The organism is Stutzerimonas sp. KH-1 (genome assembly GCF_054483855.1).
On sequence record NZ_CM137011.1, the window covers coordinates 1,345,405 to 1,458,269 of the forward strand.

General features: G+C 61.8%; 104 protein-coding genes and 6 tRNA genes (2 of these 110 only partly in view). 69 read left to right on the forward strand and 41 right to left on the reverse strand.

The window, feature by feature from the left end; all coding sequences use genetic code 11:
• Together ACX1DW_RS06495 and ACX1DW_RS06500 are read right to left on the reverse strand one after the other, a co-directional pair.
• A protein-coding gene (locus ACX1DW_RS06495) for an ABC transporter permease (protein ID WP_458993045.1) crosses the window boundary here: on the reverse strand, positions 1-2,116 show its 5' portion. It extends 386 nt beyond the left edge of the window; 2,116 of the gene's 2,502 nt are visible here — the first part of the coding sequence; its start codon is at positions 2,114-2,116; its stop codon lies off the left edge, out of view.
• The gene (locus ACX1DW_RS06500) at positions 2,116-2,802 is read right to left on the reverse strand and encodes an ABC transporter ATP-binding protein (protein ID WP_011913160.1); all 687 of its coding nucleotides are present in this window, start codon (positions 2,800-2,802) and stop codon (positions 2,116-2,118) included. The genes ACX1DW_RS06495 and ACX1DW_RS06500 overlap by 1 nt, the downstream gene beginning before the upstream one ends.
• Positions 2,803-2,813: 11 nt before the next feature.
• On the opposite strand from ACX1DW_RS06500, the gene ACX1DW_RS06505 reads away from it, so the two are divergent.
• The 3 genes from ACX1DW_RS06505 (at position 2,814) to ACX1DW_RS06515 (ending at position 4,787) form a co-directional block, all read left to right on the forward strand.
• Entirely contained in the window at positions 2,814-3,419 is a 606-nt protein-coding gene (locus ACX1DW_RS06505; protein WP_458993046.1) for an arylesterase, read from the forward strand.
• 43 nt (positions 3,420-3,462) lie between these two features.
• Complete coding sequence (locus tag ACX1DW_RS06510) at positions 3,463-3,744, forward strand: hypothetical protein (RefSeq protein ID WP_063543104.1); 282 nt, start codon at positions 3,463-3,465, stop codon at positions 3,742-3,744.
• Positions 3,745-3,815: 71 nt separating this feature from the next.
• A complete protein-coding gene (locus ACX1DW_RS06515) occupies positions 3,816-4,787 on the forward strand; it encodes a L,D-transpeptidase family protein (protein WP_102841168.1) in 972 nt (323 codons plus the stop codon).
• Positions 4,788-4,849: 62 nt separating this feature from the next.
• Here ACX1DW_RS06515 and ACX1DW_RS06520 read toward each other — a convergent pair whose 3' ends face one another.
• The gene (locus ACX1DW_RS06520) at positions 4,850-5,104 is read right to left on the reverse strand and encodes an Lpp/OprI family alanine-zipper lipoprotein (protein ID WP_003294452.1); all 255 of its coding nucleotides are present in this window, start codon (positions 5,102-5,104) and stop codon (positions 4,850-4,852) included.
• Between the two features lie 392 nt (positions 5,105-5,496).
• Here ACX1DW_RS06520 and ACX1DW_RS06525 point away from each other — a divergent pair, with 392 nt between their 5' ends.
• Entirely contained in the window at positions 5,497-5,778 is a 282-nt protein-coding gene (locus ACX1DW_RS06525; protein ID WP_063543100.1) for a GNAT family N-acetyltransferase, read from the forward strand.
• Between the two features lie 39 nt (positions 5,779-5,817).
• Here ACX1DW_RS06525 and ACX1DW_RS06530 read toward each other — a convergent pair whose 3' ends face one another.
• A complete protein-coding gene (locus ACX1DW_RS06530; protein WP_102841167.1) occupies positions 5,818-6,894 on the reverse strand; it encodes a 3-deoxy-7-phosphoheptulonate synthase in 1,077 nt (358 codons plus the stop codon).
• A gap of 262 nt (positions 6,895-7,156) precedes the next feature.
• On the opposite strand from ACX1DW_RS06530, the gene ACX1DW_RS06535 reads away from it, so the two are divergent.
• Together ACX1DW_RS06535 and cysB are read left to right on the forward strand one after the other, a co-directional pair.
• Positions 7,157-8,149, forward strand: a complete 993-nt coding sequence (locus ACX1DW_RS06535; protein ID WP_458993047.1) for a putative 2-dehydropantoate 2-reductase — start codon at positions 7,157-7,159, stop codon at positions 8,147-8,149.
• A gap of 141 nt (positions 8,150-8,290) precedes the next feature.
• Positions 8,291-9,265 (forward strand): HTH-type transcriptional regulator CysB, encoded by a 975-nt coding sequence (gene cysB, locus ACX1DW_RS06540; RefSeq protein ID WP_063543094.1) that lies wholly within the window; start codon positions 8,291-8,293, stop codon positions 9,263-9,265.
• Between the two features lie 66 nt (positions 9,266-9,331).
• On the opposite strand, the gene ACX1DW_RS06545 is transcribed toward cysB, so the two are convergent.
• Positions 9,332-10,066: a phosphoadenylyl-sulfate reductase gene (locus tag ACX1DW_RS06545; protein WP_458993048.1), complete on the reverse strand. Its 735-nt coding sequence runs from the start codon at positions 10,064-10,066 to the stop codon at positions 9,332-9,334.
• 191 nt (positions 10,067-10,257) lie between these two features.
• Here ACX1DW_RS06545 and thrH point away from each other — a divergent pair, with 191 nt between their 5' ends.
• Entirely contained in the window at positions 10,258-10,875 is a 618-nt protein-coding gene (gene thrH / locus ACX1DW_RS06550; protein WP_102841163.1) for a bifunctional phosphoserine phosphatase/homoserine phosphotransferase ThrH, read from the forward strand.
• Positions 10,876-11,045: 170 nt separating this feature from the next.
• On the opposite strand, the gene pabB is transcribed toward thrH, so the two are convergent.
• From pabB to rloA, 4 genes are read right to left on the reverse strand one after another with little or no spacing between them, the layout of a single operon-like run.
• Entirely contained in the window at positions 11,046-12,386 is a 1,341-nt protein-coding gene (gene pabB, locus ACX1DW_RS06555; protein WP_458993049.1) for an aminodeoxychorismate synthase component I, read from the reverse strand.
• A 50-nt stretch (positions 12,387-12,436) separates the two neighbouring features.
• A complete protein-coding gene (locus ACX1DW_RS06560) occupies positions 12,437-13,420 on the reverse strand; it encodes an alpha-L-glutamate ligase-like protein (RefSeq protein WP_102841161.1) in 984 nt (327 codons plus the stop codon).
• Positions 13,421-13,423: 3 nt separating this feature from the next.
• Entirely contained in the window at positions 13,424-14,950 is a 1,527-nt protein-coding gene (gene rloB / locus ACX1DW_RS06565) for an osmotic stress tolerance membrane protein RloB (protein WP_458993050.1), read from the reverse strand.
• A gap of 5 nt (positions 14,951-14,955) precedes the next feature.
• Positions 14,956-15,492: a retropepsin-like aspartic peptidase RloA gene (rloA, locus tag ACX1DW_RS06570; RefSeq protein ID WP_063543082.1), complete on the reverse strand. Its 537-nt coding sequence runs from the start codon at positions 15,490-15,492 to the stop codon at positions 14,956-14,958.
• Positions 15,493-15,760: 268 nt separating this feature from the next.
• Here rloA and ACX1DW_RS06575 point away from each other — a divergent pair, with 268 nt between their 5' ends.
• The 5 genes from ACX1DW_RS06575 (at position 15,761) to prpF (ending at position 22,576) form a co-directional block, all read left to right on the forward strand.
• Positions 15,761-16,486, forward strand: a complete 726-nt coding sequence (locus tag ACX1DW_RS06575) for a GntR family transcriptional regulator (RefSeq protein WP_125868907.1) — start codon at positions 15,761-15,763, stop codon at positions 16,484-16,486.
• Entirely contained in the window at positions 16,483-17,370 is an 888-nt protein-coding gene (prpB, locus tag ACX1DW_RS06580; protein WP_458993051.1) for a methylisocitrate lyase, read from the forward strand. Before ACX1DW_RS06575 ends, prpB begins: the two co-directional genes overlap by 4 nt.
• Before the next feature lie 95 nt (positions 17,371-17,465).
• A complete protein-coding gene (prpC, locus tag ACX1DW_RS06585; protein WP_063543076.1) occupies positions 17,466-18,593 on the forward strand; it encodes a bifunctional 2-methylcitrate synthase/citrate synthase in 1,128 nt (375 codons plus the stop codon).
• A gap of 75 nt (positions 18,594-18,668) precedes the next feature.
• Complete coding sequence (gene acnD / locus ACX1DW_RS06590) at positions 18,669-21,272, forward strand: Fe/S-dependent 2-methylisocitrate dehydratase AcnD (RefSeq protein WP_270053765.1); 2,604 nt, start codon at positions 18,669-18,671, stop codon at positions 21,270-21,272.
• 116 nt (positions 21,273-21,388) lie between these two features.
• A complete protein-coding gene (prpF, locus tag ACX1DW_RS06595; protein ID WP_458993052.1) occupies positions 21,389-22,576 on the forward strand; it encodes a 2-methylaconitate cis-trans isomerase PrpF in 1,188 nt (395 codons plus the stop codon).
• Positions 22,577-22,668: 92 nt separating this feature from the next.
• On the opposite strand, the gene ppsR is transcribed toward prpF, so the two are convergent.
• Positions 22,669-23,487, reverse strand: coding sequence for a posphoenolpyruvate synthetase regulatory kinase/phosphorylase PpsR (gene ppsR / locus ACX1DW_RS06600; RefSeq protein ID WP_125886153.1), 819 nt, complete (start codon positions 23,485-23,487; stop codon positions 22,669-22,671).
• A gap of 154 nt (positions 23,488-23,641) precedes the next feature.
• Between ppsR and ppsA the strand changes: the two genes are divergently transcribed.
• The 7 genes from ppsA (at position 23,642) to ACX1DW_RS06635 (ending at position 30,612) form a co-directional block, all read left to right on the forward strand.
• Positions 23,642-26,011 carry a phosphoenolpyruvate synthase gene (ppsA, locus tag ACX1DW_RS06605; RefSeq protein WP_102841158.1) on the forward strand — a complete coding sequence of 790 codons (2,370 nt, stop codon included), beginning with the start codon at positions 23,642-23,644 and terminating at the stop codon, positions 26,009-26,011.
• Between the two features lie 144 nt (positions 26,012-26,155).
• Positions 26,156-26,644 carry a ribonuclease E activity regulator RraA gene (rraA, locus tag ACX1DW_RS06610; RefSeq protein ID WP_063543070.1) on the forward strand — a complete coding sequence of 163 codons (489 nt, stop codon included), beginning with the start codon at positions 26,156-26,158 and terminating at the stop codon, positions 26,642-26,644.
• Between the two features lie 82 nt (positions 26,645-26,726).
• A complete protein-coding gene (locus tag ACX1DW_RS06615) occupies positions 26,727-27,722 on the forward strand; it encodes a zinc transporter ZntB (RefSeq protein WP_458993390.1) in 996 nt (331 codons plus the stop codon).
• A 56-nt stretch (positions 27,723-27,778) separates the two neighbouring features.
• On the forward strand, positions 27,779-28,021 hold the full coding sequence (locus tag ACX1DW_RS06620) for a CrfX protein (protein WP_102841155.1): 243 nt from the start codon (positions 27,779-27,781) through the stop codon (positions 28,019-28,021).
• Positions 28,022-28,023: 2 nt separating this feature from the next.
• The gene (locus ACX1DW_RS06625; protein WP_063543064.1) at positions 28,024-28,848 is read left to right on the forward strand and encodes a mechanosensitive ion channel family protein; all 825 of its coding nucleotides are present in this window, start codon (positions 28,024-28,026) and stop codon (positions 28,846-28,848) included.
• A gap of 84 nt (positions 28,849-28,932) precedes the next feature.
• A complete protein-coding gene (sigX, locus tag ACX1DW_RS06630; RefSeq protein ID WP_063543062.1) occupies positions 28,933-29,523 on the forward strand; it encodes an RNA polymerase sigma factor SigX in 591 nt (196 codons plus the stop codon).
• 99 nt (positions 29,524-29,622) lie between these two features.
• Positions 29,623-30,612 (forward strand): OmpA family protein, encoded by a 990-nt coding sequence (locus ACX1DW_RS06635; RefSeq protein ID WP_156245887.1) that lies wholly within the window; start codon positions 29,623-29,625, stop codon positions 30,610-30,612.
• Positions 30,613-30,832: 220 nt separating this feature from the next.
• Here ACX1DW_RS06635 and acnB read toward each other — a convergent pair whose 3' ends face one another.
• A complete protein-coding gene (gene acnB / locus ACX1DW_RS06640; RefSeq protein ID WP_208218638.1) occupies positions 30,833-33,442 on the reverse strand; it encodes a bifunctional aconitate hydratase 2/2-methylisocitrate dehydratase in 2,610 nt (869 codons plus the stop codon).
• 410 nt (positions 33,443-33,852) lie between these two features.
• Here acnB and ACX1DW_RS06645 point away from each other — a divergent pair, with 410 nt between their 5' ends.
• On the forward strand, positions 33,853-34,329 hold the full coding sequence (locus ACX1DW_RS06645) for a DUF1289 domain-containing protein (protein ID WP_125868900.1): 477 nt from the start codon (positions 33,853-33,855) through the stop codon (positions 34,327-34,329).
• 36 nt (positions 34,330-34,365) lie between these two features.
• Here ACX1DW_RS06645 and ACX1DW_RS06650 read toward each other — a convergent pair whose 3' ends face one another.
• Positions 34,366-35,226, reverse strand: a complete 861-nt coding sequence (locus ACX1DW_RS06650) for a universal stress protein (RefSeq protein ID WP_102841440.1) — start codon at positions 35,224-35,226, stop codon at positions 34,366-34,368.
• 176 nt (positions 35,227-35,402) lie between these two features.
• On the opposite strand from ACX1DW_RS06650, the gene ACX1DW_RS06655 reads away from it, so the two are divergent.
• Positions 35,403-36,008: a MiaE family protein gene (locus ACX1DW_RS06655; RefSeq protein WP_458993053.1), complete on the forward strand. Its 606-nt coding sequence runs from the start codon at positions 35,403-35,405 to the stop codon at positions 36,006-36,008.
• On the opposite strand, the gene lpxH is transcribed toward ACX1DW_RS06655, so the two are convergent.
• Positions 36,005-36,727, reverse strand: coding sequence for a UDP-2,3-diacylglucosamine diphosphatase (lpxH, locus tag ACX1DW_RS06660; protein ID WP_458993054.1), 723 nt, complete (start codon positions 36,725-36,727; stop codon positions 36,005-36,007). The two genes, ACX1DW_RS06655 and lpxH, sit on opposite strands and share 4 nt — an antisense overlap.
• Before the next feature lie 6 nt (positions 36,728-36,733).
• Positions 36,734-37,228 carry a peptidylprolyl isomerase gene (locus ACX1DW_RS06665; RefSeq protein ID WP_063543050.1) on the reverse strand — a complete coding sequence of 165 codons (495 nt, stop codon included), beginning with the start codon at positions 37,226-37,228 and terminating at the stop codon, positions 36,734-36,736.
• 331 nt (positions 37,229-37,559) lie between these two features.
• Between ACX1DW_RS06665 and ACX1DW_RS06670 the strand changes: the two genes are divergently transcribed.
• Together ACX1DW_RS06670 and cysS are read left to right on the forward strand one after the other, a co-directional pair.
• Positions 37,560-39,227 (forward strand): glutamine--tRNA ligase/YqeY domain fusion protein, encoded by a 1,668-nt coding sequence (locus ACX1DW_RS06670; protein ID WP_458993055.1) that lies wholly within the window; start codon positions 37,560-37,562, stop codon positions 39,225-39,227.
• On the forward strand, positions 39,227-40,612 hold the full coding sequence (cysS, locus tag ACX1DW_RS06675) for a cysteine--tRNA ligase (RefSeq protein ID WP_458993056.1): 1,386 nt from the start codon (positions 39,227-39,229) through the stop codon (positions 40,610-40,612). The genes ACX1DW_RS06670 and cysS overlap by 1 nt, the downstream gene beginning before the upstream one ends.
• A gap of 58 nt (positions 40,613-40,670) precedes the next feature.
• On the opposite strand, the gene folD is transcribed toward cysS, so the two are convergent.
• Complete coding sequence (folD, locus tag ACX1DW_RS06680) at positions 40,671-41,525, reverse strand: bifunctional methylenetetrahydrofolate dehydrogenase/methenyltetrahydrofolate cyclohydrolase FolD (RefSeq protein WP_063543044.1); 855 nt, start codon at positions 41,523-41,525, stop codon at positions 40,671-40,673.
• Positions 41,526-41,800: 275 nt separating this feature from the next.
• Here folD and ACX1DW_RS06685 point away from each other — a divergent pair.
• The 4 genes from ACX1DW_RS06685 (at position 41,801) to ACX1DW_RS06700 (ending at position 42,580) form a co-directional block, all read left to right on the forward strand.
• Positions 41,801-41,877 (forward strand) — tRNA-Arg (locus ACX1DW_RS06685).
• Between the two features lie 32 nt (positions 41,878-41,909).
• Positions 41,910-41,985 (forward strand) — tRNA-His (locus ACX1DW_RS06690).
• Between the two features lie 49 nt (positions 41,986-42,034).
• Positions 42,035-42,119 (forward strand) — tRNA-Leu (locus ACX1DW_RS06695).
• 170 nt (positions 42,120-42,289) lie between these two features.
• Positions 42,290-42,580 carry a DUF2513 domain-containing protein gene (locus tag ACX1DW_RS06700; RefSeq protein WP_458993057.1) on the forward strand — a complete coding sequence of 97 codons (291 nt, stop codon included), beginning with the start codon at positions 42,290-42,292 and terminating at the stop codon, positions 42,578-42,580.
• 165 nt (positions 42,581-42,745) lie between these two features.
• Here ACX1DW_RS06700 and ACX1DW_RS06705 read toward each other — a convergent pair whose 3' ends face one another.
• Positions 42,746-44,173, reverse strand: coding sequence for a hypothetical protein (locus ACX1DW_RS06705; protein WP_208218423.1), 1,428 nt, complete (start codon positions 44,171-44,173; stop codon positions 42,746-42,748).
• Between the two features lie 758 nt (positions 44,174-44,931).
• Complete coding sequence (locus ACX1DW_RS06710; RefSeq protein ID WP_458993058.1) at positions 44,932-47,214, reverse strand: MHYT domain-containing protein; 2,283 nt, start codon at positions 47,212-47,214, stop codon at positions 44,932-44,934.
• 196 nt (positions 47,215-47,410) lie between these two features.
• Here ACX1DW_RS06710 and ACX1DW_RS06715 point away from each other — a divergent pair, with 196 nt between their 5' ends.
• From ACX1DW_RS06715 to ACX1DW_RS06730, 4 genes are all read left to right on the forward strand, one after another.
• On the forward strand, positions 47,411-48,127 hold the full coding sequence (locus ACX1DW_RS06715; protein WP_458993059.1) for a FadR/GntR family transcriptional regulator: 717 nt from the start codon (positions 47,411-47,413) through the stop codon (positions 48,125-48,127).
• A gap of 7 nt (positions 48,128-48,134) precedes the next feature.
• Entirely contained in the window at positions 48,135-48,896 is a 762-nt protein-coding gene (locus tag ACX1DW_RS06720; protein WP_458993060.1) for a sulfite exporter TauE/SafE family protein, read from the forward strand.
• Positions 48,897-49,055: 159 nt separating this feature from the next.
• Positions 49,056-49,388, forward strand: a complete 333-nt coding sequence (locus tag ACX1DW_RS06725) for a hypothetical protein (protein ID WP_458993391.1) — start codon at positions 49,056-49,058, stop codon at positions 49,386-49,388.
• Positions 49,385-49,645 carry a TonB-dependent receptor gene (locus tag ACX1DW_RS06730; protein ID WP_458993061.1) on the forward strand — a complete coding sequence of 87 codons (261 nt, stop codon included), beginning with the start codon at positions 49,385-49,387 and terminating at the stop codon, positions 49,643-49,645. The genes ACX1DW_RS06725 and ACX1DW_RS06730 overlap by 4 nt, the downstream gene beginning before the upstream one ends.
• Positions 49,646-49,702: 57 nt before the next feature.
• Here ACX1DW_RS06730 and ACX1DW_RS06735 read toward each other — a convergent pair whose 3' ends face one another.
• Both ACX1DW_RS06735 and ACX1DW_RS06740 read right to left on the reverse strand, forming a co-directional pair.
• On the reverse strand, positions 49,703-50,128 hold the full coding sequence (locus ACX1DW_RS06735) for an organic hydroperoxide resistance protein (RefSeq protein WP_458993062.1): 426 nt from the start codon (positions 50,126-50,128) through the stop codon (positions 49,703-49,705).
• A gap of 135 nt (positions 50,129-50,263) precedes the next feature.
• A complete protein-coding gene (locus ACX1DW_RS06740; RefSeq protein ID WP_267938037.1) occupies positions 50,264-50,713 on the reverse strand; it encodes a MarR family winged helix-turn-helix transcriptional regulator in 450 nt (149 codons plus the stop codon).
• Positions 50,714-51,475: 762 nt separating this feature from the next.
• On the opposite strand from ACX1DW_RS06740, the gene ACX1DW_RS06745 reads away from it, so the two are divergent.
• The 11 genes from ACX1DW_RS06745 to ACX1DW_RS06795 all read left to right on the forward strand — a co-directional run bounded on the left by ACX1DW_RS06745 (position 51,476) and on the right by ACX1DW_RS06795 (position 65,300).
• On the forward strand, positions 51,476-51,601 hold the full coding sequence (locus tag ACX1DW_RS06745) for a hypothetical protein (RefSeq protein ID WP_458993063.1): 126 nt from the start codon (positions 51,476-51,478) through the stop codon (positions 51,599-51,601).
• 9 nt (positions 51,602-51,610) lie between these two features.
• Complete coding sequence (locus ACX1DW_RS06750) at positions 51,611-52,462, forward strand: cytochrome c (RefSeq protein WP_110777087.1); 852 nt, start codon at positions 51,611-51,613, stop codon at positions 52,460-52,462.
• Positions 52,463-52,517: 55 nt separating this feature from the next.
• Entirely contained in the window at positions 52,518-53,879 is a 1,362-nt protein-coding gene (locus ACX1DW_RS06755) for a cbb3-type cytochrome c oxidase subunit I (protein ID WP_458993064.1), read from the forward strand.
• Positions 53,876-54,691, forward strand: a complete 816-nt coding sequence (locus tag ACX1DW_RS06760; protein WP_125868893.1) for a CbbQ/NirQ/NorQ/GpvN family protein — start codon at positions 53,876-53,878, stop codon at positions 54,689-54,691. Before ACX1DW_RS06755 ends, ACX1DW_RS06760 begins: the two co-directional genes overlap by 4 nt.
• 3 nt (positions 54,692-54,694) lie before the next feature.
• Positions 54,695-56,713, forward strand: coding sequence for a nitric oxide reductase activation protein NorD (locus tag ACX1DW_RS06765; protein WP_458993065.1), 2,019 nt, complete (start codon positions 54,695-54,697; stop codon positions 56,711-56,713).
• Positions 56,714-56,892: 179 nt separating this feature from the next.
• Positions 56,893-58,203: a trigger factor gene (tig, locus tag ACX1DW_RS06770; protein WP_063543018.1), complete on the forward strand. Its 1,311-nt coding sequence runs from the start codon at positions 56,893-56,895 to the stop codon at positions 58,201-58,203.
• 89 nt (positions 58,204-58,292) lie between these two features.
• On the forward strand, positions 58,293-58,931 hold the full coding sequence (gene clpP / locus ACX1DW_RS06775) for an ATP-dependent Clp endopeptidase proteolytic subunit ClpP (protein WP_102841136.1): 639 nt from the start codon (positions 58,293-58,295) through the stop codon (positions 58,929-58,931).
• A gap of 98 nt (positions 58,932-59,029) precedes the next feature.
• A complete protein-coding gene (clpX, locus tag ACX1DW_RS06780) occupies positions 59,030-60,310 on the forward strand; it encodes an ATP-dependent Clp protease ATP-binding subunit ClpX (protein WP_063543014.1) in 1,281 nt (426 codons plus the stop codon).
• Between the two features lie 131 nt (positions 60,311-60,441).
• The gene (gene lon / locus ACX1DW_RS06785; protein WP_133457129.1) at positions 60,442-62,838 is read left to right on the forward strand and encodes an endopeptidase La; all 2,397 of its coding nucleotides are present in this window, start codon (positions 60,442-60,444) and stop codon (positions 62,836-62,838) included.
• Positions 62,839-62,968: 130 nt separating this feature from the next.
• Positions 62,969-63,241 carry a nucleoid-associated protein HU-beta gene (gene hupB, locus ACX1DW_RS06790; RefSeq protein WP_003282502.1) on the forward strand — a complete coding sequence of 91 codons (273 nt, stop codon included), beginning with the start codon at positions 62,969-62,971 and terminating at the stop codon, positions 63,239-63,241.
• A 202-nt stretch (positions 63,242-63,443) separates the two neighbouring features.
• Complete coding sequence (locus tag ACX1DW_RS06795) at positions 63,444-65,300, forward strand: SurA N-terminal domain-containing protein (protein WP_458993066.1); 1,857 nt, start codon at positions 63,444-63,446, stop codon at positions 65,298-65,300.
• A 57-nt stretch (positions 65,301-65,357) separates the two neighbouring features.
• On the opposite strand, the gene ACX1DW_RS06800 is transcribed toward ACX1DW_RS06795, so the two are convergent.
• The 6 genes from ACX1DW_RS06800 to pqqA (ACX1DW_RS06825) all read right to left on the reverse strand — a co-directional run bounded on the left by ACX1DW_RS06800 (position 65,358) and on the right by pqqA (ACX1DW_RS06825) (position 69,416).
• Complete coding sequence (locus tag ACX1DW_RS06800; RefSeq protein WP_458993067.1) at positions 65,358-66,203, reverse strand: beta/alpha barrel domain-containing protein; 846 nt, start codon at positions 66,201-66,203, stop codon at positions 65,358-65,360.
• The gene (gene serC / locus ACX1DW_RS06805) at positions 66,196-67,296 is read right to left on the reverse strand and encodes a 3-phosphoserine/phosphohydroxythreonine transaminase (protein WP_458993068.1); all 1,101 of its coding nucleotides are present in this window, start codon (positions 67,294-67,296) and stop codon (positions 66,196-66,198) included. Before serC ends, ACX1DW_RS06800 begins: the two co-directional genes overlap by 8 nt.
• Positions 67,277-67,780, reverse strand: a complete 504-nt coding sequence (locus ACX1DW_RS06810) for a urate hydroxylase PuuD (protein ID WP_063543006.1) — start codon at positions 67,778-67,780, stop codon at positions 67,277-67,279. Before ACX1DW_RS06810 ends, serC begins: the two co-directional genes overlap by 20 nt.
• A gap of 85 nt (positions 67,781-67,865) precedes the next feature.
• Complete coding sequence (pqqE, locus tag ACX1DW_RS06815; RefSeq protein WP_458993069.1) at positions 67,866-69,011, reverse strand: pyrroloquinoline quinone biosynthesis protein PqqE; 1,146 nt, start codon at positions 69,009-69,011, stop codon at positions 67,866-67,868.
• Positions 68,980-69,270 (reverse strand): pyrroloquinoline quinone biosynthesis peptide chaperone PqqD, encoded by a 291-nt coding sequence (gene pqqD / locus ACX1DW_RS06820; protein WP_208218446.1) that lies wholly within the window; start codon positions 69,268-69,270, stop codon positions 68,980-68,982. The genes pqqE (ACX1DW_RS06815) and pqqD (ACX1DW_RS06820) overlap by 32 nt, the downstream gene beginning before the upstream one ends.
• A 56-nt stretch (positions 69,271-69,326) precedes the next feature.
• Positions 69,327-69,416, reverse strand: coding sequence for a pyrroloquinoline quinone precursor peptide PqqA (pqqA, locus tag ACX1DW_RS06825; protein WP_194291615.1), 90 nt, complete (start codon positions 69,414-69,416; stop codon positions 69,327-69,329).
• A 395-nt stretch (positions 69,417-69,811) separates the two neighbouring features.
• Here pqqA (ACX1DW_RS06825) and exaC point away from each other — a divergent pair, with 395 nt between their 5' ends.
• The 10 genes from exaC to ACX1DW_RS06875 all read left to right on the forward strand — a co-directional run bounded on the left by exaC (position 69,812) and on the right by ACX1DW_RS06875 (position 81,092).
• Entirely contained in the window at positions 69,812-71,332 is a 1,521-nt protein-coding gene (gene exaC, locus ACX1DW_RS06830) for an acetaldehyde dehydrogenase ExaC (protein WP_125868884.1), read from the forward strand.
• Between the two features lie 243 nt (positions 71,333-71,575).
• The gene (locus tag ACX1DW_RS06835) at positions 71,576-72,694 is read left to right on the forward strand and encodes an oxidoreductase (protein WP_458993070.1); all 1,119 of its coding nucleotides are present in this window, start codon (positions 71,576-71,578) and stop codon (positions 72,692-72,694) included.
• 177 nt (positions 72,695-72,871) lie between these two features.
• A complete protein-coding gene (gene pqqA / locus ACX1DW_RS06840; RefSeq protein ID WP_003284930.1) occupies positions 72,872-72,943 on the forward strand; it encodes a pyrroloquinoline quinone precursor peptide PqqA in 72 nt (23 codons plus the stop codon).
• A gap of 47 nt (positions 72,944-72,990) precedes the next feature.
• A complete protein-coding gene (gene pqqB, locus ACX1DW_RS06845; protein ID WP_200593898.1) occupies positions 72,991-73,902 on the forward strand; it encodes a pyrroloquinoline quinone biosynthesis protein PqqB in 912 nt (303 codons plus the stop codon).
• Between the two features lie 76 nt (positions 73,903-73,978).
• Positions 73,979-74,731 carry a pyrroloquinoline-quinone synthase PqqC gene (gene pqqC, locus ACX1DW_RS06850; protein ID WP_017245082.1) on the forward strand — a complete coding sequence of 251 codons (753 nt, stop codon included), beginning with the start codon at positions 73,979-73,981 and terminating at the stop codon, positions 74,729-74,731.
• A 78-nt stretch (positions 74,732-74,809) separates the two neighbouring features.
• Positions 74,810-75,088, forward strand: coding sequence for a pyrroloquinoline quinone biosynthesis peptide chaperone PqqD (pqqD, locus tag ACX1DW_RS06855; protein WP_017245083.1), 279 nt, complete (start codon positions 74,810-74,812; stop codon positions 75,086-75,088).
• Entirely contained in the window at positions 75,060-76,214 is a 1,155-nt protein-coding gene (pqqE, locus tag ACX1DW_RS06860; RefSeq protein WP_102841127.1) for a pyrroloquinoline quinone biosynthesis protein PqqE, read from the forward strand. Before pqqD (ACX1DW_RS06855) ends, pqqE (ACX1DW_RS06860) begins: the two co-directional genes overlap by 29 nt.
• Positions 76,211-78,136, forward strand: coding sequence for a S9 family peptidase (locus ACX1DW_RS06865; RefSeq protein WP_458993071.1), 1,926 nt, complete (start codon positions 76,211-76,213; stop codon positions 78,134-78,136). Before pqqE (ACX1DW_RS06860) ends, ACX1DW_RS06865 begins: the two co-directional genes overlap by 4 nt.
• Before the next feature lie 105 nt (positions 78,137-78,241).
• Positions 78,242-79,405 carry an alcohol dehydrogenase-like regulatory protein ErcA gene (gene ercA, locus ACX1DW_RS06870; protein ID WP_063542990.1) on the forward strand — a complete coding sequence of 388 codons (1,164 nt, stop codon included), beginning with the start codon at positions 78,242-78,244 and terminating at the stop codon, positions 79,403-79,405.
• Positions 79,389-81,092, forward strand: coding sequence for a PAS domain-containing hybrid sensor histidine kinase/response regulator (locus tag ACX1DW_RS06875; protein WP_458993072.1), 1,704 nt, complete (start codon positions 79,389-79,391; stop codon positions 81,090-81,092). The genes ercA and ACX1DW_RS06875 overlap by 17 nt, the downstream gene beginning before the upstream one ends.
• 72 nt (positions 81,093-81,164) lie before the next feature.
• On the opposite strand, the gene ACX1DW_RS06880 is transcribed toward ACX1DW_RS06875, so the two are convergent.
• Positions 81,165-81,395, reverse strand: a complete 231-nt coding sequence (locus ACX1DW_RS06880) for a hypothetical protein (RefSeq protein WP_230357267.1) — start codon at positions 81,393-81,395, stop codon at positions 81,165-81,167.
• A 183-nt stretch (positions 81,396-81,578) separates the two neighbouring features.
• Here ACX1DW_RS06880 and ACX1DW_RS06885 point away from each other — a divergent pair, with 183 nt between their 5' ends.
• From ACX1DW_RS06885 to ACX1DW_RS06895, 3 genes are read left to right on the forward strand one after another with little or no spacing between them, the layout of a single operon-like run.
• Positions 81,579-82,832, forward strand: coding sequence for a TolC family protein (locus tag ACX1DW_RS06885; protein ID WP_458993073.1), 1,254 nt, complete (start codon positions 81,579-81,581; stop codon positions 82,830-82,832).
• Positions 82,829-84,322, forward strand: coding sequence for an efflux RND transporter periplasmic adaptor subunit (locus tag ACX1DW_RS06890; RefSeq protein WP_458993074.1), 1,494 nt, complete (start codon positions 82,829-82,831; stop codon positions 84,320-84,322). The genes ACX1DW_RS06885 and ACX1DW_RS06890 overlap by 4 nt, the downstream gene beginning before the upstream one ends.
• A complete protein-coding gene (locus ACX1DW_RS06895; RefSeq protein ID WP_458993075.1) occupies positions 84,319-87,438 on the forward strand; it encodes an efflux RND transporter permease subunit in 3,120 nt (1,039 codons plus the stop codon). The genes ACX1DW_RS06890 and ACX1DW_RS06895 overlap by 4 nt, the downstream gene beginning before the upstream one ends.
• Before the next feature lie 4 nt (positions 87,439-87,442).
• On the opposite strand, the gene ACX1DW_RS06900 is transcribed toward ACX1DW_RS06895, so the two are convergent.
• The gene (locus ACX1DW_RS06900; protein ID WP_133457140.1) at positions 87,443-88,171 is read right to left on the reverse strand and encodes a hypothetical protein; all 729 of its coding nucleotides are present in this window, start codon (positions 88,169-88,171) and stop codon (positions 87,443-87,445) included.
• Positions 88,172-88,378: 207 nt separating this feature from the next.
• On the opposite strand from ACX1DW_RS06900, the gene gacA reads away from it, so the two are divergent.
• The 6 genes from gacA to ACX1DW_RS06930 all read left to right on the forward strand — a co-directional run bounded on the left by gacA (position 88,379) and on the right by ACX1DW_RS06930 (position 92,097).
• Positions 88,379-89,023, forward strand: coding sequence for a response regulator transcription factor GacA (gene gacA, locus ACX1DW_RS06905; protein ID WP_003300232.1), 645 nt, complete (start codon positions 88,379-88,381; stop codon positions 89,021-89,023).
• Positions 89,023-90,846, forward strand: coding sequence for an excinuclease ABC subunit UvrC (gene uvrC, locus ACX1DW_RS06910; protein ID WP_208218464.1), 1,824 nt, complete (start codon positions 89,023-89,025; stop codon positions 90,844-90,846). The genes gacA and uvrC overlap by 1 nt, the downstream gene beginning before the upstream one ends.
• A gap of 33 nt (positions 90,847-90,879) precedes the next feature.
• A complete protein-coding gene (pgsA, locus tag ACX1DW_RS06915) occupies positions 90,880-91,437 on the forward strand; it encodes a CDP-diacylglycerol--glycerol-3-phosphate 3-phosphatidyltransferase (RefSeq protein WP_125868871.1) in 558 nt (185 codons plus the stop codon).
• Between the two features lie 69 nt (positions 91,438-91,506).
• Positions 91,507-91,582 (forward strand) — tRNA-Gly (locus ACX1DW_RS06920).
• A gap of 46 nt (positions 91,583-91,628) precedes the next feature.
• Positions 91,629-91,702 (forward strand) — tRNA-Cys (locus ACX1DW_RS06925).
• Between the two features lie 149 nt (positions 91,703-91,851).
• Complete coding sequence (locus ACX1DW_RS06930; protein ID WP_125868870.1) at positions 91,852-92,097, forward strand: hypothetical protein; 246 nt, start codon at positions 91,852-91,854, stop codon at positions 92,095-92,097.
• Here the strand turns inward: ACX1DW_RS06930 and ACX1DW_RS06935 are convergent, their stop codons facing one another.
• From ACX1DW_RS06935 to ACX1DW_RS06955, 5 genes are all read right to left on the reverse strand, one after another.
• Positions 92,098-92,280: a PLDc N-terminal domain-containing protein gene (locus ACX1DW_RS06935; RefSeq protein ID WP_017245094.1), complete on the reverse strand. Its 183-nt coding sequence runs from the start codon at positions 92,278-92,280 to the stop codon at positions 92,098-92,100. It lies immediately after the preceding gene.
• Between the two features lie 117 nt (positions 92,281-92,397).
• Positions 92,398-92,628 carry a thioredoxin family protein gene (locus tag ACX1DW_RS06940; RefSeq protein WP_063542970.1) on the reverse strand — a complete coding sequence of 77 codons (231 nt, stop codon included), beginning with the start codon at positions 92,626-92,628 and terminating at the stop codon, positions 92,398-92,400.
• A gap of 8 nt (positions 92,629-92,636) precedes the next feature.
• Positions 92,637-94,013 (reverse strand): permease, encoded by a 1,377-nt coding sequence (locus ACX1DW_RS06945; RefSeq protein ID WP_458993076.1) that lies wholly within the window; start codon positions 94,011-94,013, stop codon positions 92,637-92,639.
• 78 nt (positions 94,014-94,091) lie between these two features.
• Complete coding sequence (arsB, locus tag ACX1DW_RS06950; RefSeq protein ID WP_458993077.1) at positions 94,092-95,174, reverse strand: ACR3 family arsenite efflux transporter; 1,083 nt, start codon at positions 95,172-95,174, stop codon at positions 94,092-94,094.
• Between the two features lie 48 nt (positions 95,175-95,222).
• Positions 95,223-96,296, reverse strand: a complete 1,074-nt coding sequence (locus tag ACX1DW_RS06955) for an ArsO family NAD(P)H-dependent flavin-containing monooxygenase (protein ID WP_458993078.1) — start codon at positions 96,294-96,296, stop codon at positions 95,223-95,225.
• Positions 96,297-96,514: 218 nt separating this feature from the next.
• Here ACX1DW_RS06955 and ACX1DW_RS06960 point away from each other — a divergent pair, with 218 nt between their 5' ends.
• The 6 genes from ACX1DW_RS06960 (at position 96,515) to arsJ (ending at position 100,838) form a co-directional block, all read left to right on the forward strand.
• Positions 96,515-96,871 (forward strand): metalloregulator ArsR/SmtB family transcription factor, encoded by a 357-nt coding sequence (locus ACX1DW_RS06960; RefSeq protein WP_011913229.1) that lies wholly within the window; start codon positions 96,515-96,517, stop codon positions 96,869-96,871.
• 39 nt (positions 96,872-96,910) lie between these two features.
• Complete coding sequence (gene arsH, locus ACX1DW_RS06965) at positions 96,911-97,624, forward strand: arsenical resistance protein ArsH (protein ID WP_102841112.1); 714 nt, start codon at positions 96,911-96,913, stop codon at positions 97,622-97,624.
• A gap of 18 nt (positions 97,625-97,642) precedes the next feature.
• Positions 97,643-98,137 carry a phosphatase domain-containing putative toxin gene (locus ACX1DW_RS06970; RefSeq protein WP_458993079.1) on the forward strand — a complete coding sequence of 165 codons (495 nt, stop codon included), beginning with the start codon at positions 97,643-97,645 and terminating at the stop codon, positions 98,135-98,137.
• A 10-nt stretch (positions 98,138-98,147) separates the two neighbouring features.
• Positions 98,148-98,474, forward strand: a complete 327-nt coding sequence (locus ACX1DW_RS06975; protein WP_013982778.1) for a YnfA family protein — start codon at positions 98,148-98,150, stop codon at positions 98,472-98,474.
• 26 nt (positions 98,475-98,500) lie between these two features.
• Positions 98,501-99,511, forward strand: a complete 1,011-nt coding sequence (locus ACX1DW_RS06980) for an ArsJ-associated glyceraldehyde-3-phosphate dehydrogenase (protein WP_458993080.1) — start codon at positions 98,501-98,503, stop codon at positions 99,509-99,511.
• A gap of 112 nt (positions 99,512-99,623) precedes the next feature.
• On the forward strand, positions 99,624-100,838 hold the full coding sequence (arsJ, locus tag ACX1DW_RS06985; RefSeq protein ID WP_458993081.1) for an organoarsenical effux MFS transporter ArsJ: 1,215 nt from the start codon (positions 99,624-99,626) through the stop codon (positions 100,836-100,838).
• Between the two features lie 82 nt (positions 100,839-100,920).
• On the opposite strand, the gene ACX1DW_RS06990 is transcribed toward arsJ, so the two are convergent.
• From ACX1DW_RS06990 to ACX1DW_RS07025, 8 genes are all read right to left on the reverse strand, one after another.
• Complete coding sequence (locus ACX1DW_RS06990; RefSeq protein ID WP_458993082.1) at positions 100,921-101,100, reverse strand: hypothetical protein; 180 nt, start codon at positions 101,098-101,100, stop codon at positions 100,921-100,923.
• Positions 101,101-101,232: 132 nt separating this feature from the next.
• On the reverse strand, positions 101,233-101,925 hold the full coding sequence (locus tag ACX1DW_RS06995; RefSeq protein ID WP_458993083.1) for an RES family NAD+ phosphorylase: 693 nt from the start codon (positions 101,923-101,925) through the stop codon (positions 101,233-101,235).
• Complete coding sequence (locus tag ACX1DW_RS07000) at positions 101,925-102,329, reverse strand: antitoxin Xre-like helix-turn-helix domain-containing protein (protein ID WP_458993084.1); 405 nt, start codon at positions 102,327-102,329, stop codon at positions 101,925-101,927. The genes ACX1DW_RS06995 and ACX1DW_RS07000 overlap by 1 nt, the downstream gene beginning before the upstream one ends.
• A gap of 224 nt (positions 102,330-102,553) precedes the next feature.
• Positions 102,554-102,640 (reverse strand) — tRNA-Leu (locus tag ACX1DW_RS07005).
• Between the two features lie 89 nt (positions 102,641-102,729).
• Positions 102,730-105,009: a helicase C-terminal domain-containing protein gene (locus ACX1DW_RS07010; RefSeq protein ID WP_458993085.1), complete on the reverse strand. Its 2,280-nt coding sequence runs from the start codon at positions 105,007-105,009 to the stop codon at positions 102,730-102,732.
• A complete protein-coding gene (locus ACX1DW_RS07015; protein WP_458993086.1) occupies positions 105,006-106,643 on the reverse strand; it encodes a VRR-NUC domain-containing protein in 1,638 nt (545 codons plus the stop codon). Before ACX1DW_RS07015 ends, ACX1DW_RS07010 begins: the two co-directional genes overlap by 4 nt.
• A gap of 128 nt (positions 106,644-106,771) precedes the next feature.
• The gene (gene hemN / locus ACX1DW_RS07020; RefSeq protein ID WP_200593756.1) at positions 106,772-108,160 is read right to left on the reverse strand and encodes an oxygen-independent coproporphyrinogen III oxidase; all 1,389 of its coding nucleotides are present in this window, start codon (positions 108,158-108,160) and stop codon (positions 106,772-106,774) included.
• Between the two features lie 220 nt (positions 108,161-108,380).
• Positions 108,381-110,000 (reverse strand): methyl-accepting chemotaxis protein, encoded by a 1,620-nt coding sequence (locus tag ACX1DW_RS07025; protein ID WP_200593754.1) that lies wholly within the window; start codon positions 109,998-110,000, stop codon positions 108,381-108,383.
• 608 nt (positions 110,001-110,608) lie between these two features.
• Between ACX1DW_RS07025 and galU the strand changes: the two genes are divergently transcribed.
• Complete coding sequence (galU, locus tag ACX1DW_RS07030) at positions 110,609-111,448, forward strand: UTP--glucose-1-phosphate uridylyltransferase GalU (RefSeq protein WP_015277032.1); 840 nt, start codon at positions 110,609-110,611, stop codon at positions 111,446-111,448.
• Positions 111,449-111,494: 46 nt separating this feature from the next.
• Here the strand turns inward: galU and ACX1DW_RS07035 are convergent, their stop codons facing one another.
• On the reverse strand, positions 111,495-111,917 hold the full coding sequence (locus ACX1DW_RS07035) for a VOC family protein (RefSeq protein WP_133457152.1): 423 nt from the start codon (positions 111,915-111,917) through the stop codon (positions 111,495-111,497).
• A gap of 71 nt (positions 111,918-111,988) precedes the next feature.
• Between ACX1DW_RS07035 and gorA the strand changes: the two genes are divergently transcribed.
• Positions 111,989-112,865, forward strand: partial view of a glutathione-disulfide reductase gene (gene gorA, locus ACX1DW_RS07040; protein ID WP_458993087.1) — the 5' portion only. It continues 482 nt past the right edge of the window; only the first 877 of its 1,359 coding nucleotides appear in the window; its start codon is at positions 111,989-111,991; the stop codon falls past the right edge of the window.

Genomic DNA, 112,865 nt, shown 5'->3' on the forward strand with positions numbered 1-112,865 from the left:
GCGCGAGAATGCTGCGCAGCTGGGCCAGCAGCGCCTCCACCTGGAGCAGGGTCACCGACGGGAACGTCCGCGCCAGCTCCACCAGTTCGCGCTCGTTGCCTGGTGGCAGGTGAAAGCTGGTCATGTAGGTGGCCGGCATGCCCTGCAGGGTGTCGGGCTCGAAGATCATGTAGAAGTTGGGCTGGAAGCTGTCCCAGTTGACCTCGCGCAGGCTGGTGACGCGAGCGTCACGCGTCAGCCCGCCTATGGTGAAGCTCAGCTGGTCGCCCAGCTTCAGCTGCAGGCTTTCGGCCAGTTCGGCCTCGACGGACACGCCTGGCAGCTCCGCCTCGGCCCGCTCATGCCACCATTGGCCAGCCACCAGATGATTGTCCTTGGGCAGGTCGGCCGCCCAGGTCAGGCTGAGATCGCGACGAATCGCGCGTTCGCCCTGGGACTCCTTGCTGACCAGCTGGCGGACCGGCTCGCCATTGATCGCCACGAGTCGGCCCGGCACCACCGGATACAGCGGCGCGGCATGGCTGGAGAGTGCGTCGATTCGCTCTGCGAAGGCATCCTTTTCTGCAGGCAACACGTTGAGTACGAAATGGTTGGGTGCGTTGTCCGGCAACTGGTCCTGCCAGGTGTCGAGCAGCTCGCCGCGCAGCAAGGCGATCAGTGCCATGGCCAACAGGATCAGTCCGAAGGCAAGTGCCTGGCCGGCGGCTGCAAGCGGATGCCGCAGCAGCTGACCCAGACCCAGCCGCCAGCTCAGCGAAGCGCCGGCAAGCAGGCGACGCATACCCTTCAGGCCGAGCAGCAGCAGGCCTCCCAGCACCAACGTGGCAAGCAGGCCGCCGCCCAGCAGAGCCAGGGTGATCTTCAGGTCCAGGCTCAGCCGCCACATGATCAGGCCGAGGGCCAGGATCGCCGTGCCGTACACCAGCCAGGCGCTGGGTGGCACCGGCAGCAGGTCGCGGCGCAGTACCCGCAATGGTGGTACGCGACCCAGTCCTGCCAATGGCGGAAGGGCAAAGCCCGCCAGCGCCACCAGACCCGTGGCCACACCGGCTGCGGCGGGCCAGATGCCGCCGGGGGGAATCTCCTGCGCCAGCAGATCGCGCAGGAGGTAGAACAGCCCGTGCTGTGCGGTCCAGCCGAGCAGGGCGCCGACAAGGCTGGCCAGCAGGCCAAGCATGCCCAGTTGCAAGGTATAGAGCAGCAGCGCGTCATGGCGGGAAAGGCCCAGACAGCGGAGCAGCGCACTGGCATCGAAGCGGCGTGTGGCGAAGCGGGCAGCCGACAGCGCGACGGCAACGCCCGCCAACAGAATCGCAGCCAGGCTCGCAAGGTTCAGATAGCGTTCCGCACGGCCCAGTGCGCCCCCTATCTGCCGGTTGCTGTCGCCGGCGGTTTCGATGCGTTGATGGGCTTGCAGACCGGGCTGCAGTGCCTGCTGGTAAGCCGCCAGTGCGGCGCTTTCGCCGCGCCAGAGCTCCCGGTAGCGCACTCGGCTGCCAGGCTGGACGACACCGGTCGCGGCAAGGTCGTCCAGGTGCATCAGCACGCGTGGCGTCAGGCTGTAGAAATCACCGACCCGATCGGGCTCGTAGGTCAACACGCGGGTCAGGCGCAGCAGCTTGTTGCCGACTTCGATGTCGTCACCGATTGCCAGGTCCAGGGCGGCGAACAGCCTGGCCTCGGCCCAGGCTTCACCCGGGGCCGGACCGGCGCCGGCTTCTTCGGCGCCGTAGGGCTGCGCCGCACTGCGCAAGGCGCCGCGCAGGGGATAGCTGTTGCTGGCCGCTTTGACACTGGCGAGCTGCAAGTCCTGGTCGGTTGCGATGACGCTGGAGAATTCGACCACCTGGGCATGTTCCAGCCCCTGTGCCTTGCCGGCGTCGATCTGTTGCGCCGAGGCGGGTGCGCTGCCGCCCAGCACCAGGTCGGCGCCAAGGAACTCGCTGGCCCGCAGCAGCATGGCGTCGTTCAGGCGTGCGCCGAAATAGCCGATGGCGGTACTGGCGGCGACGGCGATCAACAGGGCGAAAAACAGCACGCGCAACTCGCCGGCGCGAGCGTCGCGCAGCAACTGCCGGTAAGCCAGAGCGAACAGGCGCGCCTTGGGTAGGCCCATCATTCGCTCGTCTCGCTGGCGATCTGGCGCCCGCCCTCGAGGCGAAGCACGCGATGGCAGCGCCTGGCCAGGCGCTCGTCGTGGGTGACCAGCACCAAGGTCGTGCCGCGCTCGCGGTTAAGCTCGAACAACAGTTCGGTAATATGCGCGCCAGTATGGGTGTCGAGGTTGCCGGTGGGTTCGTCGGCAAACAGCACCTCGGGCTCGGCGGCGAAGGCGCGGGCCAGTGCGACGCGTTGCTGCTCGCCACCGGATAGCTGGCGGGGATAATGCTGCAGGCGCTCGCCCAGGCCGACGCGAGAGAGCAGCTCGGTGGCGCGCTCGCGAGCGTCGCGGCGCCCGTCCAGTTCCAGCGGCAGCATGACATTCTCCAGGGCGTTGAGGCTGTCGAGCAGCTGGAACGATTGAAAGACGAAACCGACGTGTTCGGCACGCACCCGCGCCCGCTGGTCTTCGTCGAGCGCCGCCAGCGCATGGCCGGCCAGATGAACTTCGCCCGAACTCGGCAGATCGAGCCCGGCCAGCAGGCCGAGCAGTGTCGACTTGCCCGACCCTGAGGTGCCGACGATGGCCAGGCTGTCGCCCTTGGCCAGCTGCAATGAGAGGTCGGCCAGGATGCTCAGCTCGCCTTCCGCGCTGGGTACCACTTTGTTAAGGTTCCGGGCGTCGAGAATGTTGCCGCTCATGAGGGAATCCGATGCGAAGATGGCTGAAATGCGGGGCCCTGGCGCTGCTGTGCTGGACTCAGGGAGTCCTGGCCGGAACCGTACTGGTGGTCGGCGATAGTATCAGCGCCGCTTTCGGGCTGGAAACCAGCCAGGGCTGGGTGCATCTGCTGCAGGAACGCCTCGTCGAGGGCGATGATTCCTGGCGTGTGGTGAACGCCTCTATCAGTGGCGATACCACGGCTGGCGGGCTTGCCAGGCTCGATCCGCTGCTCGAGGCGCACACCCCTGCGGTGGTCATTCTGGAGCTGGGCGGCAATGACGGATTGCGTGGGCAGTCGCCTGTGCAATTGAAACAGAATCTTGCCGAGATGATCGATCGCAGCCGCGAAGCGGGTGCCGAGGTTCTGTTGCTCGGGATGCGCATGCCGCCTAATTTGGGGCAGCGCTACACCCGCGCATTTGCGGATGCATTCGACTCGCTTGCAGCGGAGAAAAGCGTTGCTTACGTGCCGTTCTTGCTGGATGGCGTCGGCGGCGTCAGCGGCATGATGCAGGCCGATGGCATTCACCCGACGGCCGAGGCGCAGAGTCAGCTGCTGGAGACGGTCTGGCCGGCACTCGAACCCTTGCTTTGATGCGTGGGCGCAGCTACTGTCGCGCCCTCGATTGGAGCCTCAGATGTCGCGCTCAGCCAGGACCCTTTACGCTTATCGACTCATCGTGCCGGACGAGCAGTACGACATGTTCGCCTGCCGCGAGAATCGACTGCACCTGGCGTTGCGGCAGCTGGAACTGAACGGCAATGCCGACCGCACCCTGTGTGGCGGTTTGCTGCCGGCTCAGCCGCGCTGGAGGGAGCTCGAGCGGGCTACGCTGAAGGATCGGCAGCTGTGTCCCAACTGTCGCCAGTTGCTGGAGGCGCGACGCAAAGGCCTTCCGTCCGCCACGGCTGCCTGGTAGGTCACTGTTTCCGCGGCTTCAAGTACAATCGTCGTCATTTTCCTAAGCCACATTTTCCAAGGATTCTCCGAATGCTCTCGCGCGCGTCCGCTGTCGCCTCCTGTCTGTCATTCGCTGTGCTGTTATCGGCAGGCACGTGCGCCGCACTTGAGCTGCCATTGCCGCCCGAGGGTGACGATGTCGTCGGTCAGATCCAGGTCATCAAGGCGAAGTACGAAGATACCTTCGCTGCCATCGGTGAAGCCCACGATCTTGGCTATCTGGAGTTGGTCGCGGCCAACCCGGGGGTCGATCCGTGGTTGCCGGGAGAGGGGACGGACATCATTCTCCCGACCCGCTTCATCCTGCCACCGGGACCTCGCCAGGGTATCGTGATAAACATCGCCGAGTACCGCCTGTACTACTACCCGGAAGGCCAGAACGTGGTGCACACGTTCCCGCTGGGTATCGGCCGTGAAGGATGGGGGTCGCCTGTTGGCAATACGCGCATTTCGGCAATGACCAGCAATCCGGCCTGGTATCCGCCGCAGTCGATTCGTGAGGAGCACGCAGCCGATGGCGATCCGCTGCCTACCGTCGTGCCGCCAGGTCCGGACAACCCCCTCGGCCCTTACAAGATGAGCCTGGCCCTGCCGGGCTACCTCATCCACGGCTCGAACAAGAAGTTCGGCATTGGCATGCGCGTCAGCCATGGGTGCTTCCGCATGCTCAATCACAACGTGCTTGAGCTGGCAAAGATGGTCAAGGTCGGCACGCCGGTACGGATTATCGACGAGCCTTACAAGTTCGGTGTCAGCGATGGCAAGGTCTATCTTGAAGCGCATGCCCCGCTGGAAGAGAACGAGGAAAAGTCGCTGACCCTGATGGATAAGCACGCCATCGTCATCAATACCTTGCTCAAGCGTGACGAAGCGGCCGGCAATCTGCACCTGGACTGGGAGATGGTGCGTGAAATCATCGCAGGCGAAGACGGTCTGCCTATCCAGATCGCCGAGCAGCGCAACGAGGTCGAGGTGGCCGCTCAGAACGATCAGCTGTTCTGAGGCTCTATCTGGAGGCAAAAAAAAGCCGACCTGCAAAGGTCGGCTTTTTCATTTCGTGAAGCTTACTTGCGGCTGGCGCGTTCCAGCATACGCAGAGCACGCTCGTTGGCTTCGTCAGCAGTCTGCTGAGCCTTCTGAGCGGCGGCCAGAGCTTCGTCGGCCTTGCTGTACGCTTCGTCAGCGCGAGCCTGGGCGCGGGCAGCGGCGTCTTCGGTCGCGGTCAGGCGAGCTTCGCTTTCTTTGGTCATGCTGTTGCTGCAACCGGTAGCCAGAACTGCGGCCAGAGCCAGAGCAGAGAATTTCAGAACGTTGTTCATCTTGTTCCCCTTAAGGTGGAAATCCATAAAGCAACTTCCGTTATGGAAAGTTTGCGCGCACATACTACCTATAACTTAGCTTAAGTAAACTGAGCCGACAGGGGCGCCGAGGGTTTTTTTTCAATCGACCGCTGCTTTGATGTTTTGCGAGGCAAGTTGGATAAAAAACAGCCAACGCCTGGCTCGTTCACTTGGAGCTTCTAGTTGCATGATCCGCTCGTTGAAAGAAAGTTCCGCTATTACACCGAACAAATAATGATCAATCGGAGGCTGGCCGAATTGCACGGAAACAGGTAGAAAAGACAGCCTATGCAAGTTGTAGGCGGATGCAGTGACGTGCGCCCCAGCTAATCGGAGAACAAGAAGACAGGGCAACCTGCTGAGGAGACGAGATGAGCGATACGGTGCGCGTTCGCCACGACCAGGCTGGCCATCGCTTCGAGGCTGAGATCGATGGTGACTGTGCTTACCTGGCATATGTCGATCTAGGCAAGCAGACATTAGACATGTATCGCACCTACGTGCCCGACGCCCTGCGCGGCAAGGGCATCGCGGCGATTCTGGTGCAGCATGCGCTCGAGTATGCCGAGCGCGAGGGCTATCAGGTGATCCCGTCGTGCTCTTATGTCGAACGTTATATCGAGCGCCATCGCCCGAACGTGGGTGGTCGCTGAGTTGAATGAAAAAACGCCGGAGACCGGCGTTTTTTCGTTTCAGCTGCGCTGCCGTTTGGGTAGCACGTCCTTGAGCTTGTTGTGCATGCTCATGACTGCCTTCTCGGTTGTATCCCAGTCGATGCAGGCGTCGGTAATGGAGACGCCGTACTTGAGGTCGCACAGGTCCTTCGGGATCGCCTGATTGCCCCAGTTCAAGTGGCTTTCGACCATCAGGCCAACGATCGAGCTGTTGCCTTCCAGAATCTGGTTGGCAACGTTCTCCATGACCAGCGGCTGCAGCGCGGGATCCTTGTTGGAGTTCGCATGGCTGCAGTCGATCATGATGTTCGGCCGAATGCCGGCCTTGTTCAGCTCCTGTTCGCACAGCGCAACACTGACCGAGTCGTAGTTGGGCTTGCCATTGCCGCCGCGCAGCACCACGTGGCCGTAGTTGTTGCCCTTGGTGGTGACGATGGAGACACCGCCGGACTGGTTGATGCCAAGGAAACGATGGGGGCTGGAAACCGACTGCAGCGCGTTGATGGCGACAGTCAGGCTGCCGTCGGTGCCGTTCTTGAAGCCGACCGCAGAGGACAGCCCGGACGCCATCTCGCGGTGCGTCTGTGATTCGGTGGTGCGTGCGCCGATGGCCGACCAGCTGATCAGGTCCTGCAGGTACTGTGGAGAGATCGGGTCGAGCGCCTCGGTGGCGGTGGGCAGGCCCATTTCCGCCAGATCGAGCAGCAGCTTGCGACCGATGTGCAGGCCATCCTGGATCTTGAATGAATCATCCATGTAGGGATCGTTGATCAGGCCTTTCCAGCCGACCGTGGTGCGAGGCTTCTCGAAATACACGCGCATGACGAGGAAAAGGCTGTCGGAGACCTTTTCCGCCAGTACCTTTAGGCGCTCGGCGTACTCATGGGCGGCTTTCAGGTCATGGATGGAGCAGGGGCCGATCACCAGGAACAGGCGGTGATCCTTGCCGTCGAGAATGTCGCGTACGACCTGACGCCCGTGGGAGACGGTCTGCAATGCCGAGGCGGTCAGCGGGATTTCACGCTTCAATTGCTCCGGCGTGATCAGGGTCACGTTGGACGCAACGTTGAGGTCGTCGATTGGTAAATCAGCCATTTGTCACTCGTCAGGAATCACGGAGCCGTCCGCCAGCGATCCCGGTGCGGCGGAACAGAGCTTGAGGGCGCAGCGGGGAAACGGAACCTTAGCGCTAAAGGGCTGAATCGACAACGAGATTGATAGCGTATTGAGGCGATCCGCCTGTCGAACTTCGCAACGCCGAGCGGGACGCTGTGATGCGCATCGCCGGGCTGCTATCGTTCGGTTTTTCAACCGGTTGGCGCGATGGACGCGGCCAGCCGCCTGATCTGGAGTGCTTATGTCTGCAGCCAATCCACGTATAGGCATCATCGGCACCGGCGCCATCGGAGGTTTCTACGGCCTGATGCTGGCGCGCGCGGGCTTCGATGTGCATTTCCTGCTGCGCAGCGAATACGATGCCGTGCTTGCCCGGGGTCTGCAGGTCAATAGTGCGGTGCACGGGCCGCTGCTGCTGGAGCAGCCGCAGATCTACCGCGATGCCGCCCTGATGCCGCAATGCGACTGGCTGCTGGTCGGGGCGAAGAGCACCAGTAATCAGGAACTGGCGCCAGTCATCGCCCAGGTCGCTGCGCCTGGCTGCAAAGTCGTGGTGCTGCAGAACGGGCTGGGCGTGGAGGATGTGCTCAGGCCGTTCCTGCCAGAGAACGTGCACCTGCTGGGTGGGCTTTGCGCGATCTGTGCACATCGCTCTGCACCGGGCGTCGTCGAACACCAGGCGCTGGGTGGGGTGAACCTTGGCTACCATTCGGGGCCTGCCACCCTGGATCCGCAGGCGCAACAGGCACTATTGGGCGAAATGGCCGAGATGCTGCGGCAGGCCGGAGTAGATTCCTCGCCGATGCCCAGCCTGGCGCAAGCGCGCTGGATGAAGCTGGTGTGGAACGTCCCGTTCAACGGCCTCTCGGCTCTGCTTGACGCTGGTACCGAGTCGCTGTTGGCCAGTGACGATACGCGGGCGCAGATCAAGACCATCATGCAGGAGGTCTGCACTGCGGCGCAGGCGCTGGGTTGTTCGTTGCCGGAAGATTTCCCCGAGAAGCTGCTGATGGGGACCGCGCGGATGCCCGACTATCTGCCCAGCATGTACCACGACCGTTTCCAGAATCGGCCGATGGAGCTCGAGGCGATCTATGCAGCGCCACTTGCCGCGGCGGCGCAGCAGGGTGTCTCCATGCCCTGCACCGAAATGCTCTATCGCCTGTTGCGTTTTCTGGAGCAGCGTAACGGCGCCTCACGCAAACGCCGGGTCCGGTTTTCACCGCGCTGCTAAGCTCAACGGCAGTCGCGGCGAGTCAGACCAAAGGTCGCACAGCAAAAGCCGGACGGAACATCTATCATCCGTTGGCGCACCGTTCATAAGGTTATAAGTGTTGCGGCAGGCGCAGTGGTGCCTTTGCCTTGAGGGATTTCTATGAAGCTTCAACAACTGCGTTACATCTGGGAAGTGGCGCACCATGACCTCAACGTTTCGGCAACCGCCCAGAGCCTGTTCACCTCGCAACCGGGTATCAGCAAACAGATTCGCCTGCTGGAGGACGAACTCGGCGTCGAGGTCTTCGCCCGCAGCGGCAAGCATCTGACGCGGGTGACACCGGCGGGGGAGCGGATCATCACCACGGCCGGCGAAATCTTGCGCAAGTGCGAAAGCATCAAGCAGATCGCCCAGGAGTTCTCCAACGAAAAGAAGGGCACCCTGAGCATCGCCACTACCCACACCCAGGCACGTTATGCGCTGCCCCAGGTGATCAGCAGCTTCATCAAGCAGTACCCGGACGTTTCGCTGCACATGCATCAGGGCACGCCGATGCAGATCGCCGAAATGGCCGCCGATGGCACGGTTGATTTCGCCATCGCCACCGAGGGGCTGGAGCTGTTCGGCGACTTGGTGATGATGCCCTGCTATCGCTGGAACCGCTGCGTGATCGTGCCTCGCGGTCATCCGCTGGCGAAGCTGGACAAGCTCACTCTGGAAGCGCTGGCAGAGCACCCGATCGTGACCTACGTGTTCGGTTTCACCGGGCGCTCCAAGCTCGACGAAGCCTTCGGCCATCGCGGTCTCGTGCCGAAGGTGGTCTTCACTGCGGCCGACGCGGACGTGATCAAGACCTACGTCCGGCTCGGGCTGGGAGTGGGGATCGTGGCGCGCATGGCGGTGGACCCGAACCTGGATTCGGATCTGGTGGTGCTCGATGCCAGTGAGCTGTTCGAGTCCAGCGTGACCAAGATCGGTTTCCGCCGCGGCACTTTCCTGCGTGGCTTCATGTGCGACTTCATCCAGCAGTTCGCCCCACATCTGAATCGGGACATGCTGGAGAAGGCCATCCAGTGCCGCAACAAGGCGGAACTGGACGAGTTGTTCGACGGAATGCAGCTGCCGACATACTAATCGGCTGAAACGGGTTGAGAGTTTGTCGTCCAACCCGTCACAGGTTTTTACCGCCGCGGTGTGCGGTCAGCTTTTGGCGATCAGATTGCCGGCGTGCAGCCCGCATTCCTTATGCGTCGCTTCCTCCCACCACCAGCGTCCTTCGCGCTCGTGCTGGTTCGGTAGAACCGGACGGGTGCAGGGCTCGCAGCCAATGCTGATGAAACCCCGCTCGTGCAGGCTGTTGTAGGGGATTTCCAGCATGCGGATGTAACCCCAGACTTCCTCGCTGGTCATCTGCGCCAGCGGGTTGAACTTGTACAGAGTGTGGTCCGGCGTCGAGAACGCGCTATCCAGCTCCAGCACCGCAACCTGGCTGCGCGTGCCCGGGCTCTGGTCGCGCCGCTGGCCGGTGGCCCAGGCACGGACGATCGACAGCTTGCGGCGCAGCGGCTCGATCTTGCGGATACCGCAGCATTCGCCATGACCATCGCGGTAGAAACTGAACAGGCCCTTTTCGTTGACCAGCGGCTGCAGCAACGCCGGGTCCGGTGTCATGATCTCGATGGCGATGCCGTAGTGATCACGGACCTGCTCGATGAAGCGGTAGGTCTCGCTGTGCAGGCGCCCGGTATCGAGGGTGAATACCTTGACGCTCTTGTTCAGCTTCCAGGCCATGTCCAGCAGCACCACGTCTTCGGCACCACTGAAGGAGATCCACAGGTCATCGCCGAACAGATCGAAGGCGAGCTTAAGAACGTCTTGTGGCGATTTATCGGCGTAGGCGGCGGCCAACGCTGCGACGTCGATGGATGGGCTCATCAGGCGGCTTCCTTATAGATGACAATGGCGCTTTGGCGCTCTGAGGTCGGGGATGGTAGCAAACGCCGTTTATGCCGCTAAATAACGTTTAGGTACGCCTTTCAGCCTTTTCAGGTATAAGCCCTGCGTTGCTTCGGCTGCGAGCTGCCGTTAGAGTGCCGCCTTCAATTTTCTGCATTGAGGAGTGGCCCGTGGAAATAGCCTGTCTCGACCTGGAAGGTGTGCTGGTTCCGGAAATCTGGATCGCCTTTGCCGAGGCCACCGGAATCGAATCGCTCCGGGCGACCACACGGGACATCCCCGACTATGACGTGCTGATGAAGCAGCGCCTGCGTATTCTCGACGAGCATGGCCTGAAGCTCGCCGATATCCAGGAGGTCATTGCCACCCTCAAGCCGCTGGACGGGGCTCGGGAATTCGTCGACTGGCTGCGCGAGCGCTTCCAGGTGGTGATCCTTTCCGACACCTTCTACGAGTTCTCCCAACCGCTGATGCGCCAGCTGGGCTTCCCGACGCTGCTCTGCCATCGCCTGATCACCGACGAGACCGATCGCGTGGTTGATTATCAGCTGCGCCAGAAGGATCCCAAGCGTCAGTCGGTCATCGCACTGAAGAGCCTGTACTACCGCGTCATCGCCGCAGGCGACTCGTACAACGACACGACCATGCTCAGTGAGGCGCACGCCGGCATCCTGTTCCACGCGCCGGATAACGTCATCGCCGAGTTCCCGCAGTTCCCGGCGGTGCACACCTTCGATGCGCTCAAGCAGGAATTTCTCAAGGCGTCGAATCGCAAGCTCGCCCTCTGACGCAGCCACGAGCTGCAGGGCATAAGCGGCAAGAAAGGGGTCTGGATGCGCTGTGTAGGGTGGGCTTTAGCCCACCAGCTACAGGCCCTGCCGCACGTTGGCAGTACCAACGAGGGGCAGGTTTCAGAGAGTTGATGGTTACCCGTCCCTGAAACTGATCTGCTCGCAGCTTACAGCCCTTCCAGCGTTCTCATCAGAACGCTCACCTTGTCGATCGACTCCTGGTACTCCGACTGCCAGTCCGAGTCGGCGACGATGCCACCACCGCCCCAGCAACTGACCTGTTCATCACGCACGAGCAGGGTGCGGATGGCGATGGAGCTGTCCATCTCTCCTCTGACATCGATGTAGAGCAACGACCCGCAATAGATCGAGCGGCGGGTAGGTTCCAGTTCGTCGATGATCTGCATGGCGCGGATCTTCGGCGCCCCGGTGATGGAGCCGCCGGGGAAGCTGCCGGCGAGGAGGTCGAAGGCATCGTGGTCAGCGGCCAGTTCGCCGGTGACGCAGCTCACCAGATGATGAACATTGGGGTAGCTTTCCAACGCAAACAGCTGCGGCACGCGCACGCTGCCGATGCGACAGCTGCGGCCGAGATCGTTACGCAGCAGGTCGACGATCATCAGGTTCTCGGCGCGGTCCTTGTCGCTGGCCAGTAGCGCCTGCGCCTGTGAGGCATCGCTCTGCTCGTCGTGGCCGCGGGGCCGCGTGCCCTTGATCGGTCGCGTCTCCACAAGGCCACGCTCTAGGCGCAAAAAACGCTCCGGCGACAGGCTGACGATGGCGCCGTCGTCGAGGGCAACGAAGCCGGCGAATGGCGTCGGGCACACCTTGCGCAGCGCCTTGTAGGCACTCCAGGCATCACCCGAACAGGTGGCGCGAAAACGCTGGGTGTAGTTCACCTGGTAGCAGTCGCCTGCCTGGATATACGCCTGGATGCGCTCGATGCCGCGGCGATAGGCGTCCCGGGAGATGTCTGCAGTGAATCGGCCGTGCAGCCTGAACGGCGGGGCTGCGGCGGGCGTGGTCGCTTCGAACAGACGGATCAGGCGCTCGCGGTCGACCGGGGCGCAGGCAGGGTGAAACAGCAGCTGACTGGTCTGACGCTGGTGATCAGTGATCAGCGCCCATTCATAGAGCCCCAGACGCGCAAGCGGCAGGCTGTTGTCGTCGCGAGCGTGCTGTGGAAGCGTTTCCAGGCGCGCGCCGAAGTCATAGCTCAGCAGGCCGATCAGCCCGCCCGTGAATGGCAGTTCGCAGTTGTTGGGCAGCTCTGCCGGCCCCAGGTCGTGCAATGCCTGGCGCAAACGCTGGAAGAAGTCGCGCCCCGATTCGTTTCGGGCAGGCTCGAAGAGTGCCGCCGGCCAGGCGCTGAGGATGTCGAAGCGCCCGCGCACGGCTGTCGGTCGGCCGGAATCCAGCAGGACGGCACCGTAAGCATGGCGGATGCGTTCGAACCATGGGGCGGGGTCAGCCAGATAGGGCAGGGCGTGCAGCGTGCAGGTCGGCATGGTCGAATCGATATGGGCCGGCCCGCGAGATGCACGGGCCGGCCGATGGGTCAGTCGTGCGGCGGAACGTGGCCGAAGAGCTCCTGGGAGAACTTCACCCGCTCCTCGACGGTTTCCTGAATGCCTTTCGCCTTGAGCTCTTCCAGGCGATTTTCCACCGCATGGGCGCGGTGGGTCAGGCCGCAGTCGTTGGCGATCTGGATGTTCAGCCCCGGACGCGCGTTCAGCTCGAGGATCAGCGGACCCTTGTCCTGGTCGAGCACCATGTCGACACCGATGTAGCCCAGGCCGCAGAGCTCGTAGCAGCCGGCAGCCAGCTTCATGAAGCCATCCCAGTTGGGCAGCTGCACGCCATCCACCGCATTGGTGGTATCCGGGTGCTTGGTGATCTTGTTGTTCAGCCAGGTGCCACGCAGGGTGATGCCGGTAGCGAGGTCGACGCCGACGCCGATCGCGCCCTGGTGGAGGTTGGCCTTCCCACCAGATTGACGAGTCGGCAGGCGCAGCATGGCCATTACCGGGTAACCCATCAGCACGATGATGCGGATGTCCGGCACACCCTCGTAGCTGATGCTCTTGAAGATCGGGTCCGGTGTGACGCGGTATTCGATCAGTGCACGGTCACGATGACCGCCCAACGAATAGAGTCCGGTGAGAATGTTGGAGATCTGATGCTCGATCTCCTCATGGGTCATGATCTTGCCCGAGACGGTCTTGTAGCGGCCCTCGAAGCGGTCGGCGATCACCAGGATGCCATCGCCGCCAGCGCCCTGGGCCGGCTTGACGACGAAATCGGTGTGGTCCTTGACGATGTCCTTGAGCTTGTCGATGTCCTTTTCGGTCTCGATGATGCCGTACATCTCCGGCACATGAATGCCGGCCTCGATGGCGCGCTGCTTGGTGATGATCTTGTCATCGACGATCGGGTACAGGCTGCGCTTGTTGTACTTGAGCACGTAGTCCGCATTGCGGCGGTTGATGCCCATGATGCCCTTGGCTTCCAGGGCCTTCCACGTCTTGATCAGACCGAACATGGCTCAATCCTTCAGAAAGGCTTTGAAGCGGAACAGCTCGGTCAGGCGGTAGCCGCGGTAGCGACCCATCGCCAGCATGAAGCCCACCATGATCAACAGCACCGCCGGGAAGGTGAAGATGAAATAGGTCAGCGCCTGGATGTTCATCAGCATGAACGCCAGGCTCGCGGCGATCAGCGTGCCGACCGCCACTTTGAAGGCGTGGCCGCCGCCGCGCTCTTCCCAGGTGATGGACAGGCGTTCGATGGTCATGGTCAGGATCACCATCGGGAACAGCGATACCGATAGCCCGCGTTCGAGGCCGAGCTTGTGGCTCAGGAGGCTGATTACCGCGATCAGCACCACGACGAAGGTCAACACCACCGACAGGCGCGGCAGCATCTGCAGCTTGAGGTGCTCCAGATACGAACGCAGCGACAGGCCCAGTGCGGTGATCAGGGTGAAGAGGATGATGCCGAAGCCGATCTGGGTTTCGCGGAAGGCCAGGGCGATCAGCACCGGGGTGAAGGTGCCGAGGGTCTGCAGGCCGCCGAGGTTGCGCAGGATCAGGATCACGAGTACGCCGATCGGGATCATGATCATGATCTGGTAGGTCTGCTGGGTTTGCAGCGGCAGGCCGTACAGCGAGTACTCGAGGAAGTCGGCGTCGGTATTCTCGTCGGTCAGCTTGGCCAGGCGGATGGCGTTCATTTCGCTGTTGTTGAGCGTGAAGGTCACCTGTGGGTTGCGTCCGCCTTCCAGATTGATCAGCGGCTCGTCACCGGTCCACCAGACCAGGCGGTCTGCCGGCAGGCCCTGCTCGCCGGTCCCCGGATTGAAGTACAGCCACTTGTCACCGTTGAAGCTGCGCAGCCAGAGCTCGGGCGTCTGCGGCTGGTCGGCGTTCAGTCGGACGGTATGGACGCGCTCCATCGGGACATGGGCGATCGACAGCAGCAACTCGATGACGCTGGCCTTGTTGGCGATCGAGGCATCGCCGCCGAGCAGCAGCTTGACGTTGTCATCGTTGGGATTGTTGACACGCTTGATGGCTTCGCTGATGAACGTCTCGACGTCCGCCGAGTGCTGGCGGATCGGTGAGAGCAGAGCTTCGGCAGCAATCTTTTCCGGACCCTCTACAGGGATGCTGTCGCGGAAGATCGGGCCGGTCGCCTTGGTCTGCTCGCCGCTGTAGCGCTTGGTGAGCACAAGACGGTAGTAGAGCGTCTGGTTGCCGCTGGCACGGCGCGCGGACCAGGTGACGCGGCGGTTGCCGTCGGCCCGGTTGATGCTGACGCCGTAGTTGTTGGAGATGAAGCTTTCGTTGAGGCTGACGAACTCCTGATTCAGCGGCGGCACGAACATCTGCAGCTTCACCGGCTCGCGGGGGCTGGCCTGGAATTCGATCTTCGCGTCGATGTTCCACAGGTCGTCGGTTTCATCTTCGGTAACCGGGATGCCCAGTACGAAGATCTGGTAGGCGGTGATCGAAACTCCCAGTGCGACGAGCAGGAAGATCAGGACTTTCAGATGCAGAGTGAGAGCGCGCATGGGTATTACTCGTCAGCGTCAGATTCGTTGAGGCAACCGGGTTTGCCGGCAATAAAGGTGCGACTCGGGTCGACCAGGGCGCCGAAGCGGGTGAGCGCGTCGGAACCGATCAAAAGTGGGTATTGGAAAGCGGTACGGTCCGTGAGGTTCACTTCGATCGTGCGTTTGGCCTTGCCCATGCACAGATCGAGCTCGATAACGGGGCGCGCCGTATAGGTTTTTTCCTCTTCAGGATCGTAGTCGCCAGCCCGACGCTTGATCTTGCTGATTCGTGCCAGCGGCCGCTCGATCGGGTGCGCGTGGGCGTCGTCTAGAGCCAGGTAGAAACGTACCCAGGATTTGCCGTTGCGCTTGAACCGCTCGATATCCCGGGCGCTGAGCGAGGCGGTCTGGGCGCCGGTATCGAGTTTGGCTTCCACCTCGAGGCCGAAGTCGGGCAGGCCCACGTATTCGTTGAGGCCATAGATGGTGTTGTCGGCAGCCTGGGTGGCTGTGGGCAGGATCGAGATGCAGAGCAGCAGAAATAAAACTTTTACTCTCATGGACCTGATATCTAAGGGAAGGGACGAAACGGAAATGACGTACGGCCTGGCGCGTCTGGTAGCGGTGGCGAGCGAGCGGGCTGGGCGCGAAAGGCTGGCATTCTAGCATGGCGCTTTCAACACAGGACAACGGTGAGCGAGGACTCGAAGCGACGCCTTCATGGTTACGACTTTAGTAAAGGTGTCGACAATCTATCGGGCTTGCTTGTTGACTGTGGGTTTCGTCAGGCGTAATTTCGCCGGACCGAGTTGGAGATTGTCGACAATCATGTTGGATACCGTTGAAGTCGCCCCGGCAGCGCAACAGATAGACAGTGGCACGCTTGCCGAGCACGTGTTTCGCCTGATTCAGGCTGCCATCGTCAAGGGTGAGATCGCTCCGGGAAGCAAGATTTCCGAGCCGGAACTGGCGCGCACCTACGGCATCAGCCGCGGACCGCTGCGCGAAGCGATTCATCGGCTTGAAGGGCAGAAGCTGTTGATTCGTGTGCCGCATGTGGGCGCACGGGTGGTTTCGCTGAGCCACGCCGAGCTGATCGAACTCTATGAAATTCGCGAGTCACTCGAGGGCATGGCCTGCCGCCTCGCCGCCGAGCGCATGAGCGAGGCGGAGATCGACGATCTGCGCCGGGTACTGCGCACCCACGAGCGCGACGAAGCATTTCAAGCTGGTGTCGGCTACTACCAGCAGGAAGGCGACTTCGATTTCCACTACCGGATCATCCAGGGCAGCGGCAACCGCACGCTGGCCAAACTGCTGTGCGACGAGCTCTACCAGCTCGTGCGCATGTACCGCATCCAGTTCTCAACGACGCCGAACCGGCCGCATCAGGCCTTCGCCGAACACCACCGGATTCTCGACGCCATCGCCGAGCGCGATGGTGAGTTGGCGGAACTGCTGATGCGCCGCCATATCGCCGCTTCCAAGCGCAATGTCGAGCGCCACTTCAAGGGCGCTCTTGAGCAAACACCACAACCAAGAGGTGAGGCATGACACTCCCAACCCCCGGTCAGCGATTCCGCGATGCGGTCGCCAGCGAACATCCCCTGCAGGTGGTCGGTGCGATCAACGCCAACCATGCGTTGCTGGCCAAGCGTGCCGGCTTCAAGGCGATCTATCTGTCCGGCGGCGGCGTCGCGGCCGGCTCGCTGGGGCTGCCTGACCTTGGCATTACCGGACTCGACGATGTGCTGACCGACGTACGCCGGATCACCGACGTCTGCGACCTGCCGCTGCTGGTGGATGTCGACACCGGCTTCGGCTCCTCGGCCTTCAACGTGGCCCGCACCGTCAAGTCGATGATCAAGTTCGGCGCGGCGGCGATCCACATCGAGGATCAGGTCGGCGCCAAGCGCTGCGGCCATCGTCCGAACAAGGAGATCGTCTCGCAGCAGGAGATGGTCGACCGCATCAAGGCGGCGGTGGACGCGCGCACCGACGACAGCTTCGTGATCATGGCGCGTACCGATGCGCTGGCGGTGGAAGGGCTGAACTCGGCGCTGGATCGTGCTGCCGCCTGCATCGAGGCCGGCGCCGACATGATCTTCCCCGAGGCGATCACCGAGCTGGACATGTACAAGGTCTTTGCCGAGCGGGTGAAGGCGCCGATCCTGGCCAACATCACCGAGTTCGGTGCCACGCCGCTGTACACCACCGAGCAGCTGGCCAGCGTCGACGTGTCGCTGGTGCTATATCCGTTGTCGGCGTTCCGCGCCATGAACAAGGCTGCCGAGAACGTTTACACCGCGCTGCGCCGTGATGGTACTCAGGCGAACGTGATCGACACCATGCAGACCCGCATGGAGCTCTACGATCGCATCAACTATCACGCGTTCGAACAACACCTTGACGCGCTGTTCGCCCAGAAGAAGAGCTGACGAGTAGCGCCCGACCGATTTGCCAGCGGGCGCTTTGCGATCCATTTTTCAACGTGATTTGCGGTATCCAGAACAAATCCAATAAGGAGATAGCAATGGCTGAAGCAAAAGTATTGAGCGGTGCGGGTCTGCGCGGACAGATCGCCGGACAGACTGCCCTGTGCACCGTCGGCAAGACCGGCGCCGGGCTTACCTATCGTGGCTATGACGTCCGCGACCTGGCCGCCGAATGCGATTTCGAGGAAGTCGCCTACCTGCTGTTCTACGGTGAGCTGCCGAACGCTCAGCAGCTGGCTGATTACAAGAATCGCCTGAAGACCATGCGTGACCTGCCGCAGGCACTGAAGGAAGTGCTCGAGCGCATTCCGGCCAGCGCGCATCCGATGGATGTGATGCGCACCGGCTCGTCGGTGCTCGGTACACTTGAACCGGAACTCAGCTTCGACCAGCAGCGCGACGTGGCCGAGCGCCTGATGGCGGCCTTCCCGGCCATCATGTGCTACTGGTACCGCTTCACCCACGACGGCGTGCGCATCAACTGCACCAGCGACGAAGACACCCTGGGCGGTCATTTCCTCGCGCTGCTGCACGACAAGAAGCCGAGCGATCTGCACGTCAAGGTGATGAACGTCTCGCTGATCCTCTATGCCGAGCACGAATTCAACGCCTCGACCTTCACCGCGCGGGTTTGCGCATCGACTCTTTCCGACCTCTATTCCTGCGTGACCGGTGCCATCGGTTCGCTGCGCGGCCCGCTGCATGGTGGCGCCAACGAAGCGGCGATGGACATGATCGAGCAGTGGAAGAGCCCGGAAGAGGCGCGTGAAGCCATCCTCGGCATGCTCGAGCGCAAGGACAAGATCATGGGCTTCGGCCACGCGATCTACAGCGTCTCCGACCCGCGCAACGAAGTCATCAAGGTCTGGGCCAAGAAGCTCGCCGACGAAGTGGGCGACACCGTGCTCTACCCGGTATCGGTCGCGGTCGACGAAACCATGTGGGAGCAGAAGAAGCTCTTCCCCAACGCCGACTTCTACCATGCCTCCGCCTATCACTTCATGGGCATTCCCACCAAGCTGTTCACGCCGATCTTCGTCTGCTCGCGCGTAACCGGCTGGGCGTCCCATGTGTTCGAACAACGCAGCAACAACCGGATCATTCGGCCGAGCGCCGAATACATCGGTCCGGAACAGCGCAAGGTCGTACCGATCGCTCAGCGCTGATCGGAACGGGGAGCCCGCTGTGCGGGCTCCTCAGGCCTGGCCCCTCGGAACATTATTGAATTGAGTTCTTCCGGCATGAATACAGAACACCGCAAACCTTTGCCAGGCACCGGGCTTGACTACTTCGACACCCGCGAGGCGATCGAAGCGATTCAGCCGGGCGCCTACGACAAACTGCCCTATACCTCCCGCGTGCTGGCCGAACAGCTGGTGCGCCGTTGTGAGCCCGAAGCGCTGACCGATTCGCTGAAGCAGATCATCGAGCGCAAGCGCGACCTCGACTTTCCCTGGTATCCGGCTCGCGTCGTCTGCCACGACATCCTTGGCCAGACTGCGCTGGTCGATCTCGCCGGCCTGCGTGATGCGATCGCGGAGCAGGGCGGGGATCCGGCCAAGGTCAACCCGGTGGTGCCGACGCAGCTGATCGTCGACCACTCGCTGGCGGTGGAATATGCCGGTTTCGATCCGGATGCCTTCGAGAAGAACCGCGCCGTCGAGGAACGTCGCAACGAGGATCGCTTCCACTTTATCGAGTGGACCAAGACCGCGTTCAAGAACGTCGACGTGATCCCGGCCGGCAACGGCATCATGCACCAGATCAACCTGGAGAAAATGTCCCCGGTGATCCAGGCCCGTGGCGGCGTGGCCTTCCCGGACACCTGCGTAGGCACCGACTCGCATACGCCGCACGTCGATGCGCTGGGCGTGATCGCCATCGGTGTTGGCGGCCTGGAAGCCGAAACCGTGATGCTCGGCCTGCCCTCGATGATGCGTCTGCCCGACATCGTCGGTGTGCGCCTGACTGGCAAGCGCCAACCGGGTATCACCGCGACCGATATCGTCCTCGCGCTGACCGAGTTCCTGCGCAAGGAACGGGTGGTCGGAGCCTGGGTCGAGTTCTTCGGCGAAGGCGCCGACAGTCTGACCATCGGCGATCGCGCGACCATCTCCAACATGTGCCCGGAGTATGGCGCCACCGCTTCGATGTTCTACATCGACCAACAGACCATCGATTACCTCAAGCTGACCGGTCGCGAGCCGGAGCAGGTTGCGCTGGTCGAGCAATACGCCAAGGAAACCGGTCTGTGGGCGACTGCCCTGGAAGGCGCCGAGTACGAGCGCGTGCTCGAGTTCGACCTGTCCAGCGTGGTGCGCAACATGGCCGGTCCGAGCAACCCGCACAAGCGCCTGCCGACTTCGGCCCTGCACGAGCGCGGCATCGCCGACGAGGCCAAGCTGGCCGCGGCCCGCGCCGAGGAAGCCGAAGGCCGGTTGCCGGATGGCGCTGTGATCATCGCCGCCATCACCAGCTGCACCAACACCTCCAATCCGCGCAACGTGGTCGCCGCCGGCCTGCTGGCGAAGAAGGCCAACGAGCTTGGCCTGGTGCGCAAGCCCTGGGTGAAGACATCCTTCGCGCCGGGTTCAAAGGTGGCCAAGCTGTACCTGGAAGAGGCGGGCCTGCTGCCGGAACTGGAGAAGCTCGGCTTCGGCATCGTCGCCTATGCCTGCACCACCTGTAACGGCATGTCCGGCGCACTGGATCCGAAGATCCAGCAAGAGATCATCGACCGTGACCTGTACGCCACCGCGGTACTGTCCGGCAACCGCAACTTCGACGGCCGCATCCACCCGTACGCCAAGCAGGCCTTCCTGGCCTCGCCGCCGCTGGTGGTGGCTTACGCCATCGCTGGTACCGTGCGCTTCGATATCGAGCAGGACGTGCTGGGCACCGACAAGAACGGCAACCCGGTTACCCTGAAGGACCTGTGGCCATCCGACGAGGAGATCGACGCCATCGTCGCCGCCTCGGTCAAGCCGGAGCAGTTCAAGCAGGTCTACATCCCGATGTTCGACCTGGGCAGCATCGAGGAAGCCAAGAGTCCGCTGTACGACTGGCGTCCGATGTCCACCTACATCCGTCGTCCGCCGTACTGGGAAGGCGCGTTGGCTGGCGAGCGCACGCTCAAGGGCATGCGTCCGCTGGCGATCCTACCGGACAACATCACGACCGATCACCTGTCGCCATCCAACGCGATCCTGCTGGATTCGGCCGCCGGCGAGTACCTGGCGAAGATGGGCCTGCCGGAGGAGGACTTCAATTCCTACGCCACCCACCGCGGCGACCACCTGACCGCGCAACGGGCGACGTTCGCCAACCCGCAGCTGGTCAACGAGATGGCGGTCGTGGACGGCAAGGTGCAGAAGGGTTCGCTCGCGCGCGTCGAGCCGGAAGGCAAGGTGATGCGCATGTGGGAAGCCATCGAAACCTACATGAACCGCAAGCAGAACCTGATCATCGTCGCCGGTGCCGACTACGGCCAGGGCAGCTCGCGTGACTGGGCGGCCAAGGGTGTGCGTCTGGCCGGCGTGGAAGTGATCGTCGCCGAAGGCTTCGAGCGTATCCACCGCACCAACCTGGTGGGCATGGGCGTGCTGCCTGTCGAGTTCAAGCCGGGCACCACACGCCTGACCCTCGGCCTCGACGGCACTGAGACCTACGACATCGAGGGCGAGCTGTCGCCGCGTTGCGATCTGACCCTGGTCGTGCATCGTAAGAACGGTGAGGAAACCCGTGTGCCGGTCACCTGCCGTCTCGATACCGCGGCCGAGGTCAGCGTCTACCAGGCCGGTGGCGTGCTGCAGCGTTTCGCCAAGGACTTCCTCGGACAGGCGTGACCGTTCGACCACGTAGGGTGGATGGCGTATTTCCATCCACCGCACCAAATCTGGCGGTGGATCGGTGAAGCGCGATCCACCCTACGGCCCATTCATTTTTTAGCCAGGAGTCACTCATGGCTCGTCAGCCTCAGATCAAGATTCCCGCGACCTACATGCGTGGCGGCACCAGCAAAGGCGTGTTCTTCCGCCTACAGGACCTGCCGGAGAGCTGCCAGGTGCCGGGCGCTGCGCGCGACAAGCTGTTCATGCGCGTGATCGGCAGCCCTGACCCGTATTCGGCGCATATCGACGGCATGGGTGGCGCCACATCCAGTACCAGCAAATGCGTCATCCTTTCAAAGAGCAGTCGGCCGGATCACGACGTCGACTACCTCTATGGTCAGGTGTCGATCGACAAGCCCTTCGTCGACTGGAGCGGCAACTGCGGCAACCTTTCCACTGGCGCCGGCGCCTTTGCCCTACATGCCGGCCTGGTGGATGCCGAGCGCATTCCGCAGAACGGAACCTGTGTGGTGCGGATCTGGCAGGCCAATATCGGCAAGACCATCATCGCCCACGTACCGGTCACCGACGGCCAGGTGCAGGAAACCGGCGACTTCGAGCTGGACGGTGTGACCTTTCCGGCTGCGGAAATCGTGCTGGAATTCCTCGATCCGTCCGATGATGGCGAGGAGGGCGGCTCGATGTTTCCTACCGGCAACCTGGTCGACGACCTGGAGGTGCCCGGTATCGGCACGCTCAAGGCGACCATGATCAGTGCGGGCATCCCGACAGTATTCGTCAATGCCGAGGATATCGGCTATCAGGGCACCGAGCTGCGCGAGGACATCAACGGCAATCCGGATGCTTTGGCTCGTCTGGAGTCGATTCGTGTGGCCGGTGCGCTGCGGATGGGTTTGATCAAGACCGCGGAGGAGGCGTTGACCCGCCAGCACACGCCGAAGGTTGCGTTCGTTTCCCGGCCTAAAAGCTATCGCGCGTCGTCCGGCAAGAACATTGAGGCGGGCGAGGTCGATCTGCTCGTCCGCGCACTGTCCATGGGCAAGCTGCACCACGCCATGATGGGCACCTGTGCGGTGGCCATCGGCACCGCAGCGGCAGTGCCCGGTACGCTGGTCAATCTCGCCGCGGGTGGTGGTGAGCGTCAGGCCGTGCGCTTCGGGCATCCGTCCGGCACGTTGCGCGTCGGTGCCGAGGCGAAGCAGATAGACGGCCAGTGGACCGTGACCAAAGCCATCATGAGCCGCAGCGCGCGCGTGCTGATGGAAGGCTGGGTACGTGTGCCAGGCGACGCTTTCTGATGCGCTTCAGCCGCCGGAAAGCAAATTCTTCCGGTTGAAAAACGCAAAAAGTCCGCACCAAGCGGACTTTTTGTTGTCTAGCGAAGCGGCGCTTATTTGAGTCGACGCTCGACGCCTTTCTCCACAAGGATCTTTGCCGAGATTTCCTCGACGGAGAAATGGGTCGAGTTGATGTAGTTGATGTTCTCGCGGCGGAACAGACTTTCCACCTCGCGGACTTCGAATTCGCACTGAGCGAAGCTGGCATAACGGCTGTTGGGCTTGCGCTCGTGGCGAATGGCGGCCAGACGATCCGGGTCGATGGTCAAGCCGAACAGTTTGTCCTTGTAGTCCTTGAGGGCGCTCGGCAACTGTAGGCGCTCCATGTCGTCCTCGGTCAAGGGGTAGTTGGCAGCGCGGATGCCGTACTGCATCGCCATGTACAGGCAGGTTGGCGTCTTGCCGCAGCGCGACACGCCAACCAGGATCAGGTCCGCCTTGTCGTAGTAGCGGGTGCGCGCACCGTCGTCGTTGTCGAGGGCGAAGTTGACCGCCTCGATACGCTCCATGTAGTTGGTGTTGTGGCTGATCGAGTGGGATTTGCCCACGGAATAGGAGGAACGTGACATCAGTTCATGTTCCAGCGGAGCAAGGAACGAAGAGAAGATATCGATCATGAAGCCATTGGATTCGGCGAGAATGTCACGGATTTCCTGGTTAACCAGCGTGTCGAAGATGATCGGCCGGCCACCGTCCTTTTCCGCGGCATTATTGATTTGCTGTACCATGACCCGCGCTTTTTCCGCGGTGTCGATATACGGGCGCGTCAGTTTGGTGAAAGTGATGTTCTCGAACTGCGCCAGAAGACTCTGGCCCAGGGTTTCCGCGGTGATGCCTGTGCCGTCCGAAATGAAGAAAGCAGTTCGTTTCATGTGCCTTGGGCCTTAAGTCGAGAACGGTTCCCAGCTATAGTAGGCCCTTCGCCGAGCCCGGTTGGCGGGCATTGTTACTTATTTTGCAGGGTCGGGCCACAGTCGTGCGGCCCGGCTCCGGTTGAGTTTCCAACACTAATGTGGAGAGATCACCTTGGTAGAGTACGTAGTTTCCCTCGATAAGCTCGGCAATCATGACGTTGAGCGTGTAGGGGGCAAGAACGCCTCCCTGGGCGAGATGATCAGCAACCTCGCCGGTGCCGGCGTTTCCGTACCGGGCGGTTTCGCCACGACGGCCCAGGCCTATCGCGACTTCCTCGAGCTCAGCGGTCTGAACGATCAGATCCACGCACTGCTCGATGCCCTCGATGTGGATGACGTCAACGCCCTGGCCAAGGCCGGCGCGCAGATCCGCCAGTGGGTCATGGACGCCGAGTTCCCGCCGCAGCTCGACGCCGACATTCGCAAGGCCTTCGCCGAAATGTCCGGCGGCAACGACAACATGGCCGTTGCGGTCCGCTCCTCGGCTACTGCTGAAGACCTGCCGGATGCCTCCTTCGCCGGCCAGCAGGAAACCTTCCTCAACATCCGCGGCGTGGACAACGTGATCCGCGCTGCCAAGGAAGTGTTCGCCTCGCTGTTTAACGACCGTGCCATCGCCTACCGCGTGCACCAGGGTTTCGATCACAAGCTGGTCGCCCTGTCTGCCGGTGTGCAGCGCATGGTCCGCTCGGAAACCGGCACCGCCGGCGTGATGTTTACCCTCGACACCGAGTCCGGCTTCCGTGATGTGGTGTTCATCACCGGCGCCTACGGCCTCGGCGAAACCGTCGTGCAGGGCGCGGTCAACCCGGACGAGTTCTACGTCCACAAGCAGACGCTGGAAGCGGGTCGCCCGGCTATCCTGCGCCGCAACCTGGGCAGCAAGGCGATCAAGATGGTCTATGGCGACGAAGCCAAGGCCGGTAAGTCGGTCAAGACTGTCGACGTCGATGCCGCCGACCGCGCGCGCTTCTGCCTGACCGACGAGGAAGTCACCAACCTCGCCAAGCAGGCGATGATCATCGAGAAGCACTACGGCCGCCCGATGGACATCGAATGGGCCAAGGACGGTGACGATGGCAAGCTGTACATCGTCCAGGCCCGTCCGGAAACCGTGAAGAGCCGCAGCAGTGCCAACGTGATGGAGCGCTACCTGCTGAAGGAAAAGGGCACCGTGCTGGTGGAAGGCCGTGCCATTGGCCAGCGCATCGGTGCGGGGCCGGTCAAGGTCATCCACGACGTGACCGAAATGGACAAGGTCCAGCCTGGCGACGTGCTGGTCTCCGACATGACCGACCCGGACTGGGAGCCGGTGATGAAGCGCGCCAGCGCGATCGTTACCAACCGCGGCGGGCGCACCTGCCATGCTGCGATCATCGCCCGTGAGCTGGGTATTCCCGCCGTCGTCGGCTGCGGCAATGCCACCGAAGTTCTCAAGGACGGCCAGCGCGTCACGGTTTCCTGCGCCGAAGGCGATACCGGCCTGATCTTCGATGGCGAGCTGGGTTTCGACATCCGCCAGAACTCCATCGATGCCATGCCGGAACTGCCGTTCAAGATCATGATGAACGTCGGCAACCCGGACCGCGCCTTCGACTTCGCCCACCTGCCGAATGAAGGCGTTGGCCTGGCGCGTCTCGAGTTCATCATCAACCGCATGATCGGCGTGCATCCCAAGGCGCTGCTGAACTTCGACGGTCTGCCTGCAGATGTGAAGAGCAGCGTGGAGAAGCGCATCGCCGGCTACGACGATCCGGTCAACTTCTATGTCGAGAAACTGGTCGAGGGCGTCAGCACCCTGGCCGCTGCGTTCTGGCCGAAGAAGGTCATCGTGCGTCTGTCGGACTTCAAGTCGAACGAGTACGCCAACCTCATCGGCGGCAAGCTGTACGAGCCGGAAGAAGAGAACCCGATGCTCGGCTTCCGCGGAGCCTCGCGCTATATCAGCGACTCGTTCCGTGACTGCTTCGAACTCGAATGCCGTGCGATGAAGAAGGTCCGCGACGTCATGGGCCTGACCAACGTCGAGCTGATGGTGCCGTTCGTGCGCACCCTGGGCGAAGCCTCGCAGGTGGTCGATCTGTTGGCTAAATACGGCCTCAAGCGTGGCGAGAACGGCCTGCGGGTCATCATGATGTGCGAACTGCCCTCCAACGCCTTGCTGGCCGATGAGTTCCTCGAATTCTTCGATGGCTTCTCAATCGGCTCCAACGACATGACCCAGCTGACCCTGGGCCTGGATCGCGACTCCGGCATCATCGCCCATTTGTTCGACGAGCGTAATCCGGCGGTGAAGAAGCTGCTCGCCAACGCCATCCAGGCGTGCAACAAGGCCGGCAAGTACATCGGTATCTGCGGTCAGGGCCCGTCGGATCATCCGGATCTGGCCAAGTGGCTGATGGAGCAGGGCATCGAAAGCGTGTCGTTGAATCCGGATTCCGTGCTGGATACCTGGTTCTTCCTGGCTGATCGCCAGATCTGACCGTTGCGGTAGATCGAAAACGGGGCGTCAGCCCCGTTTTCATTTGCGCCGAAAATCCCTGTCCGTTCCGCCACTGGCCGCTTGCGGCTAATATGTCGCGCCAGATGGTTCAAAGGTCGTTATCCCTAGCAGAAGGAGCTTTCCATGCAATACGTCACGCCTGATCTGTGCGACGCCTATCCTGACCTGGTGCAGGTCGTCGAACCGCTGTTCAGCAATTTCGGTGGCCGCGACTCCTTCGGCGGAGAGATCGTGACCGTCAAGTGCTTCGAGGACAACTCACTGGTCAAGGATCAGGTTGATGTCGATGGTACTGGCAAGGTGATGGTTGTCGACGGCGGCGGCTCACTGCGTCGCGCCCTGCTGGGTGACATGCTTGCCGAGAAAGCGGCACGCAACGGCTGGGAAGGCCTGATCATCTACGGCTGTGTGCGCGACGTCGATGTTCTCGCGCAGACTGAACTGGGCGTGCAGGCGCTGGCCAGCCACCCGATGAAGACTGACAAGCGTGGTATCGGCGATCTCAACGTTCCAGTGACTTTCTGCGGCGTGACATTCCGCCCGGGCGAATACGTTTATGCCGACAATAACGGCATCATTGTGTCGCCGGAGCCGCTGTCCATGCCGGAGTAATCCGCTGCACTGGCGGGACATACCCGCCATTTGTTCCGAGCCCGGCGACGCCGGGCTTTTCATGAGTGACGACGATACATCGATGCGGGAATTTCACAGTGAGCAAAACGGCCTGATCCACGCGTTTGTTCTGGATGGCAGCGGCGGTGCCCGACAGATCGGCTATCAGGACCTGCCTACCTTGCAACTGAAGGGGCATGAAAGCCTCTGGTTGCACTGGGATCGCAGCCAGCCCCAGGCGCAGCAGTGGTTGCGCAGGCAGAGCGGACTCAGTGCGTTTGCCTGCGATGTTCTGCTGGAAGAAAATACGCGGCCTCGCATGCTGGCCTTGCCACAGGAGGGGCTGCTGCTCTTCCTGCGTGGCGTCAATCTGAACCCCGATGCAGAGCCGGAAGACATGGTGTCGGTGCGCGTGTTCGCCGACCGGCAACGGGTCATTTCTCTTCGGCTGCGACCATTGCGTTCTACGGAGGTGGTCATACAGCTGCTGTCGGAGGGAAAAGGGCCGAAAACCGCGTCTGAACTGCTGATCTATCTCGCTGAGGCGATGACCGATCGCGTCGATGATCTCGTCATGCAGCTCTCCGAGCGGATCGATAAGGAAGAAGAAGCGCTTGAGGCGAACGAGCGCTACACCCCCGAGCACGATTCGATGCTCTCCTTGCGTCGGCAGGCGGCCGGCCTGCGCCGGTTCCTGCTGCCCCAGCGGGAGCTCTACGGACAGCTGACGCGCAACGGACTGAGCTGGTTCGTCGAGGACGATACCGAGTATTGGAACGAGCTCAGCAACCGCTTGACCCGTTACCTCGAAGAGCTCGAAATGGTCCGGGAGCGGATCAATCTGGTGCTGGAATCGGAACACCGCAGGCTGAGCGAGCGGATGAACCGAACCATGTATCTGCTTGCTATCATTACGGGCTTTTTTCTGCCGCTCAGTTTTCTCACCGGACTGCTCGGAATCAACGTCGGGGGCATACCTGGTGCCGACTTCCCGTACGGGTTCGCCGTAGCCTGCGCGCTGATAGGCAGTATCGCCTTGCTGCAATGGTGGATGCTACGGCGCCTCCGCTGGCTCTGAATGTGACTCCCGACCGGCCATAGACCGTCTAGGCCACATACTTTAGCGAGGTTTGCATGCGCGATCCCTTTGAAGAATCCCTGCGAGATCTGCTCAACAAGCCCTCCGTGCACGATGACGACGCCTGCCTGGGGCGAGTGCTGAAAACGGCCAACCGGCAGGTGGGTGCTGGCGACCTGTTTGCTCTGGTAGGGCACTGGCTCGAAGCATTGCTGATGGCCGTCAATAGCGGCTCGCGACATCTCGCACCGGTTTCCCGCCGGGCTGCTTCCAACCGTTCTTTCGATAAGGCTGATTGATCATGGAATTCGATCCCTGGACCCAAAGTCTGCTGTCGGCGATGAGCTCGCTTTGGGCATCTGTAGCGGCCTTTATTCCCCGTCTGTTCGGCGCCGTGGTCGTCGTATTGCTCGGCTTCGTGGTAGCCAAGCTGCTCGATACCTTGTTATCCAAAGTGCTGGCCAAGGTCGGATTGGATCGGCTGATGGCCGGAACCGGGCTTACCAAACTGTTGGGCCGAGCGGGCATACGCATTCCGGTCTCGGCGTTGATCGGTAAGGTGGTGTATTGGTTCGTGCTGCTGATCTTCCTGGTCTCGGCCGCCGAATCGCTGGGGCTGGAGCGCGTTTCGGCAACCCTCGACATGCTTGCGCTCTATGTGCCGAAGGTCTTCGGCGCTGCGTTGGTTCTGCTCGCTGGTGTCCTGCTGGCGCAGCTGTTGAGCGGTCTGGTTCGAGGCGCCGCCGAGGGTGTCGGCCTTGATTACGCGAACGGTTTGGCGCGAATGGCGCAGGGCCTGGTGATAATCATCAGCATTTCCGTGGCGATTGGGCAGCTCGAGGTCAAGACCGAGCTGCTCAATTATGTGATTGCCATCGTACTGATCACGGTCGGCCTCGCGGTTGCGCTGGCCCTTGGTCTCGGTAGTCGTGAGCTGGTAAGTCAGATCCTGGCTGGAATCTATGTGCGTGAACTCTACGAAGTGGGCCAAAAGGTACGGCTGCCTGACATGGAAGGCCAGATCGAGGAAATCGGTACGGTGAAAACCTTATTGCTTACCGATGACGGCGAGCTGATGTCCGTGGCGAACAAAGTGCTACTCGAACAGCGAGTCGGCAGCCGCTAGCCCTGAGTATCTGGTAAAGTACGTCGCCTTTTTTCCGGTTTCCATGATTGGCGGCCGAGATTTTGACTGCCGGCTCGAAGCGTCTTGACTAAAACCCCAACGTCCATTTCGCGCTACGATCCACGCCAGCTCAGCGATGAAGAGCTGGTGCGGCATGCTCACGTCGAACTGTTTCATATAACCCGAGCGTATGAAGAGTTGATGCGTCGCTATCAGCGCACGTTGTTCAATGTTTGTGCGCGTTACTTGGGGAACGAGCGGGATGCCGATGACGTGTGCCAGGAAGTTATGCTCAAGGTGTTATATGGGTTGAAGAACTTCGAAGGTAAGTCGAAGTTCAAAACATGGCTCTATAGCATCACTTACAACGAATGCATTACGCAATATCGTAAAGAGCGCCGCAAACGGCGCCTGCTCGATGCGCTTAGCCTCGATCCGCTGGAAGAAGCATCCGATGAGAAGGCGCCTAAACTCGAAGAGAAGGCGGGTCTGGATCGTTGGTTGGTGCATGTAAACCCGATCGATCGGGAGATATTGGTGTTGCGTTTTGTTGCTGAACTCGAGTTTCAGGAAATCGCCGATATCATGCACATGGGGCTTAGCGCGACGAAGATGCGTTACAAGCGCGCACTGGACAAGCTGCGGGAAAAATTTTCTGATCAAAGTGAAACTTAGCCCCTAAAACTTGTCTTACCCGTAGCGAACAGCTTGGGCATACATGCAACCGGGTTCCTTAGATTGTTCTGATACTAACCACCAGATGGGGATTTACGGATGAAACTTAAAAACACCTTAGGCGTCGTTATCGGTTCGATAGTCGCCGCGACTTCTCTCGGCGCGCTGGCTCAAGGACAGGGTGCCGTAGAGGTGGAGGCGTTCGGTAAGCACTATTTCACTGACAGCTCGCGCGACGTTCAGCGTGATGGCGAATTGTATGGCGCTGGCGTCAGCTATTTTCTTACCGACGATGTTTCGTTGGGTCTCTCCTACGGCGAATACCATGACCTGACCTCTAAGGAGCCGGGCGCCGATGGTAGTCACAAGAACATCAAGGGCAGCCTGACTTCCCTCGATGCTGCCTATCATTTTGGCGCTCCGGGCGTTGGTCTGCGTCCGTACGTCTCCGCTGGCGTTGCTCATCAGAGCATTGGCCAGGCCGCCCGCAGTGGTCGTGACCACAGCACCTTTGCCAACGTGGGCACCGGCCTGAAGTACTACTTCACCGAGAACTTCTTTGCCAAGGCCAGCGTTGATGGCATGTACAACATCGATGCTGATGAAGCCGAGTGGATGGCTGGCGTTGGTGTCGGTCTGAACTTCGGTGGCGGTGCCCGTCAGGTTGCTGCCGTTGAGCCGACTCCGGAACCGGCCCCGGCTCCGATCGTTGACACCGAGCCGGAACCGGCTCCGGAAGTCGTACGCGTCGAGCTGGACGTCAAGTTCGACTTCGACAAGTCGCGCGTCCGCGAAGAAAGCTACAGCGACATCAAGAACCTCGCTGATTTCATGCAGCAGTACCCGCAAACCACCACCGTGGTCGAAGGTCACACCGACTCCGTTGGCACCGACCAGTACAACCAGCGCTTGTCCGAGCGTCGTGCTGAAGCAGTACGCAACGTTCTGGTCAACGAGTATGGCGTTGAAGGCGGTCGTGTGAACTCCGTCGGTTATGGCGAATCCCGTCCAGTTGCTGATAACTCCACCGAGGAAGGTCGTCAGATCAACCGTCGTGTTGAGGCCGAGGTAGAAGCTCAGGTTCAGTAATGCTGGGCTGAAGCCTTCAAGCTCGAAAAGCCCGGCATAGTCCGGGCTTTTCTTTGTCTGTAGCAAAAGTGCCGTCGCTGCGCTGCGCTTCGGGCCGCGGCTGGCGGTTGCGATGCTGCCGTATACAAATGGCTGACCGGATAAACATCAGCCGGGCGAAGAAATCCGTGGGCATAAAAAACCCCGCCGAAGCGGGGTTTTTTATTGCATTACAGCGTCATCAGACTTCGACGACCTTGATCTTGGCCTTTTCCGCAGCCTCACGGAACTCGGCGATCTGGTCGAAGGAAAGGTAGCGATAGATGTCGGCAGCCATGCTGTCGATGTTCTTCGCGTACTCCATGTACTCCGCAACAGTCGGCAGCTTGCCGATGATGGAGGCTACCGCTGCCAGTTCGGCCGAGGCCAGGTATACATTGGTGGCGTCGCCGAGGCGGTTCGGGAAGTTACGGGTCGAAGTGGAGACGACGGTCGAACCGGTCTGAACGCGAGCCTGGTTACCCATGCACAGGGAGCAGCCCGGCATTTCCATACGCGCGCCAGCCTTGCCGTAGATGCCGTAGTAGCCTTCTTCGGTCAGCTGGTGAGCGTCCATTTTGGTCGGCGGAGCCAGCCACAGACGGGTCGGAATACCACCCTTGACCTTGTCGAGCAGCTTGCCGGCAGCGCGGAAGTGGCCGATGTTGGTCATGCAGGAGCCGATGAAGACTTCATCGATCTTCTCGCCAGCAACGGTGGACAGCAGGCGGGCATCGTCCGGGTCGTTCGGTGCGCAGAGCACGGGCTCTTTCACTTCGGACAGGTCGATCTCGATCACAGCTGCGTATTCGGCGTCCTTGTCGGCTTCCAGCAGCTTCGGATCGGCCAGCCAGGCTTCCATCGCCTGGGCACGGCGCTCGAGGGTGCGGGCATCGCCATAGCCTTCGCTGATCATCCAGCGCAGCATGGTGATGTTCGACTTTAGGTACTCGGCGATCGACTCTTCCGGCAGCTTGATGGTGCAACCGGCAGCCGAACGCTCTGCGGAGGCGTCGGACAGTTCGAACGCTTGCTCGACGGTCAGCTGGTTCAGGCCTTCGATCTCGAGGATGCGGCCGGAGAATATGTTCTTCTTGCCCTTCTTCTCGACAGTCAGCAGGCCCTGCTGGATGGCGTAGTAGGGGATGGCATGGACCAGGTCACGCAGGGTGATGCCAGGCTGCATCTGACCCTTGAAGCGCACCAGTACGGATTCCGGCATGTCCAGCGGCATGACGCCAGTGGCGGCAGCGAAGGCGACCAGGCCGGAACCGGCCGGGAAGGAGATACCGATCGGGAAACGGGTGTGCGAGTCACCACCGGTACCAACGGTATCCGGCAGCAGCATGCGGTTCAGCCAGCTGTGAATGATGCCGTCGCCCGGACGCAGCGACACGCCGCTGCGGTTCATGATGAAGTCCGGCAGGGTGTGATGGGTGTTGACGTCGATCGGCTTCGGATACGCAGCGGTATGGCAGAATGACTGCATGACCAGGTCGGCGGAGAAGCCCAGGCAAGCCAGGTCCTTCAGCTCGTCGCGGGTCATCGGGCCGGTGGTGTCCTGGGAACCGACGGTGGTCATCTTCGGCTCACAGTAGGTGCCCGGACGTACGCCCTTGCCTTCCGGCAGGCCACAGGCGCGACCGACCATCTTCTGTGCGAGGGTGAAGCCTTTGCCGCTGTCAGCCGGCGCTTCCGGCTTCTTGAACAGGGTGGACGGAGCCAGACCCAGCTCGGCGCGGGCCTTCTCGGTCAGGCCGCGACCGATGATCAGCGGGATACGACCGCCAGCACGGACTTCGTCCAGCAGTACGTCGGTTTTCAGCTCGAAAGTGGTGATGACTTCATCGGTGCCGTGCTTGCAAACCTTGCCAGCGTACGGATAGACGTCGATCACGTCGCCCATGGCGAGGTTGCTGCAATCGAACTCGATCGGCAGGGCGCCGGCATCTTCCATGGTGTTGTAGAAGATCGGAGCGATCTTGGTGCCGAAGCAGAAGCCACCGGCGCGCTTGTTCGGTACGTTCGGAATGTCATCACCGAAGAACCACAGCACGGAGTTGGTGGCCGACTTGCGCGAAGAACCGGTACCGACCACATCGCCGACGTATGCAACCGGGAAGCCCTTGGCTTTTAGTTCTTCCATCTGCTTGATCGGGCCAACCGAGCCCGGCACGTCCGGGTTGATGCCATCACGGGCCATTTTCAGCATGGCCAGGGCGTGCAGTGGGATGTCAGGGCGCGACCAGGCGTCCGGAGCAGGCGACAGGTCGTCGGTGTTGGTTTCGCCAGTGACCTTGAACACGGACAGGGTGACTTTTTCGGCAACTGCCGGGCGGTTGGTGAACCACTCGCCTTCGGCCCAGGACTGCATGACGGCCTTGGCGTGCTCGTTGCCGGCTTTGGCTTTCTCGGCCACATCGTGGAAGGCGTCGAACATCAGCAGGGTGTGCTTCAGCTGCTCGGCGGCGACAGCGCCCAGCTCGGCGTTATCCAGCAGCTCGACCAGGGTGGCGATGTTATAGCCGCCCTGCATGGTGCCCAGCAGCTCGACGGCGCGCTGCTTGCTCAGCAGCGGCGAGGAGGTTTCACCTTTGGCCAGGGCGGACAGGAAACCGGCCTTGACGTAGGCGGCTTCGTCGACGCCAGCAGGGACGCGGTTGGTGATCAGGTCAACGAGGAATTCTTCTTCGCCGGCCGGCGGGTTCTTCAGCAGCTCGACCAGGCCTGCGGTTTGCTCGGCGTTCAGCGGCTGGGGCACGACGCCCTGGGCGGCACGCTCTTCTACGTGTTTGCGATAGGCTTCAAGCACAGTTTTTACCCTCATCATTGGTCCCTTGGGTGTTTCGGGACGCGCATCCGGAAGCTGTTTTCAAAGTTTTACGCCGGGCGGGCGACGCCGGATGGGCAGGAGAAAGGCAATTCTGCGCATCCGGCACGCAGCCGGTTCAACTGTGCTCGTGACGCTTTGAAAACAGCTTCGTATGGAATGTGGCGCCAAAAACGGCGGGCTGAGTCTACTGGAAATGGCTCGCGAAGTTAAGTCGAGGACCGCCTGCTGTGGGGGTTGCGCCAACGCCTGTCGGCTCGCCTCGAATGCGCTGAGTACCGTCTGGCCTGGGCTTCAGCGTGATTTGCCGCCATCCGGATGTCAGCGCGAGTGACCCTGGTAGGACAAAAGTCTAAGATGCTCAGCCCGTACTCCATGCCGCTTTTCTGCTCATGTCCACTCAGCGCATCAAAACTCCTTGCGTAGGCCTCTGTTCGACCGTGTACGGCGATGTCGTCTGTCGCGGCTGCAAGCGCTTTCACCACGAGGTGGTCAACTGGAACGCATACGCTGAACAGGAAAAGTTGGCCGTCTGGCGGCGCCTCGAGATTCTTCTCGCTCAGGTGATGATGGCGAAACTCGAGATCTTCGATGCCGTGCTGCTGCGCCAGCAGTTGGAAGCAAGGCAGATTCGCTTCGTGGCCGAGCAGTCTCCCTACTGCTGGGCTTATCAGCTGATCGCGCGCGGCGCCCGGCTTATCCAACAGCTGGACGCATACGGAATCAGTCTGTTGCCCGAGTTTCGCGACTGGGCGCTGCCTGAGCTGCGAGATGCCATTGACCGAGAGTTTTTTCTGCTTTCCGAGGCCCACTACGATCGCTATATCGCTCCGCAATTCATACGCCAGGGTATGGATCTGAGGGTGTGAAGGCGAAAGCCTCTAGCGAGGCTTCCGCGCGTTGGATCAATGGCGCACAAGGTCTTCCAGGTGATCGATGATGTCATCTGGCTTGAGTACCAGGACGTCGCTTTCCAGCGTATCGAGTACCACTTCTGCAGTATTGCCCATGAGGGCGCCCGAGAATCCGGTTCGTGCCACGGTTCCGATGATGGTTACGACCGCATTGAGCTGATGGCAAACGCGGGGAATCAATGCATCGGCCGGCCCTTCGACAACATGCAGACGTTCGTTCGGGATAGCGAAATCTTCCTGAAACTGCTTGCAGGCGTCGCGATATCTCGCCTCGATGGTCTCTTTCAGCTGAAAGGCCGGATCTGCGGCAGACAACATCGCCGACGGATGAGCGCTGATGACGTGGAGATTGCCATCGGCGAGGTTGGCGATCTCGAATCCGTGATTGACGATGGTCGTGTGCAGCGTGCGGTGTTCGAGGTCGGCGTTGCCAACGTCCACGGCGGCTAGGATGTTGCCGCCGGTCCATGGCTTGTCGGTTTTAACCATCAATACCGGGCAGGGGCAGTAGCGCAGCAGCTTCCAGTCCTCCGGAGTCAGCAGGGCGCGCTTCAGTGGATTGTCCGGCACGTGCTGCTTGACCACCAGGCCGCAGCCTTCTGCTTGTTGCACGCTGATAATGGTCTGGTGGACGCTCTCGTGCCACGCCTGTTGCGTGGTCGTCTGATGGCCTTCGGATTCGAGCTGCTCTCGCAATGCGCTCAGGTGTGCACTGTGGTCGTGTCTGGTGTCGCAGATCAGCAGATGCAGGTGAGATTGGCTGACAGTCGAGATCAGGCGCGCGCGCTTGAGGGCCAGCTCTTGTGGCTGGTTCGGGTCAATTACCACGAGGATGCAGCGAATGGCTTGCATGATCGGCTCCATTTCCTGATGCGGGTTGGTCAACTATAGACAAGCCTGCGACGCCAGTTGTGATGTATATCAAGCAAGACTGGCTGCTCCGCGCGGCATTCGTATAATGCCCGCGCGGTGTCGGCCGGCACCACGCGATGACCCACTATTTTGTTCCTGAATATGCAAGGTTCGACATGCTTCCTGATCTGAATGAGTTTCTCGCCTGCGTCACTCCCGCTGCCTGGGTAGACGCTGCCTTGCAGAATCAGGACGTGATGCTGATCGACCACGGCAACTGCGAAAAAAAGGCGGCGGGGTCGGCGTTCCAGTTGATGTTCCGCTATGTCGACAAACCCGACCTGCAGAACAAGATGTCGCGTCTGGCGCGGGAGGAGCTGTGTCATTTCGAGCAGGTGCTGGCGATCATCCGTCGCCGCGAGATCGAGTTGCGCAATGTTGGCTCGTCTCGTTATGCCGCCGGTTTGCGCGAGCTCGTACGCAATCATGAGCCCTATCGACTAACCGACACGCTGGTGATCGGTGCCTTTATCGAGGCGCGCTCTTGCGAGCGCTTCGCCATGTTGGTCCCGCACCTGGATGAAGAGCTGGGCAAGTTCTATCACGGGCTGCTCAAGTCGGAAGCGCGGCACTTCCAGGATTACCTGAAGCTGGCCTATCAGTACGGCGACGCTGCCGATGTGGATGCCACCATCGTTCGGGTGCGCGAGCGGGAACGGGAATTGATCGAAAGCCCGGACAGCGAGTTCCGGTTTCACAGCGGCGTGCCGCTGGCAGCCTAGCTCAGGGCGAATGGCGCCTGGTGGTAGCCGTTTTCATCCACCTGCAATGCCCACCCCTGCCGATCCCAGTCGCCCAGCACGATCCGTTTGGCGGGTTGGCCATCTACCTCGAAGTCATGTGTCGCCGGTCGATGGGTATGGCCGTGGATCAGCGTACGTACGCGATGCTCGGCCAGCACGCCGGGTATCAGTTCCGGGGTGACGTCGATGATGTCGCTGGCTTTCATTCGGGTCTGGCTGCGGCTTTCGTTGCGCAGCTTGCGGGCGAGTTTCCGGCGAGTCGCGAGCGGCAGGTTGCGCAGAACGAACAGGCTGACGGGGTTGCGCAGCAGCCGGCGTAGCCGCATGTAGCCTTCATCGCGGGTACACAGACTGTCGCCGTGCATCAGCAGTACCGGCTCGCCGCAGAGCTGGACCACACTCGGGTCAGCCAGCAGCTTGCAGCCGGCCTTGCGGCAGAAGGTCTGGCCGAGCATGAAGTCGCGGTTGCCGTGCATCAGATAGATTCTGACGTCGCGCTCGCTCAACGCACGCAGGGCGCGGGCAATCGATTCCTGGAACGGCGTCATGGCGTCGTCGCCGATCCAGACCTCGAAGAAGTCACCGAGAATGTATAGGGCTTCGGCCTGGGTAGCGCGCGTCGCGAGAAAATGCAGAAACGCCCGGGTGATGTCCGGGCGTTCCTCTTCCAGATGCAGATCTGAGATCAGCAGGATCACTCGCGATTACTCGACGATCTCGGCCTTCTCGATCACCACGTCCTCGACCGGGACGTCCTGGTGGCCGGACTTCATGGTCGTTGCCACACCCTTGATCTTCTCGACCACATCCATGCCCTCGGTCACCTCGCCGAACACGGCATAGCCCCAACCCTGTACGGTAGGCGCACTGTGATCGAGGAAGTCGTTGTCCTTCACGTTGATGAAGAACTGCGCGGACGCCGAATGCGGTTCCATGGTGCGCGCCATGGCCAGAGTGCCGGTTTTGTTAGACAGGCCATTGTTGGCCTCGTTCTTGATCGGCGCGCGAGTGGACTTCTGCTTCATGCCTGGCTCGAAACCGCCGCCCTGGATCATGAAATTGCTGATCACGCGATGGAAGATGGTGCCGTCGTAGTGGCCGCTCTTCACATATTCCTTGAAGTTGGCAGTGGTTTCCGGCGCCTTGTCTTCGAACAGATTGACAGTGATGACGCCGTAGTTGGTGTGCAGTTTGATCATCGGGAAGGGTTCCGTTTCGTTGGTGCGGGCGCGCCGCTGCAAGGGTCGTCGTTACCGAGTGCCGCCAGTCACTGATGGCGGTATCCCCTGAGCGCATTGCTCTGTCAGGGGGTTGACGGGTCCGCTATGATAGGCGCTTTGATTTGGTCGGCCTACCCTGAGAGGGTATTTACAAGCTACTGCACTCGGCCCTGCGACGTTGAAATGGTCTCAAAATGCTTATGTACGACTTTGTACATTCCGCCTTTTGCGCTGATCTCACTGCCTGGCCATCGCTCGTTATATTTGTAAGCCTCTCTTAAGCCGCACACTCGCTGACGTTAAGGACATCATGAGCAAGCCCGAGACTCCCGCCGCTAGCAATTTTCTCCGTCCGATCGTCCAGGCTGATCTGGACTCCGGCAAGCACGCCAAGATCGTCACTCGCTTCCCGCCGGAGCCCAATGGCTACCTGCACATCGGGCATGCCAAGTCGATTTGCCTGAACTTCGGTCTGGCGAAGGAGTTCGGTGGCGAGTGCAACCTGCGCTTCGATGACACCAACCCGGCCAAGGAAGACCAGGAGTACATCGACGCGATCAAGAGCGACGTGCAGTGGCTGGGCTTCCAGTGGGCCGGCGAGGAACGCTACGCCTCCAATTACTTCGATCAGCTGCATGACTGGGCGGTAGAGCTGATCAAGGCGGGCAAGGCGTATGTCTGCGACCTGACACCCGAGCAGGCCCGTGAGTACCGTGGCAGCCTGACCGAGCCTGGCAAGGACAGCCCGTTCCGCGAGCGTTCGGTGGAGGAGAACCTCGACCTGTTCGCCCGTATGAAGGCCGGCGAGTTCCCGGACGGCGCCCGTGCGCTACGGGCGAAGATCGATATGGCGTCACCGAACATGAATCTGCGCGACCCGATCCTCTATCGCATTCGCCATGCGCACCATCACCAGACCGGCGACAAGTGGTGCATCTATCCGAGCTACGACTTCACTCACGGGCAGTCGGACGCCATCGAGGGCATCACGCATTCCATCTGCACCCTCGAATTCGAGGATCATCGCCCATTGTACGAGTGGTTCCTGGCCAACCTGCCGGTGCCGGCCCAGCCGCGCCAGTACGAGTTCGCCCGTCTCAACCTGAACTACACCATCACCAGCAAGCGCAAGCTCAAGCAGCTGGTGGATGAGAGGCATGTGAGCGGTTGGGACGACCCGCGCATGTCGACGCTCTCCGGCTTCCGGCGCCGCGGCTACACCCCGGCCTCGATCCGCAACTTTTGCGACATGATCGGTGTGAATCGCGCAGGCGGCGTTGTCGACATCGGCATGCTGGAATTCGCGATTCGCGAAGACCTGGACGCCAACGCTGCGCGTGCCATGTGCGTGCTCAAGCCGCTCAAGGTGGTGATTACCAACTATCCGGAAGGGAAGAGCGAAAACCTCGAGCTGCCGCGCCATCCGAAGCAGGACATGGGGGTGCGGGTGCTGCCGTTCAGCCGCGAGATCTACATCGATGCGGGCGACTTCGAAGAAGTCCCGCCGGCGGGCTTCAAGCGACTGGTTCCTGGCGGCGAAGTGCGACTGCGTGGCAGCTACGTGATCCGTGCCGATGAAGCTATCAAGGATGAGGCTGGAAATGTCGTCGAGCTGCGCTGCAGCTACGACGAAAATACCTTGGGCAAGAACCCCGAAGGCCGCAAGGTCAAGGGTGTGATCCACTGGGTGCCGGCTGCCGAAAGCGTCGAGTGCGAGGTGCGTCTGTACGATCGCCTGTTCCGTTCCGCCAACCCGGAGAAGGACGAGGAGGGCGGCAGCTTCCTGGACAATATCAATCCCGAGTCGCTCGTCGTGCTCAAGGGGTGCCGCGCCGAGCCGTCGCTGGCCAATGCGGCTCCTGAAGAGCGCTTCCAGTTCGAGCGCGAAGGGTATTTCTGTGCCGACATGAAGGACAGCAAGCCCGGCGCTCCCGTGTTCAATCGCACCGTCACGCTGCGTGACTCCTGGGGTCAATGATGGCGCTGGCGATCTACAACACCCTGACCAAGACCAAGGAAGCGTTCCGCCCGCTGGAAGGCAACAAGGTGCGCATGTACGTCTGTGGCATGACGGTCTACGACTTCTGCCACATCGGTCATGCTCGGGTGATGGTGGCGTTCGACGTGGTCACCCGCTGGCTGCGCCAGCGCGGCTACGATGTGACCTACGTGCGTAACATCACCGACATCGATGACAAGATCATCCGCCGTGCCACTGACAACGGCGAGCCGTTCCAGGCGCTGGTCGAGCGCATGATTGCGGCGATGCATGAAGACGAGACGCGCCTCAACGTGTTGCGTCCGGATCTCGAACCTCGCGCCACCGACCATATCGCCGGCATGCATACGATGATCCAGACCCTGATCGACAAGGGCTTCGCTTATGCGCCGGGCAACGGTGATGTCTACTACCGGGTCGGCAAGTTCGTCGGTTATGGCAAATTGTCGCGTCGCAAGATCGAAGACCTGAAGATCGGTGCTCGTATCGAAGTGGACGAAGCCAAGGAAGATCCGCTGGACTTCGTATTGTGGAAGGGCGCCAAGCCGGGTGAGCCGAGCTGGGTTTCGCCGTGGGGCCCTGGGCGTCCCGGTTGGCATATCGAGTGTTCGGTAATGTCCACCTGCTGCCTGGGCGAGACGTTCGACATCCATGGAGGCGGCCCGGATTTGGTGTTTCCGCACCATGAGAACGAGATCGCGCAGAGCGAGGCCGCGACCGGCAAGCAGTACGCCAATGTCTGGATGCACGCGGGCGCGGTGCGGGTCGATGGCGAGAAAATGTCTAAGAGCCTGGGCAATTTCTTCACCATCCGCGAAGTGCTGGAGAAGTACCACCCGGAGGTGGTGCGCTACCTGCTGGTATCCAGCCACTACCGCAGCCCGATCAACTACTCCGAGGACAGCCTGCGCGAAGCCAAAGGCGCGCTGGAGCGCTTCTACAACGGCTTGAAAGGCCTGCCTGACGCGGCGCCTGCCGGTGGCGAGGCGTTCGTGGCGCGCTTCGGCGCGGCGATGGACGACGATTTCAACTCGCCAGAAGCGTGCGCGGTGCTGTTCGATATGGTGCGTGAGGTCAACCGCCTGCGTGAGACCGATCTTGCTGCTGCTGCCGCGCTGGCTGCTCAGCTCAAGGTGCTTGCCGGTGTGCTCGGCGTACTGCAGTTGGAGCCCGATGCCTTCCTGCAGGCGGGAGCTGCTGGCAAGGTTGACGCTGCCGAGGTCGAGGCGCTGATCGCCGCGCGTTTGGCGGCGAGAGCGGAAAAGAACTGGGCCGAGTCCGACCGTATCCGCGATCAGCTCAGCGCCATGGGCGTGGTGCTGGAGGACGGCAAGGGCGGGACGACCTGGCGTCTGGCTGAATAGTCCAATGCAAACAAAAAACGGCGCCGAAGGGCGCCGTTCTTGTTTGCGTCGTTCACGATCAGTCGTGCAGATGTTCTGCGGCGTGCAGGGTATTTTCCAGCAGGCAGGCGCGGGTCATCGGGCCGACGCCGCCCGGCACCGGGGTGATCCATGCGGCGCGCTCGCTGGCTGGTTCGAATTCCACGTCGCCGAGCAGACGGCCATCAGCCTGGCGGTTGATTCCGACGTCGATGACGATCGCGCCGGGCTTGATCCATTCACCCTTGACCAGGCCAGTGATGCCGGTTGCGACCACGACCAGGTCGGCCCGCCGTACGTGCTCTTCGAGATTGCGGGTAAAGCGGTGGGTTACGGTAGTGGTGCAGCCCGCCAACAGCAGCTCCAGCGCCATAGGACGCCCAACGATGTTCGAGGCGCCGACCACGACCGCATCCAGCCCATGCAGGTCGACTCCGGTGCTTTCAAGCAGCGTCATGATGCCTTTCGGCGTGCATGGGCGCAGCAATGGCATACGCTGCGCGAGGCGGCCGACGTTATAGGGGTGGAAACCGTCCACGTCCTTGTCCGGGCGGATGCGCTCCAGCAGCTGGGATGCATCCAGATGCTTGGGCAGAGGCAGCTGGACGAGAATGCCGTCGATCGAAGAGTCGTCATTGAGCTGATCGATCAGGGCCAACAGGTCTTCCTGGCGGGTATCGCTTGGCAGATCATGGGCGACAGAGTTGAAGCCCACCTCCTCGCAATCTTTGCGCTTGTGCGCCACATACACCTGGGAGGCTGGATCGCTGCCGACCAGAATCACGGCGAGGCCGGGTGCGCGGAGCCCTTGGGCGCGACGTTCGGCAACACGACCGGAGATCTGTTGGCGAATGTTGGCAGCAATCGTTTTACCGTCGATCAGTTTTGCGGTCATGACGCTTGGTTAACCATTGGAGAGGACTTGGAAAGGGCGCGTATTCTCGCATGTCGTAGCGATACGGCAAAGGCGAAGCAGCGTTCGTCACCTGTAACCCCTTTATCTAACTGAAATTTTTTTCAATTTGCTGTTGACGACTGTTTGGGGCCTCTATAACATTCGCCCCGCTTGTCGAGCACAGCCTGCTGCTGGGTAAGATGGCTTACGAAGAAGGCGACTTCTTTCAATAGCCGGAGCTTCAAGTCTGCGCTCCGAACAGAATGCAGATAAAAGCGCCCGTAGCTCAGCTGGATAGAGCATCCGCCTTCTAAGCGGATGGTCGCAGGTTCGAGTCCTGCCGGGTGCGCCATTTCGGGCTCTGGCACAAGCAAATGCAATATGGTGGGCGTAGCTCAGTTGGTAGAGCACAGGATTGTGGCTCCTGGTGTCGAGGGTTCGATCCCCTTCGTCCACCCCATATTCTCGAGACGCCAGGCGCTGCCTGGCGTTTTCGTTTAGCCCGCTTGGCGGACGTGGTGAAATTGGTAGACACACCAGATTTAGGTTCTGGCGCCGCAAGGTGTGAGAGTTCGAGTCTCTCCGTCCGCACCATGTGAAAAGCTGAAAGCCCCGGATTCCGGGGCTTTCGCGTTTCTGGGGGACGGCAAATTAGTGTGTGTTTGGTCCCAAAGGAAGAGAGGCGGCGGACCAAAAACACGCCGGCCGGCGATCACCGCGTTTTATCTTGACCCTTCGAAAACGAGTAATTCTGGTAATCTCGTTTGCCGGAAAGCCTTCTAGAGGCTCTGCCGCTGCGCCCATCTGCGATCGCGCTGCTGCAGTTCGACAAGGAGCTGGCGATAGACGGTTTCTCAGGCGACCAGGTGGCGTATCACTGCAAGCTGACCCTGGAAGCAGCATTCGTTGAGCAGCCGGGGAACAGCGCCCAGGATCGCTTCGCCTTTCGGTGCCTGACTTGGGAAGGCCACGACTGCGAGGATGCTGTCAGAAACGAGAATGTCTGGCAGAAGACCAGAAATGGGGGCGCTAGCCGCCGGTGGCTGGAGTGTTGAGCTGATTGGTGACCTGGCCAAGAGGCTTCATCCGCAAGAAGACTGCGGAGCTCACCGGGATCCAGTTGTAAAAGAACGGTGTCTGTTGCTCTGATGCGGAGACTAAGGATCTATCCCGCCGCCGTTTGCGTGCTCACTGGCAGCGTCAGCAGGGCGGCAATGGGTTCATCCCCATCGCCACAGGCGGCTCACTCGATGCCAGGCGGACCGTTGTAGCTCTGGTGGTTCAGGCCAGTGGGCCTTCTTGCTTTCGCATTGCACGATGCCGTTGGTGCCAAGCCTCAGGCGCCAGCGCTGGGCCGATGGAAAGTGCTCGCCCGGATCGGTGTGCAACAGCAGCAAGTTGTAGTCGTGCTGCTTCTCGATGGGGTGGGCCTGGACTGAACCTTTGTCGCCCTCGCTAGCGAGATCATCACCTTCGGCATGGACAAACAGCTTGTTGTGGCTCGCCTGGATCATTGCGCAAAGCTGTTCGCAATCTAGCGTGAGCCGCTCGCGAATCTCGTCGTGCTCCAGCGCCGTCTTGTCCAGCGTCAGCAGAACGCGATAGCAGATGACCTGCCGCTCCTCGTTAGTCGCCCACTTCCCGGAGTGTTCTCGAACCAGTACCGGCAGATCGGGCAGCTTGCGATAGTCGAGCCAGACCCGTTGCTGTGCGAGCACCTTGCGGGTGTAAGGCATCAGCAGGCGAATCTTCCAGCGCGGCTTGCCTTTGCGCAGTCTGCGGGTGATGGCTGTGATCATGTCGTCGCGCAGCAGGTCGCGAACGGCATAGACCAGCGCGATCACCAGCAGCAGAGTGAGCGAGAGCTTCTCGCTGGCGTCGCGCGCGTTGAACAGGAAGTAAGTGAAGAGCGACATGATCAGCATCGTCGACATCGCTTTGACCAGCTTGTGGGTGCCGGCGCCCAGCTCTGTGACCTTCGAGCGCAACATCACCGGATACTCCAGTAGCCGGTGATACAGTGCCATGCGGTTCCATATCCGCGTAGGGGTTCCGTGAAAGTCGCTCAGGTACTCGCGCTCCTTGCGGTATCTACGTTCTTGGCACAGGAATTCCGCCACCGATTGCTTGAGTTCTTCGTCGAGCGCCGCGTAGCCCTCGAGGGTCATGCTTTCCAGCAGGAACTGCTCGGCATGCCACGAGAAATAGACGTCCATCTGACGAAAATAGCGCTGCTGGTTGCTCTGCTTCGGGCTGGACCTGCGCAAACGTTGCGCGAAGTTCTGGCTGAGCCGCAGGGCGCGCGCTACGGGCTCTGCCACAGCCTCAGACGTGAGCATCTGCTGGCGCAGCCGCTCCATTGAAGCCTGGTACTGGAAGAACCAGGAGCCATACATGATTTCGTAGTGCGGAGAGAGCAGTACGAAGGATTGGTCGGCCTTGCTGATGCGGTCCTTCGACGGCATTCCCAGCAGTCCGTAACTGTGCGTCACGGTAGTAAAGAAAAACTGCTCTTCCGACAGGGTCCATGCCGACAGGTTGCTTTCGTGCGGAGTAAACAGATACAGCTCGATCTTGTGCCGTCCAGGCTGCTTCAGCGTGCGTGTCAGCTGCAGGCGGAAATCACCTTTTCGCTTGAGTGAAAACACGGAACCCCCAATGACCGTGGAACGCGGCCAGCTTACCAAGCTTCCGCTGGGAGGTACGCCAAGTAGCGGGCCTATGTTTGAGCAAGGCTTTGTCTAGGCCGCCTTTTGCTCAAATTCCCGTCGTCGCGCCATCGATAAAGCATCCGTTCCGCGAACTCCAACCAACCTTCAGTCATGCAGATGATATGCGCGCTTTGGCCAAGCAGCTGGCGAAGGGTGGAAGGCAAATGATGCGCAGAGGGGCGCCTAGATATGTGTTCCGAAATTGGTCCCAATGAGCCGGAGCGTAAAAATATTTACCTGCAACTTCAGCAGATTAGGCGGTCCATTCGATTCTCTCCGGCATCGCACCACTCGATGTTTTCACGGCCTTTCAGGTCAGTATGAAAATGATTCGATGACGACCTCCGTAGGGGAGTTTACCCGGCTGCACGCGTGAAGGCCTGCGGTCGAGGATCTGGTCGTCAGTCCTGGCAATGCTTGCCCAACGACATGGTGAAGGAGTTCGTTACTCGGATTCACGGCGCGGCCGTGATGAATTCCTGGTGGCCGGGGCTAACGGTCACGGCTTTCGGTCCTATCGCCGTTCCGGAAGCGCCGGCCTTCATGAATGTGCTGCGAGCCGCTTTCGAGGCGGAGCCCGTATGGCTGGACGCAGCCGAAGACCGCGGCGTGCGCTGATGTTTCTGTTGCTCTGTCGCGAACGCCTCGGCAACGAGCTCGGGATGGATTCATCTTGAGCGCATCGAGGTGAGCTTTCAGTGTGATGGGTAAAGCTCCACGACTACGCCAGATTCCGGCCGATTCATCGCCTGATTCATCGCATGCACCAGCGATGCCTGATTGAAGGGCTTGGCCAGTGTATGCAGGCGGCGGTTGCCTTCGGCCAGATCGGCGTAGCCACTGACCAGCAGAACGGGAAGGCCCGGTCGCTCGGTGCGTATGGTCTCGGCCAATTGAGCGCCGGTCATGCCGGGCATCATGTGATCGGTGACCAGAATGTCGAAGTCGTCCTGCCGTCGGAGCAGGCAGAGGGCGGCCTCACCATTGTCAACGGCGGTCACCCTATAGCCGAGATCCTCGAGCAGCGCCGACGTGTTTTCCAGAACCAGTGGATCGTCGTCGACGACGAGCACGGTAAGAGAAGCCTTGGCTGCCGTGCGTAACCATGGGCTTGCAGCCGCCGAGGTGCTCTTGTCTTCGGCGCGTTCTTGCGGCTTGGCCACTGGAAGCCAAAGCTCGATCGCCGTGCCTTCGCCCGGAGTGCTGCGGATCTCAAGACGCCCGCCCGATTGCTCAGCCAGACCGTGTGCCATCGACAGCCCGAGACCGGTGCCCTTGCCGGGTCCCTTCGTGGTGAAGAAGGGTTCTGTGGCACGGGACAGAATCTCCTGGGGCATACCGCAACCATCGTCCCGTACCAGTAGCACGACGTGCTCGTTTCCAGGCGGTGCGTTGTTGTTGGCGGCGGGGTGGTATTGGCCCTCGATGCAGATCGTGCCGCCGCCCGGCATCGCGTCGCGTGCGTTGACGACCAGATTGATCAGCACCATCTCCAGCTGGTTGGCGTCCACGAAGGCTGGCGGCAGATTCAACGGAAAGCGCATGTCGACGGTGATGTTGGCCTCGACAGAACGCTGTAGCAGCTCCCGCATGCCCATCACCAGATCGGGAAGCAGCACCGAGCTTGGGCGTAGCTCCTGCTTGCGGGCAAACGTGAGCAAGCGTTGCACCAGACCCGCTCCGCGCTGGGCGGCTTGCAAGGCGTTCTCGATTAGGCTGTCGATGCGCGACTCGCCATCCGGAAGGCGCTTGCGTAGCAGTTCGAGGTTACCGCCGACCACCGCCAGCAGGTTATTGAAGTCGTGGGCAATTCCGCCGGTCAGCTTGCCGATGGCCTCCATTTTCTGCGCCTGGCGCAATGCCGCTTCGGCCTGCCTGCGCTCGGTGACGTCCACCAGGCCACCAAGGATCAACGCGCCCTCAGCAGCGGCTTCGATCCGGGTGGACGCCAGCACGTCGACGAACAGGCCGGCCCGGGCAACGAGGCGATATTCGGCGTTCAGGCATTCACCCGTGGCGACTAGCCGCGGCCAGTCGTGCTCGACCAGCTGGCGAGCCGATTCTGGGGTCATGAAACTGATCAGCTTGCGCCCGATGACGTCCTGACGACGGTAACCGACCAGCGCGAGCCAGGCGTCACTCACCGACCGCAGGTGTCCATCCGTATCCAACGAGTGCAGCGGCAGCGGCGTCTTGCTGTAGAGCTCCTTGAAGCGTTCCTCGCTACGCCGCAGCGCGGCCGCCTCCTGCTCGCTGACCATCGCGCGGCGTCGATCATGCAGGGAGGCGGCAAGGCCGAAGAACAGAACCACGAAGGTCGAACCCGAGACGGCCGATGCGAGGGACACAAGATCCAGGCCGTCACCCGGCAGGACAGGTTGAGCGGCGTCCAGGGTGCTGAAGTGCGCGCCGACCATGGCGGAGTAGTGCATGCCGGCGATTGCGAAACCCATCGCTATCGCTGACACAGCCTGGAGAAGGGGGCGGGTCCCCTTGGCCGCCAGCCACAGGGCCACGGTCGAGGCGCCAATGGCGATGGCGAAGGAAATTGCCACCCACAAGCCGTCGTAGCTGAGCTCGGCGTTCATGGTCATGGCTGCCATGCCCATATAGTGCATTGCACCTATGCCGAGCCCCATGAACAGCCCGCCGATGCCAAACGTGGAGCGCTTCGAGCCGCGGATACCTACCGCAAAGAAACTGAGGGCCGTCACCACCATCGGCACGATGAAGGACCAGAGCGTCAGACGCAGGTCGTAGCGGATCTCCATGCCCGGCATGCCGAACGCGAGCATGCCGATGAAATGCATCGACCAGATGCTGCCGCCCATGCAGGCGGCTGCGGCGGCCAGCCAGGCGTGGCGGGCCCAGCCTGTGGCGACCTTGCTTCGACTGGCAAGGTCCAGAGCCGTGAACGAGCCGGCGATGGCGATCAGGATGGACAGGCTGACCAGAGCAATGTTGTAGGTGGTGTGCATAGGCATCTCGCTGGCAAGGCTATCGATGCCTCTTCAGTGTTGCAGACCTGGCCGTGCCTTTGTCGGTTGCCGACCAGCGGTGGTTAGTCTGCTGGAGCCACGTTCTACAGAAGTCTAGGCCTCGAAATCGGTTCTCTCGTTGTCGCTGCTGATAATTCATCCTATGATCGGCTCAATTTTGTAGGGAGTGGTCGATATGGCTCTGCAGCAAACGGCGCGTTCGTCATTGGTTGAACAGGTGATTGGACAACTGCGTTCGCAGATCACAGCGGGGCAGTGGCCATGCGGTGCGCGGATCCCCACGGAAAGTCAGCTCAGCGAGTCGTTGGGCGTAGGACGCAACACGGTTCGCGAAGCGGTAAGGGCGCTGGTGCATACCGGCGTCCTGGAGGTTCGCCAGGGCGCCGGAACATTCGTGCGCTCTGTCCGCGACCCTGCTGGCCTGCTCCAGCACTTGGAGCGCGCGGCCCTGCACGACCAGTTGGAGGTTCGTCGTGCACTGGAGGTGGAGGCGGCGCGCCTCGCTGCGTCTCGCCGTAGCGAAGAAGATCTGCAGGCCATCCACGACGCGCTTGGGGCGAGAGGAAGCTGGAGCGATGAAGCCTCGTTGGCGGACTTCGCTCAGCGAGACGCGCAGTTTCACCTGAATATTGTCCGGGCCAGCCATAACGCTACGTTGCTGGAGATGTACCAGTTCTTCTGGGCTGGCCTGCAGAACACCATCGTCAGAACCGAAGCGGAGCATCAACTCCCCGAGCCGACCTATCAGGCCCATGCCGCACTCTACGAGGCCATCCGCAGCGGCTGTCCCGAGCAAGCCGCCATAGCGGCCAGCGAGCTCCTGACACCCGCACTGGTAGCCCTTGCCAGAACGCTCGATCACGCCACGCACCCATTGAAGGAACAGGAGTAAGTAGCGCATGGACCATTCACTCACCACCTGGCTAATTCTGCTTGTGGCGGCATTTCTCGGCGGCGGCTTGAACGCTATCGCCGGTGGCGGGAGCTTTTTCACCTTCCCGGCCCTGGTCTATGCGGGGGTGCCCGCCGTCGCGGCCAATGCATCCGGAACCCTTGCGCTCTTGCCCGGCTACTTCGCCAGCACCTGGGGATATCGCGAGGACCTCAAACCGCCGGCCACGCTGACGATGGGCGCAGTCATTGCCATCAGCCTGGGCGGCGGCGCCGTTGGCGCGGCTTTGCTGTTGACGACTCCTGACGAAATGTTCCGCGCCATCGTGCCCTGGCTCCTGCTGTTCGCTACGTTGCTGTTCGCATTCGGCCCATGGCTGTTGCGCATGTTCAGCGGCAATGCCCGTGAAGGCGAAGCCGGCGCCTGGCTGCAAGGTTGCACACTGGCAATGGTGAGTATCTACGGAGGCTACTTCAACGGCGGATTGGGTATCGTCTTGCTGGCCGCGTTCAGCCTGCTCGGCCATAGCAGCATCAACTCCATGCAAGGGCTAAAGAATCTGGTTTCGTCGGTACTGACGGCCATCGCGGTGTCGGTCTACGCCTTTGGCGGGGCCATCCTGTGGAAAGAGGCGCTGGTCATGATGCTGGCTGCCAGTGTCGGGGGGTACTTCATGGCGCGCGTGGGCCGAAAGTTGCCGCCGGCATTCGTGCGGGCTGTCGTGATCGTCACGGGTTCGGTCATGACGGTGCTGTTCTTCCGCAGTTGAGCATCTCGAGACGACGGTGTTTCGCTTTCGTCGCTAGGTGATGTGTCGCGAGCGAGCCAGGGCATCTGCGATGCGGCAGTTGGCTTGTAGAACGATCGCTCCTGCTGTGCCGCTGGTAACGATCCCTGCCTCGACGCAGAAAAGGCCCGTACCAACGAGCTGGGTTTCGAGTTCCGTCGCGGCGGGGCGGAGCTATCGGGGATCTACGATACGCGCATTCGCAATGCGATCTACGATCCAAGCGGAAGGCCCAATCTCTACGTGAACGGCGGAACGTTGGAAAGCCAGGGTGTGCTATTGCAAGGCGCCTATCATTGGCAGCAGCTGAGAGTCGGCCTGAGCTATCACCACAACGACGTCGAGTTCGACGGCGACGAGCTGAATGTCTATGAGCACAACGGTCTCGGCACGACGGTCGGCGATACCTGGACCGGTTTTGCCGACTATCGCGCCAGCGATGCATTGTCCTTCGGTTGGCGGGGCGCTTCGTGAGCGGCCTCGATTCGCTGCGTACCGGTGTCGGCACGCTGGACAAGCCTGGCTATGGTGTGCACGACCTCTATGCCCAATGGTCAGCGCTGCGCGATGATCGGCTGGTAGTGAACCTGACGCTGAAGAATATCTTCGACAAGCAGTACCTGGATCACGCTAGTAACGAGGATCTCGAGCACATTCCCGGGTACGAAGGCGTGCGTGGTAGCTACGAGCCGGGCCGCGAGCTGCGCCTCGGTGTAGCACTGCGGATCTGAAGGTTGCCTGCTGAGCCCGGAGGTGCCATGTCTCCGGGCTTGCCTGGGACCGTGGCGTCAGACCAGCGACAAGCTAACCTGGATATTTCCGCGGGTTGCGTTGGAGTAGGGGCATACCTGATGGGCGGCTTCGACCAGCCGCTGGGCCAGTTCTCGGTCCAGTGCCGGCAGGCTGACCTGCAGCGCGACTTCCAGGCCGAAACCACCCGGAATCTGGCCGATCCCGACGTTGGCGGTGATGGACGTTTCTGCCGGAAGCGCCTGCTGCTGTTGGCCAGCGACGAATTTCAAGGCACCGATGAAGCAGGCCGAGTAGCCTGCCGCAAAGAGCTGCTCCGGGTTGGTCGCGTTACCGCCCTGACCGCCAAGCTCCCTTGGTGTGGCCAGCCTGACGTCAAGGTTGCCGTCCGTCGATATGGCGCGACCGTCGCGTCCGCCGGTGGCGGTAACGGTGGCGGTATACAGGGCTTGGATGGTCTGCATGGTACTCTCCTCACGTTATACGCAAAATAATTGCGCGCTAAATAATGTCGGGGAAAGCTAGCCGGCAATTTCTTTTGCGCAAGATAATATTTCGTTTCGAACCCGGGCTATCGTTGCGAGACGAGCCGCAATGGCTCAGAGCAGCTTCAGCAGAGCGCTACGCAAGGCAACTACCTGGTCCTTCAGCGTTGCAACGGCTTCGGTAGACTGACCGCTGGCACCGAGGATGCTCGCGGGAATGCACTCGGCTTGTTCCTGCAGCGCGCGTCCTTTATCGGTGAGACGCAGCTCGACAACACGCTCGTCGTCGCTACGGCGAGTGCGGGTGATCAATCCTTCCGTTTCCAGCCGCTTGAGCAAGGGTGTCAGTGATCCCGGGTCCGTCATCAGGCGGGAGCTGGCATCGCCGACGGTGATGCCATCGGCTTCCCACAGCACGAGCATCGCCAGGTATTGCGGGTAGGTCAGGCCGATGCGCTGGAGCATCGGCTTGTAGACCTTGGTCATCAGCAGCGAGGTCGAATGCAGGGCGAAGCAGAGCTGGTTGTCCAGTTGCAAGGCCGGGCATGAAGGGGGCTTGGTCATGGGAAGTGTGATCGGATGCGGTGGCCGCTACGTTAGCGTTCCTGAGCGCGTGGAGCAACGCATCCGCCGCTGGCTGGGCGCCTTGCAACGATCCTTATTGTGCACTGTTCATTCTTTCCCGTACCGGATATTCCTCACCGGCCATTACATGCGACTCATGGACGAGCCCCCGTTTTGCGCACTGCCATAACCATCTGTCGGCCAGTTGAATATATAAGTTCGAAGGGCGTAATTAATCCCGCGGTTTGCGCCGGAGTTGCTCGATTTGATCAGCGTCAATTTCATCAAGCAGAGCGGATTAATACTGCATCAATGATTTTTGATATTCGGATCATTAAATCTGATATGTGCAGCCTGGGCGTGCATCGGACTGCTGGCGGACAGGTCTTGGCCGTCTAGAATGGACCTTGCAGCTGTTCGGTATTCGAGCATGAGTCGAATGAAGGCGAGCCTCTTGGAATATGGGTTATTAAGCCCGCGACTCATGTGTAAACGGCTGAATAGAAGTAACTTCGAGTTTCGCCGGCAAGCGGCCTGCAATAACGATGAAGTAATCATCGGACAGCAGTGCTTCGTCAAATCAGTCTTTAACCGGGCAATCGCGGGTAGCGGAGCGATAAAAGTTCATCCCCTTCTCGGAGCGGCGCAGAGGCATAGGCGCCGCGCGGTGCTGAACTCATTGGCCCGGAGAGGCTTGAGCGCTGTTGTACCGAACTCTGACAGCCCGACGGTGGGTAGCGATTGCCGTCAAAGGAGAACCGCATGCAAGCCAAAAAGCTCTACGGTCCGGTGAAATTGTTGAGCTTCGTCGTGCTGCTTCTGATGCTCGGCGCAATGCTTTACGCGTTCTCGATCACCCTCATTCACTGGACCGGCATCAATGTCTGAGGGGGTGAAATGAACAACCGCCAAGCCAGGCTTTTCGCGGTAGCCGCAACCGGAGTGGCCGCGCTCGTATTTCTCGGACTGACCGTCGACAGTCATCGGCAGTTTCCCGAGCTGACCAACGCTGAGAACATCACGCCGCAGGTCAGCCACGGCATGGATGTATGGCACAAGTACAACTGCATCAACTGCCACACCTTATTCGGAGAAGGGGCGTACTACGCACCGGACCTGACCAAGATCACCCAGCATCGCGGCGAGCCATACCTGAAAGCGTACATGCGCGATCCGTCCAAGTTCTACGACGAGCAGGTCCACCGCCGCCTGATGCCCAAGCAGGACCTGGCGGAGAGCGAGATCGATGACCTGATCGCATTCCTCGATTGGGTCAGCAAGGTCGACAACCAAGGTTGGCCGCCGCGACCGATCCTGGTCACCGGCAGTTTCGTTCCGGGCGCCGATACGCTGAAGACTGGTGGCACGCAACGTAGCGACTTGCCTCCTGGGGCGCGGCCAGTGGACGCAGAGGACGACGAGCGCGCACTGGGAGAGCAGGTGTTCCGCGCAGCGGTACCGGCTTGCAACGCCTGCCACTCCACCGCGCCGGGTGCCGACATGGCAGGGCCGACCTTATCCGGCATCGCGACTCGCGCCGCGCAAGTGATCGCTTCGCCCGACTACCAGGGGCAGGCCCAGGACGCACGCGGCTACATCCGCGAATCGATCGTCACCCCCAGCGCGCACATCGTTGCAGGCGCGATGTACTCGGCTGACGGCACCTCGTTCATGCCGACCGGCTACGGCGAGAGCCTGACGGACGAACAGATCGATCAGCTGACAGCCTATCTCGAAACGCTCAAGTGACACGCGCACGGCACAGGCCCGGCCTGTTCCATGCTCGCTGCAAGGGGAAACTAAGATGCGCTATCAGTCCCAATCGGTCGCTTACTGGTATTTCGCCGTGGCGATGGTCCTGTTCGGCCTTCAGCTGGTTTTCGGCCTGTTGTCTGCGACCAAGTACATCGGACCGGACCCATTGCTGTACATCCTGCCATTCGACGTGACCAAGGTTATTCATACCAACCTGCTGATCGTCTGGGTGCTGACAGGATTCATGGGCGCGACCTATTGGATGATTCCTGAGGAGTCGCGTACCGAGTTGCATAGCACCAGGCTGGCCTATGTGCAGCTAGTGCTCTGGACGCTGATGGGTGTCACCGCAATCATCGGTTACCTGTTCCGCTACGGGACGGGCAACAAGCTGCTGGAGCAACCGCTGCCGCACAAGATCGTGATCGTCATCTGCATGCTGATCTTTCTCTACAACGTCGGCATGACGATCCGTAAATCCGGGCGCTTCACGACCACCGAAGCGGTGCTGATGATCGGCTTCGTCAGTGCCGCGCTGTTGTATCTGCCTGCATTGCTGCACTACGAGAACTACACCGTTTCGATCTTCTATCGCTGGTGGACCATCCACCTATGGGTCGAGGGTGTCTGGATGATGATCATGGGTGGCTTTCTGGCGTACCTGCTTATCCGCTTGTCCGGCGCGGACCGAGAGGTCATGGAGAAATGGCTGTACGTGATCGTCGGCCTGGTGTTTCTTGCCGGCATCCTCGGTACGGCGCATCACTATTATTGGGTCGGTGTGCCCACTTACTGGCTGCCCATTGGCGGATTCTTCAGCGCGCTCGAGCCGCTTGCGCTGGTCGGCATGGCCGCTTACGCCTATGGAGCCATGCGCCGCTCAGGCCTGGCGCATCCGAATACGCTGGCGCTGCACTGGACGATCGGCAGCGCGGTGTTTGCGCTGTTCGGCGCCGGGCTGCTCGGCTTGGCTCATACCTGGCCCAGCGTTAACAAATGGACCCACGGCACGCTGATCACCGCGATGCATGGTCATGCCGCCTTCTATGGGGCCTACGCCATGATCGTGCTGGCGATGATCACTTACGCTTTGCCATCGATGACCGCCGGCCGAAGGGAGCAGGGCAGCACGCTGGGCTACTGGGCGTTCTGGCTGCAGATCACCGGCATGTTCGGCATGACGTTGTCATTTGCCACGGCAGGTATCGCTCAGGTCTACCTCGAACGGATCATGGGCATGGGCTACCTGGATGCGCAGCTGAAGATCCAGATTCACTTCGTCATGCTGATCGCTACCGCTTCGCTGTTTACCGTGGGCGTTGCCTTGTTCATCTACGACTTTTTTCGCCATGCGCCGCGCTTCAGCACGGATGGGGCCGATCCGGTCTTGGCAGAGGCGCGCCCGACATGACGTTGCCAGAGCGCTCTCCACTGTCCCAGGCCTGTGCGGGCGAGCCGTTCTATTTACCCGGTGGCAACGAAGTGGCGGTGTTCGAGCGCTGCCACGCGCGTGGTCTGGCCGTCATGCTCAAAGGTCCGACCGGTTGCGGCAAAACGCGTTTCGTCGAACACATGGCCTGGAAGTTGGAGCGGCCATTGATCACCGTGGCCTGCCACGACGACTTGTCCGCCAGCGACCTGATCGGCCGCTTCCTGATCCGCCATGACGGCACCGTGTGGCAGGACGGCCCGCTCACCCGAGCGGTACGCCAGGGAGCCATTTGCTATCTGGACGAGGTCGTCGAGGCGCGGCAGGACACCGTGGTGGTTCTGCACGCGCTGACCGATCACCGGCGACTGCTGCCCATCGACAAGACCGGTGAGTTACTGGTCGCCTCACCGGGTTTTCAGCTGGTGATTTCCTACAACCCAGGCTATCAGCGGATGCTCAAGGATCTTAAGCCCAGCACGCGTCAGCGCTTCGTGGCGATGAATCTCGATTTTCCGGGCGAAGAACAGGAAGCGAGGATCGTGCAGCGGGAGAGCGGGGCGGACGCGCCCACCTCAAGGGCGCTGGTCGCGCTGGCGCATCGGCTGCGAGCCTTGCGCGACCGAGGCCTTACCGAGGTGCCCAGCACTCGTCTGCTGATCGCCGCGGGTGCGCTGTGTGCCGATGGCATACCGGTACGTGAGGCCTGTCTGGCGGCGATCGTGGCACCTCTGTCGGACGACGAAGCGCTGGCCGAGGCGATGCAGGACCTGGTCTCTGGAATGTTCGTCTAGGACATGGCCGAAGCAGAGGAAGTCCTGACCGATGCGGCACGACACGCCACCGTGTTCGCCCAGCGTTTGTGGCGGCGCTTCGGTCCAGACTCGCCGGAGCCGAAAAGTGTTCCGCTCAGCGAGGTGGCCGAGCGGTTGGAACTGCTGCTGGCGGCGGTAACCAGTCATAGCTATCGACTACGCATCGCGCAACCGCCGCCACACCCCACATTGCTGGCGGAGATGTTCGGCCGCAGCCCTCGACCGCACCGCCTGGCGGCGGTGCCGGCGACCGACGGTGCGAGCATCTGGTTGCCACGGGCGGTGCATATTCCAGACCGTACGCTGGCAACGTCGCTATACAAGGTCATGGCCCTGCAGCAAGCGATGCGGATCCGCCGGGGTAGCGCCCTGATCGATTGGCGCAGCCTCGCGCCCATGACCGGTGCGCTTTATCGACTGCTCGAAGCTCACGCGGCCGAGCAGGAGCTGTTGCGGGAAATGCCGGGGCTGGCGGAGGCGGTGCGAACGCTGCGAGCCCACGCGTTGGCATTCCGCCCGCCGTTGAGTGCATTTGGGGCGGCGCGTCGGCCACTGGAGATTCGCGTGCGAGCATGGCTCGGCGGCGCGCTCGACGAGTTGCCGCTTCCTTCATCAGCCGAAGATTCTTGCGGCTGGGCCTCACGCCTGCTGGATCGCTGGCAACTGCAGCCAGCCGCAGGCGGCCGGATCGGCCTCGACCCGCTGTTCGCCGACTACTGGTCGGGCGCCTTGCTTGCGCCAACGACGGATCATCGCGCCGCTGGTTGTGCGGAGGCCGACCGGGACCCAGCGCAGTCTCCGCCGCGCAGCGTACGGATGTGGCGGCGACCCGATGTCCGTCAGGCGCAGCCGGACGAGGACGAGTCGTCGCAGAGCGGACCATTGATGATCCAGCTCGATGAGCCGCATCCCCATGCGGAAGATCCGCTGGGCTTGCAGCGCCCGATCGATCGGGACGACGCAGGCGATACCGAGCTGTTCGGCGAAATGGTTGGCGACTTGCCCCAGGCGCGCCTGGTCGCTTCTTCCGGACAGCCGAAGGAGGTACTGCTCAGTGACGAGCCACCGGACGGCTCGCCAGCGTCCGCACTTGCCGGCAACGTTTCGCAGGCTGGCATCCTTTATCCGGAGTGGGATTACCGGATAGGTCGTTATCGGGACCAGGGCGCGTTCGTGCAGGTGCATGCCGCGCTGCCAGGCAGTTCTGCCTGGGTACGAGACACGCTCGAATCCCATCGCGGCATGCTCGACGGGATTCGTCGCCGTTTCGAGATGCTGCGCCCGCATCGCGCCTGGGTGCAGGGGCGCGTCGACGGTGAAGAGCTGGATCTGGACGCCTATGTCGCTGCCGTGGCGAACCTGCGAGCCGGAGCGGGTCTGGACGACCGCCTGTACCGAAGTCAGCGGTCGATACAACGTGATCTGGCGATCATGTTGCTGATTGATGTGAGTGGCTCGACCGATAGCTGGATATCGCAGGGGCGGCGCGTTATCGATGTCGAGCGGGAGGCCCTGTTGCTGGTAAGCATCGCGTTGCAAAGCCTGGGGGCGCCGTACGCGATACAGGCGTTTTCCGGGCAGGGGCGGACTGCGGTCGTAGTACGCGACATCAAATCGTTCGACGAGGCTTTCGGGCAGGACATCGCATTACGCATCGCCGCCCTGGAGCCGGAACACTACACGCGTTGTGGTGCGGCCATACGTCATGCCAGTGCCTCTCTTATGCGTCAGCCCGCTACACGTCGATTGTTGCTGGTGCTGTCCGACGGCAAGCCAAGCGACAGCGACGACTACGAAGGTCGTCACGGCGTCGAGGATTCTCGCCAGGCCGTGCTTGAGGCGGTGCGGCAGGGGATATCGCCGTTCTGTCTCACTGTCGATCGGCAGGCTGGAGCCTACTTGCCGCGGATGTTCGGCACGAGCCGCTATGCGCTGCTTCCTCGGCCTGGCCTCTTGCCAACGGTGCTGCTTGACTGGATGAGACGCCTGGTGCAGAGCTAGCCGCTGCGGCAGTCGCAAGGTTCAGCCATATGGCGAAGCGAACGGCGGCGACCTGGCAACCGTACTGGTCATTCGGCGGCCATGAAGGGCAGGGTGACTTATGCCAACCGAGCCACTAGAATGCTTGCCCATTCTGGGGCCGGAACGCCCGGCTTATGTCTGTGCAACGAGGAAAATCCATGCAAGTTTCTGTTGAAAGCACCTCCGCTCTTGAGCGCCGCATGACCATCGGCGTGCCGGTCGAGCGCATCGAGACCGAAGTCAACAAGCGTCTGCAACAGACCGCCAGCCGTGCCAAGATTCCTGGTTTCCGTCCCGGCAAGGTGCCGATGAGCGTGATTCGCCAGCGCTATGAAGAGGCCGCTCGTCAGGAAGCACTGGGCGACCTGATCCAGTCGACTTTCTACGAAGCCATCGTTGCCGAGAAACTGAATCCGGCCGGCGCTCCGTCCGTCGAACCGAAAGTGTTCGAGAAGGGCAAGGACCTCGAGTACGTCGCCACCTTCGAAGTATTCCCCGAGTTCGAGGTGGCTGGTTTCGAGGCCATCGAGATCGAGCGCCTGCAGGCTGAAGTGACCGACGCCGACGTCGATAACATGCTGGAAATCCTGCGCAAGCAGAACACTCGCTTCGAGAATGTCGAGCGTGCCGCCGAGAACGGTGACCAGCTGACCATCGACTTCGTCGGCAAGATCGACGGCGAAGCCTTCGCCGGCGGCTCGGCCAAGGGCACTCAGCTGGTGCTGGGCTCAGGTCGCATGATCCCAGGCTTCGAAGACGCCCTGGTGGGTGCCAAGGCCGGTGAAGAGCGCGTGATCAACCCGACCTTCCCTGAGGATTATCAAAACCTCGACCTGGCCGGCAAGACTGCTGAGTTCACCGTCACGGTGAACAACGTCGCCGCTCCGCAGCTGCCGGAACTCAATGATGAGTTCTTCGCCCAGTTCGGCGTTCAGGAAGGCGGTGTGGAAGGTTTCCGCGCCGAGGTGAAGAAGAACATGGAGCGCGAACTGCGTCAGGCCATCAAGACCAAGGTGAAGAATCAGGTCATGGAAGGTCTGGTCGCTGGCAACCCGATCGAGGTGCCGAAGGCGCTGATCGACAACGAGGTGAACCGTCTGCGTACCCAGGCTGTGCAGCAGTTCGGCGGCAACATCAAGCCTGACCAGCTGCCGGCCGAGCTGTTCCAGGAGCAGGCCAAGCGCCGCGTCGTGCTGGGTCTGATCGTCGCTGAGGTGGTCAAGCAGAAAGAGCTCAAGCCTGACGAAGCACGTGTTCGCGAGCTGATCGAGGAGATGGCGTCTGCTTACCAGGAGCCGGAGCAGGTGGTGGCCTGGTACTACAAGAATGCCGATCAGTTGAACGAAGTTCGCTCGGTTGTGCTCGAAGAGCAAGTTGTAGATACTGTTCTGCAGCAAGCCAAGGTGACCGACAAAACGGTCTCCTACGAAGAAGCTGTCAAGCCTGCGGAAGCTCCGCAAGCCGCCTGATTTCTTCATCTTTCCGAGTGCACCAACATAAGCCAGCCTCGTGCTGGCTTATGTCTTTTGAGGCATGACATAGGGAGTATCGTTGGAACATGTCCCGCAATCCTTTTATGCAAGCTCCGGACATTCAGGCCGCCGGTGGCCTGGTCCCGATGGTGATCGAGCAGTCCGCACGCGGTGAGCGCGCTTACGACATCTATTCCCGCCTCCTGAAGGAGCGGGTGATCTTCATGGTCGGCCAGGTCGAAGACTACATGGCCAATCTGATCGTTGCGCAAATGCTCTTTCTCGAGGCGGAAAACCCTGAGAAGGACATCCATCTTTACATCAACTCCCCGGGCGGCTCGGTCACTGCCGGTATGTCGATCTACGACACCATGCAGTTCATCAAGCCGAACGTGTCGACGATCTGCATCGGCCAGGCCTGTTCCATGGGAGCCTTGCTGCTGACCGGCGGTACGGCTGGCAAGCGTTACTGTCTGCCGCACTCGCGCATGATGATTCACCAGCCGCTGGGCGGTTTCCAGGGGCAGGCGTCGGACATCGAGATTCATGCCCGCGAGATCCTCACGATCCGTGAGCGCCTGAACAAAGTCCTGGCACACCACACCGGTCAGCCGATGGATGTGATTGCCCGAGATACCGACCGCGACAATTTCATGAGCGGCGAAGAAGCCGTCAAGTACGGCTTGATCGATCAGGTACTGACTCAGCGCCAGCTGGCCCTTTGATCGCTCGCAGCCTGCGATATGCGGCCACTCCGTGGGCTTGAAAAAGCCCACGATTGCCTTCATCTTGTGTTTCAAGCCTTCCCGATTGGATCGACCGAATGACTGACACCCGCAACGGCGAGGACTCCGGCAAACTGCTCTATTGCTCTTTCTGCGGCAAAAGCCAGCATGAAGTACGCAAGTTGATCGCCGGGCCCTCCGTTTTCATCTGCGACGAGTGCGTCGACCTGTGCAATGACATCATCCGTGAGGAGGTGCAGGAAGCGCAGGCTGAGAGCAACGCGCATAAACTGCCCGCGCCCAAGGAGATCAGCGCCATTCTCGACCAGTACGTCATTGGTCAGGAGCGTGCGAAGAAGATCCTGGCGGTGGCCGTTTACAACCATTACAAGCGGCTGAACCAGCGCGACAAGAAAGAAGAAGTCGAGCTGGGCAAGAGCAACATTCTGTTGATCGGTCCGACCGGTTCGGGCAAGACACTGCTCGCTGAGACATTGGCGCGCCTGCTGAATGTTCCGTTCACTATCGCTGATGCGACGACCCTCACCGAAGCCGGTTACGTGGGCGAGGATGTCGAGAACATCATTCAGAAGCTGCTGCAAAAATGCGACTACGACGTAGAAAAGGCCCAGATGGGTATCGTCTACATCGACGAGATCGACAAGATCTCGCGTAAGTCCGACAACCCTTCGATCACCCGTGACGTTTCCGGTGAAGGTGTCCAGCAAGCGCTGCTGAAACTGATCGAGGGTACGGTTGCGTCCGTGCCGCCGCAGGGTGGTCGCAAGCACCCGCAGCAGGAGTTTCTGCAGGTCGACACCCGTAACATCCTGTTCATTTGTGGCGGGGCTTTCGCCGGCCTGGAAAAGGTGATTCAAGGGCGCTCGACTCAGGGCGGCATTGGCTTCAATGCCGAGGTGCGCAGCAAGGATCCGGGTAAGAAGATTGGCGAATCGCTGCGGGCGGTAGAGCCGGATGATCTAGTCAAGTTCGGCCTGATTCCCGAATTTGTGGGTCGTCTGCCGGTAATCGCTACACTCGACGAACTCGACGAGGCGGCACTGATCCAGATTCTTACCGAGCCCAAGAATGCGCTGACCAAGCAGTACGCCAAACTGTTCGAGCTTGAAGGCGTTGATCTGGAGTTTCGTGCCGACGCACTGAAGGCCGTGGCCCATCGCGCGCTGGAGCGCAAGACTGGCGCGCGCGGTTTGCGTTCGATTCTGGAAGGCGTGTTGCTGGATACCATGTACGAGATCCCTTCGCAGAAGGATGTCAGCAAGGTAGTGATCGACGAAAGCGTGATCGAAGGTACCTCCCAGCCGCTGTTGATTTACGAGAATACGGAGCCACCAGCCAAGGCTGCGCCTGAGGCGTGATCGAACAAAGGGGCCTGCGGGCCCCTTTGTGTTTGCTTGCTGCCTTGTTTTTTGCGGGGCGCGCCCTCATCTTTGGTTAAAGGGCACAGCCCGTCCGTTTACCGCCGTATGGCCGTCGTAGAGCTGAATTTATGAAGACAACCATCGAATTGCCCCTTTTGCCGCTGCGAGACGTGGTGGTCTATCCGCACATGGTGATCCCGCTATTCGTTGGCCGTGAGAAATCCATCGAAGCCCTCGAGTCCGCCATGTCCGGCGACAAGCAGATCCTGCTGGTTGCGCAGAAGAATCCGGCGGACGACGATCCGGCCGAGGACGCGTTGTATCGCGTTGGTACGGTCGCCACCGTATTGCAACTGCTGAAGCTGCCGGACGGGACCGTCAAGGTACTGGTCGAGGGGGAGCAGCGCGGCGCCATCGAGCGCTTCGCCGACGTGGACAATCATTGCCGCGCGGAGGTCTCGCTGATCGAAGAGGCCGAAGTCGAGGCCCGCGAATCCGAGGTCTTCACCCGTAGCCTGCTCAGCCAGTTCGAGCAATACGTCCAGCTTGGCAAGAAGGTTCCGGCAGAAGTTCTGTCCTCATTGAGCAGCATCGACGAGCCTGCCCGCTTGGTGGATACCATGGCGGCGCACATGGCGCTGAAGATCGAACAGAAGCAGCAAATTCTCGAGATTACCGACCTGCCGGCGCGGGTCGAGCATGTGCTGGCGCTGCTGGATGCGGAAATTGATCTGCTGCAGGTGGAGAAGCGCATTCGTGGTCGCGTCAAGAAGCAGATGGAGCGCAGCCAGCGCGAGTACTACCTGAACGAGCAAATGAAGGCCATTCAGAAAGAACTCGGTGACATCGATGAGGGCCATAACGAAGTCGATGATCTGAAGAAGCGCATCGAGAACGCTGGCCTTAGCAAGGACGCCTATACCAAGGCCCTGGCCGAACTCAACAAGCTCAAGCAGATGTCGCCGATGTCTGCAGAGGCGACGGTGGTTCGTACCTATATCGACTGGCTGGTGAATGTGCCGTGGAAGGCCGCGAGCAAGGTGCGGCTGGATCTTGCCAAGGCTGAGGAAGTGCTCGACGCCGATCATTATGGCTTGGAAGAGGTCAAGGACCGCATCCTCGAATATCTCGCCGTGCAGAAGCGCGTCAAGAAATTAAAGGGGCCTGTGCTCTGCCTGGTTGGCCCTCCCGGGGTCGGTAAGACCTCCCTGGCTGAGTCGATCGCGCGTTCGACCAATCGCAAGTTCGTGCGCATGGCATTGGGCGGCGTGCGGGACGAAGCGGAAATCCGTGGTCACCGTCGTACTTACATCGGTTCCATGCCTGGGCGCCTGATCCAGAAGATGACCAAGGTTGGCGTACGTAACCCGCTGTTCCTACTCGACGAAATCGACAAGATGGGCAGCGACATGCGCGGTGATCCGGCTTCGGCGCTGCTCGAGGTGCTGGATCCGGAGCAGAACCATAACTTCAACGATCATTATCTGGAGGTCGACTATGACCTCTCGGACGTTATGTTCCTCTGCACCGCTAACTCGATGAACATACCGGCACCGTTGCTCGATCGCATGGAAGTCATCCGCCTGCCGGGCTATACCGAGGACGAGAAGGTCAACATCGCCACACGTTATCTGGCACCCAAACAGATCGAGGCCAATGGTCTGAAGAAGGGTGAGCTGGAGTTCCAGGAAGGCGCTATCAGGGACATCATCCGCTACTACACCCGCGAGGCCGGTGTCCGCAGTCTTGAGCGCCAGCTGGCCAAGGTGTGCCGCAAGGTGGTTAAGGAGCATGCGGCCGAGAAACGCTTCCATGTGGTCGTGGACGCCGATTCTCTCGAGCATTTCCTGGGTGTGCGCAAGTTCCGCTACGGTCTGGCTGAGCAGCAGGATCAGATCGGCCAGGTGACAGGCCTGGCCTGGACGCAAGTTGGCGGTGAGCTCCTGACGATCGAGGCCGCTGTGGTTCCGGGCAAGGGGCGGTTGACCAAGACAGGCTCGCTCGGCGAAGTGATGGGCGAGTCGATCACAGCTGCGTTGACGGTCGTTCGCAGTCGCTCGGCCAGTCTGGGTATCGCAGCAGATTTCCACGAGAAGCAGGATATCCACATTCACGTCCCGGAAGGTGCAACTCCCAAGGATGGCCCCAGTGCCGGTATTGGTATGTGCACAGCGCTCGTATCGGCTCTTACGCAAATCCCGGTGCGCGCAGATGTCGCAATGACCGGTGAGATTACATTGCGTGGACAGGTACTCGCCATTGGTGGGCTCAAGGAGAAACTTCTCGCAGCGCATCGCGGCGGGATCAAGACAGTCATCATCCCGGAAGAGAATCAGCGTGATCTGAAAGAGATTCCTGAAAATATTAAGCAGGACCTGCAGATTAAACCGGTGAAGTGGATTGACGAGGTCCTGCAAATTGCGCTGCAATACGCGCCGGAGCCCTTGTCCGATGCGGCTCCCGAGATTGTTGCAAAGGATGACAAGCGCGAGCCTGATTCCAAGGAGCGAATCAGCACGCATTAGTCTGGATGGCCACGTTGACACATTTCAGGTGCCCTTGTTTAATCGGCCTCTTGTGTCATTGCCATCTAGCACCGCTTTGCTTACACCCGAAAATTAAAGATACGACTCAACAGAAATAAGGGGACTTAGAGTGAACAAGTCGGAACTGATCGATGCCATCGCTGCATCTGCTGATATCCCAAAAGCTGTTGCTGGCCGCGCGCTGGATGCAGTGATCGAATCCGTCACCGGCGCCCTGAAGGCAGGTGACTCCGTGGTACTGGTTGGTTTCGGTACTTTCGCTGTCAAGGAGCGCGCTGCTCGCACTGGTCGCAATCCGCAGACCGGTAAGCCGATCAACATCGCCGCTGCCAAGATCCCTGGCTTCAAGGCTGGCAAAGCTCTGAAAGACGCCGTCAACTAAGCGTTTTTCACCCAGCCAGTCAGCATGCGCTGCTCTGGCTTGGGGCGGTTGCAGGGCGGGCAGGGGCTGCCCGATCCGGCTTGGGGGAATAAGCCCAACCGCTCCATAAGCTCCGAGAAGGCGCATCCCTGGATGCGCCTTTCTTTTATCCGGTTTCCACCCGCGTTGCGCACCCATCGCGCCGCAGACTCCTGGGGGTCGCATGCTTCAGAACATCAGGGACAATTCTCAAGGCTGGATAGCCAAGACCATCATCGGCATCATCGTGGTGCTGCTGGCGCTCACTGGTTTCGACGCCATCTTCAATGCCGCGAGCAACAGCCAGACTGCAGCCGAAGTCAATGGCGAAGAAATCTCCCGCTACGACCTAGATCAGGCGATGAATATGCAGCGGCGCCAGCTGGCTCAGCAGCTGGGTAGCGACTTCGACCCCTCCATGCTCGACGAGCGCCTGCTGCGCAACGCAGCGCTCGGCTCGTTGATTGACCGGATGCTGCTCTTGCAGAGCGCCAAGAGCGCCGACTTCGCTTTTTCCCGTGAGGCGCTCGACCAATTGATCCTGCAGACACCCGAGTTTCAGGTGGACGGGGTCTTCAACGCTGCGCGTTTCGACCAGGTCCTGCAGCAAATGGGTTATTCCCGTGTTCAGTTCCGTCAGCTTCTTGAGCAGGAAATGCTCATCGGTCAGCTGCGTGCCGGCATCTCCGGCACCGGTTTTGTAACCGATCAACAGGTCGAGAACTTCGCGCGGTTGGAGATGCAGACGCGGGATTTCGACACGCTCACCGTCCCGGCTCGCAGTGACACGATAGAGGTCAGCGACGAGCAGATCAGCGAGTACTACGAGGCCAACGCCGATCGGTTCCGTACCCCCGAGCAGGTCATCGTCGAATACGTCGAGTTGAAGAAGGAGTCGTTCTTCGACCAGGTCGAGGTGTCTGATGAGGAGCTGCAGGCGCTCTACCAGAAGCAGATCGCCAACCTGGCGGAGCAGCGCCGCGCCGCGCATATCCTCATCGAAACCGGTGCAGAGTCGGGCGATGACGAGGCCAAGGCCAAGATCGACGAGATTGCTGCGCGTGTGAAGGGTGGGGAAGATTTCGCCGCCGTCGCCAAGGAGGTTTCGCAGGACCCAGGTTCCGCCAAAGAAGGTGGCGATTTGGGGTTTGCAGGACCTGGCGTATACGACCCAGCGTTCGAAGAAGCGCTTTACGCGCTGAAGGAAGGGGAAGTGTCGGCGCCGGTCCGGTCCGAATTCGGCTGGCACATTATCAAGCTGCTCGGTGTTCAGTCGCCGGAAGTGCCTTCCCTCGAGAGCATGCGGCCCGAGCTGGTTCGCGAGCTCAAGGCGCAGCAGGTCGAACAACGTTTCGTCGAAGTCAGCAAGCAACTGGAAGACTCTGCGTTCGAAGCATCCGATCTTGCTCAGCCTGCGCAGGAACTCGGTTTGATGGTGCAGACCACCGAGCCGTTCGGGCGTGACGGTGGACAAGGCATCGCTGCCAATCGCCAGGTTGTCCAGGCTGCATTCAGCGACGAAGTGCTGGTCGATGGGGCCAACAGTAGCGTCATCGAACTTGACCCTGATACATCCATCGCTCTGCGTGTGAAAAAACATCTGCAGCCTGCAGCCATTCCGCTTGCCGATGTACGTGACGATATCGTCGGGCAGCTGCAGCAGAGTCTGGCTGCCGAGCGCGCCCGCGAGAAGGGCGAGCGGCTGCTGGCCGATCTGCGCGATGGCAAGCAGACTGATGGCCAATGGCAGACGATCGAGGCGGCTGGCCGGAACCAGGAGGGCGTTGCACCGGCACTGCTGCAGCAGGTGTTCCGCATGCCTCGCCCGGCAGAGCAGGGCAAACCGAGTTACGCAGGTGTCGCCTTGAGCAATGGCGACTATGCCGTGGTGCGGCTCAATGGCGTCAACGAGCCTGAAGCCTCGTTGTCCGACGAGGAGAAGCTGAATTTCCGGCGTTTCCTCGCCTCCCGGATGGGACAGCAGGATTTCGCTGCGTTCCGCCAGAAGCTACAGGCCCAAGCGGAAATCGAACGTTTCTGACAGCTTGAGCCGATACGACAACGCCCCGAACCATTCGGGGCGTTTTCTTTTCTGACCTCAACGCAGAAGGCGCCGCGCTACCCAGGGGCCCTGACGCAAAAGCGCAGCGTGAATCTGAACAAGACGGGCACCCGCCTGCAGGCGCGCCGCCAGGTGCTCTGCGGACTGGATTCCACCAACCGACATCAGCGTTATGTCGTTGCCGCAGAATCGATGCAGCTGTTCGATCTGTTCGCAGGCAAGCGCCTGTTGATGCTCATTGCGCCAGGCGTCGTAGCGCTGTCGTGTGGCTGGCGGCCCCGGATCATGAGCCGCCAGTACGCCGTCATAGCTCAGCTCCAACAGCAAGCCCGTCAAAGAGAATGGAATCTGTCCGGGCAGACAACGCAGTTTCACCGCCAGTGGTACGTGGCGGCCGGCTGAATGATTCAGCACTTGCTGTTCCTCGCGCAGCGCAACGAGCAGCCCCCGCAGCCGTGCGGGTTGATGCAGCAGCGGTGCGCTTGCTGGGCCAATCAGATTGAGCATCAGGTAGTCGGCCTGCCGCCACGCATTCCGCAGCTGGCCACGGCATTCGGCCGATGAGTTTCTCGCATCCAGTGTCAGGTTGATCCCTAGTAGCGCAGGGCCTTGCGGAATGTCGCCGAGGTCATTGGTTTGCGCTGCCGTCAGGCTGCCGATCTCGGTGAAGCCGAAACCCAGGGTGGCGACGCGCCCTGCCAGACGTCCGTTTCGATCAAAACCGGCAGCGATCCCAAGAGGAGAGCGGAAGCTCAGTCCCATTGCCGCGACTGGCTGTGTGAGGTCGCCCCGGGTAACGCTGCAGGCAGCGCTGGTGATGCCTAGCGCAAGACGCTGCAGTGCCCTGCGGCCGAGCATTGCCCAGCGCATGTCGCTATCCATGCTGCCGCTCGAATGCTGTCATGAACGAAACCAGCCGCCGGACCCCTGCCACTGGCATGGCGTTATAAAGGCTAGCCCGTACACCGCCGACGGCGGGATGTCCAGCCAGATTGGCGAGACCGTTCTGCGCTGCGTCCTGCAGGAAGGTATCGACAAGCGCCGTATCAGCAAGCTGGAAACAGACGTTGATCGCCGAGCGATCCTGGCGACGCTGCAAGCATTTGAAGAGGCGGCTGCCATCTATGTATTCATACAGCAACCGGCTTCGGACTCGTGCCGCTGCCGCCATCGCCTCAAGCCCGCCGTTATGCCTGATCCAGCGCAGCATCAAGCCGGTCACATAAAGGGCGAACGTCGGAGGTGTGTTCAGGCGACTCAGATGCTCTGTCTGCATGGCGTAGCTGAAAACGCTGGGAAGCCCCGGGGGCGGCACGCGCAGCAGATCGTCGCGCACGATGACGACGCATAAGCCGGACACGCCCAGATTCTTTTGTGCGCTGGCATAGATCAGCCCGAAGCGTTCGACTGGAATCGGGCGGGTCAGGAAATCGGAGGTCATATCGGCCACCAGTGGCACGGCTAGGCGGGGGAACTCCTGCATCTGCAGTCCGTTGCCGGTCTCGTTACTGGTGATGTGGCAGTACCCGGCTCCAGCGTCGAGCCTCCATTGATCAAACGCCGGGATGGCGGTAAAGGCCTGATCCGCACCGCTGGCGATGACGCTCACCTCGGCGTGGCGACGGGCTTCACGGATTGCCTTGCCGGCCCAGTGCCCGCTCTCCACGTAGGCGGCGTGCTGCCCAGGCTGCAACAGGTTGAGCGGCAGCAGGCCGAACTGCGCACTGGCTCCGCCCTGCAGAAACAGTACGTGATAACCGTTGGGAATCCGCAGCAGCCCACGCAGATCATCCTCCACTTCTGCCATGAGTCGCTTGAAGAGCGACCCGGTAAAGGGCTGCTCGAGTATCGAAAAGCCGGTGTCGCCCCAACTCGGCAGCTCCTCGCGGATCTGCGTCAACACCTCGGCCGGAAGCATCGCCGGCCCTGCGGCGAAGTTGTAGCGCTCCAGTCGCTCAGAAGAGATGCAGGCCATGGCCACCAGCCGCCATCAGGAACAGCAACGGGAAAGACAGGATGGTATTGCTGCGTGACGAGAGAAAGGTGATACGTGAGCAGCGCACGCGCTCCTCGAGCGTTGCCGGAACGAAGCCCAGCAGCTTCTTCTGATGCGGCCACAGCACCAGCCAGAGGTTGAGCAGCATCAACGTGCCGATCCAGGCGCCAAGACCGATCACGGCAAGCGGCCCTTGCAGCAGCAATGCATCGGCAAGCCAGCCGCGTTGCCAGAGCATGGCCATCCCGGACAGCCACACCACCACAGACGCATAGCGGAAAATGCCGTGCTCTCGCTTCATTCGCACTTCCAGATCGCGATTCAGCGTGGCGGTGTCGATGCCGTTCTGCAGCGGTACGAAGCGGGGGTTCTGGATGAAGTTGGCGTAGTTATGACCAATCCAGACCAGGGCGAACAGCAGGTGGGCATAGCGTGCCAGCACGTCGATAACAGGCAGTTGCATGGCTCAGCCCACCAGCCAGTAACGCAGCAGCAAATAGCAACCGAGGGTCAGTGAAAGCCCGGCGCTTATGGTCCCGGCAAAGGAATCATGAGGCAGCTTCATAATCGACTCCCTGGCTGGCCTGTCGGGCGATCAGCGTGCCTTGCGGGCGCGCGGCGTCTTGCGCGAGGTCTACGGCCTGTCGAATCAGATGATGATGCGGGGATTTATTGCAGGCCGGATCGGTGTTGGCGCCGTTGCCGGTCAGCAGCAATGCCTGGCAGCGGCAGCCGCCAAAGTCCTTTTCCTTCTCGTCACAGCTGCGACAGGGTTCCGGCATCCAGGCGTCGCCACGGTAGAGGTTGAATACTGGTGAGTTGTGCCAGATCTGCTCCAGCCGGTGTTCGCGCACATTGGGGAAGGTCAGGTCCTTGAAGTTGCTGGCCTGAGAGCACGGCAGCACGTTGCCGTTGGGTGCGATGGTGACATGTATCGCGCCCCAGCCATTCATGCACGCTTTTGGACGTCCCTCGAAGTAGTCAGGGATGACGAAGAATATGGTCAGCTGATCGCCGTAGGATTCTCTTGCACTTCTTACCTGTGCTTCGGCGCGAAGCAGCTCCTCACGGGTCGGCATCAACGCGTCGCGGTTGAGCAGGGCCCAGTTGTAGTACTGGACGTTGGCCAACTCCAGGTATTCGATGCCCAGATCGACCGCGAAGTCGATGATTTCCGGTACCTGGCCGATGTTCTGCCGGGTGATCGGTACGTTGAGGACCATGGGAAAGTCCATCGACTTGATCAGTCGCGCCATGCCGAGCTTGCGCTCCCAGGCATCGACGCCGGCCAGCTGACGCGCCACGTCACGGTCGGTGGACTGAAAACCGAGCTGGATGTGGCGCAGCCCGGCATCCTTCAGGGCGCGCAGGCGCGCCTCGGTCAGCCCTATCCCGGAGGTGATCAGGTTGGTGTAGTAGCCCATTCGGTCGGCCTCGGCGACCAGCGTCTCGAGGTCCTTGCGCAAGGTCGGTTCGCCGCCGGAGAAGCCGATCTGCATGGCACCCATGGCGCGCGCCTGGGCCATCACGTCGATCCATTCCGCCGTGCTCAGCTCGTCCTGGCGGTAGTCGGCGAAGTTGCGCGGGTTGCTGCAGAACACGCACTGCAGCGGGCATTGATAGGTCAGCTCCAGTAGTAGCCAGACCGGGTTGCCGCTGCCGTCAAGCCTTAGCTCTGATCCAGCCTTTGGCATGGGACACCTCCAGGAAATTCAGGACGCCGTTGCGGATAGTGTCGATATCGGATGCGTCGTAGGCCGTACGCAGCTGCTCGATCAGTTCGCTGACGCTGGTCTTGCCGTCGCAACGTTTCAGGATCTCCCCACCCGTTGCATTGAGCTTGACGATGCCTTCGGGATAGAGCAGCACATGGGCCTGCTGCGACTCCTCCCAGCGAAAGAGGAAAGGCGGGCGGATCGTGTAGCAGCTGGCCGACGATATGGTTGTTGTCATGTCGATCTCCTCGCTCGACCGGCGCAATGGCTTGAGCCATCACGCCGGTCGTGACTTCAGCGCACGTAGACGTACGCGGTGACTTCGAAGCCCAGGCGCAGGTCGCAGAAGTCCGGATTGATCCACTGCATGGCGTATCTCCTCATCGTTGTGGTCAGGAAAAGCGATGTCGCACCTCGAAGCTAAGGCGCTTTGGCGGGTCGGCTAATAAGACTTTGGGGTTGGTTTTGCCGCCTTTTGGTCGTGCTTTTCTTGCGTTGCAGGAGAATTTGCGCTTTAGCTCGGCGCCCTTGTTCAGGGTCATTTTTAGGGTGCGATTCCGGGCCTATTCTGCTCGGCTTTTTCTCCCGTTCAGGCTTGCTCGATTCAATCGCATACCGCCATCAGCTCCGCCTCTGCGCCTTGCCATCTACTACCAAATGAGGAGCCCTCCGCTGCCATGGGGGCATACCGGAGCGAAGACCCCACTGCCTAAGATCGGTCCATGTCCTGTGCACCTTCCGGCGCAGGCTCCGACAAGCAGAACAAAGAGAGGCCCATCATGATCTATGCCCAGCCCGGTACCCCTGGCGCCGTAGTTTCCTTCAAGCCGCGCTACGGCAATTACATTGGTGGTGAATTCGTGCCGCCGGTCAAAGGCGAATACTTCGTCAACACCTCGCCGGTCAATGGTGAAGTGATCGCCGAATTCCCGCGTTCGGGTGCCGAGGATATCGAGAGGGCTCTCGATGCTGCTCACGCCGCTGCCGATGCCTGGGGACGCACCTCTGTCCAGGATCGCGCCAACATCCTGCTGAAGATCGCCGACCGCATCGAGGCGAATCTGGAAAAGCTCGCAGTCGCCGAAACCTGGGACAACGGCAAAGCCGTTCGTGAAACCCTGAACGCCGACGTACCGCTGGCTGCAGATCACTTCCGTTACTTCGCGGGCTGCATCCGCGCTCAGGAAGGCAGCGCTGCAGAGATCAACGACACCACCGCGGCCTACCATTTCCATGAGCCGCTGGGCGTGGTTGGTCAGATCATTCCGTGGAACTTCCCGCTGCTGATGGCCGCTTGGAAGCTGGCTCCGGCCCTGGCCGCTGGCAACTGCATCGTGCTCAAGCCGGCCGAGCAGACCCCGCTCTCGATCATGGTATTCATCGAAGTGATCGGCGACCTGCTGCCACCGGGCGTGCTGAACATCGTTCAGGGCTTCGGCAAGGAGGCAGGCCAGGCACTGGCTACCAGCACCCGCATCGCCAAGATCGCCTTCACCGGCTCGACCCCGGTTGGTTCGCACATCATGCGCTGCGCCGCCGAGAACATCATTCCGAGCACCGTGGAGCTGGGTGGTAAGAGCCCGAACATCTTCTTCGAAGACATCATGAATGCTGAGCCTGCATTCATCGAAAAGGCTGCCGAAGGCCTGGTGTTGGCCTTCTTCAACCAGGGTGAGGTCTGCACCTGCCCGTCGCGCGCACTGATTCAGGAATCGATCTTCGAGCCCTTCATGGAAGTGGTGATGAAGAAGATCAAGGCGATCAAGCGTGGCAACCCGCTGGATACCGACACCATGGTCGGCGCCCAGGCTTCCGAGCAACAGTTCGACAAGATCCTCTCCTACATGGAGATCGCTCAGCAGGAAGGCGCGCAGATCCTCACCGGCGGTGCTGCCGAGAAGCTCGAAGGTGGCCTGGCCTCCGGTTATTACGTGCAGCCGACCCTGATCAAGGGTCACAACAAGATGCGTGTGTTCCAGGAAGAGATCTTCGGGCCGGTGGTTGGCGTGGCGACCTTCAAGGACGAAGCCGAAGCCCTGGCAATCGCCAACGACACCGAGTTCGGCCTGGGTGCCGGCGTCTGGACCCGCGACATCAACCGCGCCTACCGCATGGGTCGTGGCATCAAGGCCGGTCGCGTCTGGACCAACTGCTACCACCTGTACCCGGCGCATGCCGCGTTCGGTGGCTACAAGAAGTCCGGCGTCGGCCGCGAAACCCACAAGATGATGCTCGACCACTACCAGCAGACCAAGAACCTGCTGGTCAGCTACGACATCAATCCGCTCGGATTCTTCTGATGAGGGCCCCGGCGCGTATGCTCCAGCGCGCCGGTTTACTTTGCTACGCACGTCATGTGCAGGGATCCGCGCCGATTCTGTAGTTACCCCCTCGGATCGAACGCAAGGTTCCTATCGCAAACGCGGCTTCGGCCGCGTTTTTTTATGCTCCGGATTCGACCAGCCATCGCGACTATCGAACTCCCCCTAGCCGAAGCGCCTCACATCTGCATAGGCCAATATCGGAAGTAGAGGAGGTCACCCATGCCGCAACTGCTCGAGCCCTGCTCGCTGAAGCACCTGCGCTTACGCAATAGAGCCGTCGTCGCACCCATGACGCGGGTCAGCGCCGAGCCCGAGGGAGCTGCCAACGAACTGATGCGCGACTACTACGCGTCCTTCGCCAAAGGCGGCTTCGGCATGCTCGTCAGCGAGGGGATCTACACCGATACCGCTTATAGCCAGGGCTATTTCAACCAGCCTGGGCTTGCCACCGAGGTGCACCGGGACAGCTGGAAACCTGTCGTGCAAGCGGTTCACGAAGCCGGCGCGACGTTCATCGCGCAGCTCATGCATGGCGGTGCCCAGACCCAGGGCAACATCCATCACGCCCGCCATGTGGCGCCGTCGCCGATACAGCCGAGCGGAGCGCAGCTGACGTTCTACGGCGGCGAAGGTCCCTACGCCACGCCGGCCGAGATGAGCGAGGACGACATCCAGCATGCCATCGCCGGTTTCGCGCTGGCTGCCCGGCATGCTCGGGACGCAGGCTTCGACGGCATCGAACTGCACGGTGCCAACGGCTATCTGCTGCACGAATTCATGAGTGCCGAGTTCAACCAGCGCAGCGATCAGTGGGGCGGTGATTTTCTCGAACGCCTGCGCATGCCACTGGCGGTGATCGCGGCCGTGCGAGCCGCGGTGGGCGACGAGTTCGTGGTAGGGATGCGGTTGTCGCAGAGCATGGTCTGTGACGGCCGACTGAAATGGGAGGGCGGTGAGCAGCTGGCCCGAGAGCGCTTCAGCACCCTTGCTGACGCGGGACTCGATTATCTGCATATCACTGAACCCGACGCCGCCGCCCCGGCCTTTGTCGAAGGCCCGAGCCTTGCTGCCATCGCCAAGGGCAGCGTCGCGATCCCGGTGATCGGCAACGGTGGCATCGTCACCGGCGAGCAGGCCGAGGCCTTGCTCGGTCGCGGCGAGATGGATCTGGTGGCGGTTGGCAAGGCCGCGCTGGCCAACAACGATTGGCCGCTACGCATTCAGCAAGGCATCGAGCTGAGCGATTTCGACGGCTCGATGTTCGTGCCGATGGCCACCATCACCAACGAGCTGGCATGGCGCAATGCCCATGATCGGCCAGCGCTGCGTACGAGTTGACATGCCGGCCAATGAGGCGTCAGCTGGACTGAAACCTGGTAACAGATCTGTGCCGTCCGTCGGGCACTACCAAGGCACGGCGCTGTCTCCTTCCAAAGTACCATTCTGCTGAACGCAGAACAGGGGGCTTAATTGGGCTGTCGGAATCTTCCGGCACCATAAAAAGAGGACCGACCTATGTGGACTAAACCCGCCTTCACCGACATGCGTATTGGTTTCGAAGTCACCATGTACTTCGCAAATCGTTGATCGATCAGCCCCGGCTCCGGCCGGGGCTTTGCTTTTGGGGGCTGTCCATGTTCATCCGAATTCTCGGTTCCGCCGCGGGTGGAGGTTTTCCGCAGTGGAACTGCAACTGCGCCAACTGTGCGGGCCTGCGCGCCGGCACACTCAACGCCAAGGCGCGTACCCAGTCGTCTATCGCCATCAGCGATAACGGTGTCGACTGGATTCTGTGCAATGCATCGCCGGACATCCGCGCTCAGCTGGAGTCATTCCCGACGCTGCAGCCGGCCCGTGCGCCACGCGATACCGCCATCGGTGCGATCGTTCTGCTGGACAGCCAGATCGATCACACCACCGGCCTGCTGACCCTGCGTGAAGGTTGCCCGCACGAGGTCTGGTGCACCGAGATGGTGCATCAGGATCTGACCACCGGGTTCCCGCTGTTCAACATGCTCGAACACTGGAACGGCGGCTTGAAATGGAATCCCATCGCCCTGACCGGCAGTTTCACGATTCCCTGTTGCCCCAGCCTGCACATCACGCCGATTCCGCTGCGCAGTTCCGCGCCGCCATATTCGCCGCACCGCAATGACCCGCATCCCGGCGACAACATCGGCCTGCTGATCGAGGATCGTAAAACCGGTGGCACGCTGTTCTATGCGCCGGGCCTGGGCAAGGTCAGCGACGAACTGCTGGAAACCATGCGCCAGGCCGACTGCCTGCTGGTCGACGGCACCCTGTGGCGCGATGACGAAATGCTTGTGCGTGAGGTCGGCACCAAGCTCGGCAGCGAAATGGGGCACCTGCAGCAGAGTGGCCCCGGCGGCATGATCGAAGTGCTCGATGGCATGCCCGCGGTGCGCAAGATCCTCATCCACATCAACAACACCAATCCGATCCTCGATGAAGACTCCGTCGAACGCGAAATCCTCGGCGAGCATGGAATCGAAGTGTCCTTCGATGGCATGAACATCGAGCTATAGCAGCTCATCGCGGCTTCAGTCGCGCGCTGCAGCAAAACCCGAACAGCGGAACGATAAGAAAAGGAAAGACACTGCCATGAACCTGCCAGCCATGAGCCCCGCGGAATTCGAACAGGCGCTGCGCGCCAAGGGCGAGTACTACCATATTCATCACCCGTTTCACCGGGCCATGTATGCCGGGCAGGCGACACGCGAGCAGATTCAGGGCTGGGTCGCCAACCGTTTCTACTACCAAGTCTGCATTCCGGTGAAGGATGCGGCGATCATGGCCAACTGTCCGGACCGCGACACCCGCCGCGAGTGGATTCAGCGCATCATCGACCACGATGGCGCGCCGGGCGAGGAGGGTGGCATCGAAGCCTGGCTGCGACTGGCCGAAGCTGTCGGGCTCGATCGCGAGCAGGTGCTGTCGCAGGAACTGGTGCTGCCTGGTGTACGCTTCGCCGTCGACGCCTACGTCAACTTCGCCCGCCGCGCAAGCTGGCAGGAGGCCGCCAGTAGCTCGCTGACCGAACTCTTTGCCCCAACCATTCACCAGTCGCGCCTGGACAGCTGGCCGCAGCACTATCCCTGGATCGACGCCTCGGGCTACGACTACTTTCGCAAGCGCCTGAAGGAAGCACGCCGCGATGTCGAGCACGGCCTGCGCATCACCCTGGATCACTATCGCACCCGCGAGGCCCAGGAGCGCATGCTGAACATTCTGCAGTTCAAACTCGATGTGCTGTGGAGCATGCTCGACGCCATGAGCATGGCCTATGAGCTGGATCGCCCGCCGTATCATACCGTCACCTGCGAGCGCGTCTGGCACAAGGGCATCAGCATCTAAGCGCCTGGTAGGGTGGGCTGCGGCCCATCACCGCCGGGGGCCAGATCGACGCCTGCACGCCCATTGATGAGAGAAGACATGAGCGATATCCAACTGACCCAGGTTCCGACCTTTCGCCGAGGCTTTCGCTTCCAGTGGGAGCCGGCACAGAACTGCCACGTACTGCTCTATCCGGAAGGCATGATCAAGCTCAACGAGAGCGCTGCGGCGGTGCTGACCGAGGTGGACGGCACGCGGACCGTTGGCGCCATCGTTGCCGATCTGCAGGCCCGCTACCCTGAGGCCGAGGGCATTCAAGAGGATATCGTCGCGTTCCTGGAGGTTGCCGTTGAACGGTTCTGGATCGAGCTTCGCTAAACCCGGCTACGAGCCCGGCCCGCCGCTCTGGCTGTTGGCGGAGCTGACCTATCGTTGCCCGCTGCAGTGCCCGTACTGCTCCAATCCGCTGGACTTCGCTCGCAGCCACGATGAGCTGACCACCGCCGAGTGGATCGAGGTATTCCGCCAGGCGCGGGAGATGGGCGCCGCCCAGCTGGGCTTTTCCGGAGGTGAGCCGCTGGTCCGTCAGGATCTCGCCGAGCTGATCGCCGCTGCGCGTGGGCTCGGCTACTACACCAACCTGATCACCTCCGGCATCGGTCTCACTGAAGAGAAGATCGCCAGCTTCGCCGAGGCCGGCCTCGACCATATCCAGATCAGCTTCCAGGCCGCGGACGAGGAGGTGAACAACCTGCTCGCCGGTTCGCAGAAGGCTTTCGCCCACAAGCTGGAAATGGCCCGTGCGGTGAAGAAGCATGGCTATCCGATGGTGCTCAACTTCGTCACCCATCGGCACAACATCGACAACATCGACCAGATCATTCGTCTGTGCATTGAACTCGAAGCGGATTTCGTTGAGCTTGCCACCTGCCAGTTCTATGGCTGGGCCGAGCTGAACCGTGCCGGGCTGCTGCCGAGCAAGGAACAGCTGGTACGTGCCGAGCGCATCACCAACGAGTGGCGCGACAAGCTCGCCGCGGAAAACCATCCGTGCAAGCTGATCTTCGTGACGCCCGATTACTACGAAGAACGGCCGAAGGCCTGCATGAACGGCTGGGGCAACCTGTTCCTCGACATCACCCCGGACGGTACGGCGCTGCCCTGTCACAGTGCACGGCAATTGCCGGTGGAATTTCCCAATGTGCGCGAGCACAGCATCGAGCACATCTGGCGACACTCGTTCGGCTTCAACAAGTTTCGCGGTTACGACTGGATGCCCGAACCCTGCCGCAGCTGCGACGAGAAGGAGCGCGACTTCGGTGGCTGCCGCTGTCAGGCATTCATGCTCACGGGCGATGCCGCGAACGCCGACCCGGTGTGTAGCAAGTCGGCGCATCACGGCACCATTCTCGCTGCTCGGGAGCAGGCCGAGCATGGCGCCCTCGGCCTCCACCAGCTGCAGCATCGCAACGAAAAGGCCTCCCGCTTGATCATCAAGGCATGACGGCACCCGGAGCTGCCCCGCAAGGTACGGCAGCCGCGCGCCTGCCGTATGGTTTCTGGCCCAGCGACTGGAGCGCCGAGGCCGCCGCGGCCGCCAGCCGGGATTTCGCCGAGCTGCGGGCCGGGCAGGGTGGGTTGTTCTGGATCGAGTACGACCCCGCCGAAGGGCGCTGCAGCCTGTGGTTCTGGCGGGCCGGCCATGCGCGCTGCCTGACGCCGGCAGGGTATTCGGTCCGCAGCCGCGTCTATGAATACGGCGGCGGCGCGTTCTGCCTGACCGGGCAGGGCCTTGCTTTCGTCAACGAAGCGGACCAGCAGATCTACCTGCAAACGCTGAGCGAAGGTCAGCCTTTGCCGTCGGCGCTGACTGCGCGTCCCGACTGCCGCTATGGCGATCTGCAGTACGACCGCCACGAGAACGCTATCGTCGCCCTGGAAGAATCGCGCGAAGGCGATGGGGTGGTGCATCGGCTGGTGAGCATCGCCATCGCCGATGGCACACGTCGACTCCTCGTCGAAGGGGCTGGCTTCTACGCGTCACCCACGCTTGGTCCTGATGGTCGCCGCCTCGCCTGGATCGAGTGGGATCGCCCTGAGCAACCCTGGACCTCAACGCGCCTGTGCAACGCCGAGCGCCAGCCGGACGGGGGGTGGGGGGCGGTGCGATGCCTGGCCGGCGAGGCGGGTGGCGAATCGCTGCAGCAACCGCGTTTCGCCGAAGACGGTCGGCTGATGTGCCTCAGTGATCGGCTGGGCTACTGGCAACCCTGGGCCGAGCGCGAGGGCGGTTGGGCCTTGCATCCGCTGATCGAGACGAAACCGGAGTCTGCACGGGATTTCGACTGCGCGCCCGCGCCCTGGCAGCTGGGTACCAGCAGCTATCTGCCGCTGACCGACGGCGGCGTGCTGTTGACCCATATGGTCGATGGTTACGGGTTGCTGTTCGAACACGTCGCCGAAGGCCGGCAGCGACAGCTGGCCGGTGCGTTCAGCCGCTGCCGCCAGTTGGCCGCCGACGCCACCCATGTGTTCTGTATCGCTGGCGCAGCGCAGCGCACGCCTGCGGTGCTGGCCATCGAGCGGGCCAGCGGCATGGTGCAGATCCTCGCCGGCGGTGCGACGCCGTTGGCCGGGGCACAGGTCTCCTATCCGCAGCCCATGCGCTTTCCAACCGGCAACGGCGAAACCGCCCATGCGTTTTTCTACGCGCCGCGCAATGTGAACTGCCGGGGCGAACCCGGAACGTCGCCACCTCTGGTGGTGTTCATCCATGGCGGTCCGACGTCGGCGTGCTACCCCGTCTTCGATCCGCGCATCCAGTTCTGGACGCAGCGCGGTTTTGCCGTGGTGGACGTCAACTACCGCGGCAGCAGTGGTTTCGGTCGCGCCTACCGGCAATGCCTGCACGGGCAATGGGGCGTGGTGGATGTGGAGGACGCCTGTCAGGCAGTACGAGCGCTGGTAGAACAAGGTGCGGTCGATCCGCGGCGGGTGTTCATTCGCGGCTCCAGTGCGGGTGGCTACACCGCCCTCAGCGCGCTGGTAGCCACCAATCTGTTTCGCGGCGGCGCCAGCCTGTACGGCGTCAGCGATCCATTGGCGCTGCGTCGGGTGACGCACAAGTTCGAAGGCGATTATCTGGACTGGCTAATAGGTGATCCGCGGCGGGTGCCGGAGCGCTTTCGCGAACGCGCGCCGCTGTATAACGCCGAGCTCATCGCTGCACCGATACTCTTCCTGCAGGGCGCGCAGGATGCGGTGGTACTACCCGAGCAGACCGAAACCATGGTGGCGGCGCTGCGCGGGCGAGGTATCGAGGTGGAGTACCGGCTCTACCCGAACGAGCGACATGGCTTTCGCCAGGCCAATAATCTGGCTGATGCGCTGGAGCGTGAACTGCGCTTCTATCGTGGGCTGCTGTAGAGTTTTCCGCCGGACGGATGGCAGGCAGCCATTAGGTGCATTGCTTTACTTGAGCAATGCAGTAGGCTTGCGCTCGTTGTTACAAAAATAAAAAAGGCCGCAGTCATGAGCCCGAATATCAGCCTTCAGCGCAAGTTCGTTTCCCCAGAAATTATCTTCGGCGCGGGATGTCGCCACAGCGTCGGGACCTGCGCCGGCAACTTCGGAGCGCGAAAGGTGCTGGTTGTCTCCGACCCCGGCGTGGTCAAGGCGGGCTGGGTGGCTGACGTGCTGGCGAGCCTCGACCGGCAGAACATCGAACACTGCCTGTTCACTGATGTTTCGCCTAATCCCCGTTGCGAAGAGGTGATGCTCGGCGCCGAGCTGTATAGCAGCGAAGGCTGCAACGTGATCGTCGCGGTAGGCGGGGGCAGTCCGATGGACTGTGCCAAGGGCATTGGTATCGTTGCGGCGCACGGGCGCCATATCAACGAGTTCGAAGGGGTGGATACGCTGCGTGTGCCCAGTCCACCACTGATCCTGATCCCGACCACCGCCGGCACATCGGCTGACGTGTCGCAGTTCGTGATCATCTCCAACCAACAGGAGCGGATGAAGTTCTCCATCGTCAGCAAAGCAGCCGTGCCGGATGTTTCGCTGATCGACCCGGAAACCACGCTGAGCATGGACCCGTTCCTTTCCGCCTGTACCGGCATTGACGCGCTGGTGCACGCCATCGAGGCGTTCGTGTCGACTGGCCATGGGCCGCTGACCGACCCGCACGCGCTGGAAGCCATGCGACTGATCAACGGCAATCTTGCGCAGATGATCGCCAATCCGGCGGATATCGCGCTGCGCGAGCAGATCATGCTCGGCAGCATGCAGGCCGGGCTGGCGTTCTCCAATGCGATTCTCGGTGCGGTGCATGCCATGTCCCACAGCCTCGGTGGCTATCTCGATCTGCCCCATGGCGTCTGCAATGCCGTGCTGGTCGAACATGTCGTCGCATTCAATTACGACGCCTCGCCGGACCGCTACCGCAAGGTCGCCGAAACCCTGGGCATCGATTCGCGCGGGCTGAACCACCGCCAGGTTCGTGAGCGGCTGGTGCAGCACCTGATCGATCTCAAGCAGCAGATCGGCTTTCGTGAAACGCTGAGCCTGCACGGCGTTAACCTTTCCGATATCCCGTTCCTCTCGCAACATGCGATGCAGGATCCCTGCATCCTGACTAATCCACGCTCGTCGACGCAGCGGGACGTCGAGGTCGTCTATGCCGAAGCCCTCTGATGATCAGCAGCATCAGGCCCTGGCGCAACTGCTCGGGTTCGGCAGCCATTCCGCACGCAAGAGTCACTACCCGGAACTGGTGGCACGCCTGGAAGAGCTGGAGGGCGAGCGCAATCGCTACAAATGGCTGTTCGAGCACGCCGTGCATGGCATCTTTCAGGCCAGCCTCCATGAAGGCATTCGCGCCGCCAATCCTGCCTTGGCGCGCATGCTCAATTACGAAACCCCGGAAGAGGCGCTGTGGGCGCTGACCGATCTGTCCCATCACCTGTTCATCGGTGGTGAGGAGGAGCTGCGGCAGATCCGCCACACCCTGAGCCAGCAACATGGCCTGTTTGGCTACGAGACGCGCCTGCGCCGCAAGGACGGCAGCGCCATCTACGTGATCATGAACCTGCTGCTCAAGCCGGACGAAGACGGTCTGGTGGAAGGCTTCGTCGCCGACGTGACCGAGCGCAAGCTGGCGCAATTGCGGCTGCTGCAGCTCAACGAAGAGCTCGAGCAGCGCGTCGCCGAGCGCACCTGTGAATTGCGTGAGGCCCGCGATGCAGCGGAAGCCGCCAATCTGAGCAAGGACAAGTATCTCGCCGCGGCCAGCCACGACCTGCTACAGCCGCTCAACGCCGCACGGCTGCTGATCTCGACCCTGCGTGAACGCCAACTGCCGCAGAACGAGCTGCATCTGGTCGAGCGGGCCCACCAGGCCCTGGAAGGCGCCGAAGACCTGCTGACCGACCTGCTCGATATTTCCAAGCTCGATCAGGCCGCGATCAAACCGGACATCGATATTTACTCGCTGGACGAGGTGCTGCTGCCGTTGGTGTCGGAATTCCAGTCGGTCGCTGCTGCGGCGGGCTTGCAGTTGAAACACTACATCCCACGGGTCGCCATCAAGACCGATTTCCGCCTGCTGACGCGGATCCTGCGGAATTTCCTCAGCAATGCCTGCCGCTATACCGATCAGGGCGCGGTACTGGTTGGCGCACGCATGCGCGCCGGGGCGCTGCGTATCGAGGTCTGGGATACCGGACGGGGCATTCCGGAGGAGGAGCTGCAGGCAATTTTTCTCGAATTCAATCAGCTCGGGATTGGTCGATCCGCGAAACGCAGTGGCGTAGGGCTGGGATTGGCCATCGTCGACCGTATCGCCAGCATGCTCGGCTACCAGGTGCTGGTGCGCTCGATGCCGGGGCGTGGCTCGGTGTTCAGTATCGATGTGCCGCTGGCCGAAGCGATGCCCCGCGAACGGGTTGCGGCCCCGGCGATCGTGCCGCAGCTGGGCGACCCGCTGCCAGGGCGCCGGCTGCTGGTGATCGACAACGAAGAGAGCATCCTGTCAAGCATGGCTGCCTTGCTTGAACAATGGGGCTGTACGGTGCTGACAGCCACCGACGAGCAAAGCGCAATGGCGGCGCTGGATGGCGTCGCGCCGGATGCGATCCTCGCCGATTACCATCTGGATCACGGGCTGACCGGCTGGGATGTCGTGCTCGCGGTGCGAGGACGCTTCAACCAGGCGCTGCCGGTGGTGATGATCACCGCCGATCGCAGCGACCAATGCCGCCAGCAACTGCAGGGCTGCGGCGTGCCTGTGCTGAACAAGCCGGTCAAGCCCGGCAAGATGCGTTCGGTGCTCAGCCATCTGCTCGCCGCCGCCAACGGCAATGGTGGACAGGATTCGGGCTGACACGATCTGGATCAAGTTTTAGCGCGCGCCGGCTCGGCTAGACTCCCTGTCATGAAAGCCCATCTGCGTCTGCTACTCGTCCTGTTGATCAGCCTCGCGCTCCCCGTGAGTAGCATGGCTGCGCTCGAGCTGAAGACAGAGCTTTGCCAGATGCAAAGCGACATGGATGCCGCCGGACATCTCGTACACCAGGCTGAAGCTCAGGGCGAGGACACGCACTCGCACGATGGCAATCCACTGTGTAAAAGCGGCCACCAGTGCAAAACCGGCAGCATGTTGCAGACGGGCGTCGCGCAGCCGCATCTGACTGCCTCGCTGCCGCAACTCGCAGTACATTATTCTGAGTTCTTTCCCGCCCGTTCCAACGCCGACGTCTGGCGCCCTCCGCGTTACTGATTCCATCGCTGACCTGACTCGCCCCGCGTTCATGCGCTGAGGCGCTATAGGCATGCCTTGCGGCATGCAGGAAACCGAGGAATCCAATCCATGATCTCCCGATTGATAGGGAAGTACCGGCCGTTCGCGGGTGTGGTGGTTGTCGCCGCGTTCGGCCTGCCCGGCGCAGCCGCCGGGCTGACATTCGATGATGCCCTGAGCCTTGCGCAACAGCAGGCGCCATCGCTGCGTGCTGAGGCGTCGAGGCTGCAAGCCGCGCGTAGCGAAGCCGTCGCCGCGGGCGAACTGCCGGACCCGAAGCTGCTGCTGGGGCTGCAGAATCTGCCCATTGAGGGCGCCGAGCGCTGGAGCCTCGATGAGGACGGCATGACCATGCGCATGGTCGGCCTGATGCAGGAAGTACCGAACCGCGACAAGCGCAAGGCGCGTAGCGATGTGGCGCAGGCGTCTGTCGAGCGCGCCGCTGCCTCGCGCGAGGTGGAAACCCTCAGGGTGCGTCTGGCGACTGCCCAGGCGTGGATCGCCACCCACGCGGTAGAACGCAAGATCCGGCTGTTCGACCAGTTGTTCGAGGAGAACCGCCTGCTCGCCGAAGCGATTCGGGCGCGTATCGCCGGCGGGCGAGGGCAGTTGACCGACAGCGTCGCGGCGAAGCAACAGGCAGCGCTATTGGCTGATCGCCAGGACGAACTGGAGCAGCAGCGCCGCCAGGCACGCGCGGCGCTGGTGCGTTGGGTCGGCAGCGATGGCAATCAACCGCTGCTCGGCGAACCGCCGCGCTGGGCCATTGCCCCTGAACAACTGGCGCAGCGGGTCGGCCAGCACCCGCAACTGACCGCCTATGCGCCGCTTACCCAGGTGGCGCAGGCACGCATCCGTGAGGCGACCGCCGAGAAACAGGTCGACTGGAGTTGGGAGGTTAGCTACCTCAAGCGCGGCCGCGAGTATGGCGACATGGTCAATCTGCAATTCAGTTTCGACCTGCCGGTGTTTCAGCGCTCGCGGCAGATCCCGCGGATCGCCGCCCGCTACGCCGAGCTTGAACAACTGGAAGCCGAACGCGAAGCCATGACGCGCGAGTTTGTGGAGCAACTGGACGTCGAGCTGGCCGAGCTGGATCGCTTGCAGCGCGCACTTGAACGCAACGCGGAGGTGCTGCTGCCGCTGGGAGAGGAAAAGGTGGAGCTGGCGATGGCCGGCTATCGCGCCGGGACCAGCGAACTGGAAGCGGTGCTGACAGCGCGCAACGAACTGATCGAGACCCGCCTTGAACACATCGACCTGCAAGGTCTGGTAGCCATCGCGGCTGCGCGCTTGCACCTCGCTTACGGAGAAGCCAAATGAGCCGGAACATTCTCGCAAGCGTCACCCTGGCTGGGGTGACGGCTCTGATCGGCGCGGCTGGCGGCTACTGGCTGGCCAGCGCTGATGACCAGGCATCCGAACCGCTCGCACCCGCCGTCGAGCGTGATGCCGAAGTGCTGTACTGGTACGACCCGATGGTGCCGCAGCACCGTTTCGAAAAGCCCGGCAAGTCGCCGTTCATGGATATGGACCTGGTGCCACGCTACGCCAATGAGAATGGCGACGTTGCGGCCATCAGTATCGATGCCGGCGTCACGCAGAACCTTGGTATTCGCCTGGCGACCGTCAGCCGCGGACAGCTGGCGAATGTGGTCGACGCGGTCGGTGTGCTCGAATACAACGCGCGTGATGTCGCGCGGGTTCAGGCGCGAGCCGGCGGGTTCGTCGAACGTGTCTATCGACATGCGCCAGGCGATGTGCTGGACAAGGGCGCAGCGCTGGCCGACCTGCTGATTCCCGAGTGGACGGCTGCTCAGGAGGAATACCTGGCTTTGCGGCGAATCGGCGAACCGGCGCTGCTGGCGGCCGCACGGCAGCGCCTGCGTCTGGCCGGCATGCCGGAATCGACCATCAGCCAACTCGAGCGCAGTGGCAAGGTCAACGCGTCCATTACCATTTCCACCCCGATCGCCGGCGTACTGCAGGAACTGGACGTTCGCGAAGGCATGACGCTTGCGGCCGGTGCGCCGCTCGCGCGGATCAATGGTCTGGACAGCGTCTGGCTGGAAGTGGCAGTACCAGAGGCGCAGAGCCAGGGAATCCGCGTCGGCCAGCGCGCCACCGCGCGGCTGCCGGCGCTGCCGGGCCAGCTCATCGAGGGTGAGATCAGCGCGGTGCTGCCGGAGGCCAATGCTGCAAGCCGCACCCTACGTGTGCGGATACAGCTGCCCAATCCAGACGGACTGCTGCGGCCCGGGCTGACGGCTCAGGCCAGCCTGGCCAGTGGCGACGATGCCTCGGTTCTGCTGATTCCGGGCGAGGCTGTCATTCGCTCCGGGCGCCGCAGCCTGGTGATGCTGGCCGAGGCCGGCGGCCGCTATCGCCCGGTGGAAGTCGAGACCGGGCGGGAGAACGGCAGCCAGACCGTCATCCTCCACGGGCTGGAGGAGGGCCAGCAGGTGGTCGCATCCGGCCAGTTCCTGCTGGACTCCGAAGCCAGCTTGCGCGGCATCGTCGCGCCGCCCGCGGCCAGTGATACGCAGCACGATCATGATCATGGCCATGCTCAGCCGGCACCGGCGCTGCATGAATCCGAGGGTCGTGTCATGGCGCTCGCTGATGCCCGCGTGAAGATCGCACACGGTCCGTTCCATACGCTTGGCATGCCCGGCATGACCATGGCATTCGCGGTCGCCGATGCGGCATTGCTGCAGGACATCGAGGTCGAGGACCGGGTGCGTTTCGCTGTCCGGGAAACCGATGAAGGCCTGCTGATCGAGCAGATTCAGTCGCTGGAGAAGCAGCCATGATTGCCGCGCTGATTCGCTGGTCCGTCCTCAATCGGTTCCTGGTGCTGATGGCGACGTTGCTGATGACTGCCGTGGGCATCTGGGCGGTGCGTACCACGCCGATCGACGCGCTGCCTGACCTGTCCGACGTGCAGGTGATCATCCGCACGCCCTATCCGGGGCAGGCGCCACAGATCGTCGAAAATCAGGTGACCTATCCACTGACCACCACCATGCTCTCGGTGCCCGGGGCGAAAACGGTGCGCGGCTATTCGTTCTTCGGCGATAGCTTCGTCTATGTCCTGTTCGAGGACGGCACCGATCTGTACTGGGCGCGCTCACGGGTGCTTGAGTACCTGAGCCAGGTGCAGAGCCGGCTGCCCGCAGGCGCCAAGCCATCTCTTGGGCCGGACGCCACCGGCGTCGGCTGGATCTATCAGTACGCGCTGGTCGACCGCAGCGGCACGCACGACCTCGCGCAACTGCGCAGCCTGCAGGACTGGTTCCTGAAGTACGAACTGATCACGCTGCCGAACGTCGCCGAGGTGGCGACCATCGGTGGCATGGTCAAGCAGTACCAGATCGTGCTCGACCCACTGAAGATGGCCAGCCTTGCCGTCACTCAGGCGCAGGTCATCGAGGCCATCGGCAAGGCCAATCAGGAGACCGGCGGCGCCGTACTCGAACTGGCCGAAACCGAATACATGGTCCGCGCCTCTGGCTACCTGCAGACGCTCGAGGATTTTCGCCAGATTCCACTGCAGTTGAGCGCCAGGGGCGTGCCGGTCACACTGGGCGATGTGGCGAATATTCAGCTCGGCCCGGAAATGCGTCGAGGTATTGCTGAACTCGACGGGGAGGGGGAAACGGTCGGCGGGGTGGTCATCCTGCGCAGCGGCAAGAACGCGCGGAAAACCCTGGCCGCTGTTCAAGCCAAGCTCAAGGAGCTGAAAAGCAGCCTGCCCGAGGGTGTCGAGATCGTCACCACCTACGATCGCAGCGAGCTGATCGACCGCGCGGTGGAGAATCTCAGCTTCAAGCTGCTGGAGGAGTTTGTCGTCGTCGCGCTGGTGTGCGGAGTCTTTCTCTGGCACCTGCGCTCTTCGCTGGTGGCGATCGTCTCGCTGCCCATCGGCATACTGATTGCCTTCGTTGTGATGCGTTACCAGGGCATCAACGCCAACATCATGTCGCTCGGCGGTATCGCCATCGCCATCGGTGCGATGGTCGATGCGGCGGTGGTGATGATCGAAAACGCCCACAAGAAGGCCGAGGCCTGGCGCCACGCCAATCCCGGCAAGTCACTGGAGGGTGAAGAGCACTGGCGGGTGATGACAAGCGCGGCGCAGGAAGTCGGGCCGGCGCTGTTCTTCTGTCTGTTGATCATCACCCTGTCGTTCATTCCGGTGTTCACCCTCGAAGCGCAGGAAGGCCGCCTGTTCGGTCCGCTGGCCTTTACCAAGACCTATGCCATGGCCGCAGCGGCTGGGCTTTCGGTGACCCTGGTGCCGGTGCTGATGGGCTACTGGATTCGCGGCAAACTGCCGGACGAGGCGCGCAATCCGCTCAACCGCGGGCTGATACGGGTCTATCGCCCGGCGCTGAATGCAGTGCTGGATCACCCGAAAACGACCATCGCCGTAGCCGTGCTGATCCTGGCTACGACGCTGTGGCCGATGTCGCGACTGGGCGGGGAGTTCCTGCCGCCGATGGACGAGGGTGATCTGCTCTACATGCCTTCGGCGCTGCCGGGGCTGTCAGCACAGAAAGCCGCGCAGCTGTTGCAACAGACCGATCGCATGATCCGCACGGTTCCGGAAGTCGAAACCGTGTTCGGCAAAGCTGGCCGCGCTGAGTCAGCGACCGATCCGGCACCGCTGGAGATGTTCGAGACCACCATCCGTTTCAAGCCGCGAGAGCAGTGGCGCGCCGGCATGACCCCTGAGAAGCTGATCGACGAGCTGGACCGGGCAGTGCAGGTGCCAGGCCTGACCAATATCTGGATTCCGCCGATACGCAATCGCATCGACATGCTCGCCACCGGCATCAAGAGCCCGATCGGGGTGAAGATCGCCGGCGCCAACCTGGAGGAGATCGACCGTGTCAGCCAGCAAGTGGAGGCCGTTGCCAGAAAGGTGCCGGGTGTCAGTTCGGCGCTGGCCGAGCGCCTGGTCGGCGGGCGCTACGTCGATATCGATATCGATCGTCGGGACGCCGCCCGCTACGGGCTGAACATCGCCGACGTGCAGTCAATCGTCTCCAGCGCCATCGGGGGCGAAACCGTAGGTGAGACCATCGAGGGCCTGGCGCGCTACCCGATCAGCGTTCGCTATCCCCGCGAATGGCGCGATACTCCCCAGCGGGTGGAGCAGCTGCCGATCCTCACGCCGCAGGGCAGCCAGATCACCCTCGGCAGCGTGGCGCGAGTGCGCATAAGCGACGGCCCGCCGATGCTGCGCAGCGAGAATGCGCGGCTGGCGGGATGGGTATACGTCGACGTGCGCGGCCGGGATATCGCTTCGGTCGTTGCCGATCTGCGCGATGCGGTCAGCACCGAAGTCAGCCTGCTGCCCGGCATGAGCCTGGCTTACTCGGGCCAGTTCGAGTTTCTCGAGCGCGCCAACGAGCGCCTCAAGCTGGTGGTGCCCGCGACGTTGCTGATCATTTTCTTCCTCCTCTACCTGACGTTCGGCCGGCTGGACGAGGCCGTGCTGATCATGCTGACCCTGCCGTTCGCGCTGACTGGCGGCGTCTGGTTCCTCTATCTGATGGGCTACAACCTGTCGGTGGCCACCGGTGTCGGTTTCATCGCGCTGGCGGGGGTCGCTGCGGAGTTCGGTGTGATCATGCTGCTGTATCTGAAAAACGCCTGGGCCGAACAGCAGCGCGACGGGCTGAGCGGCGAGGCCGCGCTGTGCGATGCAATCCGCGAAGGCGCGGTGCAGCGGGTACGCCCGAAGGCGATGACCGTGGCGGTGATTGTCGCCGGCCTGTTGCCGATCCTGCTGGGGGCGGGCACCGGCAGCGAAATCATGAGCCGCATCGCAGCGCCGATGGTCGGCGGCATGCTGAGTGCGCCGCTGCTGTCGCTGTTCGTGATCCCGGCCGCCTATCGTTTGATGCGCAGAGCGAGGTGATGACTTACTGACTCGGCTGCATCAGCAACAGAAGGAAGGAGTAGCCGAGCGACCCGAGCAGAAAAGCACCGAATCGGCTGTTCCTTTCTGTTGGCAGTTCCTCCTTCAGGACGTTAAGGATGATCGCGCCGGCAATGAAGGCGGTTACCGCCGATACCCCCAGCTCGGAGAGGTCGATGATCGAGCCGAACGCCCAGCCGATCAGCGTTGACCCCGCCAGGATCCAGCGGCCGCGTCGAGCGAACAGATCCTGGTGGTCATGCTGAAGGGCCACATCATTGACCATGAAGTGCAGCGCCATGGCCACGGTGTACCAGACCAGTTCCAGCATCTGGCCAGGATCACGGTTGGCGAGGATATTCCCGATCAGTGCGTTGTAGCCGGCGAAGGCACCTATGTGCAGCCAGAACACGCCCGCGTGGGAAGGTGCGCCTTCAGGCCGCTCGTCGCGGTGCCGCTTGATCAGCCGCTCGAGTCCGTAGAAGCAGACCAGGCCGACCAGCGCCAGCAGGTAGGCGTGGTGCTCAAGGTAGCGCAACGGGTGAAACCCGCTATCCTCCATCACCCTCTGCCCGTCGGCCAGTTCGGGGAGCAGGTGCACGAAGACATAGGCGACGGCGACGCCACCGGCTGCGGACAGCCAGCGGCTGCGCGGCAACTGATGTAGTTTGCTCAGCCTTCCGGCCAGCATATGGGTGGCTGTCAGCACCAGTGCGGCGATCAGGGTGAGCATGAGATATCCGCGGAAAAGGCCATCAGCTTTGTGACTTTGGCCGTCCATCGGCGTTCAGCATGCAGTTCGTCGGTTGGCGCCCCGGACTTATGATCTCGATCAGTTACCTGCGTCGTGATCGGCCAGGTCGATGATTTTTTTGATAGAGTGCGCTCCTGAAAAAGCGAGCAGCCAGCCAGCTTTCAATTCGGTCAATGAGGTGTCTGCTTGATTAGGGTGCTGGTGGTCGATGACCACGATCTGGTTCGCACAGGCATCAGTCGCATGCTGGCGGACATCTCTGGGCTGCAGGTGATCGGTCAGGCGGATTCCGGCGAGGATGCTATCCGCAAGGCTCGAGAGCTGAAGCCCGATGTGGTGCTGATGGATGTCAAGATGCCGGGCATCGGTGGTCTGGAGGCGACCCGCAAGCTGCTGCGCAGCTATCCGGACCTGAAGGTCATTGCCGTGACCATCTGTGAAGAAGATCCCTTTCCGACTCGCCTGCTGCAGGCCGGGGCGGCGGGCTATCTGACGAAGGGCGCGGCGCTGGAGGAAATGGTGCAGGCCATCCGCATGGTGTTCGGCGGCCAGCGCTACATCAGCCCGCAGATCGCGCAGCAGCTGGCGCTCAAATCCTTCCAGCCGCAGCTCAGTGAGTCACCGTTCGACCTGCTTTCCGAGCGAGAAATACAGATCGCGCTGATGATTGCCAACTGTCAGAAGGTACAGCACATTTCCGACAAGCTCTGCCTGTCGCCGAAAACGGTGAACACCTACCGCTATCGCATCTTCGAAAAACTGTCGATCACCAGTGATGTCGAGCTGGCCCTGCTGGCGGTTCGCCACGGGATGGTCGATACCGTCAACTGATGACAGAAGCCTTCGATTCCTCGGCGTTCCTGGCCGCCTGCAGCGGCCGGCCGGGCGTCTATCGCATGTTCGATGCGCAGGCCAAGCTGCTCTATGTGGGCAAAGCGAAGAACCTGAAGAAGCGCCTGGCAAGCTACTTCCGCAAGACCGGGCAGGCGCCGAAGACCGCAGCGCTGGTGGCCAAGATCGCGCAGGTCGAAACCACCATCACCGCCAACGAAACCGAGGCGCTGCTGCTCGAGCAGACGCTCATCAAACAATGGCGGCCGCCGTACAACATCCTGCTACGGGACGATAAGTCCTATCCCTATGTGTTCCTCTCGGCCGGTGAATTTCCAAGACTGAGTATTCATCGTGGCGCCAAGAAGGAGCCCGGACGCTACTTCGGTCCCTATCCGAGCGCCGGCGCGATCCGCGAAAGCCTGAGCCTGCTGCAGAAGGCCTTCTTCGTGCGGCAATGCGAGGACAGCTATTTCCGCAACCGCACCCGACCCTGCCTGCAGTACCAGATCAAGCGCTGCAAGGCGCCTTGCGTGAAGCTGGTCGACCCCGAAGAGTACGCCGAAGATGTGCGTCACTCGGTGATGTTCCTCGAAGGTCGCAGCAACGCACTGGCGGAGGAGCTGTCGCGCAACATGGAAAAGGCGGCGACGAATCTGGATTTCGAGCGCGCCGCCGAGATCCGTGACCAGATCGGCATCCTGCGCCGCGTGCAGGACCAGCAGAGCATGGAAGGGGGTTCGGGCAATGTCGACATCGTCGCCGCGGCGGTCAGCCCAGGCGGCGCTTGCGTGCATTTGATCACCGTGCGTGGTGGGCGAGTGCTGGGCAGCAAGAACTTCTTTCCGCAGGTCGCCATTGAGGAAAGCGTCAGCGAGGTGCTGCAGGCCTTTCTGGAGCAGTACTACCTGGGGGCTACGGAACGCGACCTGCCCAGCGAGCTGATCGTCAATGCGGTGCACGAGGATTTCGCCACGCTGATCGACGCCATCTCCGAGCTGCGTGGCGTCGAGCTGACCATCACCCATCGGGTACGCGCGACGCGGGCACGCTGGCAGCAACTGGCGCTGACCAACGCCGAACAAGCGTTGGGCGCGCGCCTGGCCAATCGTCAGCATCTGTCGGCACGTTTCGACGCACTGGCCGAAGCGCTGGAGCTCGACGAGCCACCGATGCGCCTGGAGTGCTTCGACATCAGCCACTCCAGCGGCGAGGCGACGGTGGCGTCCTGCGTGGTCTTCGGGCCGGAGGGTCCGCTGAAGTCCGACTATCGCCGCTACAACATCGAGGGCGTCACCGCCGGAGACGACTATGCGGCAATGCATCAGGCACTGTCGCGGCGTTTTCGCAAGGCGGCGGAGGGCGAGGGCAAGCTGCCGGACATCCTGCTCGTCGACGGTGGCAAGGGCCAGCTCAACATGGCGCGCGAGGTACTGGAGGAGCTGGCCGTGCCGGAGCTCATCCTGCTCGGCGTGGCCAAGGGCGTCACCCGTAAGCCGGGCCTGGAAACCCTCTATCTGAATGACGCCGCCCACGAGTTCACACTGCCGGCCGACTCGCCTGCGCTGCACTTGATCCAGCAGGTGCGTGACGAAGCGCATCGCTTCGCTATCACCGGCCACCGCGCACGGCGTGGGAAGGCTCGGCGCACTTCGACGCTGGAGGACGTTCCGGGCATCGGGCCTAAACGTCGTCGCGAACTGCTCACGCATTTTGGCGGTCTTCAGGAACTGTGCAGGGCCAGCCTCGACGAGATCGCCAAGGCGCCTGGTATCAGTAAAAAGCTTGCCGAGTCGATTTATGCCGCTCTGCACAGTGAGTAAACTGTCCCCGAATTCCGCCGATCAGTGGTACCGATGAATATCCCGAACCTGCTCACCGTTCTGCGCGTGCTGCTGATACCCATCTTCATTCTGCTGTTCTATCTGCCGTTCTACTGGAGCTACCTGGCCGCCAGTGCCGTGTTCACCATCGCGGCGCTGACCGACTGGCTCGATGGCTATTTGGCGCGCCGGCTGGAACAGAGCACGCCATTCGGCGCCTTTCTCGATCCGGTAGCCGACAAGCTGATGGTGGCGGTCGCGCTGGTGCTGCTGGTTGAGGAGCACGCCAATCTCTGGCTGACGCTGCCGGCTGCGATCATCATCGGCCGCGAGATCGTCGTCTCGGCATTGCGCGAGTGGATGGCCGAGCTCGGTGCCCGTGCGCAGGTCGCGGTGTCGAATCTCGGCAAATGGAAGACCGCGGCGCAGATGGTGGCGCTGGTGATCCTGCTGGCCAATCCGCCGCAGCCGACAATATGGGTCGGTGTGGGGTACGCATTGCTAATCGTCGCGGCAGGGCTGACGCTGTGGTCGATGATCAATTACCTGATGGCTGCCTGGCCGCACCTGAGCACTACGGAAAAGAAATAAAAACTTTTTTAATCAAAGGGTTGACGGCAGCCTTCGATCGTATAGAATGGCGCCCGTCACCAAGACAACGCGGGAATAGCTCAGTTGGTAGAGCACGACCTTGCCAAGGTCGGGGTCGCGAGTTCGAGTCTCGTTTCCCGCTCCAGTTTGTAAGATCGCGCCGCAGAAATCATGCGGCGCCTTCGTTTTGAGGCCGGTTGGCAGAGTGGTTATGCAGCGGATTGCAAATCCGTGTACGCCGGTTCGATTCCGACATCGGCCTCCATATTGAAGAGCTCCAAGCAATTCGTTGCTTGGGGCTTTTTCTTTTGCGTCCCAGAGTTCGCGGCCACCGATACTGCCAGTGAGTGGCGGCAAGCGATTCCGCCGCTGCTATCTATACTCCATGGGCGCCTCTCGCTCAGGAGAATAGCCATGCGACGCCTCTCAGCCTTTGCCTTCGCGATTCTGTTCAGCTCGCCACTGCTGGCGATGCATTGCCCCATGGACATGGCCAAGATCGACGAACTGCTCAAGACCAATCCACCGAAGGACGCGACCACCCTGCAGCAGGTGCGCGAACTGCGTGCCGAAGGTGAGCAGCTGCATCAGGCCGGCAAGCACGCCGATTCGGTACGGGTACTGGGACGAGCCCTGCACCTGCTAGGTCAGAAGCCCTGATCAGCGGACGCGGCGAACGCCAACCAGCAGCCAGAACAGCAGGCCCAGCACTGGGAAGAGGGCGATACCGATCGCCCAGAGTGCCTTTGCGCCCACGCTTCGCTCGCTTTTGAATACGCTGATGATCGCCAGCAAGTTCAGCGCGATGAGCGCCACCGCGGCTGCGATGGCCAGGTAAGTCATTGAATCGGACACTTCACATTTCTCCTGACGGCTCAGGTTATGAGGCCGCGAACCGCGCAGGAGGGTTCCGTACCGTTAAGGGCATCAAAAGCGATGAACCCGGCCCGGTTCCTACGTTCAGCCCAGCAGCTGCTGGAGTTCGTCGCTGCTGGGCACCTTGCCCTCGACGAGAACATCGTCATCGACCGCCAACGCCGGCGTGCGCATGACCCCGGCATCGATGATCGCGTTGACGTCGGTGACTTTCTCGAGCTGATATTCCAGACCGAGACGACGTGCCGCCGCTTCGGCATTGGCGGTGAGTTGCTGGCACTTGGCGCAGCCGGAACCGTAGACGGTCAGTTTCATCATCGTCCTCACATCAGTTGGCCATAGAGATAACCGCTAAGCGTGGCCATGACCACGACCAGCGTGCAGTACACCAGCGTCTTTTGGGTGCCCAGCACCGTACGAATCACCAGCATGTTCGGCAGGGACAGCGCAGGGCCGGCGAGCAGTATCGCCAACGCCGGGCCCTTGCCCATGCCAGCGCCAAGAAGGCCTTCGACGATAGGCACTTCCGTCAGCGTGGAAAAGTACATGAAAGCGCCCAGCAGTGAAGCGACGAGCGTAGAGGCGAAGCTGTTGTCACCCACTGCCCAGACCACCCATTGACTGGGGATCAACCCTTCATGACCGGGACGGCCGAGCAGCATGCCGGCGACCATCACACCACCCAGCAGCAGCGGCATGATCTGTTTGGTGAAGTCCCAGCTCTGCCCGACCCACTCCTGTCCGGCAGCGTTCTCACGGCTGGCCTGCAGCATCAGCCCGCCGATACCGATGACCATCGCCAGTTCCGGCCATTCGGGCCGGAGCAGGACGCTTGCAGCGACCAATCCGGCGACGACCAGCAGCGGTTTTAGCGACCAGCGCCAACGGCGTACCAACAGCGCCGCCAGCAGGATGGCGAGCGCTGCGGTGATCGGCCACTTCCAGGCGTAAACGAGCATCCATGCCGGGCTTTCCGCCCTGGCCCAGTTGGCGAACACCAGGATGCCGATCATCAGGCTGAACAGGGCGACGATGTCGCCGAGCGGATGGCTGCTGTCGTCGGCGGTGAAACCGCGGGCGCCCTTGGCGGCGCGGGCAGCTTCTTCGTGACGGTAGAGCAGGTGCATGATCGCGCCGATGACCAGGGCAAAGAGGATGGCACCGACAGCTCGGGCGATACCCATCTCGGCGCCAAGCACCTTGGCCGTCACCACGATGGCCATGACGTTGATCGCCGGCCCCGAGTAGAGAAAGGCGATGGCTGCGCCGAGCCCAGCCCCGCGCTTGTAGATGCCGCCGAATAGCGGCAGTACGGTACAGGAACACACCGCCAGCAGCGTGCCGGCGACCGAGGCCACGCCGAAGGCGATCGGCTTGGGCGAGGCCGGGCCGAGGTGCTTCATAACCGCGCCCTGGCTGATATAGACGGCCATCGCACCAGCGATGACGAAGGCCGGCAGCAGGCAAAGGATGACATGCTCGCGGGCGTACCACTGGGTCAGGCGAAGGCCTTCGAGTACGGCATTCTCGAAGCGAGGCTGCCCCAGCGGCAGAAAGAAGATCAGTAGAAATGCGGCAGACATGCCAAGCAGCACCTTGGCCTCGCCAGGGCGGTCGCGCCAGAAACGCGCCAGGTGTTTCCACAGTGAAGGGGAGGCGTTAGCCGAAGGAGCCGATCGCTCGGGCGCGGAGCTGTCCATGATCATGGTCCTGCTGGGTAGTCACGACCATGGTAGTTGGCTGGCGTGCGGCGAGGCTGATCCGCGTCAAGTGCAGGGCTATGTTCGGTTAGCCGTCAGCGCGCGGTTGTACCAGTCGCGGCTGCGATTGACGCTGCGCACCAGCCAGAGCATCACCGGCACCTCGATCAGCACGCCGACCACCGTGGCCAGTGCGGCACCGGAATTGAAGCCGTAGAGCACGATGGCGACGGCCACCGCCAGCTCGAAGAAATTCGAGGCACCGATCATGGCCGACGGCCCTGCCACATCGTGGCGCACCTGGAAGCGGCGATTGAGCCAATAGCCCAGCCCGGCGATCAGCAGGGTTTGCAGCAGGATGGGCACGGCCAGCATGGCGATGATCAGCGGCTGGTCGACGATGGCCTCGCCCTGGAAGGAGAACAACAGCACCAGGGTGGCCAGCAGCGCAACGATGGAGAATGGCTGCACTCTTGCCAGGGCGGCCTGGAATTCCTCTTCGCCGCGCTTGAGCAGGCGTGCGCGAATTATCTGGGCGATCGCCAGCGGGATGACGATGTACATCACTACCGAGAGCAGCAGCGTGTCCCAGGGCACTGGAATCGAAGACACACCGAGCAGCAGCGCGACGATCGGGGCGAAGGCGAACACCATCACCACGTCGTTCAGTGCGACCTGGGTCAGGGTGAAGTTGGCGTTGCCGTTACAGAGGTTGCTCCATACGAAGACCATTGCGGTGCAGGGCGCCGCGCCCAGCAGGATCAAGCCGGCCATGTAACTGTCCAGTTCGGCGACCGGCAGCCAGGGCGCGAAGACCTGTTTGATGAACAGCCAGCCCAGCAGCGCCATGGTGAACGGCTTGATGGCCCAGTTGACGAAAAGCGTGATGCCCATGCTCGCCCGCTGCGCGTAGACCTCCCGCAGGGCAGAGAAGTCGATCTTCATCAGCATGGGGATGATCATCACCCAGATCAGCAGGCCGACCGGGATGTTCACGTGGGCCACTTCCAGGGCGCCCACGGCCTGTGCCGCCGCGGGCATGCCAAGCCCGAGCAGCGTGCCGGCAATGATGCAGAGGAATACCCAGAGGGTGAGGTAACGCTCGAAGAAGCCCAGTGGCGCCCCGGTCTGCTTGCTGGTCACTTCGCATTGAGTGGACATCTGGAACCGTACCTTTTCTTTCTGTAGGTGGTGGGTTATGTCGGCGCGCTAGCGGGATTGTGCGGACAGCGCTTCGGCCACTTCGTCGACCGTACTTCGGGCGCTGCGCGTGACGCCGATCAGCGTGGCAGATGCCGTGCCGGTCCACTCTCCGTAGCCGACCAGCCAGAGATTGGGCTGTTTCAAGGCTCGGGTCCCTGCGACCTGCACCTTGCCGTCGGCCTCCACCAGCCCGCACGGGTGAAGATGATCGAGCGCCGGGCGAAAGCCGGTGCACCAGACCACTGCATCGAGGCGAGTCTGACGGCCGTCCGCCCATTCGACGGCAGTTTCGTGCAAGCGCACAAACGGCGGTTGCGCTACCAGCACGCCACGTTCCCGCGCGTCGAGCACCGAGGGCACCATGACGATATCGCCGAAGCCTCCGGGCAGGTCATCGATGCTGCGGCCCTCCTGCTGGGCCTTCCAGCGCGCGGTCGCACGCTCGAACAGCACGCGACCATCGACCTCATCGGGAAGGAATGCCGGCGGGTCCTGCGTGACCCATATGGTTTCGCCGACCTTCGAGAGTTCCGCCAGGATCTGCGCGGCTGAATTGCCGCCGCCGACCACCATCACGCGCTTGCCGGAGAAGGGCGCAGGGTCCCGGTAGTACGCTGAATGCAATTGCAGCCCTTGGAACGCCTCGCGCCCCGGATAGTCCGGAATGAAAGGCTTGCTCCAGGTGCCGGTCGCACTGATTACTGCCCGGGCCAGCCAGCGCCGATCGCCGGCCTGAACCTGCCATAGATCGTCTACGCGCCTGATCGCATCGACATGAACCGGGCGCTGAATGGGAAAGCTGTAGCGGGTCTCGTAGCGTTGCAGGTAGTCGATCACATCGTCGCGCGACGGATTGCCCGGTTCGACGGGGGTGGGCATCGGCCAGCCGGCGATCGAACTCCAGGCCGCCGGTGAGAACAGCCTCAACGAATTCCAGGCGTGGAGCCAGGCGCCACCCGGGGCGGGTTGATCGTCCAGCAGCAGGTAGGAAAGCGCCGTACGCCGCATGAAGTACGCGGTCGCCAGGGCCGACTGCCCGGCGCCGATGATGATCACATCGAGCACATGGGGGGCTGACATCAGCAGACTCTCATCCAAGACATTCGGTTCGCCTTATATACGATCTTGGGAATATACGCGGATTGCATTACGCCGAGCAAATTCGCCACGCCAGGGGCTGCCTTCAGTACCTGAGCGAGTAACCTGCGCTTTACTCGCATATGCGTTAAGCAATATATTCGCCGACGCATACGTTTCGCGATCATCAACCGATCGGCAAGCGTCAGAAGGGTATTTTCGTGATCGAGCACCTGACACCTACCACCGTATTCAAATGCCTGGCGGACGAGACTCGCGTGCGCATCGCCTTGCTCATCGCCCGCGAAGGCGAGTTGTGCGTGTGCGAGCTGACCTGCGCGCTGGATGAAAGCCAGCCGAAAATTTCCCGTCACCTGGCGATGCTGCGCAGCTGCGGCATGCTGGAAGATCGCCGTCAGGGCCAGTGGGTGTATTACCGTCTCCATCCGCATCTGCCTGACTGGGTCACGGACATGCTGCAACCGATTCTGGCTGCCAACAAGAACTGGCTGAGCGACAACGTGCAGCGTCTGGAGCGCATGCGCAATCGTCCCGAGCGGGCGACGGTGTGTGGCTGAATCGCATCGTTCACTCGCGACAACTTTCAGGATTACCCCATGCACGACGACCTACCCAACATCGATCCAGCGCTGCTCGATCTGCCGGATCTCGCCAAGCTGGGCCTCCCAGACGGGCCTGCGCACAAGCCGCGCATTCTGCTGCTCTATGGCTCCAACCGGGAGCGCTCCTACAGTCGCTTGCTGGTACAGGAAGCGGCGCGGCTGCTGGAGCGTTTCGGTGCCGAGACGCGCATCTTTCATCCGGCAGGACTACCACTGCCGGACGATGCACCTGACAGCCATCCGAAGGTGCAGGAACTGCGCGAGCTGATGCAGTGGTCGGAGGGGCAGGTGTGGTGCTCGCCGGAGCGGCATGGCTCGATGAGCGCGGTGTTCAAGGCGCAAATCGACTGGGTGCCGCTGGCCATGGGCGCGCTGCGCCCGACTCAGGGCAAGACGCTGGCGATCATGCAAGTCAGCGGCGGTTCGCAGTCATTCAATGCGCTCAATCAGATGCGCGTGCTGGGTCGCTGGATGCGCATGCTCACCATCCCCAACCAGTCCTCAGTGGCCAAGGCCTATCTCGAGTTCGACGAGGCAGGGCGGATGAAGCCCTCGGCTTATTACGACCGCGTGGTGGATGTGATGGAGGAGTTGATCAAGTTCACCCTGCTGGTACGCGGTCGCGCCGATTACCTGGTCGACCGTTATTCGGAACGCAAGGAGTCGGCCGAAGCGCTGTCCCGTCGCGTCAATCAACGCTCAATCTGACTTCCAGGAATCGCCCGCGTGTCCCATCCCTACGACATCCTCGATGTACCCGGCTGTGCCGGTCAGCTGATCTTCACGCCGTGTCCCGGTAGCAAGGGCAGCAGCCTCGACGAGGCGCTGACCACGCTACAAGCGGCTGGTGCCGAAGCAGTGATCACCTTGATGCCCGCCGAAGAGCTGGCCCGTAACGACGCGAGCCAGCTGCCGCAACTCTGTGCCGAACGCGACCTCGAGTGGTTTCACCTGCCGGTGGCCGACGAACAGGTGCCGCTGGCGGACTTCGATCGGGCCTGGGAAGGGGCGGGAGCTCGGATCCATGAGTTGCTGGATGCCGGCAAGCGCGTCGCCATTCACTGCAAGGGTGGTTCAGGTCGTACCGGACTGATCGCAGCACGCATCCTGATCGACCGCGAAGTGCCGCGCGCGACCGCCATCGCCTGCGTCCAGGCGCTTCGCCCCAAGGCTATCCAGCATCCGGCGCATGTCGGCTGGATCGAACGCTTCGGCGCATGACGGGCCTCTCATGCTGAATACGCTCGGCTTGTTCGTCATTACCGCGATAGCGGAGATCGTCGGCTGTTATCTGCCGTACCTCTGGCTGAAACAAGGCAAGAGTATCTGGTTGCTGGTTCCGGCGGCGCTTTCCCTGGCGCTGTTCGCCTGGCTGCTGTCACTGCACCCCACCGCCGCCGGACGAGTCTACGCCGCCTACGGTGGCGTTTACGTCGCTGTCGCACTGGTCTGGCTGTGGCTGGTCGACGGTGTTCGCCCGACCGGATGGGACCTGCTCGGCTGCGCCGTGGCGTTGCTGGGCATGGCGATCATCATGTTCGCGCCGCGCAATCTCTGATCCATCTTTTCAGGAGCGAGTCATCCATGAGCATAAAAGTAGGCATCAACGGTTTCGGCCGCATCGGTCGCCTGGCCCTGCGTGCGGCCTGGGATTGGCCGGAGCTGGATTTCGTGCAGATCAACGATCCGGCCGGCGATGCGGCCGCCCATGCGCATCTGCTCAATTTCGACTCTGTGCATGGCCGCTGGCAGCACGAGGCGAGCGCCGACGGCGACTGCCTGGTCATCAACGGCCAGCGGGTGAAGGTCAGCGCCAACAAGGCGATCGCCGACACCGATTGGTCGGGCTGCGATCTTGTCATCGAGGCGAGCGGCAAGATGAAGAGCGTTGCGGTGCTGCGGCAGTATCTGGAGCAGGGGGTCAAGCGCGTGGTGGTCAGCGCGCCAGTGAAGGAAGCGGGCGCGCTGAACATCGTCATGGGCGTCAATGACGGCCTGTACGATCCGGCGCAGCACCGCATCGTCACCGCGGCGTCCTGCACCACCAACTGCCTGGCACCGGTGGTCAAGGTGATCCATGAGCAGCTCGGCATTCGCCACGGTTCGATCACCACCATCCATGACCTGACCAATACGCAGAGCATTCTTGATCAGCCGCACAAGGATCTGCGCCGCGCCCGCGCCTCGGGCATGAGCCTGATCCCAACCACCACCGGCTCGGCCACGGCGATCGCCGAGATATTCCCCGAGCTGCGCGGCAAGCTGAACGGCCATGCCGTGCGCGTGCCGCTGGCCAATGCCTCGCTCACCGACTGCGTGTTCGAAGTGGAGCGCAGCACCGATGCCGCAGAGGTGAACCGGTTGCTGCAGGCCGCAGCGGAGGGCGAGCTCAAGGGCATTCTCGGCTATGAGGAGCGACCACTGGTTTCCATCGACTACCGCACCGACCCGCGCTCCTCGATCATCGATGCACTGTCGACCATGGTGGTCAACGGCACGCAGGTGAAGATCTACGCCTGGTACGACAACGAGTGGGGCTACGCCAACCGCACCGTGGAACTGGCGCGCAAGGTTGGGCTAGCTGACATTTGCTAGGGCGTACATCCCGTAGGGTGGGCTTCAGCCCACCATTCAGCCCGGCGTCTGAGGTGGGCCGAGCGGGTTCGCGCCTTTATCAGTGATCCGTACATATTTATGAGCCGCCGCCATGCATGCTCTGCAACGTCTCGCACCGGAAGTCCGCCAGTACCTGGTGGTAACCGGTAACTACTGGGCCTTCACCCTCACCGACGGCGCGCTGCGCATGCTGGTGGTGCTGCACTTCCATGCGCAGGGCTACTCGCCCTTGCAGATCGCCGCCCTGTTCCTGTTCTACGAAATATTCGGCGTCGTCACCAATCTGGTCGGCGGCTACCTCGGCGCGCGGCTTGGCCTGAACCGGACGATGAACCTCGGCTTGGCGTTGCAGGTCGTGGCCCTGCTGATGCTCACGGTACCGGCCGCCTGGCTGACGGTACCCTGGGTAATGGGCGCGCAGGCGCTGTCCGGCATCGCCAAGGACCTGAACAAGATGTCGGCCAAGAGCTCGATCAAGCTTCTAGTGCCGGACAGCCAGCAGGGCACGCTCTACAAGTGGGTCGCCATCCTCACTGGCTCGAAGAACGCGCTCAAGGGCGTGGGGTTCTTTCTCGGCGGCGCGCTGCTCAGTCTGCTGGGATTCGCCGGCGCGGTGCTGGCGATGGCTGCCGTGCTGGCGCTGGTCTGGCTGGCCAGCCTGGTGCTGCTGAAGAAGGATCTCGGCAAGGCCAAGGCCAAGCCGAAGTTCCGCGACATTCTGTCCAAGAGTCGCGCGATCAACGTGCTCTCGGCGGCGCGCCTGTTCCTGTTTGGCGCGCGAGACGTGTGGTTCGTGGTGGCCTTGCCGGTCTACCTGAGCACGGCTTTCGGCTGGAACTTCTGGATGGTCGGCGGCTTCCTCGCGTGCTGGATCATCGGTTATGGCATCGTCCAGTCGTTCGCCCCGGCGATCACCGGCAAACGCAGTGGCAAGGTACCGGATGGGCGCGCGGCTTTCCTGTGGGCGGCGTCGCTGGCCGCGTTGCCTGCGGCCATTGCGGTCGGGCTGGCGGGCGCTGCGTCGCCGCAGTGGGTGCTGATCGGCGGGCTGCTGCTATTTGGTGTGCTATTCGCGGTGAATTCGTCGCTGCACAGCTATTTGATCGTCAGCTACGCCAAGGAAGACGGCGTCTCGCTGGATGTGGGCTTCTACTACATGTCCAACGCGCTGGGTCGATTGGTCGGCACGCTGCTGTCGGGCTGGGTGTTCCAGGCCTACGGCCTGCAGGCGTGTCTGTGGGTGTCGTCGCTGTTCGTGCTGCTCGCTGCGCTGATCTCACTGTGGTTACCGCGGCACCACGGGTGAAGAGCAGGGCGCTCGCGAGGTCGGCCCTGCCCGCTAGACCGGCAGGATTCGCTCCGCTCGCCATTGGCGTTGCCTGAACGGATCAGTGAGACGGGGCTGTCCTTAGCATGCCAATGTCTGCCGAGGCTCTCTGCATCAGCGCTGCATCGTTCGGCCCTGCTTTTTCCTGCCCGCTGCGACGACCACGACGCCAATGCGCCATCGGCTGCAGTGCGCTGATATCCGAACGGGTTACCAGTTCTTCGAGTGATCGCTTGCTCATCGTCGCGTCCTCACATCGTCTGTTCGGGGGAGCGTCCGTGCGCCATGGGGAGTCCTTGAGCAAAGGATGCGCGGAGTTTGTTACAGCTGGTTGGCAGTGACGGGCGTGCGGACGAGCGGCGCCGGGGTGGGCCTACGGCGAAACCTCGCCGATGGCGCTCACACTGGTAATGCCGGCGTTCCAGATCATCTCGTAATGGGCGGTCTGGACAATGGAGAGCACATTGCGCGGCGTCATGAGCGCCCAGCAATGCTGGCCAGGCTTGCGCACCGAGCGGTAGCGCAGACCTGCAAAGCCGTCCTGCCGGAGCTGACGACCGAACTGGCGCGCCGCGGAATAATCGTTCGGATCATAGATCGGGTCGGTCAGCGCGACGGTCGTGGCATCCAGCAGGCCTGCCTCGTCGAACTGGCACGACAATCCGCGAAAGACGAAACGCTCGAAGTTCAGACCCACCACGCCGGACCAGTACAGTTGTTGGTGATGGCGCACTTCGGCCAGGGCCGTTTCCATGCTGTCGGCCAGGTAGAGCACGCCGTAACTGCCATCGCTGAAACGCGAGCCTGAGGGATTCACATGGGTGAACGGAGCGGTGGCATAGGAGCAGCCGGGAATGCCGAACGGGATCTCGCCGCGGGGAATCAGCTCGAGTCGGCCAGTCTCGTTGTGCAGGCGCGGGTTCGTCAGAGCCTGGAGCTGATAAAGCATGTCGAACTCATCGGCGTCGGCCACGTCATCGAACAGCTCGATGGGCGGAAACTTCGAGTTCACCAATCGATACGCCTGCAGCTTCGCCGGCGGCCGAACCGGCAGCCGCTTCGGCACTACCACTGCGCGCCCCGCAGGCTGTCGATCCGCCGAAATGTCTCGTACAGCGAAATCATGTCGCCCTGCGCCATGATCGCCAGCGGTGAACGGCCGTTGAAGAACTCGTTGTGATTGGGCATTCCAGGGAAACCGTAGGTGTTCTTCGGATTATCGAAGATCAGTCGCAGCGCGGCGTGGATATTGAGGATGAAACTGATGCGCTGCATCTGATCCGGATCCAGGCTCACCGACCAGTCGGCATTACGCAACTTGGCGCGCGCATGAGTGCTGCGGGAGATACGCAGAATTCGGCAGGCCTGTTCAGTCGTGGCCTGCCATTTGTCCAGAATATTCACCGCAGCGCGCAATCCAGTTGTGCATTGATCCTTGGAAAAAGCGGCTACTTGAAGGGTGGCTGACATGGCAATGGTTCCGACAGTTTGTTTCTGTAGATACAGATTAGCACAAATTCATTCTACAGATTTATAGAGGCGCCGATATTGTCCGCAACTTAACGCCCAACAAACGTGAAGGGCTTGAAGTACGCACAATCGAGCGCATCCGATCTTTGAGCGGCTGATGGGATATATAGGAGGGATATTCGAATGGGCTGCGCCGGCGCCAGTTGCTGGAACCAACGGAAGTTTGGTGCCCGGAGCGGGGGTCGAACCCGCATACCCTTTCGGATGAGAGATTTTAAGTCTCTTGCGTATACCAATTTCGCCATCCGGGCGGAGGCTGCGTCGCAGCGCGCCGATGGGGAATCGGCGGCGCAGGACTATAACCAGCCTCCGACGCCCACGCAACCCGAACGACCGGCGTTCAGCCACCAGAACTGCCAGACAAGGCCCACCACCCGGGCAACAGGCGACGCACCTGCGGACGGCCAAAACGGTCGTCGATCAGATGCACGACGCCCTCGTCCTGCTGTGTGCGGATCACTCGGCCGGCGGCCTGCACGACCTTTTGCAAACCAGGGTAGAGATAGGTGTAGTCGTACCCGTGGCCGCGCCCGAACAGCTCGTCGAGCCGTATCTTGAATTGTTCGTTGACCGGGTTGACCTGCGGCAGGCCAAGGGTCGCGACGAATGCACCGATCAGGCGGCGGCCAGGCAGGTCGATACCTTCGGCGAATGCGCCGCCAAGCACAGCGAAACCGATTCCTTCGCTGTGTTCGGTAAAGCGATCGAGAAAGGCATTGCGCGCCGCTTCCTGCATGCCGCGGGTCTGCTCCCAGAAGGGTACGTCCGGGCATTGCTCGCGCAGCAGCGCGGCGACCTGTTGCAGGTAATCGAAGCTGCTGAAGAAGGCCAGGTAGTTGCCGGGACGCTCGCGGTACTGACTTGCGATCAGTTCGACCACGGCGCCCAGCGAGGCCTGCCGATGCTGGTAGCGGGTCGAGACATGTTCAGCCAGGCAGACCCGCAGCTGCCGGCTCTGGAACGGCGACTCGACATCGATCCAGGCGCTGGCGGCGGGCAGGCCCAGCATGTCGGCATGGAATCTGCGCGGGCTCAACGTGGCGGAGAACAGCACGCTGGAACGCGCCTGCGCCAGGCGGGGAGCCAGAAAGGGGGCGGGAACCACATTGCGCAGGCAAAGGATCGAACGACGGGCCTTGTTGCGAGCAGTCGCCGGCAACAGGCTGATGTCGAACAGCGAGTGTTCACCGAACAGCTCGGCGACACGGCAGAAATGCATGGCGTCGAAATAGGCCCGTTGCAGTTCCGCATCCAGCCCTGCGGGTTGCTCGCCCAGATAGTCGGTGATGGCGCTGACCGCCTGTTGCAGCGCGCCCAGCAGCTTGAGCGGCAACTCCGGTTGCACCTGGTAGTCCGCCAGCTGCTCGCGATGCAGGTCGTTCCAGCAGCGCTGCACGCGCCCCAGCGGCCGTTTCAAGGGTGCTGGCGCCTGGCTGGCGAGGCCGGCGAAGGCACGCTGATCGAGCTCGGCGCTATACATGCCACGTGCCCGGTCGATCAGGTTGTGCGCCTCGTCCACCAGCAGGCAGATGCGCCAGTCGTTGGCCAGCGCCAGCCCGTGGAGGAGGGCGCTGCTATCGAAGTAGTAGTTGTAGTCACCGACCACCACGTCCGCCCAGCGTGCCAGCTCCTGGCTGAGGTAATAGGGACAGACCTGATGGGCAAGCGCCACTTCGCGCAGGGCGGCTTGGTCGAGCTGGACCTGCCCCAGCGCGGCGGCCCGCGCCGCGGGCAGGCGGTCGTAGAAGCCGCGGGCGAGCGGGCAGGATTCGCCATGACAGGCCTTGTCCGGGTGTTCGCAGGTCTTTTCGCGCGCCACCAGCTCCAGTACCCGCAGTCCATGGTTGGCGTTGCGTTGCAGCGTCTGCAGCGCATCCAGCGCCAGGCGTCGACCGGACGTCTTGGCGGCGAGAAAGAACAGCTTGTCCAGCCGCTGCCCCGGAAATGCCTTGAGCTGCGGGAACAGGGTGCCAAGCGTCTTGCCGATTCCGGTAGGCGCCTGCGCCATAAGCGTGGTGCTCGTGCAGGCAGCCTTGTACACCGCCTCGGCCAGTTGCCGCTGGCCGGTGCGAAAGTCGTCGTGGGGAAAGCGCAGGGCGGAAAGTGCCTGGTCGCGCGCAGCGCGGTGGGCCATTTCCTGTGCGGCCCAGTCGATGAACGCCTGACACTGGGTCTCGAAGAACACGCGCAGCTGTGCTGCGGTGTGACGCTCGACGAACAGCGTTTCCTTGTGGCTGGTGACGTCGAAATAGACCAGTGCCAGTTCGAGTTCATCGAGCCCGCGTGTCTGACACAGCAGCCAGCCATAGATCTTCGCCTGCGCCCAGTGCAACTGGCGATGATTGGCGGGCTGGCGTTCCAGGTCGCCGCGAAAGGTCTTGATCTCTTCCAGGCGATTGCGCGCCGGGTCGTAGCCATCGGCACGGCCGCGCACGCTCAGTTGCCCGTATTGCCCCTCCAGGGCGACCTCGCGCTCGTAGCCGTCGCCACGCCTAGCGGTGACCTGGGCGTGCCCGGCGATGCCTTCCAGCGCGGTGGGCGAGGGCGTGAAGCGCAGATCCAGATCGCCGACCTTGGCGGTGAATTCGCAGAGCGCGCGCACTGCGACCCGATAGCTCACGCCATGGCCTCGGCCCACTGGACATGGCAAACCGCAATGGGCAAACCGTGCTGATGGGCGTAGTCGATCCAGCGCTTCTGGTTGTCCTGCAGGCGATCGCCCGGGCCCTTCACTTCGATCATGCGATAGCGGCGCGCTTCCGGCCACAGCTGGATCAGGTCCGGCAGGCCGGTGCGATTGCCAGTGATGTCCACCAGGATGCGCTGGAACAGCAGCTTCAGGTGCGCGGCGGGAATGCAGTCCAGTGCCTGCGCCAACAGTTGTTCGTCGAGCAGGCCCCAGGCGACGAACGCGTTATGGATGCCGAGTTTCGCCTGGAAGGTGCGCCAGATGCAGTCACGGTAGTCATCGCTGTCGAGGCAGGCCAGGCAGGCGGCGAACAGATCGGCGCGGCGCTGGTGGAAGTCCGCGCGGTTCAGGTCGGCCGGCGCCCAGTGGAACGGGTGAAAGAACGCGCCCGGCAACGGCGCGAAGATCGCGTCCCAGCAGAGCAGGCCGAACAGCGAGCCGACCAGGGCGTTCTCCACGTAATACACCGGCGCATCCGGCCTCGTCAGATGCTCGCGCACCGCCTGCTCGACGCTGCAGGTAGGCCTCGGCAGGACCAGATCGAGCTGTTCCGGCTTGCGGCTGCGAGCACGTTCGGTCGGGATGCCCAGGCTGCGTTGCAGACGTGGCAGGATGCGCTGCAGCTGCTGCACTTCATGTTCGCTTTCCGGCGCGGCCCGGGCCTGAAGCAACAGATCCAGCGCGGCCGCTGGCTGGCCGCCGCGCTCCAATACACGAATAGCCCGCTCACGCGCACCGGGATAGCCGTTGGACGCGTGCACGCGCAAGGCCTCGTCGAGCTCGCCGAGCCGTTCGAACTGCTGGCCGATGCGCAGCAGCAGTTTGCCGCGGCGGCTTTCCAGCCAGGCATTGCCGAACGGCGCGGCCGGTACAGCCGCCAGGATCTCCGCCAGCGGCTCGCCGGCATCGAAGCGCTCGCGACAGCGATGCAGATGCAGGTAGGCGTCCAGCTCGGCACGCGAACTGAACGCTCGTGAGGCGGGGGAAAAGGACACCTGCTCGTAGCGATAAACGCCCAGATCAGCCAGCACGAACTCCGACCAGTCCTGATGGATATTGCCGAAGAACAGCAGGCGCAGCCGCTCGCAGAGTTCGTCGATGCACAGGCTGTAAACCGCGTCCTCGGAGCCCGACCACCATTGCCCGAAGGGCTTGGCCAGGTCATGGTCGGCGCGCAGCCTTTCGAACAGCTCGGCCTTGCGCAGGCCGGCCGAGTTCGTGATGCCGAACAGCTGCAGCAGTTCGCCCTTGGTCAGCAGGCCGAACAGCTGTTCCAGCGTCAGCTCACGCTCGGCATCGATCCAGCCCTGCTCGATCAATGGCGCTGCCGCCCGACGTGGACAGCCGATCTCCCCGTAGTGCAGTTTGCTGGCCCGGAACAGCGCGCCCTTGCGCATCACCATGCGCACCAGCAATGCCTGAGACGCCTGCGGCAACAGAGCGAAACGCCTGATGAAGGCGCGTTCGGCGTCGTCCAGCAGGTCGCCATGATGCTGGTCCACCCAGGCCATAACCTGCTGAAAGTTGTCGAGATAGTAGAAGGGGTTTTCCAGGGCCTGACGCATCGCACATCCGGTAAAACTGGGGCGCGGGCGGCCCGCTCGAAAGCTGGCTATTTATACAGTTCGAGCGGTATTTGGCAATGGCCGGTGATCAGCGGAAGGGGCGGCGTGGGTGCCGCCCCGGACGCGAATCAGACCGTGCGCGAGAAGCGTCCGCGTTGCTCGCCACCGAGATAGGCATCGAAGGCCATGGCGACGTTGCGCATCATCAGCTGGCCCTGCGGCAGCAGAATCAGCGCATCGTCGCGCAGCTCCACCAGACCATCGGCGACCGGCTCGGCCAGTTTGGCCAGCGAGTCGGCGAAATAGCTGCGGAAGTCGACGCCGTGCTTCTGCTCGATCTGCCGGTAATCGATACGCCCATGGCACATCAACGAGACGATCACGTCGCGGCGCAGCCGATCGTCGTCGCTCAGCTTGTAACCACGGTGCACCGGCAGCATGCCGTCGTTCAGTCGCGCGTAGTACTGCGAGAGCTCCTTGACGTTCTGGCTGTAGCTGTCGGCGACCTTGCCGATGGAGGAAATGCCCAGCCCGATCAGGTCGCAGTCGGCATGGGTGGAGTAGCCCTGGAAGTTGCGCTGCAGGGTGCCGTTGGCGCGGGCCAGGGTCAGCTCGTCCTCGGGTAGCGAGAAGTGGTCCATGCCGATGTAGACGTAGCCAGCCGCGGTCAGGCGCTGAATGGTCAGCTCCAGCAGTTCCAGTTTGCGCTCGGGCGGCGGCATGTCCTCGGGGCGAATCAGCTTCTGCGCGCGCACCAGATCCGGCAGGTGCGCGTAGCTGTACGCGGCGATGCGGTCCGGGCGGATGTCGATGATCTTGCTCAGCGTGGCATCGAAGCTGGCGACGGTCTGCAGGGGCAGGCCGTAGATCAGGTCGACGCTGACCGACTTGAAGCGGGCATCACGGGCGGCCTGGACCAGTTCGCGGGTCTGCTCTTCGGTCTGGATGCGGTTGACTGCGATCTGCACCTGCTCGTCGAAGTCCTGCACACCGAAGCTCAGGCGGTTGAAGCCGAGCTTGCGCAGGCCGTGGATCTGCTCCGGGGTGACGGTGCGCGGGTCCACCTCAAGGGAGAACTCGTGGCTGTCGCTGTCATCCATGTTGAACGCCTGATGCAGGCTCGCCATCAGGTCGGCCAGCTGTTCGCTGGTGAAATAGGTCGGTGTGCCACCGCCCAGGTGCAGCTGGGTCAGCTTGCGCGAGCGGTCGAACAGCGCACCCTGCATGGCGATCTCGCGCTTGAGGTACTCGAGGTACTCGACGGCGCGCTCGGTCTTGTGGGTGATGATCTTGTTGCAGGCGCAGTAGTAGCACAGGCTCTTGCAGAACGGGATGTGGATGTACACCGACAGCGGCTTGGGCGGCTGCGCCTGGTTGCTACGCGCGGCGGCAGCGCGGTAGTCGTCCTCGGCGAAGGCCTGATGGAACTGCGGGGCAGTGGGGTAGGACGTGTAGCGCGGACCGGGACGGTCGTATTTCTCGACCAGGGCCCGGTTGAAGCTCGGCAGTTGGTCCATTGTTCGTTTCACCTAAGGGTTGAATTCGGAGTCGGTGCGGAACGCGGTGTCACCCTCGGGTGTGTCCGGCTCAGGCAGATCATGGGCGCGGATTATGGACGATTCGCGCCTGCGCGCCGACTGTCTCAGATCAAGAATAGCGTCCCGGACCTCGCCGTTCGGCGGGTCCGGAATAACAGGCGCCAATGGAGCGAGGCCATGGCCAGCCTCGCGCTCGTGTTCAGAGCTTGAACTGGCCGACCAGACGATTCAGTTCGGTGGCCAGGCGCACCAGCTCTTCGCTGATCTCCGAGGTCTGCGTCGCGTCGGCCGACGTGGTGTCGGCGATGCGGCTGATGGTGGTGATGTTGCGATTGATCTCTTCGGCGACAGCGCTCTGTTGTTCGGCGGCTGTGGCGATCTGGGTGTTCATCTCGTTGATGGTACCCACTTCGTCGGCGATCACGCCCAGGCTCTGTGCAGCCTTCTCGACGCATTCCGAGCCGGAGCGCGCGCGCAGCTGCGCTTCCTTCATTGCCTGTACGGCATTGCGCACGCCGCCTTGCAGCTGTTCGATCATCGCCTGGATTTCCTCGGTGGACTTCTGCGTGCGCGAGGCGAGGGTGCGCACCTCGTCAGCCACCACCGCGAAGCCACGGCCCTGCTCGCCGGCGCGGGCAGCTTCGATCGCGGCGTTCAGCGCCAGCAGGTTGGTCTGCTCGGCGATGCCGTTGATCACGCCGAGCACCATGTCGATACTGGCGCTGTCGCTCTCGACGCGCTGGATTACCTGAGCAGCCTTCTCGATCTCGGCGATCAGCACTTCGATACCGTCGAGCGCTTCGGTCGCCACCTTCACGCCGGCCTTGGACTCGGTATCCGCTCCGGTGGACGCGCTTGCGGTCTGACTGGCGTTGCGCGCGACCTCCTGAACCGTTGCGCTCATTTCATTCATCGCCGAGGCGACCATGTCGGTTTCGTTGCGCTGCTCGTTGACGGCGGCCAGGGTTTTCTCTGCCACATGGGAGACCCGCCCGGAGACATCACTGAGCTGGTGGGTAACGCCCGCGACAGCCTCAAGGCTATGGCGGAACTTGCCGATCATGCGGTTGAAGGCATCGCCCATCGCGCCGATTTCGTCCTTCGCACCCACTTCGACGCTGCGGCTGAGGTCTTCATCCTCGGCCATGGTATTCATGGTGTGGCGCATGGCAGTGATGCGGCGAATGATTACGTGGCGCACGGTCAGGCACATCACCACCACGCCAATGAACAGCAGGAGCAGCTGAATCCCGCCGCTGATCATGATGTTGCGATCCACTTCCTGGTCGAGTGCCTTGAGGTCGTAGCTGATGCGCACTGCGCCCATTACCGTGTTCTCGCCGACCTGGTGGCAGGTCAGGCAGTTGGTGCCCCGGTAGTCGGCATGCGCCAGGATCGGGTTGATCACCGTCAGCACACGGCCGCCGTTCTGCTCGTTGACCTCGATGATCTCCTCGCCGCCCAAGGCGCGGCGGTCCAGGGCATCGACAGGCGCCTGGTGGTCATATCCCGGCCCGAATACCTTGGTGACCTCATCGCCGCGGATGATGCGGGCATCGATGACGCCAGGACGCGCGAGGATCTTGTTCCGCAGCACTTCACGCTGCGCCATGGTGCCGGTGAGCATCATGGTGTTGATGCTATCGAAATAGGAGTCGGCGGCATCCTTGGTCTGCTGCTCGACAACCTGGAGCACCAGGCGCTTTTCGGTACTGGCAGAGAAGAACAGCGAGGCAGACATGATTGCCACCAGCACCAGCACCAGCGCCAGGTTGATCTTTGTCTGCACGGACATTTGTCGAGGGGCGGAGTTGTTCATGGTTTTCCTTAGTACTACTGCCACGCGGAAGGTAGCTGCCACTGCACTATTGTTTTATTGATTTCCCACGACGACGCAGCAACGAACTGAGCAATCTGAAGCTCGTATCGGCGACTTACCGGGATTCTTGAAGATCCGAGGTGGGTAATAGCTATGCGCCATTACAGGGCGCGACTATGGTATTGCTTTTTCCGGCACGAGCGAGCGAAACGGCCGACCGACAACGGTGCAATTGCACATTTCCCTGACTCAGGTCATGAGTCGAACTGCCTGGTTACGCTGATGACTGCTACAAAAGTGTAATGAGCGACAGCTATGCATATAGGAGTTGTATGACCGCGACGACGGGCGCGAAAGGAGGCGTGAAAAAAACACTATCCGGTGACTTTACAGAATGTCAGACCGCCATTAGCGTGGCCGCCGCCGAGACGGCGAAGTGACCCCGCGTAGCGCAGGCACACTATCTGCATTAGCAGACGTGTTCGCTGCGAACCCCCATGGAAAACGATGGTCGTAGGCTCTACGCCGGCATGGCCGGGCAACACCGCAAGGCAGCTGCTGTTCTCGATGGCAGTGCATCGACTGGAACCTTTATTTCAAGGACTCACATGATCAAGAAATGCCTTTTTCCCGCTGCCGGATATGGCACACGTTTTCTTCCTGCAACCAAAGCCATGCCCAAGGAAATGCTGCCGGTGGTGAACAAACCCCTGATTCAGTACGGGGTTGAAGAGGCACTGGCGGCGGGGCTGAACCAGATCGCGATCGTCACCGGGCGCGGCAAGCGCTCGTTGGAAGATCATTTCGATATCAGCTACGAGCTAGAGCATCAGATTCGCAACACCGACAAGGAAAAGTACCTGGTCGGTATTCGCCGCCTGATCGACGAATGCAGCTTCTCCTATACCCGCCAGGTGGAGATGAAAGGGCTGGGGCATGCAATTCTCAGCGGCCGTCCGCTGATCGGTGACGAGCCGTTCGCCGTGGTCCTGGCCGACGACCTGTGCATCAATCTCGATGGCGATCCGGTCCTGGCGCAGATGGTCAAGCTCTACAACCAGTTCCGCTGCTCGATCGTTGCCATCCAGGAAGTGCCGCCGGAAGAGACCAGCAAGTACGGTGTGATCGCCGGCGAGATGATCCGCGACGACATCTACCGCGTCAGCCACATGGTCGAGAAGCCCAAGCCTGAAGATGCGCCTTCCAACATGGCGATCATCGGCCGCTACATCCTGACCCCGGACATCTTCGATCTGATCGAACAGACCGAGCCGGGCAAGGGCGGCGAGATCCAGATCACCGACGCGCTGATGCGCCAGGCTCAGGACGGTTGCGTGCTGGCGTACAAGTTCAAGGGCCAGCGCTTCGACTGCGGTAGCGCCGAGGGCTACATCGCGGCGACCAACTTCTGTTATGAACACTTCTACCTTACCGGTAAGGCGTTCTGAAGCAATTGGGCCACCTCAGGGTGGCCCAGTCACTTCCGGGCCTGCTTCAAGGCTCCGGCATATCCTCGGCACCCGGTCCAAGCGGCTGCCCATAGCTGAATTCGACATAGTTGCCCGCGGGGTCGCGCACGCCGCAGTAGTAACCCACCGGGTACGGCTCGTCGCGCGGTTCCCAGATCAGGCAACCGTCCTCGCGCGCCAGCTCGGCGACCGCATCGACCTCCTCTCGACTGGCCATCGCGAAGCCGAAATGGCTGTAGTCGTTCGCAGCCAACGCGCGATCCGCGCCGCCAGGCATGATCACGAAGATGAACTCGCGCTCCTTGCCGGGCTCCGCCATCCAGACGATGCGCGACCCTTTGCCGGGCCGCTCGTGGAACACCCGCATGCCACAAAAGCGTGCGTAGAACGCAATGCAAGCGTCCAGATCGGGCACATGCAGAGCCAGGTGAGTCAGGGTAGGGCGCATGCGGCACTCCTTCGGTGATTCGGGTCAGAAGCCTGGGTTATGCTGTTCGCTAGACAAGGAGACAACTCTACATGGCTTACGACTTCGATCTATTCGTCATCGGCGCAGGTTCCGGTGGCGTTCGGGCGGCGCGCTTCGCGGCTGGTTTCGGTGCAAGAGTAGCGGTCGCCGAAAGCCGTTACCTGGGCGGTACCTGTGTCAACGTCGGCTGCGTGCCAAAGAAACTGCTGGTCTACGGCGCGCATTATGCCGAGGACTTCGGCCAGGCTCAGGGCTATGGCTGGACCATCGACGGCGCAACCTTCGACTGGAAGACCCTGATCGCCAACAAGGATCGCGAGATTCAGCGCCTGAACGGCATCTATCGCAGCATCCTGGTGGACAGCGGCGTGACCCTGCTGCAGGCACATGCGCGGCTGGTCGATGCGCATACCGTCGAAGTCGACGGCAAGCGCTACAGCGCCGAGCACATTCTGATCGCCACCGGCGGCTGGCCGCACGTACCGGAGATTCCGGGTCGTGAGCACGCCATCACCTCCAACGAAGCCTTCTATCTGGATGCCTTGCCGCGTCGGGTATTGGTGGTGGGCGGCGGCTATATCGCGGTCGAGTTCGCCTCGATCTTCCACGGCTGTGGCGCCGACACCAAGCTGCTCTACCGTGGGGAGCTGTTCCTGCGCGGCTTCGATGGCTCGCTACGCGACCATCTGAAAGACGAGATGATCAAGAAGGGCGTGGACCTGCAGTTCAACGCCGACATCGTCCATATCGACAAGCTGGCCGACGGCAGCCTGCTTGCCACCCTGGAAGACGGCCGTACCCTGGAAGCGGACTGCATCTTCTACGCCACCGGCCGCCGCCCGATGATCGAAGGCCTGGGCCTCGAAACAGCCGGCGTGGCGCTGGATGCGCGCGGCTTCATCGCAGTGGATGACGAGTACCGCACCT

What these genes read in the sequence shown, in the direction of transcription:
- ACX1DW_RS06755 (WP_458993064.1), top strand. Translation starts at nt 52,518, where the DNA reads ATGCGCTATCAGTCCCAATCGGTCGCTTACTGGTATTTCGCCGTGGCG.
- ACX1DW_RS06865 (WP_458993071.1), top strand. Translation starts at nt 76,211, where the DNA reads ATGACGGCACCCGGAGCTGCCCCGCAAGGTACGGCAGCCGCGCGCCTG.
- ACX1DW_RS06560 (WP_102841161.1), bottom strand. Translation starts at nt 13,420, where the DNA reads ATGTTCGGTCTGATCAAGACGTGGAAGGCCCTGGAAGCCAAGGGCATC.
- pqqD (WP_017245083.1), top strand. Translation starts at nt 74,810, where the DNA reads ATGAGCGATATCCAACTGACCCAGGTTCCGACCTTTCGCCGAGGCTTT.
- ACX1DW_RS06715 (WP_458993059.1), top strand. Translation starts at nt 47,411, where the DNA reads ATGGCTCTGCAGCAAACGGCGCGTTCGTCATTGGTTGAACAGGTGATT.
- pqqC (WP_017245082.1), top strand. Translation starts at nt 73,979, where the DNA reads ATGAACCTGCCAGCCATGAGCCCCGCGGAATTCGAACAGGCGCTGCGC.
- ACX1DW_RS06545 (WP_458993048.1), bottom strand. Translation starts at nt 10,066, where the DNA reads ATGAGCCCATCCATCGACGTCGCAGCGTTGGCCGCCGCCTACGCCGAT.
- ACX1DW_RS06945 (WP_458993076.1), bottom strand. Translation starts at nt 94,013, where the DNA reads ATGGACAGCTCCGCGCCCGAGCGATCGGCTCCTTCGGCTAACGCCTCC.
- ACX1DW_RS06740 (WP_267938037.1), bottom strand. Translation starts at nt 50,713, where the DNA reads ATGACCAAGCCCCCTTCATGCCCGGCCTTGCAACTGGACAACCAGCTC.
- arsH (WP_102841112.1), top strand. Translation starts at nt 96,911, where the DNA reads ATGCACGACGACCTACCCAACATCGATCCAGCGCTGCTCGATCTGCCG.
- clpX (WP_063543014.1), top strand. Translation starts at nt 59,030, where the DNA reads ATGACTGACACCCGCAACGGCGAGGACTCCGGCAAACTGCTCTATTGC.
- ACX1DW_RS06645 (WP_125868900.1), top strand. Translation starts at nt 33,853, where the DNA reads ATGTCCACTCAGCGCATCAAAACTCCTTGCGTAGGCCTCTGTTCGACC.
- pabB (WP_458993049.1), bottom strand. Translation starts at nt 12,386, where the DNA reads ATGCCGACCTGCACGCTGCACGCCCTGCCCTATCTGGCTGACCCCGCC.
- ACX1DW_RS06500 (WP_011913160.1), bottom strand. Translation starts at nt 2,802, where the DNA reads ATGAGCGGCAACATTCTCGACGCCCGGAACCTTAACAAAGTGGTACCC.
- uvrC (WP_208218464.1), top strand. Translation starts at nt 89,023, where the DNA reads ATGACAGAAGCCTTCGATTCCTCGGCGTTCCTGGCCGCCTGCAGCGGC.
- ACX1DW_RS06520 (WP_003294452.1), bottom strand. Translation starts at nt 5,104, where the DNA reads ATGAACAACGTTCTGAAATTCTCTGCTCTGGCTCTGGCCGCAGTTCTG.
- ACX1DW_RS06890 (WP_458993074.1), top strand. Translation starts at nt 82,829, where the DNA reads ATGAGCCGGAACATTCTCGCAAGCGTCACCCTGGCTGGGGTGACGGCT.
- ACX1DW_RS06735 (WP_458993062.1), bottom strand. Translation starts at nt 50,128, where the DNA reads ATGCAGACCATCCAAGCCCTGTATACCGCCACCGTTACCGCCACCGGC.
- ACX1DW_RS06875 (WP_458993072.1), top strand. Translation starts at nt 79,389, where the DNA reads ATGCCGAAGCCCTCTGATGATCAGCAGCATCAGGCCCTGGCGCAACTG.
- ACX1DW_RS06885 (WP_458993073.1), top strand. Translation starts at nt 81,579, where the DNA reads ATGATCTCCCGATTGATAGGGAAGTACCGGCCGTTCGCGGGTGTGGTG.
- ACX1DW_RS06635 (WP_156245887.1), top strand. Translation starts at nt 29,623, where the DNA reads ATGAAACTTAAAAACACCTTAGGCGTCGTTATCGGTTCGATAGTCGCC.
- exaC (WP_125868884.1), top strand. Translation starts at nt 69,812, where the DNA reads ATGATCTATGCCCAGCCCGGTACCCCTGGCGCCGTAGTTTCCTTCAAG.
- ACX1DW_RS06615 (WP_458993390.1), top strand. Translation starts at nt 26,727, where the DNA reads ATGCGGGAATTTCACAGTGAGCAAAACGGCCTGATCCACGCGTTTGTT.
- ACX1DW_RS07015 (WP_458993086.1), bottom strand. Translation starts at nt 106,643, where the DNA reads ATGCGTCAGGCCCTGGAAAACCCCTTCTACTATCTCGACAACTTTCAG.
- prpF (WP_458993052.1), top strand. Translation starts at nt 21,389, where the DNA reads ATGGCTCGTCAGCCTCAGATCAAGATTCCCGCGACCTACATGCGTGGC.
- prpB (WP_458993051.1), top strand. Translation starts at nt 16,483, where the DNA reads ATGACACTCCCAACCCCCGGTCAGCGATTCCGCGATGCGGTCGCCAGC.
- ACX1DW_RS07025 (WP_200593754.1), bottom strand. Translation starts at nt 110,000, where the DNA reads ATGAACAACTCCGCCCCTCGACAAATGTCCGTGCAGACAAAGATCAAC.
- arsJ (WP_458993081.1), top strand. Translation starts at nt 99,624, where the DNA reads ATGCATGCTCTGCAACGTCTCGCACCGGAAGTCCGCCAGTACCTGGTG.
- ACX1DW_RS06900 (WP_133457140.1), bottom strand. Translation starts at nt 88,171, where the DNA reads ATGCTCACCCTGATCGCCGCACTGGTGCTGACAGCCACCCATATGCTG.
- ACX1DW_RS06760 (WP_125868893.1), top strand. Translation starts at nt 53,876, where the DNA reads ATGACGTTGCCAGAGCGCTCTCCACTGTCCCAGGCCTGTGCGGGCGAG.
- ppsR (WP_125886153.1), bottom strand. Translation starts at nt 23,487, where the DNA reads ATGAAACGAACTGCTTTCTTCATTTCGGACGGCACAGGCATCACCGCG.
- ACX1DW_RS06530 (WP_102841167.1), bottom strand. Translation starts at nt 6,894, where the DNA reads ATGGCTGATTTACCAATCGACGACCTCAACGTTGCGTCCAACGTGACC.
- ACX1DW_RS06750 (WP_110777087.1), top strand. Translation starts at nt 51,611, where the DNA reads ATGAACAACCGCCAAGCCAGGCTTTTCGCGGTAGCCGCAACCGGAGTG.
- ACX1DW_RS06525 (WP_063543100.1), top strand. Translation starts at nt 5,497, where the DNA reads ATGAGCGATACGGTGCGCGTTCGCCACGACCAGGCTGGCCATCGCTTC.
- ACX1DW_RS06505 (WP_458993046.1), top strand. Translation starts at nt 2,814, where the DNA reads ATGCGAAGATGGCTGAAATGCGGGGCCCTGGCGCTGCTGTGCTGGACT.
- galU (WP_015277032.1), top strand. Translation starts at nt 110,609, where the DNA reads ATGATCAAGAAATGCCTTTTTCCCGCTGCCGGATATGGCACACGTTTT.
- ACX1DW_RS06940 (WP_063542970.1), bottom strand. Translation starts at nt 92,628, where the DNA reads ATGAAACTGACCGTCTACGGTTCCGGCTGCGCCAAGTGCCAGCAACTC.
- cysB (WP_063543094.1), top strand. Translation starts at nt 8,291, where the DNA reads ATGAAGCTTCAACAACTGCGTTACATCTGGGAAGTGGCGCACCATGAC.
- rraA (WP_063543070.1), top strand. Translation starts at nt 26,156, where the DNA reads ATGCAATACGTCACGCCTGATCTGTGCGACGCCTATCCTGACCTGGTG.
- ACX1DW_RS06835 (WP_458993070.1), top strand. Translation starts at nt 71,576, where the DNA reads ATGCCGCAACTGCTCGAGCCCTGCTCGCTGAAGCACCTGCGCTTACGC.
- ACX1DW_RS06655 (WP_458993053.1), top strand. Translation starts at nt 35,403, where the DNA reads ATGCTTCCTGATCTGAATGAGTTTCTCGCCTGCGTCACTCCCGCTGCC.
- hemN (WP_200593756.1), bottom strand. Translation starts at nt 108,160, where the DNA reads ATGGACCAACTGCCGAGCTTCAACCGGGCCCTGGTCGAGAAATACGAC.
- ACX1DW_RS06975 (WP_013982778.1), top strand. Translation starts at nt 98,148, where the DNA reads ATGCTGAATACGCTCGGCTTGTTCGTCATTACCGCGATAGCGGAGATC.
- ACX1DW_RS06795 (WP_458993066.1), top strand. Translation starts at nt 63,444, where the DNA reads ATGCTTCAGAACATCAGGGACAATTCTCAAGGCTGGATAGCCAAGACC.
- pgsA (WP_125868871.1), top strand. Translation starts at nt 90,880, where the DNA reads ATGAATATCCCGAACCTGCTCACCGTTCTGCGCGTGCTGCTGATACCC.
- prpC (WP_063543076.1), top strand. Translation starts at nt 17,466, where the DNA reads ATGGCTGAAGCAAAAGTATTGAGCGGTGCGGGTCTGCGCGGACAGATC.
- cysS (WP_458993056.1), top strand. Translation starts at nt 39,227, where the DNA reads ATGGCGCTGGCGATCTACAACACCCTGACCAAGACCAAGGAAGCGTTC.
- ACX1DW_RS06720 (WP_458993060.1), top strand. Translation starts at nt 48,135, where the DNA reads ATGGACCATTCACTCACCACCTGGCTAATTCTGCTTGTGGCGGCATTT.
- folD (WP_063543044.1), bottom strand. Translation starts at nt 41,525, where the DNA reads ATGACCGCAAAACTGATCGACGGTAAAACGATTGCTGCCAACATTCGC.
- arsB (WP_458993077.1), bottom strand. Translation starts at nt 95,174, where the DNA reads ATGTCCACTCAATGCGAAGTGACCAGCAAGCAGACCGGGGCGCCACTG.
- acnD (WP_270053765.1), top strand. Translation starts at nt 18,669, where the DNA reads ATGAATACAGAACACCGCAAACCTTTGCCAGGCACCGGGCTTGACTAC.
- rloB (WP_458993050.1), bottom strand. Translation starts at nt 14,950, where the DNA reads ATGCGCGCTCTCACTCTGCATCTGAAAGTCCTGATCTTCCTGCTCGTC.
- clpP (WP_102841136.1), top strand. Translation starts at nt 58,293, where the DNA reads ATGTCCCGCAATCCTTTTATGCAAGCTCCGGACATTCAGGCCGCCGGT.
- ACX1DW_RS07000 (WP_458993084.1), bottom strand. Translation starts at nt 102,329, where the DNA reads ATGTCAGCCACCCTTCAAGTAGCCGCTTTTTCCAAGGATCAATGCACA.
- pqqE (WP_458993069.1), bottom strand. Translation starts at nt 69,011, where the DNA reads ATGCCAAAGGCTGGATCAGAGCTAAGGCTTGACGGCAGCGGCAACCCG.
- rloA (WP_063543082.1), bottom strand. Translation starts at nt 15,492, where the DNA reads ATGAGAGTAAAAGTTTTATTTCTGCTGCTCTGCATCTCGATCCTGCCC.
- ACX1DW_RS06800 (WP_458993067.1), bottom strand. Translation starts at nt 66,203, where the DNA reads ATGGATAGCGACATGCGCTGGGCAATGCTCGGCCGCAGGGCACTGCAG.
- ACX1DW_RS06710 (WP_458993058.1), bottom strand. Translation starts at nt 47,214, where the DNA reads ATGCACACCACCTACAACATTGCTCTGGTCAGCCTGTCCATCCTGATC.
- ACX1DW_RS06625 (WP_063543064.1), top strand. Translation starts at nt 28,024, where the DNA reads ATGGAATTCGATCCCTGGACCCAAAGTCTGCTGTCGGCGATGAGCTCG.
- ACX1DW_RS06650 (WP_102841440.1), bottom strand. Translation starts at nt 35,226, where the DNA reads ATGCAAGCCATTCGCTGCATCCTCGTGGTAATTGACCCGAACCAGCCA.
- ACX1DW_RS06620 (WP_102841155.1), top strand. Translation starts at nt 27,779, where the DNA reads ATGCGCGATCCCTTTGAAGAATCCCTGCGAGATCTGCTCAACAAGCCC.
- ACX1DW_RS06535 (WP_458993047.1), top strand. Translation starts at nt 7,157, where the DNA reads ATGTCTGCAGCCAATCCACGTATAGGCATCATCGGCACCGGCGCCATC.
- ACX1DW_RS06765 (WP_458993065.1), top strand. Translation starts at nt 54,695, where the DNA reads ATGGCCGAAGCAGAGGAAGTCCTGACCGATGCGGCACGACACGCCACC.
- tig (WP_063543018.1), top strand. Translation starts at nt 56,893, where the DNA reads ATGCAAGTTTCTGTTGAAAGCACCTCCGCTCTTGAGCGCCGCATGACC.
- ACX1DW_RS06670 (WP_458993055.1), top strand. Translation starts at nt 37,560, where the DNA reads ATGAGCAAGCCCGAGACTCCCGCCGCTAGCAATTTTCTCCGTCCGATC.
- ACX1DW_RS06895 (WP_458993075.1), top strand. Translation starts at nt 84,319, where the DNA reads ATGATTGCCGCGCTGATTCGCTGGTCCGTCCTCAATCGGTTCCTGGTG.
- ACX1DW_RS06935 (WP_017245094.1), bottom strand. Translation starts at nt 92,280, where the DNA reads ATGACTTACCTGGCCATCGCAGCCGCGGTGGCGCTCATCGCGCTGAAC.
- ACX1DW_RS07035 (WP_133457152.1), bottom strand. Translation starts at nt 111,917, where the DNA reads ATGCGCCCTACCCTGACTCACCTGGCTCTGCATGTGCCCGATCTGGAC.
- ACX1DW_RS06665 (WP_063543050.1), bottom strand. Translation starts at nt 37,228, where the DNA reads ATGATCAAACTGCACACCAACTACGGCGTCATCACTGTCAATCTGTTC.
- pqqD (WP_208218446.1), bottom strand. Translation starts at nt 69,270, where the DNA reads ATGACAACAACCATATCGTCGGCCAGCTGCTACACGATCCGCCCGCCT.
- ACX1DW_RS06515 (WP_102841168.1), top strand. Translation starts at nt 3,816, where the DNA reads ATGCTCTCGCGCGCGTCCGCTGTCGCCTCCTGTCTGTCATTCGCTGTG.
- ACX1DW_RS06575 (WP_125868907.1), top strand. Translation starts at nt 15,761, where the DNA reads ATGTTGGATACCGTTGAAGTCGCCCCGGCAGCGCAACAGATAGACAGT.
- ACX1DW_RS06880 (WP_230357267.1), bottom strand. Translation starts at nt 81,395, where the DNA reads ATGCGGCTGCGCGACGCCCGTCTGCAACATGCTGCCGGTTTTGCACTG.
- lon (WP_133457129.1), top strand. Translation starts at nt 60,442, where the DNA reads ATGAAGACAACCATCGAATTGCCCCTTTTGCCGCTGCGAGACGTGGTG.
- ACX1DW_RS06510 (WP_063543104.1), top strand. Translation starts at nt 3,463, where the DNA reads ATGTCGCGCTCAGCCAGGACCCTTTACGCTTATCGACTCATCGTGCCG.
- ACX1DW_RS06745 (WP_458993063.1), top strand. Translation starts at nt 51,476, where the DNA reads ATGCAAGCCAAAAAGCTCTACGGTCCGGTGAAATTGTTGAGCTTCGTC.
- pqqA (WP_194291615.1), bottom strand. Translation starts at nt 69,416, where the DNA reads ATGAGGAGATACGCCATGCAGTGGATCAATCCGGACTTCTGCGACCTG.
- ACX1DW_RS06930 (WP_125868870.1), top strand. Translation starts at nt 91,852, where the DNA reads ATGCGACGCCTCTCAGCCTTTGCCTTCGCGATTCTGTTCAGCTCGCCA.
- pqqB (WP_200593898.1), top strand. Translation starts at nt 72,991, where the DNA reads ATGTTCATCCGAATTCTCGGTTCCGCCGCGGGTGGAGGTTTTCCGCAG.
- ACX1DW_RS06955 (WP_458993078.1), bottom strand. Translation starts at nt 96,296, where the DNA reads ATGTCAGCCCCCCATGTGCTCGATGTGATCATCATCGGCGCCGGGCAG.
- serC (WP_458993068.1), bottom strand. Translation starts at nt 67,296, where the DNA reads ATGGCCTGCATCTCTTCTGAGCGACTGGAGCGCTACAACTTCGCCGCA.
- ACX1DW_RS06990 (WP_458993082.1), bottom strand. Translation starts at nt 101,100, where the DNA reads ATGAGCAAGCGATCACTCGAAGAACTGGTAACCCGTTCGGATATCAGC.
- ACX1DW_RS06810 (WP_063543006.1), bottom strand. Translation starts at nt 67,780, where the DNA reads ATGCAACTGCCTGTTATCGACGTGCTGGCACGCTATGCCCACCTGCTG.
- ercA (WP_063542990.1), top strand. Translation starts at nt 78,242, where the DNA reads ATGAGCCCGAATATCAGCCTTCAGCGCAAGTTCGTTTCCCCAGAAATT.
- ACX1DW_RS06980 (WP_458993080.1), top strand. Translation starts at nt 98,501, where the DNA reads ATGAGCATAAAAGTAGGCATCAACGGTTTCGGCCGCATCGGTCGCCTG.